The organism is Streptomyces sp. NBC_01549, from assembly GCF_026339955.1.
GTDB lineage: Bacteria > Actinomycetota > Actinomycetes > Streptomycetales > Streptomycetaceae > Streptomyces.
The window spans coordinates 3411471-3526813 of record NZ_JAPEPW010000001.1 but is presented as its reverse complement, the minus strand read 5'-3'; the positions used below and the strand labels follow the sequence as shown (position 1 = coordinate 3526813).

The window sequence follows — 115343 nt, the reverse complement described above, 5'->3', positions numbered from 1 at the left end:
CACTGGGAGCGCGCGACCGGACTGCCCATTCCGCTCGGCGCGATCATCGCCAAGCGCTCGCTGGGCGAGGAGCGTCTGAAGACTCTCGCCGACGCCACCCGCGCCTCGGTCCGCGCCGCCTGGGACGACCCGGAGGCCTCCCGCCCCTACGTCCTCGAACACGCCCAGGAGATGGACCCGACCGTCGCCGACCAGCACATCGGCCTGTACGTCAACGAGTTCACCGCCGACCTCGGAGAGGACGGCTACGCCGCGATCCGGGGCCTGCTCACCCGCGCCGCCGCCGAAGGACTGGTCCCCGCGCTCGGACCCGACGCCCTGTCATTCCCCTGACCCCGGCCGAGGGGCGGATGCCGTTGACGAATCCGCCGCGGGGACACCCTGCTCGGAAACCGAGGACACTAAGGGCCCAGGTGTCCTCGGTTCGGCTCCCCCATGGGGCTATACGTCGAGTTGGTCGGCGACCGCTCGCAGGAGGCCCGCGATCTTCTTGCCGGAGGCCTTGTCGGGGTAGCGGCCCTTCTCCAGCATCGGCGTGATGTTTTCGAGAAGGGTCGTCAGATCCTGCACGATGGAGGCCAGTTCGTCCGGCTTACGGCGCTGGGCGGCCGCGACGGAGGGCGTCGGGTCCAGGATGCTCACCGAAAGAGCCTGGTCACCGCGCTGGCCGGCGACGACACCGAACTCCACGCGCTGGCCGGGCTTGAGCACATCTACTCCGGCGGGCAGGACCGAGGAATGAACGAAGACGTCGCCGCCGTCGTCGCGGGAGAGAAAGCCGAAGCCCTTCTCGCTGTTGAACCACTTGACCTTGCCAGTCGGCAAAGCACACACCCACCTTCGCTACCCACCATGCACAATCCGACCAGCCTACCGGGGCTTTACCCGTGGATCACCTGAGAAAACGGGCAGAGCCCCTGCCAGTGAAAGCAAGGACTCAGAGGGGCTGCAGGGAGGTCCAGTGCTGTCGCCGTCTGCCAGGGCCCGAACGTTTCGCGGGGCAGATCTCTCCAGGGGATTCCGGTGCGGTCTCGGTGGACGATCCCTTCGATGATGCGACGGCGGTCGGCGAACGCGCGCCCTGCCTTCCCTGTGTTGCGGGGAAGGCAGGGCGCCAGCCGTGCTTACTGCTTGTTGGTCAGCGGGCGCATGCGCCCGCTCGTGGTCACCGAGGCTGGTAGGCGGTGGCCAGCACGGAGACGGTGACCTGGTCGGGCACGAGGCCGTCATCGTTCAGGTCTGCACGGCTCAAGTGGCGTGCGCTCGGCGTCATCGCCACCAGGTCCAGGGCCTCCGGCCTGACCAGGGCCGTGGGGTACTCCACCTGTTCGGTGACGGCGGCCTCGAAGAAGGGGTCCAGTGCCCGGTGCAGGCGCTGCTCCTTGGCCGGGTCGATCGTGACCATCGCAGGCACCCGGCCGCGCAGCTCGGCCAGGTGCCGCCCGGTAGGACGGACCACGATCAACCGACCGGTCGGGCGGAGCACTCGGTGGAACTCGGCCGGGTTGCGCGGGGCGAACACGTCCAACACGACGTCGGCCACCCTGCTGGCCAGTGGAAAAGGACGGAAGACGTCCCAGGCCGCCGCGGCGGCTCATTCATGGGCACGAGCCGCTGAGCGCAGCGCGCGCACCGGCGTGTCCAGCCCCAGACCACGGGCACCGGGCAGTTGGTCGAGTGCGCCGGCCAGGTAGTAGCCCGTGCCGCACCCAACGTCCACAACCGTGGCCTGCTCAGGCACGGAGTTGGCAGCCAGGCGGGCCACGACTCTGCGGATGGGCGCGTACGTGCCGGTGGACAGGAATCGGCTCCGGGCCTGGACCATGGCCACGTCGTCGCCGCTGGTGGCACGGGTGCCTGTCAGCAGGCCGACGTAGCCGTGGCGGGCCACATCGAAGGTGTGACCCGCCGGGCAGCGCAGTGCGCCGCGGTCGTGGTGCAGGCGGCGCGTGCGGCACATTGGGCAGCGCAGCAGGTCGAGGGACCGTTCGAGGGCAGGGGGAAGCAACACGGGCACGAGGCACTCCTGGCAAGGGTGAAAGGAAGAGACCGTGCCTGCATGCGCACCCAGAAAGTCACTGCCTCGGGAAGGAACGGGCAGCGCCGAGAACGTGGTTCACGCAGCAGACACACCAAGGAGGGCGACGCCGTCCGGCATCGCCCTCAACGTCTTCCGATCACAGGAAGCAGCAGTGCGGGGTGCTCATGAATGCCACGTCATGAGTCTACGAGCATCGGCGAAACCCCTGTCGGTACAAGCCGACTCGGGAGACTCCAAGAGCCTTGGCGATAGCCGTGTCACTCCGTCAGCGGGTCGTCGGCCCCGCCGGTACCAAGCTCACGTATTTCCTTAGGTATCCATGGTGATTCGTCCCCCGAGGTCAGGCCGTGCGTGCGGTGCTGGTGTCGTGTGTGAGTACGAGGATCGATTGTGTGACCTTTTCACACGGGTGTCGTTGATCGGATGACAGCATCATGCTTGGGGTTGGGGAGGGGCGCTGGTGAGTCGGAAGCTGCCGCTTGCCGGGGGCGAGACTGCCCGTACTGCCTGTGCCCGTGGTCTGCTGCGCACCGGCGTGGAGGAGAAGACGGGTGAAGTCCTGCCCGCCGGTGTACTGGTGGAGCGGGTGGGCTGGGCCGCTGATCTGGCGTCCGGAATGGTCGCCGCCCTGCTGACCGAGCACTGGAATGCCGCCGACGTGGACATGCTGGCCGGTGGCGAGGATGCCGGGGGCCGCAAGCTGCCGTCGAACGCCTGGATGGCCCTGCGCCGCCTGGGCTGGACCGCCAGTCCGGCCGAGGGTATCCGTGTCAACGACCGCGTCGTGCGGATGGCCCAGGAGACAGCAGGGCGCACGCTGCGCTCGGCGAAGTGGCGTGCCGATCTGACCTCCGGTGTGCTCGCGGCCTGGCCTGCCGACCCCGCCAGGCGCACCGCGCAGGAGTGGGATGCGGCGCGTGAGGCGGTGCCCGGCGGGCAGTTTCTGCCATCCAGCGTCATCAACTCCCGTACCCGGCAGATTGCCGCGTTCGCCACCAAGCACGGCCGGATGCCGGTTGATGTGTTCGAGGTGGAGGCCGCGCCCCGGACGGCGCGGATGCTGCTGCTGTCCGCCTGTGACGGGCAGCAGGCCACCATCGAACGCGCCGACGATCCGGGCCGCGCCCTGCTGCGCCTGCAACTGCCCACTCGCCCTGATCCGCAGTCCTACGCGGACTGGACGTGGGTGGCCTGTCCGATCAGTTTGCCGCCTACAATCCCCGCGAACGCGGTAGTTCATCTACCCACCCTGCGTATCCACCGGGGCAGGGTGCGGGCCGATCTCGCCTACAGCCACGTCGTCCCGAAGACGCGGCCGAGCGGGCACACGGTGGCGCTGGGTGTGGACTGGGGTCTGAACACCCTGCTGTCCGCCGGGGCCGCCCGGCTCCACGATGACGGCGCCATCACCGCCCTCGGCAGCGGTGGCATGTTCCGCGCGGCCGGGGTCCTCGCGAAACAGCACCGGCTGCGCCGCCTGTCCGAGCACCTGCACACCAAGGCCGACCACTACCAGCGGCTCACCGGCGGGACCGAACACCACCACCTGACCGGCAGGCATGCAGTCCTGGATGAGGAGATCCGGCACGTCTCCGATCGCCGGTCGAACCTCAACGACGCCTTGGCCTGGGCTGCCGCCCGCTGGGCGGTTGACCAGGCCATCACCGCCGGGGCAAGCGTCATCTACGTCGAAGACCTCCGCTCGATGGAAGCCCGCGGCATGGGCCGCACGATCAACACCCGCATGTCACAAGTCGTGCGCGGCCGGATCGTGGACCGCATGCGGCACCTCGCCGCCGAGGCAGGCATAGCCGTCGTCACCGTCCCGGCCCGGGGCACCTCGAAACACTGCCCACAGTGCCTGGCCCCGCTGCGGCACCGCAAGGCCCCCGACCGGCCCACCACACCGGGCTGGAAGTGGGCCCGGTGCGGCTCCTGCGGCTGGCAGGGCGACCGCGACCAGGGGGCGTGGCAGCGCATCGCCGCACGCGGCCTCGCCCACCAGACCAAGACCGTCGTGGACCGCGCCAGCGGCACCATGGTGGTCCGCGCGGTGGTGGACACGATGGAGGCCGACGCCGTCGTCGTGGCCACCCCGAAGACCAGCCGGACGGACCGGTCGAAGACCGGCCCCACCCGGCCGCGAACCAACCACCTCATGCCCAGGCGACGTGAGGTTCCCTCCCCGGTACGGCCTTCGGGCCGCGCCGGCCAGCGTCCGGAGGGACACGCACCAACGGACCGGCAGCGGCTGCCCCGCGCAGCCCACCGGCACCAGAGCGTGACCACGATCAGCACACCCACCACCGGCCACCGGCCACGCGGGGCAGCACTCGGCGCGGGATTCCATCTCCACGCTCATGCTGCCCCACCACGGTGGGCAGAACCCGTGTCAGACCTTACGGTTCGCATAGGTTCGCTTAGCTGATCAGAGACGCTAATGGTCCCGGGGCCGACCGGATTGTTCCTTCGCGCTGGGAACTACCCTGGTCCGGTGCGTGACAAAACCCAACCGAATTCCGCCGAACCAGGTGACCGGCTGATCCGTGCCGGTGCCATCGTGTTCTTCATCGGAGCCGTGGCCACACTCGTCACCGTGGCCCCACTACTCCTGCATACGAAGGCTTTTCCGACGTACATGTTCGGCTTGAGCATGCTCATGGGCGTCGGCTTCCTCGTCGCCGCGGCGGGGGTGCTGCGGTCCGTCGCCGCGGGACGCCGTCAGGCCCGCGCGATTCAGGCGCGTACGGCCTCCCGGTAGTCCCCGCGGTAGTCGCTCAGCCACGCCGGGAACTCCGTCAGGTCGGCCAGCACGACGTCCGCGCCCGCCGCGCGCAGCTCCGCCGCGTCGCAGGGGCCGGTGGCGACCGCGACGGAGTACGCGTCCGCGGTGCGCGCGCCACGGACGTCGCCGGTGTGGTCGCCGACGTACACGCTCGCGCCGTGTTCCCGCAGCGCCTGCGCCTTCTGCTCGGCCCACAGGTCGCCGACGACCGCGTCAGCGTCGATGCCCAGGTGCTCCAGATGCAGCTTGGCGTTGGGCTCCCACTTCGCGGTGACGACGACCGCGTGCCCGCCCGCGGCCCGCACCGCCGCGACGGCCTCGCGGGCGCCGGGCATCGCGAGCGTGCCGGTGATGGCGTGCACGGGGTACATCTCGCGGTAGAGGTCGGCGACCGCGGGCACCTCGTCCGCCGGGAACCAGTTGATCAGCTCCTCCGCCAGCGGCGGTCCGAGCCGCGTGATGGCCAGGTCGCAGTCGATGTACGTCCCCGTGCGCTCCGAGAGCGCCCGGTAGCAGGCGTGGATGCCGGGGCGGGAGTCGATCAGCGTCATGTCGAGGTCGAAGCCGACGGTCAGCGGGCGGGAAGTCCGGGGCGTCGTCGATGCGATAGGCATATGGACCATTGTGCCCATGCGCCCGGTGGCGGTCCGAGGCCGGTCGGCGGCACCCGTCAGCGGTGCCAGCCGGCCGCGTGGGTCAGCGGCGTCGCTGTGAGCGCCACACCAGGTACAGCGCCGAGGCCACGGCCGCGCCCCGCACCACCCACGGCCAGGTCTGCGCGACCGCCTCGTTCATGTGCCCCTTGACGATCGGATCGCCCCAGCGGCCGTCCGTACGGCCCCACAGCCAGACGACGCCCGCCGTCACGGCCAGCCCCGGCATGCCGAGCACGGCCCACTTCGACTCGACGGGGCTCAGCCGGCGGGAGGCCCAGGCGATGAGCCAGCCGAGACCGAGGGCGAACCAGTTGCCGAGGGCGGCGCCGACGACGAGGAGGACGGCGGCGAGCAGGAGGAGGGGGTTGGTCCAGTCGCCCGGGCGGGGAAGCCGGCGACGGGGCGCGACGGCGACGTCTGCCTCTTCGACGGGGGCGGCCTTCTCGGCCTTGGGCGCCTTCTCGGAGCCGTCGTCGTCCGCGTCCGCGTCCGCGTGCTTCGGTGGCGGCTTGAGCAGTTCGGGGATCTCCACGCCGCCGACGAACCCCGGCACGCTGTCCCCCAGCCCGAACGGGCTGCTGTCCTTGCGCCACCAGTCCGGATCCGCGGAGCTGTCGCCCAGTTCGTCCATGCTCGCGAGGTGGGGCGGGGAGGGGGCGCCGTCGGCCCCGGTGGGGCGGGGCGTGGGTTTCGGTTCCGCCGGGCGCGGCCTCGGGACGACTCGGCGCAGGCCCTTGGGGCGGTCGTCGCCCTCGCCCGCGCGCTGGGTGGGAACGGCGGCCCAGGCGTCGGTACCGGCCTCGGAGGCGCCCTCGCGGGCGGCGGCGACGATGTCGTCCGGGGTGCCGAGGCGGGTGAGGATGCGGCGGACGGCGGCCGGGCTGTCGACGGGGGCCTTCGCCCGGCGTCGGTCGATCTCGTTGCGCAGCTCCGACACGAGTCGCATGCGGGTGGCCGAGGGCAGCTGGCGCTGCTGGGCCAGGTCTCCGACGCGGCTCAGATAGTCGAATACGAGCTGGTCGCTCTCAATCCCCACGAAGTCCCCTCCGGGGCGCGCGCGTTGTAAACCCGGTGGCCACGACGGTATCGCGTTTAGGGGCGCGGGGAACCGCGCGACCGGCCCCCACCCACCCGCGGCCTCACAACACACCCGGGGTCCGGGGCGCAGCCCCGGGGGTGGGACGGGTAGGGGCGGCGGGGGCGAGAAACCACTACCGTTGAGCGGATGAGCACAGAGGAGCACCCCACGCCGGACCGATCCCCGGACCCCGCAGGGCAGGGCACCGCTCCGCGCTCCCTCGCGGAAGCCCTCCGCGCCCGCGACGACGCCTCCCTGTCGGCCCTCCTGCGCAGCCGCCCCGACCTCATCACCCCCGTCCCCACGGACCTCACCCAGCTCGCCACCCGCGCCGGCACCCGCGCCTCGGTGGTCCGCGCCCTGGAGCGCCTGGACCGGTTCGCGCTCCAGACCGCGGAGGCCCTCGCCGTCGCGTCGGACCCGGCGGCCTACGACGAACTGCTCGCACTGCTGGCGGGCGACGACAACGACCCGGCGGTCACGGCGGCGTTCCCGCGCGCTCTGGGGACGCTCCGCGAGCAGGCCCTCGTATGGGGCCCCGACGACCGTCTGCGCCTCGTACGGACGGCGCGCGAGCTGCTCGCACCGTCCCCCCAACACCCGTCGCCCACCGGCCTGGGGCCGACCGTCGCCGAGGCCACGGCCGGGATGTCCCCGGGTCGCATCCAGGAGATCGTGGCCGAGGCCGGACTGGCGACCACGCACGACTCCGTCTCCGCCGTCGCCTCGCTCACCGCGCTGTTCACCGACCGGGCGGCGATGTCGGCGCTCCTCGACACCGCCCCGGCCGAGGCGCTGAACGTGCTGTCCCGGCTGGTGTGGGGGCCGCCGTACGGCCAGGTGACCGCCGACCCGGCACGCCATCTGCGCTGGCTGATCGACCGCGGGCTGCTGCTGCCGACGGCGCCCGGCACGGTCGTACTGCCCCGGGAGGTCGCCCTGCATCTGCGGGCGGGCCGCGCGCACCGGGCGACGGAGCCGGTGGCCCCGGCGGTCGAGGCCGCGCGGACACACCGTCCACAGGTTGTGGACAGCGCGGCGGCGGGCCAGGCCTACACGGCGCTCGCCACCGTCGAGGAGCTGCTCAAGGACTGGCACGAGGGCGGGCCCGCCGTACTGCGCGCCGGTGGGCTCAGCGTGCGGGATCTGAAGCGAACGGCGGTGGCGCTCGACGTCGCGGAGCCGGTGGCCGCGTTCTGGGTCGAGCTCGCCTACGCGGCGGGGCTGCTGGCCTCGGACGGAGAGGCCGATGAACGGTACGCGGCCACCCCCGCCTACGACGAGTGGCTGGAGAGACCCGCAGCCGAGCGGTGGGCCACCCTCGCCTCGGCGTGGCTGGCCGCGACCCGTACGGCGGGTCTGATCGGCGGGCGGGACACGAAGGAACGTACGTTGTCGGCGCTGGGCCCCGGCCTTGACCGCTCGGCGGCCCCCGAGGTCCGCCACCGCGTCCTGGCCCTCCTCGCCACCCTGCCCGAGGGCGCCGCCGCCACCCCGGACTCGGTCCTCGCCCGCCTCCAGTGGGAGCGTCCGCTGCGCGGGGACCGGAGCACGGCCGAGGATCTGCGGGCCCGGCTCGCCCGGTGGACCCTGTCCGAGTCGGAGCAGCTCGGGATCACCGGCCGGGGCGCGCTCTCGGCGCAGGGGCGGGCGCTGCTGGGGCTGCCGGCGGCGAGCGCCCGGGAGAGCGGGACGCCCGCCCCGTCCGGTCCCGGCGACAAACTCCCCGCGCACAAACACCACCGCCCCGCGGGCGAGGCCCCCCTCTCCGAGACCCCGGCCTCCCCGGCCGAGCAGGCCGCTGCCGCCGCGCACGCCGCACGGCTCCTCGCCCCGCTGCTGCCCGAGCCCCTGGACCACGTCCTCCTCCAGGCCGATCTGACCGCCGTCGCTCCCGGCCCGCTGGAGCGCCCCCTCGCCGACGCGCTCGGCGTGCTCGCGGACGTCGAGTCGAAGGGCGGGGCGACGGTCTACCGCTTCACCCCGGGGTCGGTACGGCGGGCCCTGGACGCGGGCCGTTCGGCCTCGGACCTGCACGCGTTCCTCACGGCGCACTCCCGCACGCCCGTGCCGCAGCCCCTCGCCTATCTGATCGACGACGTGGCCCGTAGGCACGGCCATCTGCGGATCGGGGCGGCCTCGGCGTACGTCCGCTGCGACGACGACGCGCTGCTGAGCGAGATCCTCGCCGACAAGCGCTCGCAGGGGCTGCGGCTGCGCCGCCTCGCGCCCACCGTGCTCGCCGCCCAGGCCGACCCCGCGGCCCTGCTGGAGGGCCTGCGCTCCATGGGCTTCGCGCCCGCCGCGGAGTCCGCCGAGGGCGATGTGCTGATCACCCGAGCCCACGCCCACCGCACCCCGGCGCGCTCCGCCCCCGTGCCCGTGCCGGACGGCCCGCCGGTGCCCGACGCCACGCTCCTCGGTGCCGCGATCCGCGCCATCCGCGCCGGTGACCTGGCCTCCACGACCCCGCGCAAGGACGCGCAGGCACAGGCGCCGGGCAACGGCGAGCTGCCGCGCACCAGTTCCGCCGAGACCCTCGCCACCATGCAGGCCGCCGTCATGACCGGCGAGGCGGTGTGGATCGGGTACGTGAACGCCGAGGGCGCCGCCAGCCAGCGCGTGATCGCCCCGATCCGGGTGGAGGGCGGCTTCGTCACGGCGTACGACCACACCGCGGACGAAGTCCGCACGTATCCGTTGCACCGTGTGACCGGGGTCGCCGAGCTCGCCGACGACCAGCCGTGATCACCGCTCCTTGAGGCACACTGGACGTTTGGCCGGTCATCCGCGCGGGGTGACGGCACGCAGAAAGGGACGGGTGTGAACGGACCCCTCATCGTCCAGAGCGACAAGACCCTGCTCCTGGAAGTCGACCACGAGCAGGCCGACGCCTGCCGCCGGGCCATCGCGCCGTTCGCCGAGCTGGAGCGGGCGCCCGAGCACATCCACACCTACCGGCTGACGCCGCTCGGCCTGTGGAACGCGCGCGCCGCGGGCCACGACGCCGAGCAGGTCGTCGACGCGCTCGTCGAGTTCAGCCGCTACCCCGTGCCGCACGCGCTGCTCGTCGACATCGCCGAGACGATGGACCGTTACGGGCGCCTCACCCTCAGCAAGCACCCGGCCCACGGCCTGGTCCTGACCACCACCGACCGGCCCGTCCTGGAGGAGATCCTGCGGTCGAAGCGGATCATCCCGCTCGTCGGCAACCGGATCGACCCGGACACCGTGGCCGTGCACCCCTCCGAGCGCGGGCAGATCAAGCAGACCCTGCTGAGGCTGGGCTGGCCGGCCGAGGACCTCGCCGGATACGTCGACGGGGAGGCGCACCCGATCGAGCTGGCGGAGGACGGCTGGGCGCTGCGGCCCTACCAGAAGCAGGCCGTGGAGAACTTCTGGCACGGCGGGTCGGGCGTTGTCGTCCTGCCCTGTGGAGCAGGGAAGACGCTCGTCGGCGCCGGGTCCATGGCGCAGGCCAAGGCCACCACCCTCATCCTCGTCACCAACACCGTCTCCGCCCGGCAGTGGAAGCACGAGCTGGTGAAGCGCACCTCGCTGACCGAGGACGAGATCGGCGAGTACAGCGGGACGAAGAAGGAGATCCGCCCGGTCACCATCGCCACCTACCAAGTGCTGACGACCAGGCGGAAGGGCGTCTACCCCCACCTGGAACTCTTCGACTCCCGGGACTGGGGACTCATCGTCTACGACGAGGTGCACCTGCTGCCCGCGCCCGTCTTCAAGTTCACGGCCGATCTCCAGGCGCGGCGGCGGCTGGGCCTGACCGCGACCCTGGTCCGCGAGGACGGGCGCGAGTCGGACGTCTTCTCGCTCATCGGGCCCAAGCGGTTCGACGCGCCCTGGAAGGAGATCGAGGCGCAGGGGTACATCGCTCCCGCCGACTGTGTCGAGGTCCGTGTCAACCTCACCGACTCCGAGCGGCTCGCGTACGCGACCGCCGAGACCGAGGAGAAGTACCGCTTCTGCGCGACGACCGCCACCAAGCGGAAGGTCACCGAGGCGCTGGTGCGGAAGTTCGCGGGGCAGCAGATCCTCGTGATCGGCCAGTACATCGACCAACTCGACGAGCTGGGCGAGCATTTGAACGCGCCCGTCATCAAGGGCGAGACCAGCAACGCCCAGCGGGAGAAGCTGTTCGACGCCTTCCGGGAGGGCGAGATCAGCGTGCTCGTCGTGTCGAAGGTCGCCAACTTCTCCATCGACCTGCCGGAGGCGACCGTCGCCATCCAGGTGTCGGGCACCTTCGGCTCGCGCCAGGAGGAGGCCCAGCGGCTTGGCCGTGTGCTGCGCCCGAAGGCCGACGGCCACCAGGCGCACTTCTACTCCGTCGTCGCCCGCGACACCATCGACCAGGACTTCGCCGCGCATCGGCAGCGGTTCCTGGCGGAGCAGGGGTACGCCTACCGGATCGTCGACGCCGACGAGCTCCTGACCGACAACTGAACCAGCAGCGCCAGCCCCAGCAGGGGGTACGGCGAGGCGAACGGCTGCTGCCACCAGGGGAGAGCGAGGTCCAGATCACCCTGGTGCGGGACCAGCCAGAGGGTGCGGGCCGCGAAGACGAGGGCGGTGGCGGCGGCCGGGCGCGGGCCGTGTCCGGCGTACAGCACGGCGATCAGCGGAACGCACCACACCCAGTGGTGCGACCAGCTGATGGGTGAGATCAGCAGGGCCGTGAGGGCGGTGACGAGGACGCCCTCGCGGTCGGTGCGCGCGCGGCGGGCCAGCCACAGTCCCGCCGCCGCGACGGCCAGCGCGGGCACGGCCCACAGCGGACCCGGTGCCGGGTCCCCCAGCGCGCGGGCGATCAGCCCCTGGAGCGACTGGTTGTCGACGATCCACACCTTGCCGACGCGGCCGGTCTCGTAGAGCCGCCGGGTCCAGAAGTCGACGCTCGCGGCGGGAAGGACGAGCGCGCCCAGCAGTACGGTCCCTGCGAAGGCGGCCGACGCGGTCGCCGCTTCCCGTCGCCGGCCCTTGAGCAGCAGATACGCGACGAAGACGGCCGGGGTCAGTTTCACCCCGGCCGCGATGCCGAGGGCGATGCCCTTGCCCGGGGCGCCGGGCGGCCGGGTCAGGTCCCAGAGGATGAGGCAGGCGACGGCGAGGTTGATCTGGCCGAAGAGCACGGTCTGGAAGACGGGTTCGAGCCACAGGGCGAGCGCGGTGGCGGCACAGAGCGCGGGCAGGCGCGTCGGCAGGCCCGCGAGACGGCAGGAGAGCCGGACCAGTACGGCCAGCAGGGCCACGTTCCCGGCGACGCAGGCCGCCTTGAGGACGGACAGCGGGAGCCAGGCCAGCGGGACGAAGACAAGTGCCGCGAAGGGCGGGTACGTGGCGGGCAGATGCCACTCGGTGACGGTGAACCCGTAGAGATCCGTGCCGTGGACGACGGCCGCACCCTCGGCCCGGTAGACGAGCGCGTCGGCCATCGGGGTGCGCCGGAGGAGACACAGAGCGACGAACGCGGCGAGGGACGTCGCCAGCAGAAGGACGGGAAAAAGGAAGGCGGGGGAACGGGGGGAGGCGGAGAAACGGGGGACGGAGTACGGGGGGACTTCGTTGGGTGAGCGATCGGTCACGTTCCGGTGAAACACGGAGTGACCCTAGTGCCGGGACGGTTCACCCCGGCGAACGGCTCACCGTCGTCGTACGCCCGCCTCCTCCTCGTACTCACCGAGGAGCACCACGCCGAACGCCGCGCCCACGAAGACCTTGACGGCGCGCAGGGCGTCGCCGACACGGTGGTGGTGGTGAACGGGGGAGAAGGCGGTCGCGCCACGAGCGGCGGGACCGCGTTGGGAAGGGCCTGGGGTGAAGGTTGCTGCGCTCATGTATCCATCATGGATTCCGTGACCCCTGATGGCGTCGGCCTATGGACCGAACCTCGGCGGGCCCCTCGTACACCTGCGGGCCTCTGCGTGTACGCCTCACGACGGACGGCGCCCCCTAGGGATACGGGGGTCGCATCCCTGATGCCGCGCATGACGCCGCGAACGATGCCGCGAAAAAGAGTTGGCCTGGACCTCCTCCCCTGACCTAGAATCTCCGCTCTTGCCCGCCTCCCTCGACGGAGTGCCGCCGCCCGGCCGGAAACCGGACAGCATCCAACGGCTCGACCGCCGTACCCACTCACACGCAGCAGGTCTTCCGGAGGCTCCACGTTGTCCACCCCACCCGCCCACGACCCCCTCTCCCGCGAGCGCGCCCACCTCGGCGAGTCCCGTGCGGCACTGCGCGCGATGCGCGAGGACGTGGAGAACCTAGACATCAGCGACGTCGCCGCGAACTGGGTGAACGCCCAGATCCTCGCCCGCCAGATCGACGAACGCATCAAGTCCCTCGCCGACCTCAGCCACACCCCGCTGTTCTTCGGCCGCCTCGACTACCTGCACGCGCCCGGCGCCGACAAGGCTGAGGGCGCAGAAGGCGAGCGTTTCTACATCGGGCGCCGGCATGTGCACGATGCCGAAGGCGACCCGATGGTCATCGACTGGCGCGCGCCGGTGTCGCAGCCGTTCTACCGGGCCTCGAAGAAGGACCCGATGGACGTCGGACTGCGCCGCCGCTTCGGATACACCGGCGGCGACCTCACGGCGTACGAGGACGAGCACCTGTCCGACCCCTCCGAGGCCGCGGCCACCAGCAAGCTGCTCCAGCAGGAGATCGAGCGCCCGCGCGTCGGCCCGATGCGGGACATCGTGGCGACCATCCAGCCGGAGCAGGACGAGATCGTACGGTCGGGTCTCGCGGGCTCCGTGTGTGTGCAGGGCGGCCCCGGCACCGGGAAGACGGCCGTCGGCCTGCACCGCGTCGCCTACCTCCTCTACGCCCACCGGGAGCGCCTCGCCCGCACCGGCACCCTGGTCATCGGGCCGAACAAGTCCTTCCTGCACTACATCGAGCAGGTGCTGCCCGCGCTGGGCGAGCTGGAGGTCAAGCAGGCGACGGTCGACGACCTGGTCGCGCATGTGGAGGTACGCGGGACGGACGACGCGACCGCCGCCGTCGTCAAGGGCGACGCCCGGATGGCCGAGGTGCTGCGCCGGGCCGTCCGCTCGCACGTGACGCTCCCGACCGAGGGCGTCGTGGTCGTGCGCGGCTCGCGGCGCTGGCGTGTCCCGACGTACGAACTGGAGACGATCGTCCAGGAACTGCTGGACCGCGACATCCGGTACGGCGCCGCCCACGAAGCCCTTCCGCAGCGGATCGCGCACGCCGTGCTGGTCCAGATGGAGCGCTCGGGCGAGGCCCCGGACGACCGGGTGCAGGACGCCGTCGCCCGCAACACCGCGGTGAAGGCGGCCGTCAAGGCGATCTGGCCGCCGGTCGACCCCGCCAAACTGGTCCTGCGGCTGCTCACCGACGCCGACTTCCTCGCCGTCCACGCGGAGGGGCTCCTCGACGAGGACGAGCAGAAGAAGATCCTCTGGGCGAAGCCGGTGCGGTCGGTGAAGTCGGCCAAGTGGTCCGCCGCCGACGCCGTGCTGATCGACGAGGCCACCGATCTCGTCCGGCGCACGCACTCCCTCGGTCATGTCGTGCTCGACGAGGCGCAGGATCTGTCGCCGATGCAGTACCGGGCGGTGGGGCGGCGCTGCACGACGGGTTCGGCGACCGTGCTCGGCGATCTCGCGCAGGGCACGACCCCCTGGGCGACGCGGAGTTGGGACGAGGCGCTCGCCCACCTCGGCAAGGGCGAAGCGGTGATCGAGGAGCTGACCGCCGGTTTCCGCGTCCCCACCGACGTCATCACCTACGCCTCCCGGCTGCTGCCACACATCGCTCCGGGCCTCACCCCGGTGGCGTCGGTCCGCGAGAACCCCGGCTTCTTCGAGGTACGCCCGACGACCGCCGACGAGCAGGTCATCGGCGCCTGCGAGGAGTTGCTGCGCAACGAGGGCTCGATCGGGCTCATCGCCGCCGACGCCCGGATCCCGGCGCTCACCGAGGCGCTGACGACGGCGGGCCTGACATACCTGGGCCCCGGCGAGGAGACGACGGCGCAAACCCGCCTGGCCTTGGTTCCGGCCTCGCTCGCGAAAGGGCTGGAGTACGACTATGTCGTCTTGGACGAACCGCAAGCCGTGGTGGACGGCGAGCCGGACGAGCGGACCGGTCTGCGCCGCCTGTACGTGGCGCTGACCCGAGCGGTCTCGGGCCTGCTCGTCACCCACGCGGCCCCACTGCCGCAGCAACTGGCCTAGCGGGGCGGGCCCTTCGCCGGCGACGCCGCACGCGTGCGGCCGTGCTCGTCATGGCTCGTCATGTCGATGCCGGCCGCTGCGCGTCCAGGGCCTCCCGCCACTCCCGTACGACCTCCACCGCCACCGGGCCGTTCCACCCACCGGGCCGGGCCGCCCCACCGATGTGGAAGGCGTCGATCCCCGCGGCCCTCAGCCGAGGAACGTGATCGAGACGCAGCCCGCCGCCCACCATGATCCGGGGCTCGTAACCGGGTTCGGTGCGGCGGGTGGCCTCGGCGAGGAGGGTCGGGAAACCGTCGTCCACGCCGTCCGGGGAGCCAGCCGTGAGGTACGCGTCCAGGCCCGGCAGGTCCGCGAGCTGCTTGCGCAGGGAGTCGCGGTCGGTGGCGCGGTCGATCGCGCGGTGGAACGTCCAGGGGCAGCCGTCCAGTTCGGCGAGGATCCGTTCCACGACGGGCAGGTCGGGGCCGCCGTGCTCGTCGAGGAACCCGAGCACGAACTCGTCCGCTCCCGCGGCCCTCATCTCCCCCGCGACCCGTACCAGCGCGTCGACGTCCTCGGCGCCGCCCGCCGCGAAGCCGTCCGAGCGCCTCAGCATCACGCGCAGCGAGATGTCGACGGCGGCGCGGATCCCGGCGAAGGTCTCCACCGGCGGGGTGAGCCCGTCGGCGGCCATGTCGGTGACCAACTCCAGCCGGTCGGCGCCTCCGGCCTGGGCGGCGACCGCGTCCTCCACGCCGAGGGCGATCACCTCCAGGACTGCACGCTTGCGCTCGCTCATGGGACCTCTTCCTCTGGGGCGACTACAGGTCTAGTCCAATCCCAGCGTACGCCGCGGTCGCCGCCCACCGCGAGAAGGCCTCCCCCTTCGGCGAGGACGGACCGCCGGGGCTCCGCCCCGAATCCCCACAGGCCCTAGGGACAGCGGGGCCCAGGCGGGAGAATCGACGCATGCCCGACCTCGACGCGCTGCGCGCCCGCTGGACCCATGCCCTCGACGGCGCCCGCTCCCCCGGCGGCCCCGACCCGGCCCCGTACGCGGACAACCTCCTCACCCGCTGGCAGGAGCCGCAGCGCCGGTACCACACGGTCGCGCACCTCACCGCGGTCCTCGACCACATCGACGTACTGGAGGAGTACGCGGACGACCCCGCCCTCGTCCGCCTCGCCGCCTGGTTCCACGACGCCGTCTACCTTCCCGACCGCTCCGAGAACGAGGAACGCTCCGCCCGCCTCGCCGAACGCGCCCTCCCCGAGGCCGGGGTACGGGAGGACAGGACCGCGGAGGTCGGCCGTCTCGTCCGCCTCACCGTCACCCACGCCCCGACCGACGACGACCGCAACGGCCAGGTCCTGTGCGACGCCGACCTGGCGATCCTCGCCTCGCCCCCGGACACGTACGCCGCCTACACCGCCGCCGTCCGCGAGGAGTACGCCTTCGTCCCGGACGAGACGTTCCGGGCGGGCCGGGCGACCGTACTGAGCCAACTCCTCGAACTGCCCCGGCTGTTCAGAACGCCGTACGGAACACGGGAGTGGGAGGAGCGGGCCCGGGAGAACATCCGGCGCGAGCTCGCCCATCTCACCGCACCCGCCCCGGAGTCGGCGAACCCGCCCCGCAAGGACGCCAAGTGACCCGCTCCGGTCCGCCGCCCGGCCCTCGTATGCCCCTCGCCGTCTACATCCTCGCCCTCTCCGTCTTCGCCCTCGGGACCAGCGAGTTCATGCTCTCGGGGCTGCTGCCGGCCATCGCCGACGACATGGGGGTCACGATTCCGCGGGCGGGCCTGCTCATATCGGCGTTCGCCATAGGCATGGTCGTCGGGGCGCCACTGCTCGCCGTGGCCACCCTCCGTCTCCCCCGCCGTACCACCCTCGTCTCGCTCATCGCCCTCTTCGGGCTCGGCCAGATCGCCGGCGCGCTGGCGCCGACGTACGCCGTGCTCTTCGCCTCCCGGATCGTCAGCGCCCTCGCCTGCGCGGGCTTCTGGGCGGTGGGCGCGGCGGTGGCGATCGCGATGGTCCCGGTGACCGCCCGGGCCCGTGCGCTCGCGGTGATGATCGGCGGACTGTCGATCGCGAACGTGCTCGGGGTCCCGGCCGGTGCCTTCCTCGGCGGGCATCTCGGCTGGCGGTCCGCGTTCTGGGCCGTCGGCGCGGCCTCCGCGATCGCCCTGGTCGGGGTCGTCACCCTCATTCCTCGTATCCCGCTCCCCGACGAGAAGCCGCAACTCAGGCGGGAGATCACCATCTACCGTGACCCGCAGGTCCGGCTCACCGTCGCGCTCGTGATGCTCGCCGCGGGCGGGGTCTTCTGCACGTTCAGCTATCTCTCGCCGCTGCTCACCGATGTCGCCGGGCTCGACGACGGCTGGGTACCGAGCGTGCTCGCGCTCTTCGGGGTCGGGGCGCTGATCGGTACGACGATCGGCGGCCGGGTCGCCGACGCGCACCTCTTCACGGTGCTCCTCTCCGGCACCGCGGCCTCGACCACCGTCCTCGTGGCGCTCGCTCTCCTGGGGCAGTACGCGATCGCGGCCGTGGCTCTTTCCTTCCTCCTCGGCGTCACCTGCTTCTTCACCGCCCCGGCACTCAACGCCCGGCTGTTCAACGTCGCGGGCAGCGCCCCCACCCTGGCCGGGGCCACCACCACGGCCGCCTTCAACCTCGGTAACACCGGCGGCCCGTGGGTCGGCGGCGCGGTCATCGACGCGGGCCTCGGGTACGCGGCGACGGCCTGGGCGGGCGCCGCCATGACGGTGACGGGCATGGGGGTGGCCGCCGTCTCGCTGCGGCTGCAGCGCCGTACCCGGGCCTCCCGCGTGGTGGCGTCCATGAACAAGAAGGCCGAAAACGCCGACAGGACCAACAATCCAGTGCGTAACGACGTCTGACCGCGCCTATCCTCAGCCGCATGCGATCCATGGGTGGGGACCAGGTGGGGGAAGCCGTCGCGGGAGCCGTCGCGCTGTTGCGGGCGGTGGCCGGGCGGGACTGGGACGGGGTCGGGGCGGGCCGTCTCGAGTGGAGTTGCCGCAGGACCGCCGAGCACATCGCGGACGATCTCCTCGCGTACGCGGGACAGTTGACGGGGCGGGCCACCACGGCGTACGTGCCCTTCGGAATCTCCCTGGACGACGGCACCGACAACGCGGGGGTCGTCGACGTGATCGAGACGACCGGCGCCCTGCTCTCCGCCGCCGTGCGCACGACTCCGCGCGAGGTGCGTGCCTTCCATCCGTACCCGTTCCGCAACGCCAACCGCGAGGGCTTCGCGGCGATGGGCGTCACCGAGGTGCTGCTGCACACGCATGACATCGCGCAGGGTCTCGGGATCGCCTACGAGCCGCCGGCCGAGCTCTGCGCGGACGTACTCTCCCGGATCTTTCCGCACGTCAGGCCGGGGTCCGACCCGTGGCCCACTCTCCTGTGGGCGACCGGCCGCGGCGAGCTGCCCGGCCGCGCCCCGCTCACCGAGTGGCGCTGGAGCAACAACCTGGTGATCGGGGCCGAACGGCTCACGCTCCAAGGAGTCAGCCCGGCGGCCGCCGTCGATCTGCGCGCGGGCGGCACCGGCGGCTTCGAGTGGATCGAGGGCGGCCCCTTCGACGGCACGCGGGACGCCGCCGGAATGGTCGTGAAGGCGTACGAGAGCGGGGTGCACCGCCCGGAGTGGGGCATGTTCGTGCTCGTACGGACCGAGGACGGGCGGGCGGTCGGCGCCATGGGCTTCCACGGCGCCCCCGACGAGGACCGCCGCGCGGAAGTCGGCTACGACCTCGCCGAGAACGCCCGCGGCCACGGCTACGCGACCGAGGCCCTGCGCGCCCTCGCCACCTGGGCCCTCGCCCGCGACGAGCTCGACATCCTCTTCGCGGCCATAGAGCGGACCAACGCTCCCTCCCAACGGGTCGTCGCGCGGGCCGGGTTCACTCGGGTGAGCGAGGACGAGGAGCAGTACGCGTACGAGCTGCGCGAGCTGGATCCGGCCCTGCGCCTGTACGCACGCACCGGCTGACGCCCCGGCTCCCGGCCGGGTTCATCGGCCGACGCGGTCACCGGCCGACGTACTTGCGCCGCCGCAACCCCGCCCCGTACAGCAGCCGCACCACCTCGCGGCTGCTCACCTCCACCGCCCCGGCGCGCACGGCGTCGGCGTACCGGTGGGAGGGGATGTCGTAGTGGTCGCGCTCGAAGGCACGCGGAGGTACGCCCAAGTCCGCGGCGAACACGTGCAGTTCGTCGTACGAGACATCGCTGACCAGGTGGGACCAGAGCCGCCCGTGCCCCGGCCAGGTGGGCGGATCGATGTAGACGGTCACGAGGACGGCGTCTCGCCGGTCGCCGACCCGAGGCACCCCACAGAGGCGACCTTCACGCCCGCCTTGTGGCAGACCCAGTGCGGATCGGGCCCCAGCTCGGGCTCGACATCGAGGGCGTGCGGGTCGCCCGAGCCGCAGACCGGGCACAGCGGCCACCGCCCGTACCGCTCCAGCAACGCGTCCTGTACGTCCTGGGCGACGAGCCCGGCCACATAGCCGACGCCCTCCGGCCACTGCTCGACCCACCATCGGCGCTGCACCACCGAGTCCTCGACGAGTGAGACGACATCCGCCTCGGCGACCTCACCCGCGACGAGATCGGCGAGAACAAGGGCGCGAGCCGCGTGCAACGCCTGCTCCAAGGGGCTGACGGGATGACTGGTGGGGTCCATGCACCCATTGTGCGCACCCTTGACCGCATACCCCAGCAGAAAATATCTTTCAGAAGTGACCCAAAACGTGAAGGAAATTTTCGCCGGTGAGGCTCCGCCCGCCCCGGCGGCCCTCGCGGCCAAGGTGCGGACGCTCGCCCCGTCGATGACCCGCTCCATGCAACGGGTCGCCGAGGCCGTCGCCGGCGACCCGGCCGGCTGCGCGGCCCTCACGGTCACCGGCCTCGCCGAACTCACCGGCACCAGCGAGGCCACGGTCGTGCGCACCGCCCGCCTGCTGGGCTACCCCGGCTACCGCGACCTACGCCTCGCGCTCGCGGGCCTCGCCGCCCAGCAGCAGTCGGGCCGCGCCCCCGCCGTCACCGCGGACATCGCGGTCGACGACCCCATCGCGGACGTCGTCGCGAAACTCGCCTACGACGAACAGCAGACCCTCGCCGACACCGCGGCGGGGCTCGACACGGTCCAGCTCGGCGCGGCCGTCACCGCGCTCGCCGCCGCCCGCCGGATCGACATCTACGGCGTCGGCGCCTCCGGGCTCGTCGCCCAGGACCTGGCCCAGAAGCTGCTGCGCATCGGGCTCATAGCCCACCCGCACAGCGATCCGCACCTCGCCGTCACCAACGCGGTACAGCTGCGGGCCAAGGACGTGGCGATCGCGATCACCCACTCCGGCTCGACGGGCGACATCATCGAGCCGCTGCGGGTCGCGTTCGAACACGGGGCGACGACGGTGGCGATAACCGGCCGCCCGGACGGGCCGGTCACGCAGTACGCCGACCACATCCTCACCACGTCCACGGCCCGCGAGAGCGAGTTGCGTCCCGCGGCGATGTCATCGCGCACCAGCCAGCTGCTGGTGGTGGACTGCCTGTTCGTGGGGGTCGCCCAGCGGACGTACGAGACGGCGGCGCCGGCGCTGTCCGCGTCGTACGAGGCGCTGGCGCACCGCCACAGTCCTCGGGGCCGTATGCGGTAACGCTCCGCTGGGAGCCTGGAAAAACTGGATGCCGTCGTCACGCTGCGGGCCCGTTGTGGCTGGTCGCGCCCACGCGGCGGAGCCGCATATGTTCGCAGCCCCGCGCCCCTAAAGGGGCGCTTTACCGCCCCGTGTTGAAAAGAGCCGTTCGTCATGACCTTTTCCACCGCCGACGCCTCCTCCAACCACCACTCCCTGCGGGCCGAGTTGGAGACGTTGACCACCGAGGCGTTCCGTCCCGAGCTGTCCGAGATCGACCGGCTGTCGACGCTGGAGATCGCGAAGATCATGAACGCCGAGGACGCGACCGTGCCGACGGCCGTCGCGACCCAGCTGCCCCGTATCGCCGCCGCGATCGACGCCGTCGCCGAGCGCATGTCCCGCGGCGGCCGGCTGATCTACGCGGGCGCGGGCACCGCGGGCCGCCTCGGCGTGCTGGACGCCTCCGAGTGCCCGCCCACCTTCAACACCGACCCGACCGAGGTCGTGGGCCTGATCGCGGGCGGCCCGAGCGCCATGGTCACCTCGGTAGAGGGCGCCGAGGACTCCAGGGAGCTGGCCGCGGCCGATCTGAAGGAGCTCTCCCTGACCCCCGACGACACGGTGGTCGGTGTCTCCGCCTCCGGCCGCACCCCGTACGCCGTCGGCGCGGTCGAACACGCCCGCGCGCGCGGCGCGTTGACGATCGGCCTGTCCTGCAACGCGCACAGCGCGCTGGCCGCCGCGGCCGAGCACGGCATCGAGATCGTCGTCGGGCCCGAACTGCTGACCGGCTCCACCCGCCTCAAGGCGGGCACGGCGCAGAAACTCGTCCTGAACATGCTCTCGACGATCACGATGATCCGTCTCGGCAAGACGTACGGGAACCTGATGGTCGACGTCCGCGCCTCGAACGAGAAGCTGCGGGCCCGCTCCCGCCGTATCGTCGCCCTCGCGACCGGCGCCTCGGACGAGGAGATCGAACAGGCCCTCGCGGCCACCGACGGCGAGGTGAAGAACGCCATCCTCACCATCCTCGGCGGCGTGGACGGCCCCACGGCGGCCCGCCTTCTGGAGGAGAGCGACGGCCATCTGCGCGCGGCGCTCGCCGCATCGACGGGCTGACCAGCACCCTCATGGAGTGCGCACAACGAACGACTCCACGGCCGCCGCGATCCTCCCCCTGGTCGGCGGCGCCGCGAACGTCACCTCCGTCGCCCACTGCATGACCCGCCTGCGCCTGGGCCTACGGGACCGGACGCTCGTACACGAGGACGCTCTCAGGTCCCTGCCCGCCGTACTCGGCGTGGTCGCGGACGACGACAGCTACCAGATCGTGCTGGGGCCGGGCACGGTCGCACGAGTGACCCCCGAGTTCGAGGCCCTCGTCACCGGCACGGCCGGGGCGCCGACCCCCGGTACAGCCGGGGCGCCGACCACCAGCACGGCTGACGCGCTGGCCGCCCGTGGCGCCGAGTGGAAAGCCGCGCGTCGACAACGCAACGCGACCCCGCTCAAGCTCCTCCTGCGCCGGATCGCGAACATCTTCGTCCCCCTGATCCCCGCCCTGATCGGCTGCGGAGTCATCGCGGGCCTCAACGGCCTTTTGATCAATCTGGGGTGGCTCCCCTCCCTCACCCCCGCCCTCGCCGCGATCGCCTCCGGCTTCATGGCCCTGATCGCGGTCTTCGTCGGCCACCACACGGCGAAGGAGTTCGGCGGCACCCCGATCCTGGGCGGCGCGGTGGCGGCGATCATCGTGTACGCGGGGGTCGCGAAGGTGACGGCCTTCGGCATGACGCTGGCACCGGGCCAGGGAGGGGTGCTCGGCGCACTGGCCGCCGCGCTCCTGGGAACGTACGTGGAGAAGTGGTGCCGCCGCCGGGTCCCCGAAGCCCTCGACGTCCTCGTCACCCCCACCGTCACCGTCCTCGTCACCGGCCTGGTGACGCTCTACGCCCTGATGTACGCGGCGGGCGAGCTGTCGACGGCCGTCGGGGCGGGGGCGAACTGGCTCCTCGACCACACGGGCGTCTTCGCGGGCCTCGTCCTGGGCGGCCTGTTCCTCCCCCTGGTGATGCTGGGCCTGCACCAGGCCCTGATCCCCCTCCACACCACCCTCATCCAGCAGCAGGGCTACACGGTCCTGCTCCCCGTCCTGGCGATGGCGGGCGCGGGCCAGGTCGGCGCGGCACTCGCGGTCTACGTCCGCCTCCACCACGACCTGTCCCTCCGTACGACGATCAGGTCGGCGCTCCCGGCGGGCCTCCTGGGCGTCGGCGAACCCCTCATCTACGGCGTCTCGCTCCCCCTCGGCCGCCCCTTCGTCACCGCCTGCGCGGGCGGGGCGGCGGGCGGCGCCTTCGTCGGCTTCTTCTCGATGCTCGGCGACAAGATCGGCTCCACTGCGATCGGGCCCTCGGGCTGGGCGCTGTTCCCCCTGCTCAAGGGCACCGGCGGCCTGGCCCTGACGGCGGCGGTCTACGCGGGCGGACTGCTCACGGGGTATGTGGTGGGGTTCGCGGCGACGTACTTCTTCGGCCTCGGGAGGACGGTCGCGGGTGCGGGGGCCCTCGGCGGCGGGGGGACTGTCAGTGGCGTGTGCGATTCTTCGAAGGAGGGGAAGGACACCAACCCGGGAGGGAATCCACCACCGTGAACCACGCACAGCTGACCGCCCTCGGCCGCGCCCTGCGCGTGCTCGGCGAGCACGGCGACGCGCTGAACGCCGACACGCCCGACGCGAAGCTGCACGAGGTGAAGGCCGATCTGAAGCGGGCGCTGGACCTGCTGGAGGAGACGGTGACGACGGCGGTGCCCACGACCCGCTGCGCCGAGCATCCGAGCGGCCCGGTGGACGAGGGCGCCGTCGACCTCTGTCTGCTCTGCGAGACGCGCCGGCGCACCGCCCGCCGCACCAAGGTGAACGACGCCTTCCCGCAGGGCCGCCCCAGCGGCGCGGACGAGGCCCCCGAGCGCTCGATGTCCCGGTACGGCGTGCGGGCCGACCGCCCCCAGCCCCAGCAGCGCTGGCTGCCCGAGGTGTGGACCGGCCAGGCGTGGCAGTTGTGCGGCACCCCGCGCCGCGACCGCGTCGAGGCGGAGCGGTATCTCGCCGCGGAGCGCCGCACCCCCCGCCCCGGCATGGCCTACCGCCTGGTCCACGAGTTCACGGACTACGAGGTGCTGCGCATCTGGGGCACACCGGTGAAGGTGGACATCGAGCCGATGGGCAATCTGTAGCCGTTCCAGGTCCGTTGACCATTGACCTTGATCATTGCGTTGACCACAAGCGCCCAGGTCACCTGCGGGCTCCCGCGCTCGGGACGGCGGAGGCGAGATGCCTGCTGAACCAGTCCGTGGCCAGCTCGGTCGCCGATTCCAGGGTGCCGGGTTCCTCGAAGAGATGGGTGGCACCGGGGACGACGGCCAGCTGATGCTCACAGCTCAGGCGCGCCGCGGCCTGCCGGTTGAGGTCCAGGACCACGTGGTCACGGCCCCCCACGATGAGCAGCGTCGGAGCCTTCACCTCCGGCAGCCTGGGGCCGGCCAGGTCCGGCCTGCCCCCGCGGGAGACGACTGCCGCGACGTCCGCCGTGGGCTCCGCCGCCGCCCACAGCGCGGCGGCGGCGCCCGTGCTGGCACCGAAGTAACCGAACTCCATGCCCTGGGTGCCGGGCTGCTCACGCAGCCATTCGGTCGCCTGGGTCAGGCGGCGGGCGAGCAGCGCCGTGTCGAACACGTTGTCCCGGTTCACCGCCTCGGCCTCGGTGAGCAGATCGAACAGAAGGGTGCCGAGACCGGCGCGGTTCAGCCCGGTGGCGACAAAGCGGTTGCGTGGGCTCTTCCTGCTGCTGCCGCTGCCGTGGGCGAAGAGGACGACCCCGGGGGCGCCGCGGGGCAGCGTCAGCCGCCCGTCGAGCGCGGCGCCCGTGGCCGGTATCCGGACCGCCCTGTCGTAAGGCGGAGAAGCGCGCCCCGGAGAGGCGCCGCCCGCAGCCGGTGGCGCGTCGGACGTGGCGTGCGCCGCACGGTTGTGCTCCAGGCAGGCGATGACCTCCTCGTCGCTCGTCTGCTCGAAGTCCGTGTAGAACTGACCGATCGCGTGGAACAGCCGGGGGGTGTACAGACAGACGCCTTCGTCCGCCGCGCCTCCGATGCGGGCCGACCAGTCGTGCGGCGCCACAGGAACCGCCAGCACGATCCGCGACGCGCCGCGGGCCCGCGCGATCCGGCAGGCCGCCAGTGCCGTGGAGCCGGTCGCCAGACCGTCGTCCACCACCAGGACCGTCCGCCCTTCGTACCGGGCCGGCCGCTGCTCGCCCCGGTAGCGGCGGGCCCGCTGCTCCAGGACACCGCGCTCGTGTTCCTCCACCCTCGCCAGATCACGGTCCGTCACACCCGTCGCACGCACCACCTCCTCGTTGATGACGCGGACGCCTTCCTCGCCGATGGCGCCCATGGCCAGCTCCGGCTGGAAGGGCACCCCCAGCTTGCGTACGAGGCAGACGTCGAGCGGAGCGCCGAGGGCCTCGGCGACCTGCGCGGCGACCGGGACGCCGCCGCGGGGAAGTCCCACGACCACGAGGTCCTGGCCCTTGAGGTGCTGCAGCCGGGCGGTGAGCCGTCGGCCCGCGTCGGTTCGATCAGCGAAGTACATGGTCGCCTCCCGGGGTGAGGTGAGGTCCTCGGGGCCCGAATGAAGTCCGGTCCGCACTGCCGGGCGGACAAGTCCATTATGGAGCGCCGCCACTCGCGGCTCCCAGCGCCGGCCGGACGGTGAGGGTGCCGTCCGGGCTGCGTTCGACGTGTGAGCCGTAGGCCCGGCTGATCCGGCCCAGAACATCCCCCACCCACCGCGATTCCTCGGCCGCCGCGCGCTCCAGCCGCATCCGCCGGGACCGCATCGGGACGATGCGCACGTCGTGGAACCTGCCGTTGTCCGGGTCCACGGTGACGAAGTACAGCAACCGGAGATCGTCCCGGTACTCCTCGTAGCCGCCGATGCCCTCGTAGTCGTTGATCAGGTCACCGCAGCCGTGGGTGATGAGCTTTCCCCGGTACGACTCCAGCGGCCGCGGATGGTGCGAGGAGTGCCCGTGCACGACGTCCGCGCCGGCGTCGATGAGCGCATGGCCGAAAGCGGACCTGGTCACGTGGGACGAGGTAGCCCCAGTTGGAGCCCCAGTGGACCGAGACGACCACGATGTCGCCCGGCCGCCGCGGCCTCCGACGGCTCGGCGACGAAGTCGACCCCGCTGCGCTCTGCGGTGGCGGCCCAGCCGCGGGGGATGCCGCTGGAGGCCGTCCCCATGGAGAAGACCAGGACACGCCGGCCGCCCGCGACGGGGACGATCGCGGGACGCCTGGCCGCGTCGGCGTCCCGCCCCGCTCCTGTCGAGCGAAGGCCCGCGTCGGCCAGGGCGTCGAGGGTCTCCGCCAGCCCGCGGCGGCCGTAGTCCAGCACATGGTTGTTGGCCAGGGCGCAGACGTGCGGACGGGCGGCGGCCAGACCGGGCAGGTTGGCCGGGTGCATCCGGTAGTGGACCTCTTTGCCGGGCGCGGCCTCGTCGTTCCGCGTGACGGCCGTCTCCAGGTTGAGGATCCGGGCGTCGGGTGCCGCCGCGGCGAGCACGTCCAGCGCGTCGCCCCAGGGCCAGGAGAAGTCGACCGGCCGGGGAATCACACCGTTCGCCGCCTCGGCCAGCTCCACATAGGCGCGGGCGTCCTTGATGTACGACTCGCGCAGCCTCGGATCGCCGGGGTGCGGAAGGATCTGGTCGACTCCGCGGCCGAGCATCACATCGCCGGCCAGAAACAGCGTGACGAGGTCACCGCCCATTTCTCCAGGTTAGGCCGGTCCGGTGGGTATTGCTCCCGGACGGCAAGGGGCCCGCCGCCCGGGTCCCCTTGCCGTTGTGCTCCTGTGGGTGCCAGGCGCTCGGCGCTCTAGCCTTTGTAGCCCGACACCGTGGCGATCCACTTGATGAAGTCGCCCGGGTCCTGGTCCGCGCCGTGACCGGCGTCCCAGTAGTACGAGGTGTTGACGTCGTCGCCCAGGCTCTTCAGACGGGCGCCGAGGTTGCTCGCGACTGTGAGCGTGGTGTCGCTGTCCTTGGTGCCGAGGCGGATCCACCAGTGCTTCGAACGGTTCCCGTTGACCTTGTCCACGAGGTGGTACATCGGGTTCATCAGGTTGAGCTTCTCGGGGATGTCGCTGTCGAGGCGCGCGCTGTCGCCCTGCTCGTGGCGCAGGCTGTAAAGCGTGAAGTGCCGGTTCGCGGTGGCCCCCGTACCGAACTCGTTGTTCTCACCGGCGGACAGGTCGAAGGCGTCGAACGCCGGGGTGTCCTTCTTGCGGGCACCCACGTGGGTGAGGAAGTCGGCCCAGGAGAAGGCCGCCCTGCCGCCGGACCACGTGATGAACGGGTTCGCGGCCAGGTAGGTCGCGCGGTCCGTGTCCGACAGCGCCGTGAGGTACTTGGCGGCCGACGGCTCCAGGTGGGTCCTGACCAGGTACTCGTCGAGGTTGCGCGCCGTGAGGGTGCCGAAGTCCTTCGCCGTCAGTCTGAGGGAGGCGAGATAGTCGCCGTACGCGCTGGTCAGCTCCTTGGAGACGGTCTGGTCGACCAGCGAACCGCTGCTCAGCGCGTTGGCGCCCCAGTTCCACTCGTACGCCATGTCGGCGTGTTCGAGGTCGGTGATCGGGCACCAGGCGCCGGTGGCGAAGATGGCATCGCTCGCGTCGGCCGCGCCCAGCTCCCTCAGGTACGAGTCGTAGAGCGGGCTGTCGCCGGACGCGCCGAGCAGCGAGGACAGGGCGCCGCCGGCACTGACCCCCGTGGAGACGATCCGGTTCACGTCGCCCGGGATGCGCCCCTTGTTGAACTTCACATACCGGACCGCGGCCTTGAGGTCGACGATGGCGGCGGGGGCGGTGCCGTAGTACGTACCGCTGGAGTCGACCAGCGACCGCCCGCGCGCGCCCGGCTCCACGACGACGTACCCGGCGGCGAGCGCCAGTTGCTGGCGGCTGAGCGTGCCAGCGGGGCCCATGGCTCCGCCGATTCCGGTGGCGTTCGCGACGGACGACGGCATGTAACCGCCGACCTGGTTGGCGAAGAGGATGGGGGCGCCCGAGGCGTCGACGGCCGTGCCGTCGATCTTCACGGGGACGCTGACGTTCAGGGTCTGGTAGGTGGCGTTCACTGGATTGGCCACGTAGGAGGCCACTTTGTAGAAGTGGTAAACCACCGCGTGGGCGGTGCCCGCGGTGTCCGTGACGCTGATGGTCAGCTCCGTGTAGGCATCCGGGTCGAAGACCAGGGAGGAGTCCTTGGACGCCGAGGACGACGTCGAGGAGGTGCGGCTCGCCGCCCGCGCGCTGGAGGCGAACCCGACCGCCGGCACCGCGGCGGCCGCGGTGAGCCCCATGACTACTGCCCTACGCTTCACTTCACGTCTCCTGTCTTCGCGGCTCGTTCATTCAAACGACTTCGCACAACGACCCTTTTCCCCCGCACAGTTGGAGGCGGGCACGGCCCCAAGTGCAACAGCCGTTTCTTAAGACCTCCTTTGCGTCTTCAGTGACAGCACCGGGAACCGGCCACCGCCCTGACCAGGCGCGACCACCGGCGTCCTGCCCGGCCCACCTGCAAACCGAGCCAATCGCCCACAAAATTGTCAGCAATTTTGGCGCGATCTCGCGCGCCGGGTGCCGGGCGGTCACGGAGGGCCGTTTCCAGGTCTCAGCCGCTTCTCAGCCGTGCCCCAGCACCCCTCGGTGCGACTTCCCGTCCTGGTTGACCTCCCTGACCCGCGCCAGCAGCACCTCACCCGGCGGCGCCTCCGGCGGGCAGTCCCGCTCCAGCCCGCCCCCGCACGCACGCAGCGCTTCGGCCAACCGCACCGCCGTGCGCACGTTGCACCGCCCCAACGCGACCAGGGCGAAGGGCTCCTCGCTCGCGCCGGTCACCGGATCGACCCGCAACGACGGCAGCACGACCCCGACACCTTCCAGCGCCGCCTTCAACCGCGCCACCACCTCCTCGGTCGACCCCACCCGCTCACTCGGCGTCATTCCCATGGCTCCCGAACCTCCACTCTGAGTGTCAGCGTTCACCACACAGAGTGGCCGACACGCCTCTAACCTGGCCAGAGACGGCTGCCCAACAACCCCGCCTGTGTAACAGGGAGTTGCCATACCAGGTCCGAAGGATCTCGATCCGTCCACCTCCCCGCGCGCCATGATGGGCGCCGAACTCTGCCACGCCCGCGAGAGAGTCGGCCTCAGCCAGGACGAGCTGGGCCAGCCCCTCTTCGTCAGCGGCTCGTTCATCGGCCAGCTGGAGGCCGGCACGCGGCGCATGCACCTCGAATACGCCCGCCAGATAGACGACATCCTCGGCACGAACGGCTTCTTCGAGCGCAACTGCATGGCCTTGGCCAAGTCCAAGTACCCGGATCACTTCGCGGAGGCGGCGGAGTCGGAGGCGATCGCGGCGGCGATCAGGCAGTACGCGACGCTGCCGATCCCGGGGTTGCTCCAGACGGAGGCGTACGCGCGAGCCGTCTTCCGCGCGTACCGCCCGACCACGACGGAGGACGTCATCGACGAGCTGGTGGCAGCGCGGCTGGAGCGCGCCCACCTCTCGACGATCCAACAAAGCCGTTGTTGTGGGCGGTTCTGGACGAGGCGGTACTGCGCCGAGCGGTGGGCGGCGCAGAGGCGATGGCGGAGGCCTTACGGCACATCGCCGCGCTGATCCGGCAGCACCGGATCATCGTGCAGGTGCTGCCGTTCAGGGCCGGGGCACACGCGTCGATGCACGGCTGCCTGAAACTCATGGAGTTCGAGGACGCGCCCCCGCTCTCCTTCGTCGATGCACCGGACATGGGCAAGCTGCTGGACGACCCGGCGACGGTCACCCGCCACACCCTGATGTTCAACCTCCTCCAGGCCGCGGCGCTGTCTCCGCCGGAATCCCTGGCCCTGATCGAATCGGTGGCGCAGGATTACGAGCATGGAGAACAGCACCCATGAGTACGACCTGAGCACAGCCACCTGGCACAAGTCGTCGTACAGCGGCGGCCAGGGTGGCGACCGCCTGGAGATCGCCCGCTGGCGCAAGTCGACGTACAGCGGCGGCGACGGCGGCGACTGCCTGGAAGTCGCGGACGGTCACCCGACCCTGGTCCCCGTCCGCGACTCAAAGAACCCCCTCGGCCCGAAGCTCGCGTTCCGGGCCGAGGCGTGGTCCGCCTTCGTCGAAAACCTCAAGCACAACTGACTCGCAGACACCCCGGAGCTCAAGCGCCGAGCTCCGAGCCCTCTCTGTAAGGAACGGGAGGAGGGCCTCAACCCGCCCTCCCACCCCGCGAGTTGACTTGACGCAACCGACTTGCCACGGACAGTGACAAGGGCTTAGCGTGCCCGCATAACGAACAACCCCCGCTAGGTGCTGGAACACCTGCGGGGGTTTGACCTACGAGATCGAATCGAGCCTCGATCCCATGGCTGAAGCCAACTTTAGTGCTACACCCCGCCCTGCGCACGCCCTCCCCTACCCGATGGCCAATCCGGGCTACGGAAAACGCAGCGCACCGGACCAACTCCCCCGCACCAAAAACGACTTCGCGCACCTCCCGCCCTGCGAAGCAGCGATCGCCGCGTACATCGACCGCCTCCCCAACGGCGCCGACATCTCCGTGAAAACGCTGGCCAAGGAGCTCCCGTACGGCCAGTGCGCCCTGCGTACGGCCCTCAACTACCTCACCAGGGCAGGCCACTTACGCCGGGGCCGCGAACATCTGGCCGACTCGGGAAGTCAACGCTGGATCACCCGAACGTGGTTCACCCGGACGGCACGGGACGACGACTGGTGGGCGGCGTTCACACGGGGCGACGTACCGCAGGAGTCGCCGGAACCCCCACCCAGGCCCACCCGCTCCCGCGCCTACATCCTGCTGGCGGCGCTGGGTCGCACAACTCCTGCCTTCTCCCTCTCCGAGAGGGACTGCGCGGAACTCGCGCCCCTGCTCACGGAGTGGTTCGCAAGGGGCGCCACCGATGACCAGGTACTCCAGTCCCTGACCGCAGGCCTCCCCATCCCCGTCCACAGCCCGGCCGCCCTCCTCCGCAAGCGCCTGACGACAAAGCTCCCGCCCGAACCCGTGCGAGACACCCCACGCCCGCCCCTCCGCGTACTGGAGTGCGCAAAGTGCGGCGCCCCGGGCCGCCCGGAGGCCCTGCCGGGCGGCGCCTGCGGCCCCTGCCGGGGCGAGGTCGCCCCACGGGCCTCCATCCCGCTGACGTCCTCCGCAGTCCATACCCACGCCGCCGCAGCCCGCGCGGCGATGGTCGACCGACACGAAAGGCCACGCGTATGACCGCTCCAACGGTCCGGAAGCACACAGCCGGGGCACCATGGTGGGAAGGAGGCGAGCCCACCATGACCTTTGGCACCAGGCGCCCGCAGATGTCCCAGGAGGACTTCGAAGAGCTGGCCGGCAAGGCCCCGACGAACGTGCAGCTCGAATTCCTCGATGGGCGGCTGTACGTCAAGGGCGACCACATCGAGGTCGAGGACTTCGAGGAACTCGCCCGCAAGGCCCCGGAGGGCATCAAGCTCGAACTCATCGACGGAAAGCTAGAGGTCAAGCCGTTGCCGGACCAGCGCCACAGGGCCATCGTGATGTGGCTCATGGTTGAAGCCCTTCAGCAACGCCCCGAGTGCCGCCTGTACCCCGAACAGGGCCTCAAGATCGGCGCCTACCGCAAGGGCAACGCCTGTGCGGACGCGGCACTTGCGCCTCTCGATCACTTCATCGCCCAGGAAGGCGACTGGGCGACTCCGGAGGGCGTCCTCATGGTCGTCGAAGTCACCTCCCGCGACCGTGACACCGACCGACGCGACCGCATCGACAAGGTCCGCGGCTACGCGGAAGCAGGCATCCCGATGTACCTGCTCATCGACCGGGACAACGACACCGTCGTCGTGCACAACGACCTCAAGACCGGCGCGTACCAGCAGAGCCCCTCATACCCGTACGGAGCCGTCGTCGAGCTCCCCGCCCCCGTAAACATCACCCTGAACACCGAAAAGCTCAAGGACTACGCCGACTGACCTCCAGGAAAGAACCCCGCAGCGCCCTCAGCCCATCAACGGCAGCGCCCCGAAGGCGTGGTGCTCCCAGAGGCGGCGTGAGGTCTCGTGCGGGTAGGGGGTGACCGCGGAGTCCGTGTCGAAGACCTGGGTCGGCCGCCGCTCGATGTCGTACGCGGGCCAGCCCGGGTCTCCCGTCGTGGCGAACGCCGTCCAGGCCGTGCGGAAGCGGGACGACAGGGCCTCGGCCTCCAGGGAGGACTCGACCCCGGCGAACAGCATCAGGCCGAGGTCGGCCCCGTACGTCCCGAACAGCAGCGGTACGTCCAGGCCGTGACAGGCACCCAGCGCGCCGCCGTAGGCGGGGGCGGCCCAGGCCAGCTCGTAGACGTGCGCACGGCCACCGCCCGCTGTCTGCGCCTCGGCCAGGCGCAGCGAGGGCATACGGAACAACGCGTCGGAGTGCACCCACTCGTGGAGCTCCTCGGGCGAGGCGTCGGGGAAGGCGGTGCGGTAGGCCCGCTCGCCGTCGGCCCCAGAGCCCGGCCCCGGCTCCGACCCCGACCGCGATCCGAGTACCGCTGCCGGTCCGAAGGTGCGCAGTGCCGCCGTCGCCTGCTCGTCGGTGATCGTCCCGAGTCCACCGCCCAGCGCGGCGAACAGCCGGTACTCGTCCCGGGTGTGCCCGACGATCAGTTCCACGTCCCGCGCCGCGCCGGCCGCCAGTGCCTGCCAGGGGTCGGACGGCAGCAGTTCCCCGTCGACGACGGGCGAGAAGGCGGTCAGCGTGTGGGCGACCGTGCCCCACCTGTTCTCGAACGTCCGCATCTTGGCGCCCAAGGTCTCGCCCGCGGCGGGCAGTTGCCGGGGATCCACCGTCGAGAGGTCGGCGGCCGTCGGGCGCAACCCCGCCTCGGCGGCGATGGCGGCGGCGATGTCCCGGGCGAGTTCGTCGGAGAAGAAGGGGCCGGGCACGCTCTGCGCGATCGCCCGCCCGAACAGCCCGGCCGCGCTCGGCATGGCCAGCAGCGCGGCGATGGACCCGGCGCCCGCGGACTCGCCGAAGACGGTGACTCGGCCGGGGTCGCCGCCAAAGGCCGCGATGTTCTCCCGTACCCATTCCAGGGCCGCGATCTGGTCGAGCAGCCCTCGGTTGGCGGGGGCCCCGTCGATCCGGGCGAAACCCTCCACTCCGAGGCGGTAGTTGAGGGTGACGACGATCAGGTCGCCGTCGCGGGCGATGCGGCGGGCGTCGTATCCGGGGCTGCCGGAGTGGCCGAGTTTGTAGGCGCCGCCGTAGATCCAGACCATCACCGGACGGCGAGCGGCCGGGTCCGGGTCGGGCGTCCAGATGTTGACGGTCAGCCAGTCGTCGCCCATGGGGCCGTCGATCACCCCGGTACGGCCCTGGAAGCCCGACTCCTGCGGGGGCGGCGGGCCGAAGGCGAACGCGTCCCGGGTGCCGTCCCAGGCGGCCACCGGGCGCGGGGCGGCGAACCGCGCGTCCCCCACCGGCGGTTCCGCGAACGGAATGCCCCGGAAGACCACCAGCCCGTCCTCCCGGCGACCACGCACCGCACCGGCACGGGTGCGCACCACGCTCGCTCCTGCTGACGTCACGACGGCTCCCTGGGTACGGGTGGAACGGAACAGGTCCTCGAGGGAACAGCGTGCTACGAAACAGCCTGGCGATCACCCCCCGGGATGGGGAGGGTGATCGCCTGGGTGTGATTTCGGACAGGTCGGCCCGAGGCTCAGCTGAGGGTGCTCATCGCCTTCGGGTCGTACGACCCGAGCTCCTCGAACCGTCCGTCCAGTACCTTCGCCGCCCACTCCGGGTCCTGGAGGAGAGCGCGGCCCACGGCGACGAGGTCGAACTCGTCGCGCTCCAGTCGCTCGAGGAGGTTGTCGAGGGACGCCACCGCGGAGCCCTCGCCCGCGAAGGCCTTGATGAAGTCGCTCTGGAGGCCGACCGAGCCGACGGTGATGGTGGGCTTGCCGGTGATCTTCTTGGTCCAGCCCGCGAGGTTCAGGTCGGAGCCGTCGAACTCGGGGAGCCAGTAGCGGCGGGTGGAGGCGTGGAAGGCGTCGATGCCGGCGGCGGCGAGCGGGGTCAGGATGGCCTCCAGCTCCTGAGGGGTCTCGGCGAGCCGGGCGTCGTAGTTGTTCGACTTCCACTGCGAGTAGCGGAAGAGGACGGGGAAGTCCGCCGAGACCGAGTCACGCACCGCGGCGACGATCTCCGCCGCGAACTTCGTACGGGCGACGGGGTCGCCGCCGTACGCGTCCGTACGCCGGTTGGTGCCCGCCCACAGGAACTGGTCGATCAGGTATCCGTGCGCGCCGTGCAGTTCGACGCCGTCGAAGCCTATGCGCTCGGCGGTGGCGGCGGCCTCGGCGAACGCGACGATGACCTCGTCCAGGTCGGCCTGGGTCATGGCCTTGCCGGTGCCCTCGGTGCCGTTGAGACGGATGCCCGAGGGGCCGACCGCGGGGGCGTCGGCGTACGGCGGCCGCCCTTCCCTGCGCACCATGCCGATGTGCCACAGCTGCGGAACGATCGCGCCGCCGGCCGCGTGCACCGCGTCGGCGACCTCCGTCCAGCCCGCGAGCTGCTCCGAGCCGTGGAAGCGCGGGACGCGGTCGCTCTCCCCGGCCGAGTCGTGGCCGACGTATGTGCCCTCGGTGACGATGAGGCCCACGCCCGCGGCGGCACGGCGGGCGTAGTACCGGGCCACGTCCTCACCGGGGACGCCGCCCGGGGAGAACTGCCGGGTCATCGGTGCCATCACGATCCGGTTCGGGACGGTCAGGCCGTTCAGCGAGACGGGGCGGGAAAGGATCTCGGCCGCGCGGGAGTCGGGGGCGTCGAGCGTCACGTGGGGGGCTCCTCGGAGGGGTCGAAGGACGAAGGACATCGAAGTCGGAGGCATCGAGGTCGAAGGACAACGATGCGGATGATCGATGCGGATGGTCGGACAGGTCGGCCGGCGGGGAGTGGGCATGTGTGTGCGTGCGCATGCGTATTCACCGCACTCTGGGCCACAACCGCCCTCTCCGCCGCCGCATTCCACGGCCCTTGGCCTCCGCGTGTGACCCCGGGCACGCCCGAGGGCGGCACCCCCTGGGAGTGGGGGTACCGCCCTCGGAACGTAGGACAGTGATCAACCAGAGGTCGATCAGAAGTCCATGTCACCGCCCGGCATGCCGCCCGGAGCGGCCGCGGCGGCCTTCTCCGGCTTGTCGGCGATGACGGCCTCGGTGGTCAGGAACAGCGCGGCGATGGAGGCGGCGTTCTGCAGGGCAGAGCGGGTCACCTTCGCCGGGTCGATGATGCCTTCGGCGATCATGTCGACGTACTCACCGGTCGCGGCGTTCAGACCGTGGCCGACGGGCAGGTTGCGCACCTTCTCGACGATGACGCCACCCTCGAGACCACCGTTGACGGCGATCTGCTTGAGCGGGGCCTCCAGGGCGAGCTTCACGGCGTTGGCGCCGGTCGCCTCGTCACCCGTCAGCTCCAGCTTCTCGAAGACCGAGGAGGCCTGGATGAGGGCCACGCCACCACCGGCGACGATGCCCTCCTCGACGGCCGCCTTCGCGTTGCGAACGGCGTCCTCGATGCGGTGCTTGCGCTCCTTGAGCTCGACCTCGGTGGCGGCACCGGCCTTGATGACGGCCACTCCGCCGGCCAGCTTCGCCAGGCGCTCCTGGAGCTTCTCGCGGTCGTAGTCCGAGTCCGAGTTCTCGATCTCGGCGCGGATCTGGTTGACCCGGCCGGCGACCTGGTCGGCGGAGCCGGAGCCGTCGACGATCGTGGTCTCGTCCTTGGTGATGACGACCTTGCGGGCGCGGCCCAGCAGGTCCAGACCCGCGTTCTCCAGCTTGAGGCCGACCTCCTCGGAGATGACCTCGCCGCCCGTGAGGATGGCGATGTCGCCGAGCATGGCCTTGCGGCGGTCACCGAAGCCCGGGGCCTTGACGGCGACGGACTTGAAGGTGCCACGGATCTTGTTGACGACCAGGGTCGACAGGGCCTCGCCCTCGACGTCCTCGGCGATGATCAGCAGCGGCTTGCCCGACTGCATGACCTTCTCCAGGAGCGGGAGCAGGTCCTTGACGTTGGAGATCTTGGAGTTGGCGATCAGGATGTACGGGTCGTCGAGGACGGCCTCCATACGCTCCATGTCGGTGGCGAAGTACGCCGAGATGTAGCCCTTGTCGAAGCGCATACCCTCGGTGAGCTCCAGCTCCAGACCGAAGGTCTGGGACTCCTCGACGGTGATGACGCCTTCCTTGCCGACCTTGTCCATCGCCTCGGCGATGAGCTCGCCGATCTGGGTGTCGGCGGCGGAGATGGAGGCCGTGGAAGCGATCTGCTCCTTGGTCTCGACATCCTTGGCCTGCTCAAGGAGGGCACCGGAGACGGCCTCGACGGCCTTCTCGATACCGCGCTTGAGAGCCATCGGGTTGGCGCCGGCGGCTACGTTGCGCAGGCCCTCGCGGACGAGCGCCTGGGCGAGAACGGTCGCGGTGGTCGTACCGTCACCGGCGACGTCGTCCGTCTTCTTGGCGACTTCCTTGACCAGCTCGGCGCCGATCTTCTCGTACGGGTCCTCGAGCTCGATCTCCTTGGCGATGGAAACACCATCGTTGGTGATCGTGGGGGCGCCCCACTTCTTCTCGAGGACGACGTTGCGGCCCTTGGGGCCAAGGGTGACCTTGACGGCGTCGGCGAGCTGGTTCATCCCGCGCTCGAGACCGCGCCGTGCCTCCTCGTCGAACGCGATGATCTTGGCCATGTGAAGTGGTCCTCCCGGACTGGGGTGGATTGCTCCGGACCGCGCTGGCGCCCGCGACGGACGGCCTGCCTGCCCCGTGGTTCCTTGCACCACCTGGCCTGCGGACCTCACCCACCCGGTCCTTCGTTATCACTCTCACCTTCAGAGTGCTAACGCCAATGATTAGCACTCGCCCCTGCCGAGTGCAAGCGCCTCACCTTGATCCGCAGGTGAGAAGGGGCGCGCGACCCGCGCGTCGCGCCGGTGCGCAAGCGGACCCACACCCGCGGGCGGGGCAGACCGAAGGGCTCGTATCCCAGGGGATACGAGCCCTTCGTCACGTCGAACAGTCAGTCGGCGCGTGCTTCAGCTGGTCGCCAGTCGGACCATGTCCGCCTGCGGCCCCTTCTGGCCCTGCGAGATCTCGAAATCGACCCGCTGACCCTCTTCCAGGGTGCGGTAGCCGTCCATCTGAATCGCGCTGTAGTGGACGAATACATCCGCACCACCGTCGACCGCGATGAAGCCGTACCCCTTCTCCGCGTTGAACCACTTGACGGTGCCCTGAGCCATGCCTAACTCCCCTATTACTGGCCCTTGCACAGGACCGCACTTCGCGGACCCGGGTCAGACCTCACCCCCCAACGGTTGGGGGTGTGCGCCGGAACGCGTCGACCGCGGCTGAATGTATCTGTCCAACTGCCGTCTGCAACAGGTCAATCGGACGAGAATTCCGGGCACGACCGATCGGGAATATAGGGAGAATTCGCGAAGATTCAGGGCAAGTCGGGCCCCATAAATGCCATATAAGGCTCAAAAACGCGGGGCACTTTGGCTACTTCTTGCCGGACTTCGGGCGCGAACTCATATGCACCCGGCGTGCAAAATGGAGCGACTTCCCCAACTGTACCGCGCTCAACCATACAGAATTGCCCCCTCCGCTTCTCTCACGGAGGGGGCAATTCGATGAACTCTCGGTGATTGGCATTACCGAGGGTAATGATCTCACCCTGTGTAATGCCCCGCCCGATGGTCAGCCACCGGCGACGGCGGGGATGATCGATACTCCCGCGCCGTCCGGCGTCGCCGTCTCCAGGCCCTGCTCGAAGCGGACGTCGTCGTCGTTCACGTACACGTTGACGAACCGGCGCAGCTTGCCCTGGTCGTCCAGGACGCGCGCGGCGATACCCGTGTGGTTCTTCTCCAGGTCCGCGATGACCTCGCCGAGGGTCCCACCCTCGGCCGTCACCTCGGCCTGACCAGCGGTGTAGGTGCGCAGGATGGTGGGGATGCGGACGTTGACGCTCATTCCTTGTGACCTCCGGTCGGATGGTGCCCCGTAGGGGCGCGGGGCGTTGCTGGATATGCCAAGCCCTACGCGAGGCCGGCCTCTCGGAACGAGTCCAGGTTGGGACGGATGGTCGCCGTCAGTCCCGTCCCGGCCACCGCGTCCAGCGTCTTCAGGCCGTCCCCGGTGTTCAGGACGACGGTGGTCAGCGTCGGGTCCAGCAGCCCGTTGTCGATCAGCTTCTTCGTCACGCCGACGGTCACCCCGCCGGCGGTCTCCGCGAAGATGCCCTCGGTCCGGGCGAGCAGCTTGATCGCGTCGACGACCTGCTCGTCGTTGACGTCCTCCACCGCACCGCCCGTGCGCCGCGCGATGTCCAGCACGTACGGCCCGTCGGCCGGGTTGCCGATGGCGAGCGACTTGGCGATGGTGTTCGGCTTCTGGGGCCGTACGACGTCGTGGCCGGCCTTGTAGGCGACGGACACCGGCGAGCAGCCCTCGGCCTGGGCACCGAAGATCTTGTACGGCTTGTCCTCGACCAGTCCGAGCTTGATCAGCTCCTGCAGCCCCTTGTCGATCTTCGTGAGCTGGGAGCCGGAGGCGATGGGGATCACCAGCTGGTCGGGGAGCTGCCAGCCCAGCTGCTCGCAGATCTCGTACGCGAGGGTCTTGGACCCCTCCGCGTAGTACGGCCGCAGGTTGACGTTGACGAAGCCCCAGCCCTCACCGGCCGGGTCGCCGATCAGCTCGGAGCAGAAGCGGTTCACGTCGTCGTAGTTGCCCTCGATGCCGACGAGCTCGCCGCCGTAGATCGCGGCCATGACGATCTTGCCCTGCTCCAGGTCGTGCGGGATGAACACGCAGGAGCGGAAGCCGGCGCGGGCGGCGGCGGCACCCACGGCGCCGGCGAGGTTGCCGGTGGAGGAGCAGGAGAGGGTCGTGAAGCCGAACGCGCGGGCGGCCTCGATGGCCTGGGCGACGACGCGGTCCTTGAAGGAGTGCGTCGGGTTGCCGGAGTCGTCCTTGACGAAGAGCTTGCCGACCTCGACGCCCAGCTCGCGGGCGAGGTTGTCGGCCTTGACGAGCTTGGTCCAGCCGGGGTTGATGTTCGGCTTGTCGGCGACGTCGGCCGGGACGGGGAGCAGCGGCGCGTAGCGCCAGATGTTCGCGGGGCCCGCTTCGATGCGCGCCCGGAGCTCTTCGGTTTCGTACGCCGAGAAGTCGTACGCGATCTCCAGCGGGCCGAAACACTCCTCGCAGGCGAAAACCGGGCCGAGCGGCACGCGGTGCCCGCACTCACGGCAGGAAAGCGCGGCGGCGGGTCCGAGATCCACACCGGCTACGGTGGTGGTGTCGCCCGCGACAGGGTTCGTGGTGCTTGCAACAGTCGAACTTGCAACAGTCTGCGCAGCCATGGAGGCGAGGCCCTTTCTCCTCATCTTCCTCACGACGCACTTCGCCGTGAGACGGATTTGGCACCTTCCCAAGCCGGGAGCCTCGCCACATCAATGTGACAAGAACCAGCTGGAGGGTTGCCGGGGCTTCATCGGGCCGTATCCCTCTGCCCCTCTGGATGAGCGGTATTCGGTTGTGTCGTGCGGGTGGCGCGGTGGTCCGCGAATGATCTACGACATGCGATGGTCATCCGCGTTGTTCAAGACTGTAACCGAAGGCCAGGACAGTTGAGAGAGTCGTCCGAACCGCGAGATGGATCACACCGTGAGACACCGGGTGATCAGACAGTGAGGAGCCGCAGACTGTGCTGAAGGAAGTTGAGCGCTGGCTGAGCAATCGCTCCTGGTCCGTGACCGATCGCCCGCTCCACCAGATCATGTCCGCCAAACGGGCCACCGGCTCCTCGGTGAGCGTCGTGCTGCCCGCGCTGAACGAGGAGGAGACGGTCGGCGAGATCGTCGCCATCATCCGCCACGACCTGATGCAGCAGGTGCCCCTCGTCGACGAGATCGTCGTCATCGACTCGGGCTCGACCGACCGCACCTCGCAGGTGGCCGCCGCGGCGGGCGCGCGCGTGGTGCACCGGGACGAGATCCTGCCGCGCATCCCGACCGTGCCCGGCAAGGGCGAGGTGCTGTGGCGTTCCCTCCTCGTGACGAGCGGGGACATCGTCTGTTTCATCGACGCGGACCTGAAGGAGTTCTCCTCGGACTTCGTCTCGGGGATCGTGGGGCCGCTGCTCACCGAGCCCGGTGTGGACCTCGTCAAGGCGATGTACGACCGTCCGCTCGGTGGTGCGGCGGGTCAGGGCGGCCGGGTCACCGAACTCATGGCCCGCCCCCTCCTCAACATGCACTGGCCGCAGCTGGCCGGCTTCGTGCAGCCGCTCGGCGGGGAGTACGCGGCCCGCCGCTCGCTGCTCGAACAGCTCCCCTTCCCCGTCGGGTACGGGATCGAGCTGGGCATGCTCGTCGACGCCCTGCACCTGGTGGGCCTGGACGCGCTCGCCCAGGTCGACGTGGGGGTGCGCAAGCACCGCCACCAGGACGGGCAGGCGCTGGGCCGGATGTCCGCCGCGATCTACCGCACGGCCCAGCTCCGGCTGGCCCGCGGCCACCTGATCCGCCCGGCCCTCACCCAGTTCGAACGCGGCGGGGACGGTTTCGAGCCGCGCACATACTCGGTGGACACGGAGGAACGTCCGCCAATGGTCGAAATCTCCGAGTACCAGAAACGAAGGGCGGCGTAGCAGCGCCCCGTCAGGGGCGCGAGGCTGTGACATATGCGGCTCCGCCGCGTGGGCGCGACAAGCCCCCACCGGCCTGCGGACGGCATACGGCTGAAGGGAACGTTTGAGCGTTTCGACGCCGGGCTAGGTTTCGATGCATGGCTTCCCCCGCTTCAACGCAAGGCGCCCACCACATCCTCGTCGCGTCCAACCGCGGCCCGGTCACCTACGAGGTCCACGAGGACGGCTCACTGCGCGCCAAGCGCGGTGGCGGCGGGCTGGTCTCGGGTCTCTCCGCGATCGGGCCGGACGCGGGGGCCCTGTGGGTGTGCTCGGCGCTCGGTGACGGCGACCGCGAGGCGGTCCGGCGCGGGGTCGCCGAGGACGGCGTACGGATGCTGGACATCGACGCCGACGTGCACGCGGACGCGTACAACGGCATCGCGAACTCCGTGCTGTGGTTCGTCCACCACATGCTGTACCAGACCCCGCTGGAGCCGGTCTTCGACGCGGAGTTCCGGCGCCAGTGGGCGTCGTACGAGGTGTACAACCGTGCCTTCGCCGAGGCGCTGGCCACGGAGGCGGCGCAGGGCGCGGCGGTGATCGTCCAGGACTACCACCTGACCCTCGTCCCCGGAATGCTGCGCGCGCTCCGCCCCGACCTGCGGATCGGCCACTTCTCGCACACCCCCTGGGCCCCGGTCGACTACTTCCGGATGCTGCCCGACGACATCGCCGAACAGGTGCTGCGCGGCATGCTCGGCGCGGACCGGCTCGGCTTCCTCACCCACCGCTGGGCGGACGCGTTCACCGCCTGCTGCGACGCGCTCGTCGGCGGGCTCGGCGCCACCCGGATCGGCGTGCACGGGCTCGGCGCGGACGCGGACTTCCTGCGCAGGCGCTCGCACGAGGCGGACGTCGCGGACCGCATGGCCGCGCTGCGGGAGCAGATCGGCGAGGGCCGCAGGACGATCGTGCGGGTCGACCGGACCGAGCTGTCGAAGAACATCGTGCGGGGCCTGCTGGCGTACCGGCAGCTGTTGGAGGACCGCCCGGAGTGGCGCGAGCGCGTCGTCCACGTGGCCTTCGCCTACCCCTCCCGTCAGGACCTGGCCGTCTACCGCGACTACACAGCCGAGGTCCAGCGCGTGGCGACCGAGATCAACTCCCGGTACGGCACGCCGGGCTGGACCCCCGTCGTCCTCCACGTCAAGGACGACTTCGCCCGCTCCCTGGCCGCGTACCGGCTCGCCGACGTCGCCCTCGTCAACCCCATCCGCGACGGCATGAACCTTGTCGCCAAGGAGGTGCCCGTCGTCTCCGACGAGGGGTGCGTGCTGGTGCTCTCGCGGGAGGCGGGGGCGTACGAGGAGCTGGGCGAGGACGCGGTGGTGGTGAACCCGTACGACGTGGTCGGTACCGCGCGGGCGCTGGACGCGGCGCTGGCCATGCCGGTGGGAGAGCGGGCGGAGCGTACGAAACGGTTGGCCGCCGCCGCGACGGCGTTGCCTCCGGCGCAGTGGTTTTTGGAGCAGTTGCGGGAGTTGGAGGGCTGAGTCGGGGGTCCGCCCGGGGATCAACCGTCCAGGCGAGTCGCCAATGCCGTCAGCAGGCGTACGACTCCCGCCGGGCCGTCGACGACGAGATCCGCGCGTTCGGCCAGTTCGGTGACTTCCGCGCTGCCGCTGCACACCAGGAGGCCCGGGACGCCGTCCGAGCGGAGTTTGTCGACGGCGGCGAAGGCGGGGAGGTCGCCCAGGTCGTCGCCGGCGTACATGACGGCTTCGGCGTGGACCTCGCGGACGTACTCCAGGAGGGCGACGCCCTTGTCCATGCCCGGGGGACGGAGTTCGAGGACCATCCGACCGGGTTCGACGATCAGGCCGTGGCGGGTGGCGAGGTCGGCGAGAGGTTCGCGCAGTGCCTCGAACGCGGCCTGGGGGTCCTGTGCGCGGCGGGTGTGGACGGCGACCGCGCGGCCCTTCTCCTCGATCCAGGTGCCGTGCCAGGCGCCGACCCTGTCGAGGACCCCGGGCAGCTCGGCGCGGACGGCGGCGACGCCGGGATGCGGGGCGGGGGCGTTGACGGTGCCGGTGCGGGCGTCCCAGCGTTCGGCGCCGTAGTGGCCGAGGACGACGAGGTGGTCGAGGCCCGGGACGCCCGCGAAGCCGCCGTGGCGGACCGCCACTCCGGCCGGGCGGCCGGTGATCACGGCGACGGAGGCGACCTTCGGGGCGAGGGCCGCCAGGGCGGGCACCGCGTCGGGGTGGGCGCGGGCCTGTTCCGGGTCGGCGACGATGGGGGCGAGTGTTCCGTCGAAGTCGAGCGCGATGACGGCCCGGTCGGGCCGGGTGAGGACGGCGTCGAGGCCGTCGCGTCCGGCGGGGGTCACGGGTGTCGGCAAGGGTTCCGTGACGTCCGGGGATTCCGGGGTTTCCGAGTGGCTGCCCATGCTCCGACCCTATCCGCGCGGCCCCGGGCGCACCCACGGCTCACCGAGTCACACCACCCCGCCGTCCCACCGCGGCCGAAGAACCCGCCCCCAGGAAGCCGGTGTCAGCGTTCCGCGCGGCGGGTGTCCCGGATCCGGCGGAGGCGGTTCACCGTGATCGGGTCGTGGGCGAGGGCACGGGGGTCGTCGAGGAGGGCGTTGAGGAGTTGGTAGTAGCGGACGGGGGCGAGGCCGAGTTGCTCGCGTATCGCCCGTTCCTTCGCGCCCGGCCCGGTGAACCCACGCCGCTCCATGGCGAGGATCCCCCGCTCCCGCCCGCTCAGTTCGTCCATGACCGCACCGTAGCTCCCGCCGCTGACAATGCTGTCGGCGAATCCGCCGGCAGGGACACGCTCCTCGGCAACCGTGAGCACTTAAGCGCTTAAGTGCTCACGGCTGCCGGCACACATAGGGTCGGACCGACGTCACTCACCCGCGGCGGTGTCGGTCATGGTCGCCGTCTGCTGGAGCGAGCCGAGGGTGCCGGACGGGCTGCCGTCCGGGGAGACCGCCTTGCCGATCTGCTTCTTGATGTCGGCGCTGACAGCGGCCCAGGACGTCTTGCCGACCGGATAGAGCTGGGAGGAGGGGAGCTCGTCCAGGAACGGGGCGAGGTCCGCGTCGTTCTTGTCCTGCGCCATCGTCTCGGACGCGGACGCCGTGACCGGCAGCAGGTCGTACTCGTGGGAGAAGGCGAGCACGTTCTTCTCGCTGTAGACGTAGTCGAGGAACGTACCGATCTGATCGCGGTGGCCGTTCTTCTTGAAGGCCATCATCCAGTCGGCGACACCCATCGTGGCCCGGGACCTCCCGTTCGCCCCGGGCATCGGCACCATCCCGAACCTCACACCCTTGTCGGCGGCCATCTTCATCAGCGTGGGGTGCCCGTTGAGCATCCCGACCTCGCCGCGCGCGAACGCCGCGAAGGCGTCGGCACGGTTGAGCTTCGCGGGCGCGACCGGTCCGGTGAGGCCCTTGCCGACCAGATCGTCCTTGAGCCAGGTGAGGGTGGCGACGTTCTGCGCGGAGTCCAGCCTGTAGGTGCCGACGTCGTCGGTGTAGCCGTCGCCACCGCTCAGCAGCCACTGCATGGTCTCGGCCTGGGCCTCCTCGGGACCGAGGGGCAGCGCGTAGGGGATCTTCACTCCCCGGGCCTTCAACGCCTGCGCGTCGGCGGCCAGCTCGCTCCACGTCGTCGGCGCGCTGAGGCCCGCGGCGGAGAACAGCTTCTTGTTGTAGAAGAGCAGCCGGGTGGAGGCGGCGAACGGCATGCCGTACTGCACCCGGTTCACCTTCCCCGCGTCGGTGAGCTGCGCGACGAAGTCGGCCTGGACGGGTATGGAGAGCACCTCTTCGGCCTTGTACAGCTGGCCCTTGGCGGCGTAGTCGGCGTACGCGCCGATCTGCGCCATGTCGGGGGCGTCGCCCTGCTCGACCATCTCCTTGACCTTGCGGTCGACCTCGGTCCACGGGTAGACGCTGACCTCGACCTTGGTCCCGGGGTGGTCGGCCTCGTACCCCTTGACGAGCTTGTCCCAGTACTTCTGGGAACTGTTGGCCTTGGAGTCCCCGTAGTCGGCGGCCACGAGTCTGAGGGTCACGTCCCCGGAACCGCCCGAGCTGCCGCAGCCCGCGAGGGTCGCCGTCATGCCCAGGGCGGACCCCGCCGCGATCAGTACCGTCCTACGCCCTGCCCTACGCCGCTGCACCGCGCTTCTCCCAACCCCTGGCCGCCCCTGTCCAGAGGCTGCCCGTCTTTGCTTCTGCGTCCGTTGCATCCGTCTCGGAATGCGGATACAAGGTCTACACCACGCGAGTGGACTAGACCTCTCCTGGGGTAAGGGGAGACACTGTCCCCCGTGAGACATGTCATCGCCCTCGATGTGGGCGGCACCGGGATGAAGGCCGCCCTGGTCGGAGCGGAGGGCGAGCTCCTCCACCAGGCCCGCCGCGCCACCGGCCGCGAGCGCGGTCCGGACGCCGTGGTCGACGCGATCCTCGACTTCGCGGTCGAGCTGCGCGCGTACGGCGAGCACCACCTCGGCGAGTCCGCGGCGGCCGCCGGAGTCGCCGTCCCCGGCATCGTCGACGCCGAGGAGGGCGTGGCGGTGTACTCGGCCAACCTGGGCTGGCGCGACGTCCCGATGCGCCGGCTGCTCGGCGACCGGCTGGGCGGGGTGCCGGTGGCGCTCGGGCACGACGTACGCACCGGCGGGCTCGCGGAGGGCCGGATCGGCGCGGGGCAGGGGGCCGACCGCTTCCTGTTCGTCCCCCTCGGCACCGGCATCGCGGGCGCGATCGGCATCGACGGCGGCGTCGAGGCGGGCGCGCACGGTTTCGCGGGCGAGATCGGCCATGTCGTCGTACGCCCCGGCGGGATCCCGTGTCCGTGCGGGCAGCACGGCTGTCTGGAGCGGTACGCGTCCGCCGCCGCCGTCAGCCAGGCCTGGGCCGAGGCCTCCGGGGACCCGGAGGCGGACGCCGCCGACTGCGCGAAGGCCGTCGAGTCCGGGGATCCCCGGGCACGGAAGGTCTGGCAGGACGCCGTCGACGCGCTCGCCGACGGACTCGTCACCGCGCTCACCCTGCTGGACCCACGCACCCTGATCATCGGCGGCGGCCTCGCCGAGGCCGGGGAAACCCTGTTCACACCGCTACGGGCCGCCGTCGAACGGCGCGTCACCTTCCAGAAACTGCCGCCCCTCGTCCCCGCGGCTCTCGGGGACACGGCCGGCTGCCTGGGCGCGGGCCTGCTGGCCTGGGACCTGCTGAATCAGCCGACCACTTCCCAACCGACTTCGGAGGTAACCACCTGATGGCCCCTAGAACGGTTCTCGCCGGTGCCAGGGTGGTACTGCCCACCGGAGTCGTGGACGACGGCCGCGTGATCGTCGACGGCGCGCGCATCACCGGCAGCGCGCCCTCGTCGGCGCCGACACTGGACCTCTCGGGCCACTGGCTCGTCCCCGGCTTCGTGGACCTCCACAACCACGGCGGCGGCGGCGCCTCCTTCACCTCCGGGACCGTCGAGGAGGTCCTCCAGGGCGTCCACACCCACCGACTGCACGGCACCACCACCCTCGTCGCCTCGACCGTGACCGGCGACATGGACGGCCTGGCCCAGCGCGCCGGGCTGCTCTCCGAGCTGGCCGAGCAGGGCGACATCGCCGGCATCCACTTCGAGGGCCCGTTCATCTCGCCGTGCCGCAAGGGCGCGCACTCCGAGGAGCTGCTGCGCGACCCGGACCCGGCCGACGTCCGCAAGCTGATCGACGCGGCGCGCGGCCGGGCCAGCATGGTCACCCTCGCCACCGAGCTGCCGGGCGGCATCGACTCCGTACGCCTGCTGGCCGAGCACGGGGTGATCGCGGCGATCGGGCACACGGACGCGACGTACGAGCAGACGGTGGAGGCCATCGACGCGGGCGCGACCGTCGCCACGCACCTGTTCAACGCCATGCCCGCGCTCGGACACCGCACGCCCGGCCCGATCGCCGCCCTCCTGGAGGACGAGCGGATCACCGTCGAGCTGATCAACGACGGCACCCACCTCCACCCCGCCGCGCTCCAGCTGGCGTTCCATCACGCGGGCGCGGACCGGGTGGCGTTCATCACGGACGCCATGGACGCGGCGGGCTTCGGCGACGGCCGCTATCTGCTCGGTCCGCTGGAGGTCGAGGTCAGCGAGGGTGTCGCCCGGCTGGTGGAGGGCGGCTCGATCGCGGGCTCCACGCTCACCCTCGACCGCGCCTTCCAGCGGGCGGTGACCGTCGACCGGCTGCCGGTCGAGGACATCGTCGCGGCCCTGTCCGCCAACCCGGCCCGCCTGCTCGGCCTGTACGACACGGTGGGCTCGCTGGAGCCGGGCAAGGACGCCGACCTGGTGGTCCTGGACGCGGAGTTCACCCTCAAGGGCGTGATGCGCAAGGGAACCTGGGTGGTGGATCCCCAACTGGGCTGATTCACCCCTTTGTTGCGTAACGGCGGTTGGCCCGGGGGACTGGGCCGACCGCCGTTGTCTTTGGCATGATCGAGCTTCCGGAACTGTGGAACTGTCGCCAAGCGCATCGAGGGAGGTCGGCCCAGGTGATCCTCACCGTCACACTGAACACCGCTCTCGACATCACCTACCGCGTACGGTCCCTGCGCCCGCACACCGCGCACCGGGTCACCGAGGTGACCGAACGCCCCGGCGGCAAGGGCCTGAACGTGGCCCGGGTGCTCGCCGCCCTCGGCCACGACGTGACGGTCACGGGTTTCACGGGCGGCGCGACGGGCCGCGCCCTGCGGGACCAACTCGCGGACACCCCCGGGGTGCTGGACGCGCTGATCCCTGTCGCGGGCTCGACCCGCCGCACCATAGCCGTGGTCGACACGACGACGGGTGACACGACTCAACTCAACGAGCCCGGCCCGCAGATCACCTCCGCCGAGTGGGCGGCCTTCCAGGAGGCGTACGAGGTGCTGCTGCGCTCCGCCTCGGCGGTGGCCCTGTGCGGCAGCCTGCCACCGGGGGTACCGGTGGGCGCGTACGCGGGGCTGATCCGCGCGGCCCGCGCGGCGGCCGTCCCGGTCCTCCTGGACACCAGCGGCGAACCCCTGCGCCGGGGCGTCGCCGCCCGTCCCGACATCGTCAAGCCGAACGCCGACGAACTGGCCGAACTCACCGGCTCCCACGAGCCGTTGCAGGCGACCCGGGACGCCCGCAGACGCGGCGCACACGCCGTCGTGGCCTCACTGGGTGCCCAGGGCCTGCTGGCCCACACTCCGGACGGCCTCTGGCGCGCCACCCCACCACGTCGCGTCCACGGCAACCCGACCGGCGCGGGCGACTCCGCGGTCGCGGGCCTGCTGTCGGGACTGGTGGAGCACCTGCCATGGCCGGAGCGCCTGGCCCGGGCCGTCGCCCTGTCCGCGGCGACCGTACTGGCACCGGTGGCGGGCGAGTTCGACCACCTGACGTACGAGACCCTGCTCGACCAGATCGCGGTGACGGGGGACGCGACGGCGGCGTGACGCCACGGCTTGAGAAACGTGGAAGCGTCCCTGCCCGCCTCATCAGGCGGGCAGGGACGCTTCACTTACCTCTCGGACTACTTCCACCCTGCTTCCAACCAGAGTTGGTCGAAGTTCGCGTCGCACTGGTTGCCCTGCTCGCAGGAGATCTTGATGGTGTTGGTCCCCTTGTTGAGGGTGATGTCCCCCCAGGTGTTGGTCCAGCCCTTCTCGTAGTCGCCCTCTGCGGCTTTGGCAAAGTTCTTCAGGTTGAGATGGCGACTCTGGGCGGTTCCATTGATCGTGAGCGTGGCGTCGGCGTCCTTGCCAGGCACCCCGTAGTTCACGTACAGCGTGTATTTGCCGGCCTTGGGGATGCCGCTGACGTTCCAGGTGACGGCCGCACCGACCTGATTGAAGCCCGTGACGTAGACGCCCCCGTCCGCCTTCGCACCCTTGACGTCCGACGCCGTCGTGATACCCGTCCCCAGGCTCAGCGCCTTCGCGTCGATCTTCGGGAGCTCACCGGCGACCGCCGACGGCGAGGCCGACGCGCTCGGGGACGCGCTCTCGGAGGCCGTCGGGGTCGAGCCGCCGCCCGCCGTGTCCTTGCTGTCGTCGTTCGAGTTGTCGTTCATCATGGCGATGCCGATGCCGATGACGACGGCGGCGACCACGGCGATGGCGCCGATCAGCAGGCCCTTGGTGTTCGGTCCGCGGCCGCGACCGCCGCCTCCCGACGACTGCCGGCCGGTCGGGGACCCGCCGGGGACGGTCTCGGGCGCCGCGTAGTGCGCGTTCGGCTGGCCGTAGGCGCCCTGCTGCGGCACCTGGCCGTACGGTGCGGTCGGGGCGGCCTGCTGGCCGTACTGCGCGGTCGGCGCCTGCTGACCGTAACCGGCCTGCTGCTGTCCGTACTGGCGTTCGCCGACCGCCCGCACCCGGTTGACCGAGCCGGGGTAGCCGTAGCCGCCGCCTCCGCTGGGCGGAGTTGCGCCGTTGGCCTGACCGTCGGCGTACAGATAGCCGAACGGGTCGTCGTCCTCGGGCGTGCTCGCGCCGTTGTTGCCGGGCGTCATCCCTACGTACTCCTCAACAGGTGCGGTACAGATGCGGTTCACGAAAGGAAGGGCGTAAATAACGAGCCTACCCGCTCCCAGGGGGCCAAACGGGTGGGCTTCCTCGCATCAACCCCGTGACCTGTGACTTATCCGACGACTTATCCGGCACGCCGATGCTGTTTGGGACGAGACCGTTTCTCGACGTACATCCGTTCGTCAGCGGATTTCAAGACCTCGTCCGCCGTCATGCCACAGTGTGCCCACCCGATGCCGAAGCTGGCGCCCACCCGGACGGCCCGGCCGTCCACACGGATCGGCGGGATGATCGCGTTCCGCAGTCGTACGGCGAGGTCGGCCGCGTCCGCCCGGCCGAGCCCGTCGGCCAGCACCACGAACTCGTCGCCGCCGAGTCTGGCCACTGTATCGCCGTCCCGGACACCGTTGGTCAGGCGTCTGGCGACCTCGATGAGCACCGCGTCGCCCGCGTTGTGCCCGAAGCGGTCGTTGATCGACTTGAAGCCGTCGAGGTCGCAGAAGAGCACCGCGAGCCCCTTGGCGCCGTCGTCCGTCTCACCCTCGGGCGCGATGGTGTGCACATGGTGGTCGAAGGCGTCGTACGCGTCGAAACCCGGCCCGAGGTCGAACCCGTGCCCGCTTCCGTTGCCGCCGTTGCCTCCGGGCTGCCCGTCGTAGGTATTGTGCTCGGCCGCCTGGTCCGCGTACGGCCCGTGCCCGTACGCCGCGTCCAGCGACTCGACCGCGCCCGGCTGAAGGGCCTCGGGGCGCCGGCAGAGCCGGGAGCCGAGGCGGGAGCGCAGCTCGGCCGAGTTCGGCAGGCCGGTGAGCGAGTCGTGCGAGGCGCGGTGGGCGAGCTGGAGCTCGCGACGCTTGCGTTCCTCTATGTCCTCGACGTGCGTGAGCAGGAAGCGGGGGCCGTCGGCGGCGTCCGCGACCACGGAGTTGCGCAGCGAGACCCACACGTACGTGCCGTCGCGGCGGCCGAGTCTGAGCTCGGCGCGCCCGCCCTCGGCGGACGTCCGGAGCAGGGTGCCGATGTCCTCGGGGTGCACGAGGTCGGAGAAGGAGTAGCGGCGCATCGCGGAGGCGGGGCGGCCGAGCAGGCGACACAGAGCGTCGTTGGTGCGCAGGATGCGGCCGTGCTGGTCGCCGCCCATCTCGGCGATGGCCATGCCGGAGGGGGCGTACTCGAAGGCCTGCCGGAAGCTCTCCTCGCTGGCGCGCAGGGCCTGCTGCTCGCGCTCGAGGCGAACCAGGGCGCGCTGCATATTGGCTCGTAGACGCGCGTTGCTGATGGCGATGGCGGCCTGGAAGGCGTACATCTGGAGCGCTTCGCGCCCCCACGCGCCGGGACGCCGTCCGTTGCGCGGCCGGTCCACGGACAGGACGCCTATCAGCTCACCGCAGCCGGCGCCGGAAACACCGGGGGTGTACATCGGCGCGAAGAGGCGGTCGGAGGGGTGCCACTCGTCCTCGAAGCGGGGCGCGGGTCCGTCGGTGTACCACTGCGGTACGTCGTCGTCGTCGAGGACCCAGCCCTCGGTGTGCGGTATGAAGCGCAGATCGCCCCAGGCCTCGCCCATGTTCAACCGGCGGTCCCAGGAGGCGCGGGAGCCGACACGGCCGGTGATCAACGCTTCGGCGGCGGAGTTGCCGGCGAGCGCGGCGACCACGAGGTCGCCGTCGGGGCGTACGAGATTGACACACGCCAGCTCGTAGCCGAGGCCCGTGACCACGCCGTCGGCGACGGTCTGCAGCGTGTCCGCCAGGCTCCGCGCGGTGTTCATGTCCGCCATCACCTGATGCAGCTGCCGCAGGGTCGCAAGACGGACATAGGGCTCCGACTCGGTCTCCATTCGCCCTCCCCTCGAGACCTCGCAGCAACTCCAGGGTTGTCTTCGGCGTACCTGGTTCTCTTACGGTTCTCTCGCGTACTACTTGGTAGCTTCCTGCATAGCTTCCACGCCACTGAATCACAGCGCGCTGCCCACTCGGTACACAGGGTCAACAAAATATGGCTCCTGTGACTCAAGTCACAGCAGAAGATGAGCAATTGAGTGGGGTTTCTGCATTCCCCCCGTGTGTTTACTGACCGCTTATTTGGACGCTGTGTAGACACTGTGAGCAGTTGTGTCCGTCTCGGGACCGGTCTTAGGGCCGGTCCCGGGACGGTCTTAGGACCGGACTTAGGACCAGGCTCGGGCCGAGGCCCGATGTGGCTCCCCGGGGTCGGAGACTAGCGTTTCGGCGTGCTGAACACTTCCTCCGCTTCTCCGCTCACCCCCTCCGTGCATGCTGAGGGGGTGAGCAACGACGAGTTCCGCGCCGCCATGTCGCGGCTGGCCGCGGGTGTGGTCCTGGTGACCGCGCACGAGCCCGCGCTGGACCCGGAAGGCCCCGGCGGCGAGGACGTCGGTATGACGGCGACGGCCTTCCTGTCCGTCTCCCTGGACCCGCCACTCGTCCTGGTCAGCCTGCGCGAGGGCTCCCGCATGGACGACCTGCTCGACGAACGGCCCGTGTGGGCCGTCTCCGTGCTCTCCGAGAGCCAGCGCCACATCGCGGGCCGCTTCGCCATGAAGGGCCGCATCAGCGACCGTCTGCTCTTCGAGGACATCCCGTACGTCCGCGGCGAGGCGTCCGGGGCGCTCCTGGTGGGCGGCGCCCTGGCGACCCTGGAGTGCCGCACCGAGCAGCGGGTCGCCGCCGGTGACCACACCCTCGTCATCGGGCGGGTGCTGACCGCGTCGGTGCCGAGCGGGGACGGCGGACCGCTGCTGCACTTCGAGGGGCGCTACCGGCAGCTGGGCTGACGCCCTTCCTCCAGGGGGCCACGCCCTTTCTCCAGGGAGCCGCCGGACACGCCCTACCGGTCGAGGACGGTGACGTCCAGACCGGCCAGCCGCTCCGGGTCGTTGAGGATGTCGATGACGGCGATCCTGCCGTGTACGACCGTGAAGGCGAGGACGCCGACGGGGCGCCCCTCCGCGACGACGACCACACCCGCGGCGCCGTTGACGAGGGCCGGCCGCGCGATCCGGGCCAGGTGCGCGAACCGGCTCGCCCCCGAGGCCACGGCGATCGCGCCGACCGTCACTCCGGCCTCGCTCCGCGACACCACGTCCGGGTCGAGCACGGCGACGAGCGCGTCGAAGTCGCCCTCCCGCGCCGCCGCGAGGAACGCGTCCACGACCTCCCGTTGCCGCGCCAGGTCGGGATCGGGCGCCGGCGCCCCGCCCTGGACCCTGCGCCGCGCCCGGCTGGCGAGCTGACGGGACGCCGTCGGCGTACGGCCCACGATGGGCGCGATCTGCTCGAAGGGCACCGCGAACAGGTCGTGCAGCACGAAGGCGAGCCGTTCGGCGGGCGTCAGTGTCTCCAGTACGACCAACAGGGCGAGGCCCACCGAGTCGGCGAGCAGCGCCTCCTGTTCGGGGTCGATGCCGGAGACGGGACTGAGCACCGGCTCCGGCATCCGGACGCCGGGCCCCTCCGCCAGGGGGCCGAGCGGCTCCTCGCCACGCGTCCGGCGGGAGCGCAGCATGTCCAGACAGACCCGGCCGACGACGGTCGTCAGCCAGCCGCCGAGGTTGTCGACGCGGTCGGCGTCGACGCGGCTGAGCTTGAGCCAGGCCTCCTGGACGGCGTCGTCGGCCTCCGAGAGCGAACCGAGCATGCGATAGGCGACGGCGCGGAGGTGATCACGATGGGATTCGAATCGCGCGGCAAGAAATTCGTTCGCGTTCGCGCTCTCCTTCGTGTTTTCGGCCTCCTTCGCGTTCGCGCTCTTCACGTTCTTGTCGTCATTCCCGTTCTTTCCGGGAAATTCGCTGTCGCTCATATGTCACATCTCCTGGTGGCCGCCGCGGTCCGGCACGAACTCGCCCGTCATGGCATTGACGGACCGCGGGCCCCTGATGTGACGTCACGTCTCCGGCACGGCGCTCAGTCGCAGCCGACCGCCGTCCCCGGAGCGCTCCACTTCGACCTCGTTCACGGAATCGTCCGCGAAGCGCAGGGTGAAGTACGGACTGGCCTCGATCAGGAACTGCATGTCCTCGCGTGCGCCACTGTCCAGCGGCGCGGAGACGACGGCGTCCCACGCACGGTCGTCGGGCACGGCGGCCTGCCGCAGCCGGACGGGGATCCGCGCCAGGCAGGTCGATCGATTGGCCCACCACTCCAGGTGCGCCCTGTCCTCGTATCCGTCCATTCCATGAGATTAGCGACAACTCGCCACAAAGGCCTGTCACCTCATACCCACGACAGCGGCCGACACGCCCACTCAAGACCCAGGACAGCCCCAATCCCACCCCTAGCCCCAGTCGCGTCCGGAGCGGCCCCGCTTGGTGTCGGAGCGCTGCTTCTTCTCGCGCAGCCGCCGTTCGTTGATCCCCCGGGGGATACGAGTGGCCCGGCGGGGCTTGGGCGGTGGCGCGGTGGCCTCGGCGAGCAGGGAGGCGAGCCGTACGGCCGCGGTCTCCCGGTTGCGCCACTGCGACCGGTGCTCGGACGCGCGGACGCTGATGACACCGTCGACGAGCCGCCCGGCGAGCTTCGCGAGGGCGCGCTCCTTCCAGACCGGGGGCAGCGCCTCGGTCTTCGCGAGGTCGAACCGCAGCTCAACCTGCGAGTCACTGGTGTTGACGTGCTGTCCGCCGGGTCCGCTGGAGCGGGAGAAACGCCACAGGAGCTCGGCCTCGGGAAGGGAGACGGAGCCGCGGATGACGTAAGGACCAGGCATGGGTCCATGGTCGCGTGGATGTCCGGTCCACGTCACCCCGTTTTCGCTGCCGCGTGTCCGCCAAGAGGGTAAAGAAAGTAAAGAGGGCAGGAACCTTCGGTACCCCTCTTGGCGTTCTTAGGGGTAGCTGTAGCTTCGTGCCCGTACGAAGCCCATACGTACGGGCACAGCGCACGTACGCAACGAGGGAAGGGACTCCCAACAATGGCTGTAAGCCTGTCCAAGGGTGGCAACGTCTCGCTCACCAAGGAGGCTCCGGGCCTGACCGCCGTCACCGTGGGCCTCGGCTGGGACGTCCGCACCACCACGGGCACCGACTTCGACCTCGACGCCTCGGCCATCGCGGTCAACACCCAGGGCAAGGTCTACTCGGACGCCCACTTCGTCTTCTTCAACAACAAGCAGACCCCGGACCAGACCATCGTCCACACCGGCGACAACCGCACGGGTGAGGGCGCGGGCGACGACGAGGCGATCAACGTCAACCTGGCGGGCCTCCCCGCCGACGTCGACAAGATCGTCTTCCCGGTCTCCATCTACGACGCGGAGAACCGCTCGCAGAACTTCGGCCAGGTCCGCAACGCCTACATCCGCATCATCAACCAGGCCGGCGGCACCGAGATCGCGCGCTACGACCTGAGCGAGGACGCCGCCACCGAGACCGCCATGGTCTTCGGCGAGCTCTACCGCAACGGCGCGGAGTGGAAGTTCCGCGCGGTCGGCCAGGGCTACGCCTCGGGCCTGGTGGGCATCGCCCAGGACTTCGGCGTCAACGTCTGATCCGCACAAGGCGGTTGAAGGAGCCCACGGCCCGGGACATCGGGCCGGGGGCTCCTCGCGTTCCGCCCGCCCTCGCCCTGTGCCGCAGCCCTGTGCCCCATAGGGATATCCCCACGTTCCGAGCGAGTTACTGTAGACTTCAAGCACTCACCTCTAGGCTCCCAGCGTCCCCATCACCCCCCACGGGAAACGGAGCCCCCCACCTCATGTCCCACCCCATGTCCGACTTATCGGACGAGCACTGTACGAGCGACAACGCTCCCCCCACCGTCCTGATGGACAACCAGGCACTCGACGACTTCCTCACCGCCGCGGTCACCGAGTACCAGCTCATCACCCCCCGAACCCCCCTCCCCTGCTTCGCCCTGCTCCTGGGCAACGCCGGCCGGGGCACCCTCCACATCGAGCGCGTCGCCTTCGGCCGCAACGCACGCACCACGGACCCGGCAGCCCGCCTCGAGTTCAGCGAGACGATCGTGCCCCGCTTCGGACCGGCGTACGAGAACGAGCACCGCGCCTGGTGGATCGACTCCCGGGACCTCCTCAAGGCCTCCAAGGAAGCCGACGCCCTGGGCCTGGAACTGCTGGGCTCCATCCACATGCACCCCGACTGGCACCGCATAGGTCCGCCGCAGGAACGCGCCGTCGTCCTCAGTGAGCGCCCCACCCCCATGGACCGCCACGTCTTCGGCCGAACGGCCTGGCCGATCAACATCATCTGCTACCTGGAGCGCCGGGCCGACGCGTTCTACCACGCGCTCGCGGCCTGGGCCCCGCCACCGGCCGAACATCTCGACAGCGGCTGCACCGAACTCCCCCTGCGCGTCCGTACGAGCACCGCGGTAGGTGTCTGACGTCATGACGACCGACGAAACGCACTCGATCCACACCCTGTGGGAAACGATGGCCCGCGCCTGGGCATCGGCCGACGCCGCGCTCTTCGCCTCGAACTTCTCCCCGGACTGCGACTTCACCTCCGTACGCGGGGACAAGCCGCCGGGCCGCGCGGGCGTCGAGGCGGCCCACGACGGCCTGTTCCGCACCCTGTACGCGGCCACACGCCTGGACGCCCGGATCATCGCCGTCCGCCGGCTGCGCCCCGACCTGGCCACGGTCGAGGCCGAGTCCACCGTCACCCGCACCGCCGACGGCACGACCCTGGCCACGACACACGCCCTGGCCGTGGTCGAACAGACCGCCACCGGGGCCTGGCAGATCACGGCGTTCCACAACATGATCCCGGCCACCGCCCCCAAGGAGGCACGCCCGGTGAAAGCCCCCGAGCCCGAGAAGCCCCCCGTGACAGCGACGACAGCCACGTCCCCCGGGTCCGCGGCCCGTCCGAAACTCCGCCACCTGGCGATAGTCGCCCGGGACCCGGAGAAACTGGCCGCCTTCTACACCTCGATCTTCTCGATGGAACTCTTCCACCGGGACCCCGACGGCAGTTGCTTTCTCTCCGACGGGTATCTCTCCCTGGCCCTCATCAAGCACCGGCTCGACGGCGACACCCCGCTCGGCATGAACCACTTCGGCTTCCACATCTCCGATACGGAGACCACCTCGGCGGCCCTGGTGGAAGCGGGCGCCAACAAGCCCGCCGAACGCTTCACCGACCGCCCCTTCGCCGAGTACCGGGCCATGGACCCGGAGGGCAACTGGTTCGACCTCTCCGAACACGGCTTCGGCGGCCCCCGCCCCCCGTCCACCCCTGACAGGACCTGACCCTCCCCTCCCCCCCTCCCCGCCCGTGCCCAGCCACCACCGGGCACGGGCGCGGCAGGCGGGTCCCATTGGCTAGCCTGCACCGCGTGATTCTCGAAGCCCTCGCGCCCGACCAGGACATCCCCGTCGCCGTCCTCAGCGAACTCACCTCCCTCTACGCCTCCCACCACGAGTTCTTCTCCCTGAGCGGGGATTTCCCCGACGCCTACGACATCCGGCCGGAGCAGGTCGCGGCGGCGCTCACCGGGGAGTTGGCGCATCCGGGGGTGGAGGTGCTGCTCGCGCGCAGGGCGGGGCGACTGGTCGGGGTCGCGATCACCCTCGCGCACCACCCCGACCCCACCGATCCGGATCCGTGGATCGGACTGCTGATCGTGGACGCGAGGGAGCGGCGGCAGGGATACGGGCGTGAGCTCGTGGCCCTCGTCGAGGCGAGGTTCCGCCGCGCCGGCCGAGACGCCGCCCGCCTCGCCGTCCTCGACAACAACCCCCAGGGCCTCGCCTTCTGGACCACCCTCGGCTACGAGACCATCGACCATCGGAAGGATCTCCAACTGGGCCGCCCGTGCGCGGTGTTGCGCAAGGAGCTGAACGGGACGCCCGAAGCCGGGAAGTTCGTTCTGTTCGATGTCGACGGCACATTGATCGACGCGGTGGCCAACCAGCGGCGGGTCTGGGGAACGTGGGCGGGCCGCTACGCACTGGACCCCGATGAGGTCTACCGAGTGGCGCTGCGGACCAGGCCGATGGAGACCTTCGCGCAGGTCGCCCCCGACCGGGATCCCCAGGCGTGCCTGGCCGCCCTGCACGAACTGGAGGACGACGACGTCAGGTCGGGGACGTACACGGCGTTCGACGGCGCGGCGGAGCTGCTGGCCGCGCTGCCCCGGACGGCCTGGGCGCTGGTGACCTCGAACTACGAGCACCGGGTGCGCGGGCGCTTCGCGCGGACCGGCCTGCCCGTCCCGGACGTCGTCGTGGACGCCGCCTGCGTCGACGAGGGCAAGCCGTCACCGGTTCCCTATCTGCTCGCCGCCGAGCGGCTCGGCGCCCGGCCGCGGGACTGTCTGGTCATCGAGGACGCCGCCTCCGGAGTCCGGTCCGGGCTGCGGGCCGGCATGACGGTGTGGGGGGTCAACGCTCCCGTCGCCGTGGAAGGCGTCCACCGTCACTTCCGCACCCTGCGGGAGGCGGTTCCCGACATCGTCGACTTCATGTCGGGGAGCCGGTCCGGGGGCCGGGTTCGGAGCTCTTAGGGCCTGTCCGGCCAGGTCCTGTCCGGACAGGGTCTGTCCGGCGGCTCATCTCGGAGGGCCGGTCCGCCCGGTCATGCCCGGGGCGGCTTGCCCTCTCCGTACAGCCAGTCCTTCCAGATGCCGCTGAAGTCCTTGTCCGGGGCCTTCTTCTCGACGTAGGCCGTGAAGTCGGCCGTGGACGCGTTGGCGTGGCGGTGGGTGGCGGCCCAGCCCTGGACGATGTCGTAGAACGTGTCGTCGCCGACGGTCCGGCGGATCTTGTGCAGGACCATCGCGCCACGTTCGTAGACGGGCGCGTCGGAGATGTGGGCCGCGCTGGAGGGTCTGGCGGGCGGGAAGGCCCAGACCGCCTTGTTCTTCGCGGCGGTGTCGTAGCGGTCGCCCCTGTAGAGGGAGTTGAAGATCTCGTCCGCGGTGTCGCCGCCGTGGTCCTCCTGCCACAGCCACTCCGCGTACGTGGCGAAGCCCTCGTTGAGCCACATGTCCTGCCAGGACTTGGGGGTGACCGAGTCGCCGTACCACTGGTGGGCCAGTTCGTGGACGAGGGTCTCGGTGTCCGGGGCGCCGGGGAAGACGGGGCGGTTCTGGGTCTCCAGGGCGTAGCCCGAGTCGCCGCCGCGGTCCACGATCGCGCCCGTCGAGGAGAAGGGGTACGGGCCGAAGTTGTACTCCTCCCAGTCCATGATCTCGGGGATCTCGGACAGCACCTTCTTCGCGGCCGCGGTCTGCGTCGGGTCCACCGCCACGTACACCGGCAGGCCGCTCTTCGTCGTCGAGCGCGTGATGTCGTACCGGCCGATCGCGAGCGTGGCGACGTAGCTCGCCATCGGTTCGGCGGTGTGCCAGGTGAAGGTCTTGCGACCGTCGGCGGTCGTCGTCTCGCTCTTCAACTCGCCGTTGGAGACCGCGTTCAGGTTCTTCGGGACGGTGACGGCGATGTCGTACGTCGCCTTGTCGGAGGGGTGGTTGTCGCCGGGGAACCAGGCCATCGAGCCGGTGGGTTCACCGAGGGCGAGGGCGCCGTCTGCCGTGCGCAGCCAGCCCTCCTGCGAGCCGTCCGCGTCGGTGAGCGTCTCCGGCGTGCCCGAGTAGCGGACCGTCGCGCGGAACGTCTCGCCCTCGTCGAGATCGGTGTGTGGGCGCACGGTCAGCTCCTGGCCCGCCCGGTTCCAGCGGGCCTCCTTGCCCTCGACGGTGACGGCGGAGACGTCCAGGCCCTTGAGGTCCAGGTCGAAGGCGCTGAGGTTCTGGGTGGCCCGGGCGGTGATCTCGGCGGTTCCGTCGAGATGGCGTGCCTTGGGGTCGTAGGACAGGGTCAGGGCGTAGTGCGTGACGTCGTAGCCACCGTTGCCCGACTTCGGGAAGTACGGATCCCGGACCCCGGCGGCACCGGGCTTACCGTGCACACCGCCTCCGCCGCACGCGGTGAGGGCGAGCGCGAGAGCGAGGGCCGGGGCCAGAGCAAAGCGGACGGTGACGGAAGATCGGGGCACACCTGCGATCCTACGAGGCCCCTCACCCACAGGCCCATGACACCATCACCTACGTGCTCGACATCGGCTACGCCCTCTCCAACCGCTTCCCCGACCCCCCGCAGACCGACTACCGCCGCGCGGACGTCCACGCGCTGCGGCACGACCTGTTCTGCGGTGACGTCTACCTCGCCGACACCAAGGCGGACCGGGAGCTGTCCACAGCCTGGGGATGGGTACCGGTGCTCGACTTCGCGTGGGCGCTGTGCGACATCGTGGAGCAGCTCGACCGGGACCCGCGCGGCAGCAGGGCCTCGCGCCCCCAGCACGCGGAGCTCGACTTCACCGAGTCGACCGACCGCATGCTCTTCGAGCGGCGCTTCGGCTGGGTCGACATCGAGGCCGACTGGATGCCGGGCGACGAGGAGCCGCTGACCTTCTCCCACTCCGCACTCCGCCGCGAGGCCCGCGACTTCCTGCACGACCTGATCGCCGACCTCACCGACCTGCACGACGACCTCGCCGAGAACCCGGCGATCTGGACCCTCCAGGCCCGCTTCCCCCGAGTGGGCTGAGCCCCCGTACCCCCCAGTCGGCCGCGATCGGCTCCGGACCCCGCCCCGGCCCCGGTCGCGACCCCGATCACTCATTCGCTCATTCCCCTCCCGGTCCCCCGTCCACCCGCACCCCCAGCGCCGCGGCGAACACGGGCGCCAGATCGAGCAGCTGGCTCGGACTGATCACCGCCCCCGCCAGCCGGTCCACGCCTCGCGCGATGTCCACCTCCGCCGCGTGGCGCAAATCAACGTCCGTCAGGGTGGCCGCGGTGAGGTCCGCCCCCCTCAGGACGCAGTCCACGAACTCCACGCGCTCCAGCCGGGCGCCCCCGAAATCCGGCTCGACCAGCACGCACCCCTCGAAGACGACGTCCTTGAGCCGGGCCTTGCGCAGGTTCAGGTAGTCGATCTTGCCGCCGCGGATCAGGACCCGCTCCAGTACCGAACCGTGCAGCTGCACCCCGCCCAGGCGGGCGTCCACCAGCTCGACGTCACGCAAGGTCGACTCGGCGAGATCGGTGCCCACGCCCCGTATGCCCGTCAGAACCGAGTCCAGCACCCGCGCGTGGCGCAGTCGCGTCTCGTCCAGCGCGCACCCCGTCAGGGCGCAGTCCATGAAGGTCGCTCCTGCGCCGTCCTGCCCGACGAAGTCGGCCTCCCGGAACTCCAGCCCGTCGTAGTCCCCGTCCGGCTCCAGCCCGGAGCCGTCATGGGGCTCCAACGGCGGCAGCCTCACCTCCGGCCGCCGCGCCCCCTGGCCCCGCCCACTCGCCCCGCCCGCCGCTTTCCGCACCATGCCCCCATCCTGCACTCCCCCACTGACAACGCCCCCGACCCGTCCCACTGCCGACGCCCCGACCCGCGCCGCCGAGGACGCCCCACACCCGCGCCTTGACCTCAAGCGCGCTTGAGGCTGAACGCTGGGGCCCACCACCGCCGAACACCAAGCACACCCCCGGCACACCCCGGCACACCCCGGCACCCCCCGGCACACAGCGAGGGAGCCCGTCATGCACGCCGTCCGCCTGCACACCTTCGGCCCGGCCGAGAACCTCACCTACGAGAAGACCGAGGATCCCCTTCCGAGCCCTGGCCAGGTCCGTATCGCCGTCGCCGCGGCCGGTGTGCACCTCCTGGACGCCGCCCTGCGCGCGGGTACCCAGGGCCCCGCGCCCGCCCCCACCCCGCTGCCCACGATCCCCGGCCGTGAGGTCGCCGGCACGGTCGAGGCTCTCGGCGACGGCGTCGAGGGGCACTGGCTGGGCAGGCGCGTCGTCGCCCACCTCGGCTTCGTCCCCGGAGGCTACGCCGAACTGGCCGTCACCGGCGTCGACCGCCTGCACGAGATACCGGAGAACCTGGACTTCGCCCAGGCCGTAGCCATGATCGGAACGGGCCGTACGACGATGGGGATCCTCCAGTTCGCCGGGCTGGGCCCCGACTCCGTGGCCCTGATCCCCGCCGCCGCGGGCGGTATCGGCACCCTCCTCGTCCAGTACGCCCGGCACACGAGTGCCACTGTGATCGGTCTCGCGGGCGGCCCGGAGAAGGTGGCCCGCGTCCGCGAGAACGGCGCCGACCTGTCCGTCGACTACAAGGACGGCGGCTGGCCGAACCGGGTCCGCGCCCATCTGGACGGGAAACCGGTCACCGTCGTCTTCGACGGCGTCGGCGGCGACGTCGCCCGCGCCGCCGTCGACCTCCTCGGCCCCGGCGGCAAACACCTCGTCTTCGGCTGGTCCGGCGAAGGCATTCAGAGCGGCGGGCCACTGCTCGTGGAGGGCGTGACCCAGCAGGTCCTCGGCCCCGTGATGCTGCGCGCGGCGGGCGGTCCCGACCCCGTCCGCACGCTGGAACTGAGGGCCCTCGCCGAGGCCGCCGCGGGCCGCCTCACCCCGGCCGTGACCCGTTTCCCGCTGGCCGACGCGGCCGGAGCCCACCGGGCCCTGGAGACCCGCGCCACCCTGGGAAAAGTGGTCCTGGAGCCTTGACCAGGGGAAGCGTCCGGAAAGATGCGTCATATACCAATTCATGGTCTTCTGGGCAAGTGAGCGCCCCCCATTCAGGTGAGACCGGAGCCCCTGGAAGCCCCGAACGCGCAACCACCCGCCGCTGGTGGGGCCTGGTGATCATCGCCCTCGCACAGCTGATGGTCGTCCTCGACGCGACCATCGTGAACATCGCGCTCCCCTCCGCACAGCGCGCTCTCGGCATGTCCGACGGCAACCGTCAGTGGGTCATCACCGCGTACACGCTGGCCTTCGGCGGTCTTCTCCTGCTCGGCGGCCGGATCGCCGACCTGGTCGGCCGCAAACGCACGTTCGTCTTCGGGCTCATCGGCTTCGCGGTCGCCTCCGCGTTCGGCGGCGCGGCCACCACCCCCGGCATGCTCTTCGGCGCCCGCGCCCTCCAAGGGGCCTTCGCCGCCGTCCTCGCCCCCTCCGCGCTCAGCCTCCTGACCACCACCTTCACCGACCCGAAGGAGCGCGGAAAGGCCTTCGGCGTCTACAGCGCCCTCGCCGGCAGCGGCTCCGCGATCGGACTCATCGCGGGCGGGCTGCTGACCGAGTACCTGAACTGGCGCTGGTGCCTGTACGTCAACATCCCCATAGCCGCCGTCGGGGTCATCGGCGCGTTCGCGCTGCTGCCCGACCCCCCGGGCAACGCCGGCGCCCGGCTCGACATCCCCGGTGTGCTGCTGGGCTGCGGCGGACTGGTCACGATCGTCTACGGGGTCAGCGAGGCGGAGCCGCGCGGCTGGACGGACCCACTGGTGTCGGCCCTCCTCGCGGGCGGAACCGTCCTGCTGACCGCGTTCGCGTTCTGGCAGGCGAAGGCACCGAGTCCGCTGCTCCCCCTCCACATCATCGGGGACCGCACGCGTGCGGGCTGCTTCCTGACGATGGCCCTCGCCGTCATCGGCATGTTCGGCATGTTCCTGTTCACGACCTACTACCTGCAGGTCATCCTCGGGTACTCGCCCGTGACGACAGGCCTGGCCTTCCTGCCCATGACGGCCGCGATCGTCATCTGCACCACGCAGATCTCGGCGCGGCTGCTGCGCCACGTGGTGCCGCGCGTGCTGATGGTCCCCGGCACGCTTCTCGCGACCTCCGGGCTGCTGTTCTTCACCCACCTCAAGGTCGACACCGACTACGCGGGCCACCTGCTGCCCGGCCTGATCCTGCTGGGCCTCGGCATGGGCCTGATCTTCATGCCGATCTTCGCCACCGCCACCGCCGGGGTCGCTCCGCAGGACTCCGGCGTCACGTCCGCGACCGTCAACACCTCACAGCAGGTGGGCGGCTCGATCGGTACGGCCCTGCTGAACACCATCGCCACCACCAGCGGTGCGGCGTACATCGCCGCGCATCTCACCGGCCCCGCCCAGAAGGCCCTCACCGTCCGCGAGGGCATCGTGCACGGCTACACGGTCGCCATCTGGTGGGCCGGCGGCATCATGCTCCTGGCCGGTCTGGTCGCGGGCCTGATGGTCACCTCGAAGGCCCCCATACACGCGACCGCACCGGCCCGCGTGCCCGAGTCAGTCCCCTGAGCCCAGCTCCCGCAGCGCCCCGTCCGTCAGTCGGTACACCGTCCACTCGTCCTGCGGACGCGCGCCCAACGCCTCGTAGAAGTCGATGGACGGCCGGTTCCAGTTCAGGACCGACCACTCCAGACGCTCGTACCCGCGTTCGACGCAGATCCGCGCCAACTCGGTGAGCAGCGCCTTCCCGTGCCCGCCGCCGCGCGCCTCGGGCCGTACGTACAGGTCCTCCAGGTAGATCCCGTGCACCCCGCGCCAGGTCGAGAAGTTCAGGAGCCACAGCGCGAACCCGACGGGCTCCCCCGCCGCTTCCGCGATGTGCGCGAACGCGGCCGGCCGCTCCCCGAACAGCGCCTCGTGCAGCTGCTGCCGGGAGGCCTTCGCCTCGTCCGGCACCTTCTCGTACTCGGCCAGTTCACGGACCATCGCGTGGATGACGGGTATGTCGTCGGGGGTCGCGGTACGAATCATGGGCGCAGTTTCACACACGTGATCAGTGGCGGCCCGCCACCCGGTCCGCCATCTGTGCGAGCCTCGAGGACCGCGCACTGTGCGTGGTGAGTTCACGACGGTCGGCCGTGCGGTAGGTGGCGTACATGCCCTGCACGCCCAGCCAGCGAAACGGCTCCGGCTCCCACTTGCGGACCTTGTGGTCGACCCACGGGAGAGCCGTCAGGTCGGTCGGACCCGCCTGGCCCGAGTCCTGCTGGATCAGGTCCCGTAGGGTGCGTGCCGCGAGATTCGTCGTCGCGACGCCGGAACCGACGTAGCCGCCCGCCCAGCCGAGGCCCGTGGAGCGGTCCAGGGTGACAGTGGCGCACCAGTCGCGGGGGACGCCGAGGACACCCGACCAGGCGTGCGCCACCCGTACACCGGCCAGCGAGGGGAAGAAGCGCACCAGGATCTCGTGCAGGGCCTCGATGGTCGCCTGCTGGGTGCGGCCGTCGTTGTCGGTGCGCGAGCCGAAGCGGTACGGGACGCCCCGGCCGCCGAGCGCGATGCGGTCGTCGGCGGTGCGCTGGGCGTACATGTAGGCGTGCGCCATGTCGCCGAGCGTCTCGCGGCCCTCCCAGCCGATCGTCGCCCACTGTTCGGGGGTCAGCCGCTCGGTCGCGATCATGGAGGAGTTCATGGGCAGCCAGGTGCGCTTCTGCCCCTTCAGGGAAGCCGTGAAGCCCTCCGTGCAGCGCAGCACGTAGGGGGCGCGGACGGTGCCGTACGGCGTGACCGCGTGCTTCGGGCGGATCTCCGTGACCGGCGTCTTCTCGTGGATCGTGACGCCCAGCGCCTCGGCGGCCGCCGCCAGCCCCTTGACGAGCTTCACCGGGTGCAGACGCGCCCCGTGCGGGGTCCAGGCCGAGCCGACCGCGTCCGCGACCCGGACGCGCTCGACGGTCTCCCGCGCGCCGTAGAGCTCGCGGTCCTTCTCGCCGTACGACAGCTCGTGCTCGTGGAAGGCCTTCAGGCGGGCCAGCTGGGCGGGTGTGTACGCCACCTCGAGGACACCGCCCTGGTGGACGTCCGCCTCGATACCCTCCTCGGCGGCGACCCGGACGACCTCGTCGACCGTCTCGTTCATCGCCTTCTGGAGACGGACCGCCGCCTCGTGGCCGTGCAGCTTGGCGTACCGGTCGCGGCCCGCGATGCCGTTGTAGAGCCAGCCGCCGTTGCGCCCCGAGGCGCCGTATCCGCAGAACTTCTGCTCCAGGACGGTGACGCGCAGGAAGGGGGCCGCCTTCTTGAGGTAGTACGCGGTCCACAGGCCCGTGTAGCCGCCGCCGACGATCACGACGTCGGCGGTCGCGTCGCCCGACAGGGGCTCGCGGGGCTCGGGCAGACCGTCGTCCGCGTACCAGAAGGAGATGCCGCCGTTGACCGTGCCGCTTCCTGTGCCACTGCTCATGGGCGGGACGTTAACCCCTGAGGGCAGCCAGTGTCTCCTTCGGATTCCATGCTTTTCCGCGGCCCCTGACCAGCGGATAGCAGCCAAGACCCACCAGGATCGATATGAAATGTCCGACATCGGTGAAGGCGCGGCTGGTGAGCAGCGGCAGGCCGTAGACGACGAGGATCACCCCCAGATAGAGGTACCGCCACGGCGCCGCGACACGGTACGTGAGGACCCCCATGACGCCCGCCAGCGCGTAGCTCACCCCGATGTCCAGGGTGTCGACCGCCGAGTGGGGTGCCGCCCCGCGCCGGATCGCGCCCAGCAGCGCCCCCTCGCTGATCAGCGTCGCCATGACGTGCGCGGCCACCGCGACCGCGAGCCAGCGCAGGGTGCCCAGCCAGCGCTCCGCCTGGGAGTGGAAAACGGTGAAGAGGGCGACGTACGGCAGCCAGAAACCGCCGTCGATCCACATCGCACTGGTGATCAGCACCCGCACGGGGTTGTCCGACAGCTCATGGATGTTGGTGGACCGCTGACGCAGGAAGTCCTCTTCGAAATCCGGGGACATGTGGTGCAGAGCCACGGTCGTGACGAAGAGGATCGCCAGCCATACGTAGGTGCCGGGGGCGCTGCGTATGTAGCTCCCGGCTCGGTTCAGGACCTGGTCAACACGCATGAGGCGCTTCGCCGTCGCGCATAGGCTCGGCCCTGTGATCGACGTTCCGGTGGGACTGGCCGCCTCGCAAGCCAAGTACAACGGAGCGGCGGGGCGCGCCTTCGTCGCGGGGCTGCCGGAGCGGGCCGCACGCTTCCTGGAGCGCTGGGAGCTGCGCCTCGACGGCCCCGCCATGCACGGGGTCACGGCGCTGGTCCTGCCGGTGCTGCGGGCCGACGGCACCCCGGCCGTGCTCAAGCTGCAGCTCCTGGACAAGGAGAGCGCGGGTGAACCGGCCGCCCTGCGCGTCTGGGACGGCGGCGCGGCCGTACGCCTCCTCGACCACGACGAGGCCACCTGCACCCTGCTGCTCGAACGGCTCGACCACACCCGCATGTTGACGCACCTCCCCGACACGCGCGAGGCCGCCCTGGTCGTCGCGCGGCTGCTGGCCCGGCTGACGGCCGTGCCGGCGCCGGAGGGGATGCGGCGGCTCGGGGACATCGCGGAGGCCATGCTGGAGCGGGTGCCGGGGGCTCTGAAGCGGATCGCGGACTCGGCCGGGCGTCGTCTCATCGAGGACTGCGCGGCGGCGGTGCGCGAGGTGGCGACCGAGCCGGGTGACCGTCTCCTCCACTGGGACCTCCATTACGACAACGTCCTCCAGGACCTGCGGGGCCTTCAGAACCTCGATGACCTCCAGAACCTCCGTGGCCTCCAGCGCCTCCATGGCTTCCATGGCTTCCGTGGCCTCCGTGGCCTCCATGGCCTCCATGGCCTCCATGGCCTCCATGGCCTCCATGGACGGGGACGCCCGCTCCGCCGACCGCGGGCCCTGGGTCGCCATCGACCCCAAGCCGCTCGCGGGCGACCCCGGCTTCGACCTCTGCCCGGCGCTCGGCAACCGCTTCGAGCCCGCCGAGATCCGCTGGCGCTTCGACGCGATGACCGACGTCATGGGCCTGGATCGCGAGCGGGCCCGTGCCTGGACCCTCGGTCGTGTCCTACAGAACACTCTGTGGGAAATCGAGGACGGCCGCCCGCTGGAGGCGGTCCAGCTGGAGATCGCGCGCCGACTGCGGGGCACTTCGCGCGGGGCCTGAAGGCCTTGCCCCGCGGGGCGCCCCGCGCTGGACCCAGGGGCCGCCCCTCGGATCAGGTGCGGTCCGCGAGGGCACGTCCCAGTTCCAGCGGACCGGCCCGTCCGTCCAGTTCGGTGTGCAGGGCCATCGCCAGTTCCGGGCGGGCCAGCAGGCCGTCTCCGGCCGGGTCTTCGGCGGCCCGTGCCGCAAGGCCGAGCCCCACCCAGGTCTCGGGGTCGCCCTCGCCGCGGTCGATACGTGCGCGGAACGCGCCCAGGGCCTCGACGGTGCGGCCCTCCACCAGGGCGATGTCCTCGGGACGCGCGCCGGCGACCACCGCGCCGGGGTCGTCCCGCAGCGCCGCGAAGCCCTCCGGGTCCGCCAGCAGCCATCGCAGCAGCACCGCCCGGGTGTCGATGCCGCGCGCCGGACTGCCCGGGACGGGCACGGGCACGGACTCGGCCTCGTCCGTCGCCCTGGGCAGCGGGCTTCCGTCGGCCCAGGCCGCCGCGTGGGCGTGGACGGTCCCCTGCGCGGGCCGCAGATGGTAGGCGCGCCAGGTGGCACGGTGGTCGGCGACCGCCAGAGCGGCGGCGGCCCGGACCCGCGCGTCGACCGGTTCGTCCAGCCAGGGCTCGATGCGCCGCGTCAGCTCGGCCACCAGCCGCCGCCCCAGGTCGTTGAGCCCGTCCGCCGAGCCGACGGCGCGCAGCGCGTACGCGGTCTGGCTCCGCCACAGCGCGAACTCGAACTGCCCGAGGGCATGGCCGCGCCGCCGCCAGAACGCGGTGACGCCGAAGAAGGCGTACACGCCCTGGAGCAGGCCGCCCAGGGGCCGGGGGTCGTCGCGCCAAGGGGCGTAGTGCAGGCGGGTGCCCTGGTCGTCGTACAGGGTGAACAGGTGCATGAACGCACTGAGCTTGTTGTGCTGGAACTCGTGCACCAACGTCGACGCGAACTGCTCGGCGTCGTCCGGGGCCGATGCCAGGGCGGTACCGAAGGCGTCGCCCGAGGACGCGCTGTGCGGCCGGAACCTCTCGGTGCGCGGCCGGGGCACCACCGACACCATCCCGCCCGCCAGCGCCCCGGCCACCTCGGTGTCGGTGCGCCGCAGGATGTCCCAGGCGGGGGCGAACAGTTCCTGCCACTCGGCGGCGGAGCCGACCGGTTCCACCGTGGCCGGTTTACGCAGGTCGCGGTAGGGGTCGGTGTCGTCCAGGAGCAGAGTGCAGCCGTCGGCGCGCAGCTCGGTCAGCGCGTGCCAGTCCGGCCCCCCGAGCCGGTGCCCGGCGATCCGCACGGATCCCGCGCAGGCGGAGACCTCGGCCACGTCCCAGTCCGCCCGGCCGGGCACCCGCATCGCCCCGAGCGCGGGCAGGACCACCCAGCCGTGACGGACCGGGACGTCGGTGTGGAACTCCAGGCCGACGCGGACGGCCGCGGCCGCGGCGATCGCGTGGAGGTGCCCGGTGTCCGTCCAGAGGGGTGCGTCGTCCTGGGCGGTTCCGCGCAGCCGGCGCAGTGTGTGTGCCGCCCACACGCCCACGGCCGGATACGCCAGCAGGCCTTCCACCGCCTCCTTGGACACGGCCCAGGCGCGCGACAGCAACGTCCAGCCGTCCGCCAAGGGGGGCAGGGGGCCGGCCGGTGCCGTCGCGGCCGAGTCCAGCAACGCCCGGACGACGAGCAGCCGCCAGCTCCACTCGCTCACGCGCAGGCTGTCCACCGTCGCGGGGCCGCCCCCACCGCCCAGCAGCTCCTCGAACGACTGCGACGGCAGGACATGTGACAGGGCGTGGGGTCGGGCCGTCTGGTGCATGGAAAGGCCTGTTCGTTGCTGCTGGGGAGGGTGCGGCGGTGCGGTGCTCGTCGTGCCGCTACGCGTCACGCTGCGGCTGGTAACCGCCGAGGCTGCTCGCGGGATCGTCGATACGGCTGAGCAGTCGAAGCATGGAGGTCTGCGCGGAAGGCAGATCCAGACAGGGCCACGCGTCCAGCGGAATGTCGCTGAGGTCGATCAGCTCGGACTCGACTCCGGACTTTTCCATGGCAGCGCCCCTGTGAGAGTGAAGGTGATGCGTTCAGGCCCTGCATATCCCAAATATGGCATATTCAAAGAATATTGCCTTTTCGGCTACTTCGGGCCACTTACGGACTTTAGCGCATCGCCCCCGTCACGCAGGGCCACAGCACGGAATCGACCCGGATCGAGTGACGGAAGGGCGGTGGGAGCACGGGCGGTGCGGGTAGAGAGCGGGTGTGATTGAACTCGCTGAACTGATCGAGGAGTTGCGCAGGGAACTGACCGCGGCCCGGACGGCCGCACAGGGGGAGGATCTGTACTTCGAGGTGGGTCCGGTGGAGCTGGAGGCGGCCGTGGTCGTGGAGCGGTCGGCGACGGCGGGCGGCAAGATCCGCTTCTGGGTGGTCGAGGCGGGCGCGGACGGACGAGTGGCGGACAGCGTCACGCACCGGGTGAAGCTGACGCTCGACCCGCGCACCCACAGCGGCGGCGGACGGGCCCCCTGGGTGAGCGGGACCGAGGCCGAACGAGAGCGCTGAGCCGTGGCGGAACGGGAACCGCGCCGCGGACTGGATCCGGTCCGAGTGGCGGAGGTGATGGTGCGACCGCCCGCGGGGCGGGGCCCCGGGCGGCGCGGTTCCGGCTATCGGGTGGGTCCCTGGTGGGTACTCACCGCCGCTCATGTCGTCCGTGACGCGGGACCAGGAACCACCGAAGTACGGTTCGAGGCCGACCTCTCCGACGAGTGGACCGTGGCCGCCCGGGTGGTACTGGCCTCCGACACCGCCGACGTGGCGCTCCTGGAGCTCGACGGACCCGCGCCGCGAGGCGTCCACGCGAGGGCGACCGAAGCCCCCTCGTACGGGGCCCTGGCCGACGCGGACCTCGTGCTGCCGTGCAGCGCCATGGGCTTCCCCCGGTTCAAACTGCGCGAGGACCGGATGCGCCGGCTCGACGACGGCTCGCCGTCCCAGTACCGCGACTCCTGCCACGCGACGGGCAGGACCTCGGTGCTGTCCAACCGCCGCGAGGGCACGCTCGAACTCGCCGTCACGGCGCCCGAGTCGGACGCCGAGCCGAACCGGTCGCCCTGGGAGGGCATGTCGGGCGCGGCGGTCTGGCACGACGACGCGATCGTCGGCCTGGTCAGCGCGCACCACCGCACGGACGGCCTCGGCCGCCTCGCCGCCGTCCGCGTGGAGCGCTGGTACGAGCTGTTGACCAGGTCCGAACTGACCCTGCTGCACGAGTGCGCCGGCCTTCCCTCGTCGGCTCCCGAGCTGCCCCGCTTCCCGCCCGTACGGACCGCCGCCGCGGGCCCGGTCAGTCTGGCGGAGCTCCGCGACGATCTGCCGCTGCGCGAACTCGACGGCCTGGTGAGCGCGTTGACGGCACTGCCCACGGTGAGCGACCGCACCACCCTGGCCCTGGTCCTGGCCGGCATCGACCCGGCCGTCGCGGCCATGAGTCCAAGGACGCCGGCACTGAGACCGGACGTGTTCGGGATCCTGCGGACCTGCCTGCGCTATCCGGGGACCTTGGACCAACTCCTGGAGGCGATACGGTTGGTGGAGGGCGACTCCGCCGGGGTGGCCCGCATGGACGAAGAAGCGGTGGAGTTGTCCCGGCGCCACCGCCGAGCCGATGAGAGCCGCTGACCTGATATCGCGCCGCCCCGCGGGGGCGGGGTTTCATCCTCCGTACAGCGGGCCATTATCAGGGGGATGTGAGCAGCCCGCATCCACAACGCAGCCGGGGGGGAAGGGGTTTGGCCGTCATGGAGCCGTCTGTGGCCGCCGTCGAGTCCAGCCTGGTCGATCTCGCGGGGGTATCTCTTGAAACGCTGCGCTCCATTGACCGCCGGGTTCTCGCCGCGTCGCTGGAGGAGCTGCAGCAACGCATCGACCTGCCGCAGGCCAGTGTCAGCGACTTCAACCCTGCGGAGCGTTTCGACTGACGACGCCAGGGCCGCCCATGAGTGCTGAGCCGTCCCCGCCGCACCATCACCTGCCCTCCGCCGCGCTGGCCGAGTTGGCCCGTGGCGAAGGCGGTGCGACCACCTTGGACCTCCTGCTCGAAGCCGAACGCAGCCGCCGTCTGCTGCTGTTGCGGATGCTCGACGACGCCATGGGCCCGGGTCCCGCCTGGGACCTCCTCAGCGAGGCGCAGCGACGTTCGCCCTCCGTCGTCGACGAACTGCTGATGTATCCGCAGACGGGAATGTGGCTGGCCACCGCGTTACGTCGGCTGCGCGGGTCGATTCCGCAGGACGAGCCGCTGTGGGTGGTGCTCGGCCATTTCTCGGCGCTCGCCGCCGTGGCGGCGCTACGCGCGGAGCTCGACTTCAGCATCGAGGTCCCGGTTCGACACGGCCGGGTGCCGCTGCCGACCCTCGGCTGTGCGGTACTGCCGACGACCGAGCCCTGGACGACGGCCACCGTGCGCTCCGAGGGCGGACGCACGGTGGTGGAGACGGCCGGCGCCACGATCGCCGTACCGCCTGGGCCCGGGTCGGCCGGACCGGGGTGGCACGAAGTGCGCAGGCTCGCGGTCGGCCCCACCGGGCGACAGCTCGACGTGGCGCTGGACGACCTGGACCCGTATCGCACGTATCCGCAGCCGACCGAGCCGCGCCCGCTGTCCGAGGAGGCGGTGACGCAGTGGCAAAAGGAGCTGGAGCGGGCCTGGCGGGTGCTGCTGCGGGAACTGCCCGGGACGGCCGAGGCCATGCGGCGGGGGGTGTTCTCGCTGACTCCCACCCCGGCGAGGGAAAGATTTCGGCCGCGCAGCGTGACGTCGGGGGACGCCTTCGGCGGCATCGAGGCCTCGGAACCCGACGACGCCGTTCAGCTCGCGGTCACCCTCGTGCACGAGTTCCAGCACACCAAACTGGGCGGCCTCCTGCACCTGACACCTCTGCTGACCGACGGTGCCGACGTGAGTACGGAGCTGTGGTACGCGCCCTGGCGCGACGACCCCCGACCTCTCGACGGGCTGCTCCAGGGCATCTACGCGTTCGTGGGGATAGCCCGCTTCTGGCGCGCCCACCGGGAGAAGACCGACGCCCAGAAGGCCATCGCGCACTTCGAGTTCGCACTGTGGCGGACCCATGTGGCCACGGCGCTGGAACAGGTCCACCGCCATCCGCGTCGCACACCGCTCGGTGCCGCTCTGCTGGACACCCTGCGCGGCCACTGCGCGCAGTGGCTCGAGGAGCCGGTTCCCGAGGAGCAACTGGCGCTGGCGCGGCTGTGCGCCGCCGACCACGTCGCCCGCTGGCGGGTCCACCACCTGCGGCCCCCCGCGCCCGCGGTGGAGGAGGCCGTACGCGCCTGGCTGGCCGGGGCGAGCGGACCGCCCGTCGCCCTGGCGGCCGAGCCCGACCTCGTCCCCGACCCGTCCGCACGCTGGCTGGACAGCATGGCCATGCTCGCCCGCCGCCACCTCAGCACCACTCCCGACGAACGTCCGCCGTCCGAAGACCCCGAGAAGGCCGCGGCCCACGTCACCGGGGCCCTGCCCGGCGACGCGCTGCTGGCGGCGGGAGACGCCACGGCGGCCCAGCACGCCTACCGGGCCCACCTGGCCGTCGAACCCGAGCGGGCCGGCGCCTGGGCGGGCCTCGGGCACGCCCTGAAGGCGGCGGGCACGGAACCCGCGGCGGCCCACCTGCTCTGCCACTGGCCCGAGCGGGCACGGGCGGTCCACCAAGCCCTGTTACGCGCTACCGGTGCCGCACCGGACGCCGTCCGCCTGGCCGCCTGGCTCGCCTCACCCACGGGTTCGCGGTAGCCGGCGGCGGTCGCGCGGCCTCGGCCCTCACCTCACAGCGGCATCGGGTCGATGTCACAGTTGGCCCGCTTCATCGCCCGGGTCTGCAGCGTCGCCGGGTGCGGCGCGGGCTCGGCGGAGCGCAGCCGGGGCGCGTCGAGGACCCGCTCCATCCGTTCCAACGTGGCCGCGTGCAGGGCCGCGCCCTCCGATTCCTGGCCGACGGCGATGAGGTCGAGGGAGACGTTGGCCGCGCACACCAGTGTGGTGGGGTGGTCCTCGCCCAGTCGCTCCCGGCACAGCTCCAGTGCCTTCTCGCCGAGTCGGCGGGCCTCGGCCGACTGTCCCTGCTCGCTCAGGTCGCTCGCCAGGTTGATGGCACAGGCCAGCGCGATCGGATGGCCCGCCCCGAGGCGCTCGGTCAGCGACTCCAGCGCCGTCTCGTCCAGCCGCTTGGCCTCCTGCACCCGGCCCAACAGTCGCAACGTCACAGCGAGGTCGATGTCGGCCGCCAGGACGTGCGGGTGGTCGGGCTGGAACAGCCTGCGGTAGCGCTCGCGCGCCTTCTCCCCGCGGTCGCGGGCCTCCTCCAGCTCACCGTTGTGCCGCAGCGCCACCGACAGGGCGAGGGACGCGGTCACGGTCTCGGGGTGCGTGTCGCCGTACCGACGGGTGAACTGGTCGAACGCCTCGCGTGCCAGGGCCAGCGCGGTAACCGGGTCGCCCTCCTTGCGGGACGCCTCGCTGAGCTGACGCACGGTACCCAGCGTCGAGGGGTTGCCGGCCCCGAAGACCGCGCGGAAACCGTCGACGACCGCCTGCTGCAGAGACCGCGCGCCGACGTAGTCGCCGGTCTCACGCACGTCGACGGCGATGCTCGCCTCGGTGATCAGCGACTGCGGGTGGTCACGCCCGAACAGCCGGGCCTTCAGGGCGTGCGTGTGCTGGTCCAGTTCCAGCGCGCGCTGGAACTCACCGACCAGCCGCAGGCTCACCCCGAGGTTGTGGGCGATGTCCAGCGTGGTGGGATCGTCCTCGCCGAAGGCACGGCGGGCCCGGTCGTAGGCCGCCTCGTCCAGCTCGGCCCCGGCGGCGAAGTCCCCCTGGACGCGTCGCACGGCGGCTTCCAGGTTCAGGGTCTCCAGCGCGTCCTCTCGGGTGTCCTCCCGGTCCGTGGGCGCGGTGCGGGCATAGACGTCCTTGAGCTGGGCCACGAGCTGTGAGGCATCGTCGTAACGGCCCACCTTGAGATAGACGAAGCTCAGCCACCACGCCATCAGCCGCGTCTGCTGGTCCTCCTCGCCGAACAGCTCCCGCCAGGTCTGCCAGGCCTGCTCCATGAACTCGCGCGCGACCTTGTGGTCCCCCCAGTACCACAGGTACTTGGCGACGTTCATCACGAGATCGCGCACCCACGGCTGGTCGGACTCGACCGCGCCCGAGGCGATGACATGGCCGTAGAGCTCGGCGTAGCGCGGCCAGTTGACCGACTGGTTGGGTCCCTTGGGGTCGGAGGCCGCCAGAAGGGTGTGGGCCCCGCTGCGCATGCGGTTCTGTTCCTCGGGGGCCATGCGGTTGATCAGCACGGCCTGGACCAGGCGGTGCATCTCGATCGAGTTGGTCCGGTGGTCGATGCGGGCGAGGGAGTAGCGGTTGATCTCCCGAATGGCGCGGGCGAGTCGCATCGGGTCGTTGAGGGCCCGGTCCAGATCGGGGTCGATCCTGGAGCCGCCGAGACCGGAGAAGATCGAGCGCGAGATGGGGTCGGGTGCGAAGTAGGAGCACAGCTGGAGCAGACGCAGAGCGGTAAGGCTGCGGGTCTCCAGGTGGTCCAGGGAGACGTTCCACGCGGCCGCGACCGGAAGCTGGTAGTCCGGGGGCGGGGAGACCTCGAGGAGTTCACTGCGCTTGTCCTCGAACAGGCGCAGGTACTCCGACACCGGCATCCCGGTCTCCGCCCGCCAGGCTGCGGCCTGTTCCAGGGCGAGCGGGAGGTCACCGAGGGCCTCGGCGAGGCGGTCCGCCTCGGCATCGTCGAGGTTTCCCGGCGAACCCGAGCGGCGCAACAGCTCCTTGCTCTCCTCCCGGCTGAAGACGTCGACCTCCAGGGAGGGGCCGACGACGCTCCAGCGCCGGTTGCGGGAGGTGACGAGGATGGTGCCGCTGCCACCGGTGGGGAAGTAGTCACGGACGCGTTCGGGACTGTCCGCGTTGTCGAAGATCAGCAGCCAGCGGGAGTAAGGCCGCCCCTCGCGCAGCGCCTCGCGCACCGCGGGACCGGCGATGTTGGCCTCGGGGCTGGTGCCGAGGCCGAGCCGCTGGGCGAGTTCCACCAGGGACTGGCCGATCTGGCCGGGGCGCTCGGCGGGGACCCACCAGACGACGTCGTACTCGGACTGGTGCCGGTAGGCGTACTCGATCGCCATCTGGGTCTTGCCGACACCGCCCATGCCGTGGATGGCCTCGGGAAGCACGGTGGTCGTGCCTTCCTGAAGGCGCTCCCGCAGTCGTTCCAGAAGGTCCACGCGGCCGGTGAAGTTCGGATTGCGCGGGGGAATGTTCCCCCAGATGCGCGGCTGCGTCGCGCGCGCGCTCTCCACCGTCGGCTGCTGCGTGGTCGCCATGTCCGTGGCTCCTTCTGAAGTTGTCTCGTGCCCCCTCGGGGCGTGTGCGGCATCCCGGCGGGCCGGGGTGGCGGCGATCGGGTGCTGCCTGTGGGTACTTGCGTCCTTGCCCAGGTTGACCGTGTTCTGCAGGTCATACGCACGCAGCGCCCGCGCGAGACGCTCGGCCTGGGGCAGGAAGCGTCCGGACAGGGCGCGCAGCGCGGCCAGTTCGATGCGCAGGAACGCCACGTTCCGGGGGGTCACGGGCGGCACATCGGGCATCTCGAGAAGCTCGTCCGCGGCGGGCAGCAACGGGTCGGAGCCATCCGGGTCCGCCGTCAGCACCCATACGTCGTGCAGCACGCGGATGGTGTCCCGGCGGCGGGCCAGCGCCAATAACTCCTGGCGGATGTTCGGGCCGAAGGTGAAGACCACGTCGGCCGCGCGCTCGGCCTCCGCACCCGCGGGCCGCACCAGACCGCTCATCAGCAGCTCGGTGAGGTGGGCGGGTCCGGCACCCGGCACCGAGGCCGTCAGGGCGCTCATGACGGGCAGCGTCAAAGGAGCCGCCGCGAGGCGGGTGGCCAGCGCGAACGCGGTGGGCGAGGCGGCGGCCCGGAACTCCGAGACACGCTCCCACGGGGGTACGGCGCTGGCGGGGTCGGGCACGTCGTCGACCCAGGGCACGGCACGCGCGGCGTCCGGCCGCCGCTTCCAGTCGCGGGCCCGCACGCCCGACGTCTCGACGCCTTCCGAGGCCCGGCCCGTCACCAGGTCGACCCAGCCGGTGAGGGAGTGACCGGTCCACTCCAGGACCGGGACGGGCACCACACCGGCCCGTGCCGCCGTGTCGTCGTCCACAGGTTCCAGGGGTGAGGTGCGCAGTTCCCAGCGCAGGGACTCGTTGGGCGCCCAGGGACGCGCGGAGCCCAGGCGCATGCGGTAGACGTCCAAGCCGGTACGGAACCACAGCCGCCCGGGCAGCAGATGCAGGACCGCGAGCGGCTCGGAGCGGCCCAGTTCGCGCAGCAGCGGCAGCACCGCGTCCGAACGCCAGCCCGCGGCCAGCCCGTCGGTCAGCACCAGCACCACCCGGCGTTCGCCCACGGGCGAGGGAAGGTGCTCCAGCCGGATCCGGCCCGGCTCGGTGTCGTCCGAACTCAGCAGCCGTAAGCGGGTGATCGGACCCAGTGACTCCTCACGGGCGAGTTCGTCCGCCAGTCGGGTGACCGCCTCGTCCCAGACCCGCATGGTCACGTAGTCGTCGACCACGAGCAGTACCTCGGGTGGATGTGCCGAAGAAACCTGCCCGAGGCCACGCAGAGCAAGCGACACCACACCTGGTGTCGCATCGTCAGACACCGGTGCCGATGGTGGTCGTGGATCGTCGTCACACTGCATAAGCGGCGCCCTCAGAACGTCCGGTCATGCCCGACGACGGAGGGAGCACCGAGGAGGAGTCCCGCAGTCCGCGGGCATGCGTGACATCCACGTGCCAAGCCTGGCAGTGGTCTGCTTGCGGTGCAACATGGCAGGCCACAGGAGACGGCAGAAGGGTCCGAAAGTCAATCGCCGGATGGTACTTGCCCCCTGTGGACAGCCGGTGGCTCTGTCTCGTCAATAGCCTGACAGTCGGCGATGGCGTGTGCAAGACCATGGGGTGTCCGCCTCCGCTCGCCGGTCGGAGGCCCGTCCCGGGCCGTCGGGGCATGACGGCCTACACCGGTCCGGGCGGACTCGGCTTGCGCTCGGGGTCGTCGAGCAGAATGGCCAGATGGCGACCCACGTGCCCGTCCCAGGCACCGGGGCCGAGGGCCAGCGCGTCCTTGCGCCACTCCCCGACCCGTTCCGCCAGGCTGCCCAGCCCCCGGTCCTGCAGTATCTCGCCGATGGCGTCCCTGAATTTCGGGTCCGCGCAGTCGCTGCGGTGCCAGATCATCGCGGGCACCCCGGCCCGCAGGCCGGCGAGGATCTCGCGGCGGCCGGTGCCCGAGTCGTCACCGGGGGGCTGACTGAGCACCAGGCACACCGCGTGCCGGTCCTCCTTCAGTTCACGCTCCAGGTGGAAGAAGTACGTCTCGTCCTTCGCCGGGCTGCTCCAGTGCGGGTGGCTGTCCGCCGGGCGCTCCCGCAGCTGCCGCCACTTGTGGTGCCAGGGCCGGTGCCAGGCGGCCCGCTGCAGCCGCTCGATGCTGCGCACCACCACCGGATAGTCCATGACCAGCGGGGTCGGGGCCTCGGAGCCGGACTCCTTCGACCACCACTCCACCGGCTCGTTGAGCAGCTCCCAGGGCAGGATGAACTCCAGGATCACCGGCTGCCGCAGGTCGGCCCACTTCTCCTCGGCCTCCTCGATCAGCCGCTCCACCGCGCCCGGGAGCTCCTCCCGGCCCAGGTGGACCGTCTCGCCGCGCACGGGGTGCCAGCCCTCGGAGTCGGACTGGCGCCAGTGCGAGAGGTAGTACCGGTCCGTCTCGATCCGGTCCGGCTCGAACTGGATCATCAGATACGCGGGGACGAGGGAGGGCTCGGGCTGCGGAAAGTCCGAGTGCTGCCAGTCCGAGAGCAGGTCCTCCATGCCCAGAGCGAGGGCCTGGGTGCGGTTGAAGCGGCGCAGCACCTCGGCGGCGTCCGCCTGGCCGTCCTCCATCAGCCGGTCGGCCGACAGCGCCAGGAAGGCCATGCTGGGCGGGAGTTCACCCGCCGGGGAGTTCTCGCCCGCCAGCCGCAGGAAGACCTGCCACCCCGTCTGGCACCACCCGGGAAGCTCCTGGACGCGGGACCGGCTCGCGCGGCGCGCCATGACGGCCAGGTCCGTGGAGCCCATCGCCAGCAGGACGGGCCGCAGGTGACCGAGATCGGTGTTGTTGAAGAAGTCGACGGCCTCCCACTCGTCCACGAGCGGCCACAGCCCGGCGACCGTCGCCGACTGCTGTTCCACGTACTCCAGCGACCGCACCAGGCAAGCCAGGCCGTCACCGACGGTGGTGCACTCCTTCACCACCTGTAACAGCCAGGGCCGTAGCCGATCCCCGCCGAAGGGTTCCACGGGCGCGGCCAGTTCACCGGCCAGCAGATCCCGCCAGATCTCGCGGCTGCTCGTCTGGCTCACCGTGGCCGAACCCTGCAACGCGTCCACGATGGAGACAATGAGCTCGTTGCGGACCCGATCCGGACTGCGCCCTCTCACCCCGTTACCTCCACACAGCTGGCGCGGCACCCTGATGGTGCCCAACAGGGTAAGGCCGTAAAGCGGGGCACGGCAGGGAAAAGCACGGGCATCACCGCGGGATGTCCGTGTTGTTCGCGCTGTTGGAGCCCCCTGTCGGATTCGAACCGACGACCTTCGCTTTACAAGAGCGGCGCTCTGACCAGCTGAGCTAAGGAGGCCTGCACGCGTGTGCCCGTGCAGTGTACCCACGTCCCAGCCGTGCCTTCTCGAAAATTTCCGCGAAGTTCACAGCCCTCCAGCTACTGACAGACCAGGTGAACGCGAGGTACCGTCCTGATCCAGTTCACTCTTGTGGACTACACCACCGTGAAAGCTTCACGGTGGACACCACCTTTACAACGGATCGTCCGGCACGTTCCTGCCGGTGAAGGGGGCCCCTCACCATGGCCACTGTCTCGTTCGACAAGGCGACCCGGATCTACCCGGGTTCCGAGAAGCCCGCCGTCGATGCCCTGGAGATCGACATCGAGGACGGCGAGTTCCTCGTCCTCGTCGGTCCCTCCGGCTGCGGCAAGTCCACCTCGCTCCGCATGCTCGCGGGGCTCGAGGACGTGAACGCCGGCGCCATCCGCATCGGCGACCGCGACGTCACGCACCTGCCGCCCAAGGACCGGGACATCGCGATGGTGTTCCAGAACTACGCGCTCTACCCGCACATGACGGTCGCCGACAACATGGGCTTCGCGCTCAAGATCGCCGGCGTCCCGAAGGCCGAGATCCGCCAGAAGGTCGAGGACGCGGCGAAGATCCTCGACCTCACCGAGTACCTCGGCCGCAAGCCGAAGGCCCTCTCCGGCGGTCAGCGCCAGCGTGTCGCGATGGGCCGCGCCATCGTGCGTGAGCCCCAGGTCTTCCTCATGGACGAGCCGCTGTCGAACCTCGACGCCAAGCTCCGCGTCTCGACCCGTACGCAGATCGCCTCGCTGCAGCGCCGCCTCGGCATCACCACCGTGTACGTCACCCACGACCAGGTCGAGGCCATGACCATGGGCGACCGCGTGGCCGTGCTCAAGGACGGTCTGCTCCAGCAGATCGACTCGCCGCGCAACATGTACGAGCGTCCCGCGAACCTCTTCGTCGCCGGGTTCATCGGCTCCCCCGCCATGAACCTCGTCGAGGTCCCGATCACGGACGGCGGCGTGAAGTTCGGCAACTCCGTGGTGCCGGTGAACCGCGAGGCCCTGAAGGCCGCCGCGGACAAGGGCGACCGCACCGTCACGGTCGGTGTCCGCCCGGAGCACTTCGACATCGTCGAGCACAACGGCGAGGCCGCCAAGTCGCTGTCGAAGGACACCGAGGACGCCCCGGCCGGCCACGCCGTCACGGTGAACGTCGTCGAGGAGCTCGGCGCCGACGCCTACGTCTACGGCAGCGTCAAGGTCGGCGACGAGGTCAAGGACCTGGTCGTCCGCGTCAGCGGCCGCGCGGTCCCGGACAAGGGCTCCACGCTGCACGTCGTGCCGCGGCCGGGCGAGACCCACGTGTTCTCGACCTCCACGGGCGAGCGCCTCTCCGACTGATCCCTGCGAAAAGCAAGTCGGGGGGACGAAGACCGCGACGCGGTCGAATTCACCCAAGCTGACGAAGAGGGCCCCACGGTACGCCGTGGGGCCCTCTTCGTTGTCGACAAATACCCCGGCAAGCCGGTCATTTCGATCCGTGTACGTCAACTCACCGCCCAGCGAAAGCCGTTCATCTATCCCCCGAACTGATTACTAAATGTCGCCAAATCATCACCCCGCGCTACCCTCACTCGCGTGAAGCACTCCACCACTAACCAACGGACCCGGCGTGGCCGTGGCCCCGCGCGCCGGATCGGTCGCACCCTCGCCCTCGTTCTGCCTGTCGTCCTGGTGCTCTCCGGGACCCTCGCGGTCACCCGAGTCAACTGGTCGGGGAACTCCTCGGACTCGGTGCTCACCGCCTCCTCCTCGGACGTCTCCTCGCGTGCCGTCTCCCGTGCCCCGCAGGACGTGCTGCGCGACCGGCTCCTGCTGGAGCTCCAGGAGAAGAACCCCGGCGTCGCCCTCACCCACCTCCAGGAGGCCGTGAACGGCCGCCCGTCGCTCGCCAAGCACTGCGTCTCCATCGCCCGCGCCCTCGGCCGTGCCGCGGTCCGCGCGTACGGTCCGACGCGCGCCCAGGCGTTCGCGCGCCCCGTCTGCGACACGTCCTTCGCATCGGGGGTCGCGGCCACGCATATCTGAGCCCCACCGGCCACACCTGCCCTGTCAGGTAACAGCTGCTTAAGGGAACGGTTGCCGACGGAAGCCGCGAGCGGGGCGCGACGTACAGTTCGGGCATGACCCATCCGAACGCCGCGTCTCGCCCCGTTCAAGCCGTCGTCCTGGCCGGTGGTCAGGGCTCCCGGCTGCGTCCCTACACCGACGACCGGCCCAAGCCGATGGTCGAGATCCCCGGCACCGGGACCCCGATCATCGGTCACCAGCTGGCCTGGCTCGCCGAGGAGGGCGTCACCGACGTCGTCGTCTCCTGCGGCCACCTCGCCGAGGTCCTCCAGAAGTGGCTGGACTCGGCCGACCTGCCGGTCAACATCACGACGGTCGTCGAGACGGAGCCCCTCGGCCGGGGCGGTGGCCTGAAGTACGCCGCCGCGCACCTCCCCCACCCGGACAGGCCCTGGTACGCGACGAACGGCGACATCTGGACCCGTTTCTCGCTGCGCGACATGGCGGACTTCCACACCGAGCGCGACGCCGTCGCGACCCTCGCCCTGGCCCGCCCGCGCATCCCGTGGGGCGCCGTCGAGACCGACGGCTTCGGACGGGTCACGGACTTCATCGAGTCCCCGCCGACCACGTACGAGATCAACGCGGGCGTCTACGTCTTCTCCGCCGAGTTCGCCGACCTGCTCCCCGAGCGCGGCGACCACGAGCGCACCACGTTCCCGCACCTGGCCCGCGAACGCCGCCTGGCCGGCTTCTCGCTCCCGCAGGGCGCCTACTGGCGTGCCATCGACACCGCCAAGGACCTCACGGAGGCGGCGAAGGAGCTCGCGGCACTGGGACGCTGAGAACCCCTTCCAGAGAGCACGAGGACGGGCCTCCAGACAGTACGAGGACGGGCCCCGCACATCTGATGTGCGGGGCCCGTCCTCGTACTGCCAGAGGCGTTACCCGAGGAGACCGCCGACCAGCTTGTCCGAGCCGCCGGAGGTGCCGCCTCCACCGCCACCGCCACCGCTCGAACCGCCGGAGGAGGTACCGCCGGCCGAGCCGGTGCCGCCGCCGCCGCGACCACTGCCACTGCCGCTGCCGCTTCCGCTGCCTCCGCTGGACGTCGGGCCCGCGCTGGTGCTCGGGGCCTGGTGGACCGGCGAGGACTGCTGGGGCGGGGCCTGACCGGTGCCCTGCGTCTGGCTGGGGCCGCTGGTGACCGTGCCGCCCGTCTCGCGGACCGCGGCACCCGGCGTGGTGGCCGCGCCCGACGGCGAGGAGGAGCTGCCGTGGGTGGGCGCCTTGGCCGAGGCCGACGGAGTGGTGGCCTTGTGCCGGGGCGTGCCGGGCTCCTCCGGAAGCGGGGAGCCGGGCAGCTCGTTGCGCGGGGCCTCGCCCGGTCCGGGCACGACCACGCGGTCGGCGTCACGGACGGCACCGCCGAGGAGCGAGCCGACGAGCAGCGTGAGGCCGACGACGAGGGCCGAGACGAGCGCGCCCCGGCGCAGCACCCGGTGCCGCAGGTCCCAGATGTCGGCGCGCGGCCCGAGCGTGCGCCAGGCCTCGCTCGCGAGGCGTCCGTCGACGGAGTAGACGGGGGCGCCCGCGATGATCAGCGGGGACCAGGCGGCGAGGTAGATGATGTCCGGCGCGTCGTACGCGGGGACCGTCTTCCAGCTGACGGTGACGATGAGCGCGGCCGACAGCATCGCACCGACCACGGCGGCGACCCGCTGCCACAGTCCGAGCACCGTGAGGACGCCCACGATGACCTGGAGGAAGGCGATGACGAGCCCGGAGCCGACAGGGTGCTGGAGCGCGAACTGCCGCAGCGGCTCGGCGACGTCCCAAGGGTGCAGCGTGTTCAGCCACTTGACCATGGAGCCGCGCTTGCCGCCGTCGAAGTAGACGGGGTCGCAGAGCTTGCCCATGCCGGCGTAGATGGAGATGAAGCCGAGGAAGACGCGGAGCGGGAGCAGCACCACGCCGAGGTTCATCCGGCGCCCGGGGTAGTAGGCGTGCCGGACCGGGTCCGAGGCGTGCCGCCTGGTCGGCGTGCCGCCGCCGTAGTCCTCGGGGCCCTCCTCCGCGAACTGCCCTCCTGTGTAGCGCGGTTCGTCGTACGCGCTGTCCACGCCGCGCATGTCGGGCAGCAGCCGGGTCCCCGCGGAGTCGTGGTCGTGGCCGCGCTGGCTGCCGACAAGGGGCGTCTCGACCGTCTCCACGGTCAAGTCGTCCGCGTAGCCCTGGTGTTCGTCGACGCGGGGGATGACCTGGGTGGCGCCGGCGTCGCCCGCCGGGGCCGCGGCGCCGTGGCGCACGCTGGTGCTCCGCACGGCCTGCAGCAGGCGGTGGGCGCCGGTGTCGTCGGGATCGGACCTTCCGCTCCAGACGACGGGCGCACGGCGGCGGGCTCCTGCGGCCGGGCCGCCCGCCCTGCCCGCCGTACCGGCGCCGGGGATCCACGCGGCGTCGGTGGCGCTCAAGTGCCGTGCGACGCGCGAGAATTGATTCCGCGTCGCGCCGCCTAGCTGCACGCGGAAGCTCGCATGATTGACGATGACCTGCGCCGGATCGCTCGGCACCTTCACCATGCTCAGCGCGGGAGCGTCGTCGAATCCCGACGAGCGGTCCCCCGTGGGTGTGCGGGGTGTTCTGGTGTCCACACTCATCTAACCGAGTGATGTGTGTTTAGGACACTGCTTTGACTGCGCCGATCTGTCCGGACCGCGTCAAGGTCATTCCGAACATCCCGATCGCCCCACGGGGGTCACTCACTCAGACGTCCGCTCAAACGCCTGTTCAGATATCCGCTCGGACGTCGTTCAGACGCGTCGGCGCGAGGCCTCGTACAGCACGACTCCCGCCGCGACACCGGCGTTCAGCGACTCGGTACCGCCCGGCATCGGAATCCGCACCCGGAAGTCGCAGGTCTCCCCGACCAGTCGGGACAGGCCCTTGCCCTCGCTGCCGACGACGATGACGACGGGACCGCCGAGGGCCTCCAGATCGCCGACCTCGACCTCGCCGTCCGCGGCGAGTCCGACCACGACCAGGCCGGCCTTCTTGTACCCCTCAAGAGCCCGCGTCAGGTTGGAGGCGCGCGCGACGGGCGTACGGGCGGCGGCACCCGCCGACGTCTTCCAGGCGCCGGCGGTCATGCCGGCCGCGCGCCGCTCGGGCACGACGACGCCGTGGCCGCCGAAGGCGGAGACGGAACGGACGACGGCACCCAGGTTCCGGGGGTCGGTCACGCCGTCGAGGGCGACGACCAGCGGGTCCTGGCCCTCGTCGTACGCGGCGGCCGCGAGGTCCTCGGGGTGCGCGTACTCGTACGGCGGGACCTGGAGGACGAGACCCTGGTGGTTGAGCCCGTTGGTCATGCGGTCGAGCTCGGGGCGCGGGGCCTCCATGAGGTGGATGCCGCCGCGCTCACCGGCGAGCTGGAGCGCCTCGCGCACCCGCTCGTCGTTGTCGATGAACTGCTGCACGTACAGCATCGTCGCGGGCACGCCCTCGCGCAGCGCCTCCACGACAGAGTTGCGCCCGACGACCATCTCGGACGTGCCCTTGCCGCCGCGGCCCCGGGGGGCGGGACGGCGGACGCTCTGCTTCGCCTTGGCGCCCGCGACGCGGTTCTTCTTGTGCCCCTTGCGCATCTCGGCGGGCGGGGTGGGGCCCTTGCCTTCCAGGCCCCGGCGTCGCTGGCCGCCACTGCCGACCTGCGCGCCCTTCTTGCCGGACATGCGGCGGTTGTTAGCGGCCATGACCTACCTGTCTGTTGAGGCGAGCGTGCGTACGTACTCGAAGTCACGTACTTGAAGTGTCGTATATGCAGTGTGCCGCCCGGAGGCCCGGGCGGCACAATCGATCAAGGCCGAGGAGGACCCGGGGAGACCCCGAGGAGACCCTGAGGGGACCCGCTCAGCGGGGGCCGAGCGTCCAGCGCGGGCCCTGCGGGCTGTCCTCGATGACCAGGCCGGACTGGTTGAGCTGGTCGCGGATGGCGTCCGCGGTGGCCCAGTCCTTGCGGGTGCGGGCGGCCTCGCGCTGGTCGAGGACCATCCGGACGAGGGTGTCGACGACGCCGTGCAGATCCTCGCCGCGGTCGCCCTCGCCGCCCGCCCGCTGCTCGTCGAGCGGGTCGAGCCCGAGGACACCGAGCATGGCCCGGACCTCGGCGAGGCGGGCGACGGCGGCTTCCTTGTCGTCGGCGGCCAGGGCGGAGTTCCCCTGCCGCACCGTCGTGTGCACGATGGCGAGCGCCTGCGGCACGCCCAGGTCGTCGTCCATCGCCTCGGCGAAGGCCGGCGGCACCTCGGCGGCGGGCTCGACGACGCCCCCCGCCTTCTCGACGACCCGCTGCACGAAGCCCTCGATGCGCGCGAACGCCGACTCGGCCTCGCGCAGGGCCTCTTCGCTGTACTCGATCATCGAACGGTAGTGCGGGGTGCCGAGGTAGTAGCGCAGCACGATCGGACGCCACTGCTTGACCATCTCGGAGACGAGCACGGAGTTGCCCAGGGACTTGGACATCTTCTCGCCGCTCATGGTGACCCAGGCGTTGTGCACCCAGTACATGGCGAACTCGTCGCCGAAGGCCTTGGCCTGCGCGATCTCGTTCTCGTGGTGCGGGAAGATCAGGTCGATGCCGCCGCCGTGGATGTCGAACGCGCTGCCCAGGTACTTGTGGGCCATGGCGGAGCACTCCAGGTGCCAGCCGGGCCGGCCCCGTCCCCACGGCGTCTCCCAGCTCGGCTCGCCCGGCTTCACGGCCTTCCACATGGCGAAGTCGCGCGGGTCCCGCTTGCCGGTCTCGCCCTCGCCGGAGGGCTGCAGCAGGTTGTCCAGCTCCTGGTTGGACAGCCGGAGGTACTCGGGGAAGGACCGCACGTCGAAGTAGACGTTCCCGTCCGCCTCGTACGCGTGCCCGCGCTCGATGAGCCCGCGCATCATCTCCACCATCTCGGTGATGTGCCCGGTGGCCCGCGGCTCGTAGGTGGGCGGGAGGCAACCGAGCGCGGCGTACCCGTCGTTGAACGCGCGCTCGTTCTCGTACCCGATCGACCACCAAGGGCGGCCCTGGTCCGCCGACTTGGTGATGATCTTGTCGTCGATGTCGGTCACGTTGCGGATGAACGTGACGTCGTACCCGCGGTACTCGAACCAGCGGCGCATGATGTCGAAGTCGAGGCCCGAGCGGATGTGCCCGATGTGCGGTGCGGCCTGCACGGTGGCGCCACACAGGTAGATCGAGACACAACCCGGCTTGAGCGGGGAGAAGTCACGAATCTGCCGGGCGCTGGTGTCGTACAGGCGAATAGTCACGACTCCAGGGTAGTGGGCCCCGGGGAGTGCCCCGCGACCTTCCCTCGCAAGGAGGACTTATTCGTGACATCTGTGAGCGGCGACCGCCCCTCAGAGGCTTCCCATACCCGCTCCCGCACCGCCGGTGCCGCGACAGCCCACCTCCACCGCGCCTGCCGCGGCGGCCGGCGTCAGCCCGTGTGCGCCACCAGTGCCGTGGCGATCGCCATCAGGCCCTCGTCGCGGCCCGGGAAGCCGAGGCCGTCCGTCGTGGCGCCGGAGACCGACACCGGTGCGCCGACCGCCGCGGAGAGGATCTTCTGCGCCTCGTCCCGTCGCTTCCCGATCTTCGGGCGGGGTCCCACGACCTGAACGGCGACATTGCCGATGGTGAAGCCCGCCGCGCGGACGATCCGCGCGGCCTCCGTCAGCAGCGTGACCCCGGACGCGCCGGACCACTCGGGCCGCCCGGTCCCGAAGTGGGCGCCGAGGTCACCGAGCCCCGCCGCCGAGAACAGCGCGTTGCAGGCGGCGTGCGCGACGACGTCCGCGTCGGAGTGCCCGGCAAGCCCCGGCCCCGCGCCCTCCCACAGCAGTCCGGCGCACCACAGCTCCCGCCCCTCTTCGAAGGCGTGGATGTCGGTACCGATGCCGACCCGCGGCAGCACCACGGGGGCCGGTGCGTGTGACTCAGAAGCCATCGTTGGCCCTCCTGCGCGCGAGGACCGCCTCCGCGAGGACGAGGTCCAAAGGACGCGTCACCTTGAACGCCTCCTCGTGCCCCGGCACGACCACCACCCGCTCCCCGAGCTGCTCGACCATGCTCGCGTCGTCGGTCACGTTGTCGGTGACGGTCTCGTGGGCACGCACGAGCGTGGCGCGGTCGAACCCCTGCGGTGTCTGCACGGCCCGCAGCCGCGCCCGCTCGGGCGTGGCGACGACGGGCTCCGGCGCACCCGGCTCGCTCGCCGGCTCGACCTGCTTGACGGTGTCCGCGAGCGGCAGCGCCGGTACGACGGCGGGCGCGCCGTCGCGTACGGCCTCGATGACCGCGTCGACCGTGTCCACGGGCACGAGCGGGCGGGCCGCGTCGTGCACGAGGACGATGTCGATGCCGGGGGGCAGCGCGTCGAGCCCGTACTTCACGGACTCCTGCCGGCTGTCCCCGCCGGGGACGACGAGGAAATCGGTCCGCTCGGGCAGCGCGTGCGTGTCGAGCAGGGCCTTCACCTCGGCGGCGCCGTCGGGCGGGGCCACGACGACGACCAGTGAGACCGCGCGGGACGCGGCCATGGCGCGCACCGCGTGGACGAGCATGGGGGTACCGTTCAGCGCGCGAAGCGCCTTGGGGGCGCCCGGACCGAGGCGCACGCCCCGTCCGGCGGCCGGAATCACGGCCGCTGTACGGCCTCCGGCCAGCGAGGAGCGCGAATCGTCAGACATCGGTTCCTGTCAGGTTTGTGTACTCGGCGTGCTTGGGTATGGCCTGGGCGTGCCCCTTGCTCGAGCGAAGCCGAGAGCTCGGGGCAGTGCCGGGCGCGAGCCCTGACCGGACCCCTTCCGTGACATCCGGTCGAGCAAGCTGTCCGGGCCCGGCACGCCAAGTATCGGGGACGCGGGTATCGAGAACACAGGCGCACTGGACGCAGGTGCATTCGAGACACACGTTTCCGAAAGGAAGCGGGTACGAACATGCCGCAGCGCCCGGCGACAGCCATCGCGTCGAGCGACAGCGATTACGTCATCGGGCACCGCGGCATTTCACTGCGCAGCTGTGCGGGCTTGTGTGGACGTCAGGACGATTGCCGGGTGAGCGGCCACCGTCTCGACAACTGCCTGCGTCAGGACGCGAGGACCTCGTCGAGCAGGGCCTCGGCCTTGTCCTCGTTCGTGTTCTCCGCGAGGGCGAGCTCGCTCACCAGGATCTGGCGGGCCTTGGCGAGCATGCGCTTCTCTCCGGCGGAGAGTCCGCGCTCGCGCTCACGACGCCACAGGTCACGCACGACTTCCGCGACCTTGATGACGTCGCCGGAGGCGAGCTTCTCCAGATTTGCCTTGTAACGACGAGACCAGTTCGTGGGCTCCTCGGCGTACGGCGCGCGCAGCACCTCGAAGACCCGGTCCAGTCCATCCTGACCGACCACATCACGCACGCCGACGAACTCCGCATTGTCCGCTGGCACACGCACCGTCAGGTCGCCCTGGGCGACCTTCAGCACCAAGTAGGTCTTGTCCACGCCTTTGATCTGGCGAGTTTCGATGGCCTCGATCAGCGCGGCCCCGTGATGGGGATAGACCACGGTGTCGCCAACCTTGAACGTCATGTGACAGGTACCCCTTCCGTGGCTATCCAGGGTAACACGGAAACGGCGTCTTCTGAATGGCGTTTTCGCAGGTCAGGGCATATCTCGGGGCTTGACAACCGCAACAGGAACGTGCTGCGAGGGGGGAGCGGAAGAGGGTATTCGCAGGTGGGAGCGGCTGTCCAGGGCAAGAGAAACGCGTACGTTACACACACCGGACGTTCCTGACCAGGGTCTGAACATCCCGGTTTGTCCCGCTCCAGGAGCGCGACTTCCGCTACTCCGTTCGGTGAGCGGAGTCGGGTACGAGACGAATCCGGAATTGATCACGGGCCCCGTTGATCTACCGATGATCAATTTTCCGGACCGCCATGGATTCCTTACCGGAAAATCCCCAGCGGATCTCGTCGCTACTCTCACGGCAACGCTCACAGCCGCTTATGTGAATGGCGGACGAACGGAAGCCCAAAGTAGCTGCTGAGGCGGACCCGAACCACCCCGACGACCGGGGCGCACGGGCGGCGCGACAGGGCTCGAGGGAGCCAAGGGGCGGGTCGGGTGCGGCGGCGCGGGAACGGCTCGGTAACCTAAGGCCGCTGACAGACCCTTAGGGCGGCTTTACACCGGAGTCGCTCTGCTTCGCCCACGTTCAAGGAGTTGCCGCCGCCGTGAGCAGCAGCCTTCGACGCGGCGCTCTCGCCGCCGCCGCCATCGCGTTCTCGCTCGCCTCGCTCGCCGCGTGCGGCGCCGGCAACAACGCACAGACGCTGGAGGTCAAGCCGGACAACGCGGCGACCAGCGTCGGCGACATCAAGATCCAGAACGCCCTCGTCATCACCCAGCCCGACACGACGTCCACGGGCCCGGCGGTGGTCTCCGCGACCGTCTTCAACAACGGCACCACCCCGCAGACCCTCGACTCGGTCAAGATCGGCGGCGACGGCGTCGCCCAGATCACGCCCGCCAAGGGCGGCGGCAAGCTGACCATCCCCGCCGGCGGCCACGTCACCCTGGGCGGCGAGGGCAACGCCTCCGCGGCCCTGACCAACCCCGGTGCGGCCGTCAAGGACGGCAACGCCCAGCCGATCACCTTCACCTTCAGCAAGACCGGTGACGTGAAGCTGCGCGCGTTCGTCGTCCCGGCCGAGAGCTACTTCTCCAAGTGGGGCCCGACCAACATCCCCGCGGCGCCCGGCGCGACGGCCACCGGCTCCGCGACCCCCTCGAAGTCGCCGAAGGCCTCGCCGTCCGACTCCGCCACGGGCACCGCCACCGGCACGCCCACCGACGCGGCCTCGGCGAGCGCGACGGCCACGGACAAGGCCACCGCGACGGTCTCCACGTCGGCCGGCCACTGATCCACCACGCACAAAGGGCGGTGCCCCGAGGGGTGCCGCCCTTTGTCGCACGTGTGGTCGCGTCGTACGTGCCGTTGTATTGCCGCCGCATGACGCAGCCGGTTTACGGCTCGAACTTATAACCGAGGCCACGCACCGTGACCAGGTACCGCGGCGCCCCCGGGTCGGGCTCGATCTTCGCCCGGAGCCGCTTGACGTGGACGTCCAGGGTCTTGGTGTCGCCCACGTAGTCGGCGCCCCACACCCGGTCGATGAGCTGCATACGGGTCAGCACCCGGCCCGCGTTCCTGAGCAGCATCTCCAGGAGGTCGAACTCCTTCAGGGGGAGGTCGACCTTGGAGCCGGAGACGGTCACCACGTGGCGGTCGACGTCCATACGGACGGGACCGGCCTCGAGAGCGGCCGGGGTGACCTCCTCCGGCTCCCCGCGGCGACGCAGGACGGCCCGGATACGGGCGACCAGCTCGCGGGAGGAGAAGGGCTTGGTGACGTAGTCGTCGGCTCCTATTTCCAGCCCGACGACCTTGTCGATCTCGCTGTCCTTGGCGGTGACCATGATCACCGGGACGTTGGAGCGGCCGCGCAGCTGGCGGCAGACCTCCGTACCGGGCAGGCCCGGCAGCATCAGGTCGAGGAGGACGAGGTCGGCGCCATTGCGCTCGAACTCGTCGAGTCCGTCGGGCCCGGTGGTCGCGATGGCGACTTCGAAACCCTCCTTGCGGAGCATGTACGACAGGGCGTCGGAGAAGGACTCCTCGTCCTCGACGACGAGCACACGGGTCACGGAAGGACCTCCGGAGCGGGAAGCGGTTCGTACGGGGATGTGACGGTGGTCGTCCCGTCGGGCTGCCCGTTCTCGTCCTCATCGTCGAGTCCGGGCATGTCGTGGTCGATCCCGCGGTCGCGGGCCGCGGCCGCCTCCGGCAGCCGCAGGGTGAACGTGGAGCCCTGACCCTCGGAGCTCCACACCGTGACCTCCCCGCCGTGCGAGGCGGCCACGTGTTTGACGATCGCGAGACCGAGACCCGTACCGCCGGTCTGGCGGGAGCGGGCCGGGTCGACGCGGTAGAAGCGCTCGAAGACGCGCTCCCGGTCCTTCTCCGAGATGCCGATGCCCTGGTCGGTCACGGCGATCTCGATGAGGTCTCCGCCGGGCGCGGTCACCCGGCGCGCGGCTATGCCCACCCGGGTGCGGGCGGGCGAGTAGTTGACGGCGTTCTCGACGAGGTTGCCGAGGGCGGCGGCCAGCTGGCCCCGGTTCCCCCAGATACTCAGGTCGGCGGTGCCTCCGGCGGCCATGGTGATCTGCTTGGTGCCGGCCTGGTGGCGGCACCGGTCGATGGCCTCGGCGACCAGCTCGTCCACCCGGACGGGCTCCGCGTCCTCGAGGGGATCGTCGTTCTGCACCCTCGACAGGTCGATGAGCTCCTGGACGAGGTTGGTGAGCCGGGTGGCCTCTATCTGCATTCGTCCGGCGAAGCGCTCGACGGCCTCCGGATCGTCCGAGGCGTCCATGACGGCCTCGGAGAGGAGGGAGAGCGCGCCGACGGGCGTCTTGAGCTCGTGGCTGACATTCGCGACGAAGTCGCGCCGTACCGCTTCGATCCGCCGGGCCTCGGTGAGGTCCTCGACGAGGAGCAGCACGAGCCGGGAGCCCAGCGGGGCGACCCGCGCGGAGACGGCCAGGGCCTCCCCCCGTCCGGTCCCCCGCCTCGGCAGATCCAGCTCGACCTGGCGTATTTCCCCGTCGCGACGGGTGTCGCGGGCCATCAGCATCATCGGTTCGACGGCGAGCTTGCCGCCACGTACCAGCCCGAGGGCGTACGCGGCGGAGCTGGCCTTGACGACGGCGTCGGCCTCGTCGAGGACGACGGCCGAGGACCGGAGCACGGAGAGAACCGTGTCGACGCCCGGCGGAAGCACCGGGTCCGTGTGCAGAGATGTGCGGGTGGGGCGTTTCTGGTCGCGCTCGCTCCAGCGGAACGCCAGCATGGCGATGACACCGGTGAGCACTCCGGCGATCGCTGCCGCTGCGGCGACCGCCGCGTTCACGTCCATGCACCCAGGTTAGGCATGCCGTCACGCCAGGCCACAGCCATCGGAGTGCGACCTCGAACACTCGTCGCCCAGAGTTCACCCAGGAGCCAGGGATGGTTCATTTGGGGTGCCGGAAACGGACGCGTACGGGCCGGAACGTGGGAGCGTGGGGTTCACGGGGCCCGTCCGGCGGTCCGTCCGGCGGTCGGGGCAGCCCGGCCCCCGGGCCCCAAGGTGACGTAAGAGAGGGACAAACCACATGCGTGACGCGTACCACGAGGAACTTGACTCGATCGGCGACGGCCTGGTCGACATGGCCCGGCTCGTCGGATCGGCGATCGGACGCGCCACGACGGCCATCCTCGACGCCGATCTGAAGCTGGCCGAGAGCGTGATCGCGGCCGACCAGAAGGTCGACGATCTCCAGCACGAGCTCGAGGCCCGGGCGATAGCCCTGCTGGCCCGCCAGCAGCCGGTGGCGACGGACCTGCGCATCGTCGTCACCTCGCTCCGTATGTCCGCCGACCTGGAGCGCTCCGGCGACCTGGCCCAGCACGTGGCGAAGCTGGCCCGGCTGCGCTTCCCCGAGCGTGCGATCCCGCACGACCTGCACGCCACGATCCTGGAGATGGGCCAGCTCGCGCAGCGCCTGATGGCGAAGGCGGCCGAGGTGATCATCACGAAGGACGTCGACCTGGCGCTCCAGCTGGAGCAGGACGACGACGAGATGGACCAGCTTCACCGCACGCTCTTCCAGCACCTGCTGGACGACCGCTGGAAGCACGGCATCGAGACCGCCGTCGATGTCACCCTGCTGGGCCGTTACTACGAGCGCTTCGCCGACCACGCGGTGTCGGTGGCCAAGCGTGTGGTGTACCTGGTCACGGGTGAGCACGCGGACGAGCTCCAGCCGGACATTCAGCCGGTCACGGGGGCGGAAGGCATCTGAGGCCGGAGTACGGGAGGCTGCCGTTCCGGGCGTACCGGGGGCTGCCGTCTCACTCCGGGGGCGCGAACGAGCCTCAGTGCGCCGTTGATGCGCCCAGCGGAGCGGGCATCCAATGAGGGTAGGCACTCGCGCCTCGCCTAGGCGTACAGGCGTATAGGCGTAGGCACCCGGCCTCAATGCCTCGTTGAGGCCTCACCGAGGAGGACACCATGGCCGATTCTCCCGCCACGCCCGACCCGACCCTGGACCGCGACACCGAGCAGCCCGCCGACATCAAAAGCCTCCCGCTGTTCGGCGCCTGCGGCTGCGGCTCCGGCTGCGGGTGCGGGTGCCAGTCGGGCAACCCGTGCCAGTGCGGCTGATCGCGCGGATCCGACCAGAGGGGCCCCGTCATCACGACGGGGCCCCTCTGCGCACGGTCGCTTCCATGCCCGTACCGGAGCAGCATGGAGGGAGAGCATGGAGCGGCCGAGCTCGCTCGGAAGGAGGTGCGCGGCCATGGCTCAGTACATGGACGTCCACCACGGGATGTCAGGCATCACGGCCGACCAGCTGATGGCGGCACACAAGGCGGACCTCGCCGTGGAGAAGGAGGAGGGCGTGCACTTCGAGCGGGCGTGGGCGGACCCGGGTTCCGGCATCGTCTACTGCCTCTCCGACGCCCCCTCGGCCGAAGCGGTCCAGCGCGTTCACGAACGCGCGGGCCACAAGGCGGACGAAATCCACCCGGTCCCGCTGTCGATCTGAGGCCCGGCCCGGGACTCCCGCACCCCGGTAGGCCGGACGGCCGACGACCGGCCATTGCGGTCCAGGACGCCGGACCTGGCGTGACAGATTGACCACCACGCCGAAAACACGAACATCAAGCCCCGCGATATCCACCTGACTGGGCTAATTCACGCCCACCCGCATACATTCTATTTCAACAATTCACCCTCGCCATCAATTAGCATGTCGGACGAACCAACCCTGCCCACCCCTGTTACTCTGCGGCCCTCAGAATTCATCCACAACGGATTAAACGCGCGCCAGTCGGCGGAATATTTCTACCCAAGCCGAATACTGGCGTGGCCCGGTCGAGAGGATACGGACCATGCAGGAATTTTCTCGTCGTGGACTACTGAAGGCCACGGCGGCCACCGGCGCCGGCGCGGTCGTCCTCCCGGGCATCACGGCCGCGGAAGCACCGGGCGCGAGTGCCACGACCGAAGGGGCCGAAAGCGCGAGATGCAAGCCGGCGAAGCTGACCGGCCGCATCGTCCGTCCCGACGACCCCGGGTACGCGGATGCGAGCCTCGGCTGGGACGAGCTCTTCGCTCACTATCCACTGGTCATCGTCTACGCCCAGAACACCCAGGACGTGGTCAACGCCCTCACGTGGGCGCGGCAGAACAATGTCGCGCTGCGGGTGCGGAGCGGCGGCCACAGCCTCGAAGGCTGGTCGAACGTGGACAACGGCATCGTGATCGACGTCAGCGAGTTGAAGTCGGTCCACATCGACACCGCCTCTCGTACCGCGGTCCTCGGCGCCGGGCTCAACCAGTTGGAAGCGGTGACCGCACTCGCGAAGAAGGACCTCGCGGTGACGACCGGAACAGAGGGCTCCGTGGGCCTGTCCGGTGCGACGCTCGGCGGCGGCCTCGGCTTCCTCGTCCGCTACCTCGGCATGGCCTGCGACAGCCTGACGGGGGCTGAGGTCGTCGTGCCGTCGGGTGCCGAGTGCGCCAGGGTGATCAAGGCGGATCTGAAGAACAACTCGGACCTGCTCTGGGCGCTCCGCGGAGCGGGAAACGGCAACTTCGGCATCGTCACCTCACTCACCTATAAGGCGTCTCCACTGAAGAGCGTCGCCTATCTGCAGGCGACATGGGAAGGCATCGGGGACCTCCATGGGGTCTTCGACGCATGGCAGCGTACGGCACTGTTCGCCGACAAGCGTCTCGGAACCCAGCTCGAGATCCACAGAAACCAGACCCTGCTGTTCGGGGTTCTGGCGGAAGGGTCGGCGGAAGAGGTGAAGGCGCTGCTGGCTCCGATCCTGTCGGTCGGCAATCCCAGTGTCTCGGTACAGGTCGGTAACTGGGGCGACGTATACGCGGGATTCCAGATTCCTACCAGCGCCGAGCCCGGGAGCTGGAAGTTCTTCTCGCAGTTCTCCAGCAAACCGTTCCCGAAGAAGGCGATCAGTATTGTCGCCTCATTCATGCGGGACGCCCCCACGGACGACAGCAACTTCTTCACCCAGGCCTTCGGCGGGGCGGTGAGGAAGGAGCCCCGCGGCGGTACGTCTTTCCCGCACCGCGACACGTTGTTCTATTCCGAGCAAGGCGCCGGCTGGGGGCCTCGTACAGGGCAACCAGGCGTCTGCGACCCACTCACCCCACAGGCCCAGGCCTGGATCGCCGAGTTCAGCCAGGCAATGCGGCCCTGGGTGGACGGCGCCTACGCCAACGTGCCGAACATCGGAATGCAGGACTGGGAGACCGCCTACTGGGGATCCAACTTCGACCGGCTGCGCAGGATCAAGGCGAAGTACGACCCCCACAACGTCTTCCAGTACGAGCAGAGCATCCCGCCCGCGTCCTGCTGACGCGGATCGACGGCCCCTAGCGAGTAGCCGGGAGGGATCTCACCTCCCGGCTCTCTCAGAACCGTGCGTGAACCTCTCGATTCACACGGCTCCCATCACCCGGTCGTTCGAGGCCGGAGGAGTTTCCAGTGGGCGAAGAGCCCCGGGTAGAGCTTGGCGGTCTTCTCCAAGCCCTGCCATGCCCGGCTCCGGCGACGCCGGAGCCGCTTGTACTTCTGCACGGCCCATCGCATCAGATACTGATCGATGCCCTTCAGGCTCGGGACCAACGCGGACGGATAGAACCGCCCGTAGTAGCTGATCCATCCCCGCACGACGGGATTGATCTCCCGTGCAAGGTCTGCCAGGGACGACCCACTGCGCAAGTGCAGCCGCCATCGGCGGATCTGTGCCCGGATGCGCTTGGCCGCCTCGTCGCTGATCGCCGGGTTGAAGCCGAAGAAGTAACTCCCCGTCCTCGACCGGACTTTCCGCGAGCGGAACGTGTACCCGAGGAAGGTGAACGAGACGTGCTCGTACGAACCACGCCTCTTGCCATCCTTGCAGTACACGATGCGGGTCTTGTCGGGATGCAGCCGCAAGCCCCCGCACTCGGCCAGCCGCTGGCCGATCGCCTGACGCACCTGGTGCGCCTCGGCCTCGGTGCGGCAGTGAACCACCATGTCGTCGCAGTAGCGCTCGAACCGGACACCCGGGAAGACCCGATCCATCCAGGTGTCGAACGCGTAGTGCATGAACAGGTTCGCCAACAGGGGCGAGATCGCCGAGCCCTGGGGACTCCCACGATCCCGCGCGACCAGTTCGCCACTCTTGTGCCGCAGCGGAGCCTTCAGCCAGCGCTCCACATACAGCAGAATCCACCGCTGGTCGGTGTGGTGGGCCACCGCCTTGAGGACCAGGTCGTGGTCGAGGTTGTCGAAGAACCCCTGGATGTCGATATCGACCGTCCAGTTCGTCCTCCAGCACCGCTCCCGACAGGCCGCGACCGCGTCCAGCGCGCTTCTGCGCGGCCGGTATCCATAAGAATCGGGGTGGAACATCGGTTCCACCTCCGGCTCCAGGACCATGGCCGCCGCAGTCTGCGCGATTCTGTCCGCGACCGTCGGCACCCCGAGAACCCTGACCTTGCCCGATCCCCCAGACTTGGGGATCTCCACCATCCGCACCGGCGGCGGGAAGTAGCTGCCCGACGACAGGCGATTCCACAGTTTGTAGAGGTTGCCCCGCAGGTCAGCCTCAAACCGCTCGATCGACTCGCCATCAACCCCGGCCGCTCCCCCGTTCGCCTTGACCCTGAGATACGCCTCCCAGACCACATGCTTCGAAATCTCGAACGACTTCAGCCCACTCATCCGGCTCCTCCCGGGAACTCCGGTTGACCGCCAAGCAGACCTGGATGATCCGTCCCCTTCGCTCCACCCGCATTACCGGGCTTCGTCACTACTACGAGACGGTCTGCCCCCGTGCCCCGCGTCAGTACTCCGCCCCTTGCGGTGTTGGCCGCTTGGGGATCTCCCTCTCGGCGCCGGCCCCACGGGCCGGCAGCAGTATCGGGGCGACAGGTTCTCACGTTCCATGCAAGAGCCCAGGTCAGGCTCGCGCCGCCTACATGCCGGACGCCATCCGGGCAGTCAGCAGGCTCCCCCCGGACTTGTCCCAGAGCCCTGGTCTCGCCCTGGTTTCGACGCCACTGGAATTTGTTACGACACGTCATCAGCGGTTCGCTCCCGCTCGCCTTCCTGACCCACACCTGACGCGATCAGGTCGCGCCTTTTCCCGCAGCGCTCACCACGAACGGCACTTAACCGACGCAGCCTGCGGTGGTTTGAAGCCTCCCCCTGCAGGGCGACCCCGGAGGACCTACCTCCATCTCCTGCACAGCACCGCTTCCAGAAGCTCCTACATCGACGCCTCCTTCAGCGTTCGTGACACACGACCAGGTAAAACGGTCAGGGGCCAGCGTGCTGTGCGCTGTCCGTATTTCACGGCCGTACGGACTGAGCGCCCCCAGCAGCCGTGCCGGGGACGCCCGTATGCCCGGATCAGACGGCGTCGATCCGCCAGGCGATCACGCCGGTTGCCCCCTTGGTGCCGTCGACATCGATGCGTACCGGCTTGTGCACGGTGATCCGCTGCTGGACCACTGACTGATCGCACGGCACCTTGGTCTCTGTGCCGGTGCTCGCCGGTGTGAATGTCAACCGCGCACTGCCGTTGCCGACGCACACCAGGTTGAGCCTGTATGTCCTGCCCTCGCCCAGACTCGGCTCGGTGTGGACGCCGTCGATCACCCGCTCCGCGCCGGCCTCGACCATCCTCCCGCTGTGGACGGCGGTCAGGGCCGCTTGAGCCTGCTCGGTGAGTTCCTTCTGGGACGGCACTGTCGCCGCCTGCGGCCCACTCGCGGCAGGCGACGAGGGATGCGGGGAGGCCTCACCGTCACCGCTGCCGGACGTGCAGGAGGTGAGCAGGACTGCTGACGCCGCCACAGCGCATCCGGCGAGCCATGCCCGCGAGTTCGAAGGGGCGAACGGCCCGGCCATCGCCCGCGGCCCGGAAGCCGACCGCTCTTCCCTCCCACGCACCACACCCACCCCCGCTCCGGCCCGCAGCCCCCACGAACCGTACTGCAGGTGGCCGCACTTGTTCCGGCACCAAAGGACCGGCGTCATCCGTCAGGCACTCCGACCGCCGCGAGAGCCGCCGTGCTGAGGTCCCACAGAGGGCCCGGGCCGTGAAAACGCCCCCGATCCGCGCCGTATGCGCAGGTCGGGGGCATGATCACGGAACCTACTTCTTCTTGCCCTGGTTCTTGACCGCCTCGATCGCGGCCGCGGCCGCCTCCGGGTCGAGGTACGTGCCGCCGGGGTTGAGCGGCTTGAAGTCGGCGTCGAGCTCGTAGGCGAGCGGGATGCCGGTCGGGATGTTCAGGCCCGCGATGTCGGCGTCGGAGATGCCGTCGAGGTGCTTGACGAGGGCGCGCAGCGAGTTGCCGTGAGCGGCGACCAGGACCGTGCGGCCCGTGAGGAGGTCGGGGACGATGCCGTCGTACCAGTACGGCAGCATGCGGATGACGACGTCCTTCAGGCACTCCGTGCGGGGGCGGAGCTCCGGCGGGATCGACGCGTAGCGCGGATCGTTCGCCTGCGAGAACTCGCTGTCGTCGGCGAGGGGCGGCGGCGGGGTGTCGTACGAGCGGCGCCACAGCATGAACTGCTCCTCGCCGAACTCGGCGAGGGTCTGGGCCTTGTCCTTGCCCTGGAGGGCGCCGTAGTGGCGCTCGTTCAGACGCCAGGAGCGGTGGACGGGGATCCAGTGGCGGTCGGCGGCCTCCAGCGCGAGCTGGGCGGTGCGGATCGCGCGCTTCTGGAGCGAGGTGTGCACGACGTCGGGCAGCAGGCCGGCGTCCTTCAGCAGCTCACCGCCGCGGACTGCCTCCTTCTCGCCCTTCTCGTTGAGATTGACGTCCACCCATCCGGTGAACAGGTTCTTCGCGTTCCATTCGCTCTCGCCGTGGCGGAGGAGGATCAGCTTGTACGGTGCGTCGGCCATGCGTCCGAGCGTAATGGAAGCCTTCGTCCCCTCGCGCACCTGCCCGGAAGCCGGACAGTTGACGGCATCTGTTAATTGAGTGGCTTCCGGAGACCTCCCGCTCGTAAGTTGCCATCAGTACCTGAGCCGCTTACATCCATGGGGGACGACCGATGCCACTCGCCGTCATGCGACGCGCCGCCCGAGAGACCGTCTCGGGGCTCCCCCGCGAGTTCTGGTGGCTGTGGACCAGCACTCTGGTCAACCGGCTCGGGGCTTTTGTAGCTACTTTCATGGCTTTGTACCTGACGCTCGACCGCGGCTACTCCGCCTCGTACGCGGGTCTCGTGGCGTCCCTGCACGGCCTCGGCGGTGTCGTCTCCTCGCTCGGTGCGGGCGTGATGGCCGACCGGCTGGGGCGGCGGCCCACGCTGCTGGTCGCGCAGACCTCGACGGCCGCCTCCGTCGCGCTGCTCGGCTTCATGCACGACCCGGTGGCCATCGCCGCGGTCGCCTTCCTGGTCGGGATGGCCAGCAACGCCTCCCGGCCCGCAGTCCAGGCGATGATGGCCGACATCGTGCGGCCCGAGGACCGCGTCCGGGCGTTCTCCCTCAACTACTGGGCCATCAACCTCGGCTTCGCGGTCTCCTCGATGGCCGCCGGTTTCATCGCCGAGTTCAGCTACCTCGCGGGCTTCCTCATCGAGGCCGGCATGACGCTCGTCTGCGCGCTGGTCGTCTTCGCGAAGCTGCCGGAGTCCCGGCCGGTCCGGTCGGCCAAGGAGGCCACGGACGACGTCGGCCTCGGGACCGTGCTGCGCGACCGGCGCTTCATGAGCGTCGTCGGGCTGTCCTTCCTCGTCGCCCTGGTCTTCCAGCAGGGCTCCGTGGGACTCCCCGTCGCGATGGGCAGGGCGGGCTTCACCCCCGCCGACTACGGCATGGCGATCGCCGTCAACGGCGTCCTCATCGTCGCACTGCAGATCCCGGTCACCCGTTTCATCCAGCACCGGGATCCGCGGCGGCTGCTCGTGATCTCCTCGGTTCTCGCCGGGTACGGCTTCGGGCTCACCGCCTTCGCCGGGTCGGTGGGCGTCTTCGCGCTCACCGTATGCGTGTGGACCCTGGCCGAGATCGTCAACGCGCCCACCCAGACGGGCCTGGTCGTCCTGCTCTCCCCGACCCACGGCCGGGGCCGCTACCAGGGCATGTACACCCTCTCCTGGTCACTGGCCGCGCTGATCGCCCCCCTGATGTCCGGCGTGGTCATCGACCGGTTCGGGGCCGAGTGGCTGTGGGGGCTGTGCGCGCTGGTGGGTACGGTGGCCGGGCTCGGGTACGGGCTGCTCATGCGGCGGCTGCCCACGGAGGAACCGGCGGCGGAGGCGAGCCCGGCGGCGGCGAAGCCCGGGGTCAGCGCCGCGTGAGGGGCGAGAGGAGCACGGCGGCCGTGGTTCAGGGATGCATCCGCGCGCCCTTCACCACCTTGTCCACCGCGTTCCGCGGCCCGTACACCGCGAGCCCCACGAGGTCCAGCTCCCCCGACGGCACGGCCCGTACGGCCGCGCGGTTGTCACGGTCGTTGCCGGTGGCGAAGAGGTCGGACGTGAAGATCGCCCGCGGGAGCACCCGGGACAGCGCGCGCCCGTGCGCCGCGGTCAGCGTCTCCTTGCCGCCCTCGAAGATCAGTACGGGCTGGCGGAACATCGGCAGATGCGGGACGTCGTCCGCGTCGGCGTAGGGTTCCCCGACGACCTCGGGCACCACCGTCCCGAGCCCGCTGACCAGAAAAGCGGTCACATTGAGTCGTTGCCAGGGCTCCAGGTCGTCCCTCAGCAGGACGGCGATCTTGGTGTCGAAACGGACGGGGCCGGCGGCCGGAAGGTTCTCGCTGCTCATGCACTGAGACTGCCGACCCCCGTACGGCCTCGTCTTGTACGTTGTTTGCATGGTGGCCCGGCGGGAGATCTCCGCATGGCGCCCGCGCGTTCCGGGTGTCGTGGAGGTGTTCCACGCGCACTACACGGAGTACGCGTACCCCATGCACGTACACGAGGCGTGGACGCTCCTGATCGTCGACGCCGGCGCCGTACGGTACGACCTCGACCGGCACGAGCACGGGACCCCGCACGACACGGTGTCGCTGCTGCCGCCGTACGTCCCGCACAACGGTTCGCCGGTCACCGAACACGGCTTCCGCAAGCGCGTCCTCTATCTCGACCTGAGCCGCCTCGACGAGAGCCTCATCGGGCCCGCGGTGGACGGCCCCGATCTGCGTGACCCCCTGCTGCGGCTGCGTGTCGGGCAGCTCCACACCGCCCTCGCCGAACCCGGCGACGAGTTCGAGGCCGAGAGCAGGCTGACGCTGGTGGCCGAGCGGTTGCGCGGCCGGCTGCGCCCGCGGCTCGTCGAGGAGACACGTCCCGACCGCACACTCGCGCACCGGCTGCGCGAACTCCTCGACGCTCGGCTCGTGGACGGGATCTCGCTCGACGAGGCGGCCCGGCTCCTGCACGCCCATCCCGCCCATCTCGTACGGGCGTTCGGCGGGGCGTTCGGGATCGCACCGCACCAGTACCTGATGTCCCGCCGCGTCGACCGGGCACGCCGTCTGCTCCTGGAGGGCGGCAGACCGTCCGAGGTGGCCACGACGACCGGCTTCTACGACCAGTCCCATCTGACACGCCACTTCAAGCGGTTGGTGGGGGTGCCGCCGGGACGGTACGCGCGAACGGGGCGCCGGGATTGAGCGCCGTACGCTCCCCCCCATGGACTGGCATGAGTGGCACGACGCCTACGACACTTCCGACTCCTACCTCGGACGACGCCTCGCACTCGTCCAAAGCCGCGTCCGGCTCGCCCTCGACGGGGCGCCTCCCGGGCCGCTCACGGCCGTCAGCGTCTGCGCCGGACAGGGACGCGACCTGATCGGCGTACTCGCCGAGCACCCCCGCCGGGGCGATGTCCGCGCGCGGCTCGTCGAGTTGGACGACCGCAACGCCGAGGTGGCGGCGCGCGCCGCCGGGGCCGCGGGGCTGTCGGGGGTCGAGGTCGTCGTCGGGGACGCCGCGTCGACCGACCACTACCGGGACCTCGCCCCGGCCGACCTCGTCCTCGTCTGCGGTGTCCTCGGCAATCTCACCGACGAGGACGTCGAGCGCACCGCCGGCTTCTGCGCGTCGCTGTGCCGGACGGGCGGCACGCTCGTGTGGACCCGGCACCGCAAGGCACCGGACCTCGTGCCGCGCGTCTGCGGCTGGCTGGAGGAGCGCGGTTTCGAGCGGCTGTGGGTCCCCGACCCCGCGCTCGGATTCGGCGTCGGGGCCCACCGGTTCACCGGTGAGCCCCGGCCGCTGCCGTCCGGGGAGCGGATGTTCACCTTCGTCGGGTACGACAGGCTCGGGTGAGTCCCGGCCGACCCGCCCGGGCGGGTCAGAGGTCCCGCTGGGCCTCGTGGAGGTTGCGTGGGCGTACGACGTCCGTGGTCCCGTACAGCTCCAGACGGGAGTGCAGGTCGCCGGTGAAGTCGGGGACGTCGATCTGGTCGAACTCGGTCACCTCGTTGAGGCCGACGGTGGCGGAGTAGGGCGCCAGACCATCGATCTTCATCAGCCCCGCGCGGCCGTTCGTGACCCGTATGTTCCAGTGGGTGAAGCGGGCGCCGAAGAGCGGACCCGCGCTCGCGTCACCGCCGTGGCGGCCGTCGTTGTTGACGGTGATGTCGGTGCGGACGTTGGCGAAGGGCAGACCGCGGTGGCTGTCGAACGTGCCCATCTGGAGGTCGCCGCGCGACCAGACGTTGTAGGAGGAGAGGCCTTCCACGTTGATGCCGTGGAGCTGGGTGTTCGGCGGGGCCGGGACCGTGCGCTGCTCGATGGTGAAGTCCTCGACGAGGTTGTCGTGCGAGCCCTCGCGGCAGAAGTACGGGTGGTGCGAGCCCCGGCCCGCCACACGGGTGCGGCGCAGGGTGCAGGCGGAGGCCGCGACCAGGCCGAAGCCGTTGTCGACGTGGCGGACCGTCACGTCGTCGACCCAGCAGTCGTACGCGCACTGGAGGACGACCCCGTTGTAGCCCTTGTCGAGGAGGTGCGGGGACTGGGGCGTCTCGATGGCCTCCAGGGTGAGGCCTTCGACACCGGAGCCGGTCAGCGGCTCGACGTGGGTGGTCAGCCGCGGGTCCCACTCGGGGCGTAGGTCGAGGGGAAGCGGACGCTCCAGGGTGACCTTTCTGCCCCGCACACGCGCGATGCGTACGGGCCACTCGTAGGGGACGTAACTCGTGAGCTTGGTCTTGTCGTCCCAGTAGTACGACTCGGGGCCCGGACCGCCGCCCGACATGTGCTCCAGGAGGGTGTGGCCGGCGTCGTCCGCGAGTCGCAGGAGGACGAGCCGGCCCGGCTTGAGCGGGCGGGGATCGGCGACCGTCACCGACCAGGAGCCGCGGGTGGCGGGGGCGACGGTCGTCAGGGTCTCCCACTCGTCGCGCTTGTTTCCGGTCCAGCCCTCGAAGGGCCAGGCCTTGGCCTTGACGGCGGCGACCAGGGAGTCCCAACGGGCCGTGGGGGCGAGCCAGATGAGACCGCCCGCCCAGGACCAGGACGACTTGTCGCCGCCGTAGCGGGAGCCGTAGACGCCGATCAGCTCGGTGAGGTTCTTGGTCGCGTACAGCTTCGTACGGTCGCTGCCGGCGCCGCGCAGCACGACGTTCGAGTGGCCGATGCGGATGAGGTCGTCGATACGGAAGGTGCCGGGCGGGATGAGCACCGTGCCACCGCCGGCCCTCCCGGCAGCGGCGATGGCACGGTTGATCGCGGGGGCGCAGTCCGTGGTGCCGTCGTCCGCGACCGCGCCGTAGGCGCGGACGTCGGCCACGACGGGGCGGCGGGGGAAGCGCGCCGCGCCGCCCCGGTGGCCGGCCCTGCCGACGTACGGGATCTGCGGGTGGGTGAAGGGAGCGCGGGTGAACTCCCGCCAGACGGCCGGGACTTGACCCCCGCCATCCGGTCGTGCGGCACCTGTCCGCAGTGGTGCGGCGGCCGTCGCCGGTCCTCCGGTCACGGCGACGGCCGCCACGGCTACGGCGCTTCCGAGCAGACCTCGTCTGCTGATCCTCACGTGCCCCTTGCTCATACCCGCCCGCCTTCCATCGCAGTCCATTGAATTCCATGGATGTGAACGACGTTCAGATCTGCGTCGGCGGTGAGCATGCCACTGAGACCCCTGGCCGGGAAAGGGTCGTGCACCACTTAGTTGGACTGGACCAGCAATTCAGTCGGCGGGACGCTGAATCAGATGAGTGAACGCGTCCAGATTGCGGGTCGATTCGCCGCGGGACGTCCGCCAGGCGTACTCCCTGCGGATCGCGGAGGCGAAACCGAGCTCAAGGAGGGTGTTGAAAGCGCCGTCGGCGGCCTCCAGGACCGAGCCGAGCAGCCGGTCGACCTCGTCCGGCGTGACCGCGACGAGCGGCAGTTTGCCGACCAGATACACGTCCCCCAGGGGGTCGACCGCGTAACTCACGCCATAGAGCTTGAGGTTGCGCTCCAGGAGCCAGCGGTGGACGCCTTCCTGGTTCTCGTCGGGGTGGCGGATCACGAAGGCGTTCAGCGACAGGGAGTGCTTGCCGACGATCAGCGAGACGGTCGTCGAGAGCTTGCGGGTGCCGGGCAGTTTCACGACGTACGAGCCCGCCTTGGGGCTCTCCCACTCCAGCTCGGCCTCGGTGAGGACCTGCTCGATGATCGACGCTGCGTCAGCCATGGAGGGAGCGTACGTCAGACGTCCGGCGGACCGGCCCGCGGGCGGTGTGCGCGTCGGCCTGGTGGGCGCGCCGACCTTGGTGGGCGGGTCAGCCTTGGCTGACGCGTCAGCCCTGGTGGGCGCGCACCTTGTGGCGGTGGGCCTGGACGGCCGCCGTGTACACGTCCGCCGTGGTCGCGGCCGCGGTGTCCCAGCCGAAACGCTGTGCGTGCCGGGCGGCGGCCTCGCCCATCCGGGCGGACAGCGCCTGGTCGTCGGCGAAATCGCGCAGCACGCGCGCGTAGGCGACGGGATCGTGCCCCGGGATCAGGAATCCGGTCTCCCGGTGGCGCACGGCGACGGGCAGGCCGCCGACCTCGGCCGCCAGCACCGGCGTGCCGGCCGCCTGCGCCTCGATGGCGACCAGCCCGAAGGACTCACTGTAGGAGGGCATGACCAGCACCGACGCGGCCCGGAACCAGTCCGCGAGCTGCTCCTGGCCGACGGGCGGCCTGAAGCGCACGACATCGGCGATCCCGAGCCGGGCGGCGAGCTTCTGCAGCCCCTCGGGCTTGGCGAGACCGGTACCGCTGGGACCGCCCACCACGGGGACGACGATGTTGCCGCGCAGCTCGGGGCGCTCGTCCAGGAGGACGGCGACCGCGCGCAGCAGCACGTCGGGGGCCTTCAGGGGCTGTATGCGGCCCGCGAAGAGCGGGATCAGCGCGTCCTGCGGAAGTCCGAGGCGGGCGCGGGCGGCGGCGCGGCCGTCGGCCGGGCGGAAGCGGTCGAGGTTGACGCCCGGGTGGACGACGGCGACCTTGCCGGGTTCGGCCTCGTAGTGGCGCACCAGCTCGTCGGCCTCCTCGGAGGTGTTGGCGATGAGACGGTCGGCGGCGCGCACGATCTGGGTCTCGCCGATGACGCGGGCGGCGGGCTCGGGGGTGTCGCCCTCGGCGAGCGCGGCGTTCTTCACCTTGGCCATGGTGTGCATCGCGTGCACCAGGGGCGCGCCCCAGCGCTCGGCGGCAAGCCAGCCGACGTGGCCGGAGAGCCAGTAGTGCGAGTGCACGAGGTCGTAGTAACCGGGGCGGTGCCCGGCCCAGGCCTGCATGACGCCGTGTGTGAAGGCGCACAGCTGGGCGGGCAGGTCCTCCTTGGCGAGGCCCTCGTACGGGCCCGCGTCGACATGCCGGACGAGGACGCCCGGGGCGAGTTCGACGGTCGGCGGGAGGGCGGCCGTGGTGGCCCGGGTGAAGATCTCGACCTCGATGTTGATCGCGGCGAGGCGCTGGGCGAGCTCCACGATGTAGACGTTCATGCCGCCGGCGTCGCCGGTGCCGGGCTGGTGGAGCGGCGAGGTGTGGACGGAGAGCATCGCCACGCGACGGGGCCTGCGGTGCAGCCTGAGCCGTGAGGACGTCGCCGGGGAGCGTCGCCCGAGCCTGCTGACGTACTGGCTCACGTGGCGGTCCTCCTTGCTGCGGGCATGCCGGGCGGAGGACGCACGGCACCCTCCAAAGAGCGGCAACGCCGGAGCAGGCCGCTCCATTTCCCTTCCGCGTTCCCTTCCTCGCCCCTTTGCCGAATCATTACCGGCTGTCGCTCAACCGTTCGATGGCGGGTTGCGTGCACAGTTCGCTTCCCCGTCTCTTCCACAGGGCGACGGAGGACGGCGCAGGTTATCCACAGGCCCGCACGGGCTTCCTCCCGGCCGCCTACTCTCGTACGCATGACAACCCGCGCCGCGTCCCGCCCCGTGGGTACGGTGACGCGCGGGACCACCAACCCCAACCGACTGCGCCGCATGGACCGCTGGATCGCGGCCACCCACGGCGCCGAGCTGCGCAGAAGCACGGACCCGGTGGCGGTCGACCTCGGATACGGGGCGGCTCCCTGGACCCCGGTAGAGCTGCTGACCCGCCTGCGCACGGCCGCTCCCCGCACCCGCGTGGTGGGCGTGGAGATCGACCCGGCGAGGGTCGCGGCGGCCCGGCCGTACGAGCGCGAGGGGCTCGCCTTCCGGCACGGCGGCTTCGAGGTCCCGGTGCAGGGCAGCCCCTCACTCATCCGCGCGGCGAACGTGCTGCGCCAGTACGACGAGGAGCAGGTCGCCGACGTCTGGCAGCGCCTGTGCGCACGCCTCGCGCCAGCGGGCCTCGGCTCACGGGGCGGCCTGCTCGTCGAGGGCACCTGCGACGAGATCGGCCGTCGGCACGTCTGGGTCGCCCTCGGCCCCGAGGGCCCGCGCACGGTCACCTTCGCCACCCGCCTGGGCTCCCTCGACCGCCCGTCCGACCTCGCCGAGCGCCTGCCCAAGGCCCTGATCCACCGCAACATCCCGGGCGAGCCCGTGCACGCGTTCCTCCGCGACTTCGACCGCGCCTGGGCGGCCGCCGCGCCCTACGCCTCGTACGGCGCGCGGCAGCGCTGGATACGCACGGTCCACGACCTGAGGGCCGACTGGCCGGTGACGGACGGCATACCCCGCTGGCGCCAGGGTGAAGTCACGGTGCGCTGGGAGGCGTTGGCACCCCGCGGCCCGTTCGCGTGAGCGCCGCGCACAAGAGGGACGCGTAGGCGCGAGGCGCGGGGGCCGCACGGGCACGGAGGCGCCGGACAGGCACGGGGATGCCGGCGGACACGGAGGTGCCCGACAGGCGTGCGACACCTGGATGACGTATGGGTGTCGAGCGCGCGGCCATCGCACGCCCGTGAGCTGCACGGAACGAACTTCGTGACTGGTTCGTCACACAGGCCGGGAGATCGTCTTGCGGAGGCGGGCCGGGGGGAGGGGAGTTCTTGCCCACCTCTGTCGCATTGCGCGCCGACATGGCACGATCCCCCAGGCGTCCATAAGTTACTGACGGTAAATCAGTTTGGGGGCGGAGCAATGGGATCCGGCAAGCGGAGCCTGACCACGGCGGCCATGGTTCTGGCCTGCGCCTGCGCGGTGTTGTCAGCACCGGGTGTGGCGTATGCGAGCCCGACACCGACGCCGACACCCACGCGCACACCGACACCGACTCCGACAACCTCTCCGGTCGGCAAGGACCTTGAGGCGATCCGGAAGAGACTGGACGATCTCTACCACGACGCGGCGGTCGCCACGGACGCGTACAACGCCGCCGAGGAGAAGGCCAAGCAGCAGTCGGCCGAGATCGTCGACCTGGCCCGCGAGATCGTGAAGGGCCAGGAGAGGCTGGAGGAGTTGAAGGACCGCGCGGGCGCCGCGGCCCGGGCGCAGTACCGGGGCGGCGGGCTGCCGCCCGAGATGCGGCTGTGGCTGAGCGACAACCCCCAGCAGTACCTGGACGGCGCCGGCCGGGTGCTCCAGGGCGAGCGCGCGACCAAGGGGCTGCTCGCCGAGATGACCCGTACGCAGCAGGACTTGCGGCAGTACGCGAAGGACGCCTCCGCGCAGTGGCAGAAGCTGGAGGCCAACCGCCAGGCCAAGGCCACGGCGCAGAAGGAGATCAAGAAGCAGATCGCCGCCGCCGAGAAGCTGGAGTCCCAGCTCAAGAAGAAGGAGAAGGAGCGGCTGGCGAAGCTCGAGGAAGAGGCCGCGTACAAGGCGCAGACGGCCTGGCTGAGCTCCGGCGTCCTCGCCGAGATCAGCGGCAAGGCGTCCGAGCAGGGCAAGAAGGCGGTGAAGTTCGCCACCGACCAGATCGGCAAGCCGTACGTGTGGGGCGCCGAGGGCCCGGGGTCGTACGACTGCTCGGGGCTGACCTCACAGGCGTGGGCCTTTGCCGGCCATGGCATTCCGCGCACCTCGCAGGAACAGTGGAAGCAGCTCCCCCACGTCGACGTCAAGGACATGCGCCCCGGCGACCTGATCATCTACTTCGACGACGCCAGCCATGTCGCGATGTACATCGGCGACGGCGCGATCGTGCACGCCCCGCGGCCGGGCCGGACGGTGACGATCGCGGGGGCGGGGTCGATGCCGATACTGGGGGTCGTACGGCCGGACGCGTGACGGCGTGCACACGGCCGGACGCGTGACGGCGTGCGACGGGTCCTGGTGGTGTGGGTCGGCCGATCGACCTCGGCGGCCAAACCGTCATCAAGCCCGAGAAATCGCCCGCCCCGCCGTGACGCACCCCATGTGACCCGACCCACGGTTGTACATCCCTCTCAACCCCGCCGACGTGACGTTCGTCATTCCGGACGGAACCGCATCCTGTCCAAGTGCGGTACAGGATGCGGCATATGACGGTGGCCGCCTGCCGGATGCCGCGACGCACACCATTCCGTTGCGGCGTCCGCTACCGCTATGGTCCCCGTCGGTGGGTCGAGGACCTTCGCCCCACCACGCCCTCGGGGGGAGGGAAGGAACCCAGACGATGCCCGTACCCATACCGCGGCAGAGAGCGATCCCGGCCGTGGAGAGCGGTCAGGCTCAAGGCGCGTTCTCACCCGGCGGCCCATCCGGAGACGCGACCGGCGGCCCGGCCGGGGCAGTACCGGCGCCCCACGCCGCCACGACCCCGGTCGACAGCACCACCAACCTGACCCTGCTGGTCATCGAGGACGACCCGGCGGGTTCGCTCAGCGTGCCCGAGATGCTCGACGCGGCCGGAAAACCCATCCGTATCCGCACCGCCCGCAACCTCACCGAGGCCGAGCGGCTGCTCACCGACGACGTCCACTGCATCCTGCTCGACCTCGCGCTGCCCGCCCCCGGCCGGGCGGCCGCCGAGAGCGACGGCGAGCTCACCACGCTCAAGCACGTACTGCGGCTCGCGCCCCGGCACGCCGTCCTCGCCCTCACCGCCTCCGGTGACGCCGAGCGCGGCGCGGAGGCGGTGCGCGTCGGCGCCCAGGACTACCTGTTCCGCGACGAGCTGGACGGTCGGCTGCTGAGCCGCGCGATCCGGTACGCGGTGGAGCGGAAACGTTCCGACAAGGCCGAGCGCCGACTCACCGAGTCCAGGCTGCGCGCCCAGGAGAACGCACGCCTGGAGCGCGGCCTGCTGCCGACCCCTCTCCTGGAGGGCTCCTCGCTCCGCTTCGCCGCGCGCTACCGCCCGGGGCGCTCCCGTGCCCTGCTCGGCGGCGACTTCTACGACACGGTCCGTACGCCCGACGGCACGGTGCACGCCATGATCGGCGACGTCTGCGGGCACGGCCCCGACGAGGCCGCGCTCGGTGTGGAGCTGCGCATCGCCTGGCGGGCGCTGACGTTCGCGGGCCTGTGCGGCGACGAACTCCTGTCCACCCTCCAGCGAGTCCTGGAGCACGAACGCGAGAACGACGAGATCTTCGCGACGCTGTGCACGGTGGACATCGCGCCGGACGGCCGCCGCGCCGGGCTCTGCCTGGCCGGCCACCCCTCCCCGCTGCTCTCCCGCCCCGGCCTCCCGCAGGGTCCCGGCTCCGCTCGGACAGGGGCGCCCCCCACCGTCGAACTGCTGCCGTACGAGAACGGCGGCCCGGCGCTCGGCCTGCTGCCCGGTGCCCGCTGGCCGCGCCAGCAGGTGGAGCTGGGCGGCGAGTGGAGTCTGATGCTCTACACCGACGGCCTGATCGAGGGTCACATCGGCGAGGGCAAGCAGCGGCTGGGCCAGGACGGCATGGTGGACCTGGTGCGCCGTCGGCTCGCGCAGGGCCTGGCGGGCGAGGAGCTGCTGCGAGCGACGGTGAACGAGGTCAGGGACCTCAACGGCGGAGAGCTGACGGACGACGTGGCGGTACTCCTGCTGGACCGGACGCCGTGACCGCCGTACAACTGCGTGACGGTCGGGCACGCGTGACGGCTGGACCCGCGTAATCGTCAGCCACGCGTGACGGCCAGGACCCGCGTAACAGTCAGGCCCGCGTCACCGTCGGGCCCGTAGGACCTGTCCGCTGTCCGCTGGTCAGCGGCCGCCGTTGTAGGGGCCGTACGGGCCGTCGCTGCTGCTTCCGCCGCGGCGGCCCCGGCCACCGCCGGAGACCTGACGGAGTGCGGGGCGTACGTCCACGAAGAAGACGATCGTGGCGACCAGCCCCGCGATCTGCAGGAAGATGATCGGGACCAGCAGATTCACGGCCACCGTGATGCCCAGGATGATCAGCCAGAACATCTTGTTCTGCTTGTCGGCCGCGCGGTACGCGTCCTCGCGGGCCACCGCGGCCATCACCAGTGCCACCACGGCGAGCACCAGCATGGCAAGGAAGATCAGCGACATGAAGCCGCCGAATGCCGTCATCAGCACTATGCCCACCGCCCGAGTCGAATCATCTCTACGGCCACCGTACCCGCAGAACGGGCCGGGAACTCTGAGAGTGCCCGGCCCGTCGTCGTGAGAGAAGTCGTGCGAGAAAGAGTCTCGCTGTTCCCTACTTCGCGGGCTGCGTCGCCTTCTTGGCGGTGACCTTGCGGGCCGGCGCCTTCTTGGCTACGGGCTTCTTGGCCGAAGCCGACTCGGCGGCGGCGGCCGCGGCCGGCCTCTCCTCGCTCCTGACCTCGACCGGCTCGGCCTTCGGCTCGACGGCGATGGCCAGTTCCTCGATCTCCTCGGCGGCCTCGCCGCGCCAGGTCTTCACGGTCTGCTCGCCGTGCTCGGCGACCTTCTCGTACGTCTCCTTGGCCTTCACGGCGTACTCGGCGGCCACGCCGACACCGCGCAGGGCGAGGTCCTGAGCCGACTCACCGAGCTTCTTCAGGTCGGTGTCGAGGATGCTGATGAACTCCGTCACCTTCGTCTGGATGGTCTCCTGCGCTTCCTTCGCGCGGATGGTGGCCTTCTCCTGGACGGCGTTCGGGTCGATGTTCTTCACGGTCTCGATCCGCGCCGGGGCCTCGGTGCGGATCTGCTCCACGAGGCCGGGGACCTTCTTGGCCTGCTGGACGGCCAGGTCGGCGGTGCCGGCCAGGAAGTACAGCGGGGTGGGGTCCGTGGCGGCCTTGCGGATGTCGTCGGTGATGGCCATGGTGATGGTCCTCCGGTCGCTTTCAGCTGAGGGTTTTGGTGTTCCGCGGCGAGACCGGCCGGCCCCCGTGGGGCCCGGCGGTGTTGCCCGTCGTTCTCGTCAACTGGCGCTCTGCTGCGGATCGGCATCGCTGCCGTCGGCCGTGCGGGGGCCCCGGACGGCGGTGTCCGGCGCTTGCTGGGTGCCCGATATGTTCTCTGCCATGCCCTGCGCCTCGTCCTGTGCCATGTCCTGGGCCATGCCCTGAGCCAGGTCCGGCGTGATCTCGAACCCGTTCTCCTTGCGGAAGGACTCGTAGATCTGGAGCAGCACCTGCTTCTGCCGCTCGTTCAGCGTGGGATCGGCGAGGATGACGGCACGTGTCTCCACCTCGACCCGGTCCCGCTCGGCGTCGAGGATGCCGGCTCGCACGTACAGCGTCTCGGCGGAGATCCGCAGCGCCTTCGCGACCTGCTGCAACACCTCCGCGCTCGGCTTGCGCAGCCCGCGCTCGATCTGGCTCAGATACGGGTTGGACACCCCGGCGGCGTCGGCGAGCTGCCGCAGCGACAGCTGCGCGTTGCGCCGCTGCTCGCGCAGGTACTCACCGAGATTGCCGACGTTGAGCGATGCCATGCCTCCACCTTGCCCCACCTCCGCTAACAATTGCAAGCACCTGCTTGCAATTGTGCGCTGTGCCACCCTCGCGGCCCACCCTTTCGGCGCCCTGTCTCGCCTGTCCGGTCTCTGCTGTCCTGTCTCTGTGATGTCCGGGCAGTCTCGGAGATCTCCGGGCAAGTGAGCTGACGTCTCAGTCATCTCCGGGCATTTGGTGGGGTGTCTCGGTCTTCTCCGGGTACGCCGTCTCTTCGCTGTCTACGGTCGTCGTGGCTGGTCGACGTCGTACCGGAGGCCCGGGTGAATGTGAACGAGGCGTCGGCAGAGGACGTCGAGCTGGAGTACGTCAGCGCGGCTGGGCTTCGTGAACGCGGGTCTTTGGGGCTCCTGTGGTCGGTTCCGTTTGAGTCGGTACGGCCCGAGCGGCGGTTCCCGGCTTTCCGGGGGCAGGGCAACTGGTGCGGCTGGTACTGGTCGGCGACGTGTGACAGGCATGTGGGATATGAGTCGTGGTTAGAGCGCGATCACCTGATGCTGCTCGACTTTGACCCGCTGGTGACGGGCATGTCCTCACAGCCGTTTCGGCTGTCCTGGGCAGGGCCGGACGGGAAGCGGGTGCGGCACACGCCGGACTTCTTCGTCCGGCGCGCGGATGGCACGGCCCTGGTGGTGGATGTGCGCCCGGATGAGCGAATCGGGCCGGGGGACGCAGTGAAATTCGCAGTGACTGCGGCGGCATGCCGGTCGGTGGGCTGGGACTTCGCGCGGGTCGGCACGCCGGAGGCCGTGTTGATGGCGAACGTGCGATGGCTGGCCGGCTACCGGCATCCGCGGGTGCACCGCCCGGGCGTCGCCGAACGTCTGGTGGAGGTGTTCGTTGACGGCGCCGGTCTGTTGGACGGGGCTCGGGGAGCGGGCGACCAGATCGCGGTGCTGCCGGTGCTGTTCCACCTGCTCTGGCGCCGGGTTCTGACCACGGACTTGGAGACCGGGCTGCTGTCGGCGGACACGCAGGTCCGGCTCGGCCTGGTCCAGGAAGGAGGCGGGGATGCCGTCGCGTCCGCGACTGCTGCGAGCGGGTGACCTGGTCCGCTTCGACGGGCGGCTGCATACGGTCGCCGCTCTGGAGGGGACTGCGGTCCGGCTGGTCGACGAGGGCCAGTCGGCGAGCGTGGTGATGCTGGCCCATCTGCTGTCCTCGGACGGCTTCGAGGTGGTCACACCGGCCTCGGTGCGGACGGTGGTGCCGGCGGCCGGGGTGCTGGAGGGGCTTCCGGCCAAGGCGGTTGAGCGGGCCGAGTGGTGGCAGCGGCATCTGGTGGAGATGCTCTCCGGGCGGCCATTGGACGATCCGCACGGGCCAGCAAAACCCGAGTACGACCCGGCGGTGTGGTCCCTGCGGCAGCGGGAGCTGGCGAAGGCCGCCGAGCTGGCGGCGGCGGGGACGGCGGTGTCGCTGACCGTGCTGCAGGACATGCGGGCCCGCTTCGAGCGGGAGGGAGTGCTGGGGCTGGTCGACCCGCGGCTGCGGACCGCCTCGGACGGCACAGGTCGTGCCGACCGGCGGGTGGTCGAGGCCCTGCGGAAGGTCGTGGAGGGGCAGACGGGCCGGTCCACGGTCTCCGCGCAGGTGCTGCGGCGCCGGATGGAACGCCTCCTGGAGGCCGAGCACGGACCGGGAGTGGTGCCGCTGCCGTCGCGGGCGGCTTTCTACCGGCTGTTGAAGGCGGTCAGCGCCGGGCGGCACACGCTGGGCTCGGCCCGCACTCGCCGTTCGCTGGCCAAGCAACCGGACGGCATGTTCGGCCAGCTCACTGCGGCCCGTCCGGGTGAGGTGATGGAGATCGACTCGACTCCGATGGATGTGCTGGTCGTTCACGATGACGGCACGGTGGACACCGTCGAGCTGACCGGAATCGTGGACATCGCGACTCGCACGCTGTCGGCGGCGGTGCTACGGCCGTCGACGAAGGCGGTGGACGCCGCGCTGTTGCTGGCGCGGGCGATGACTCCGGAGCCGATGCGCCCAGGCTGGGCGGACGCTTTGCGGATGTCCCGTTCGGTGCTGCCGCACGCCTCGCTGACGGCGCTGGACGAGCGGCTGGCCCAGGCGGCGGCCGTTCCCGTGATCACGCCGGAGACGATCGTCTGCGATCGGGGCAAGGCCTATATCTCCGACACGTTCCGCTCCGCCTGCCAGTCGCTGGGCATCTCCTTCCAGCCCGCCCACCCCGACACCCCGACGGACAAGCCGCACATCGAGACGACGCTCGGGTCGGTGGCCTCGATGTTCGTCCAGCACCTTCCCGGCCACAAGGGCCGCAGCACCGAACACCGCGGCACCGATCCGGCTGCGGAGGCAGTCTGGACAATCCACCAGCTTCAGGAACTGCTGCAGGAATGGATCGTGCACTGGCAGAACCGGCCGCATGACGGTCTCCGCGATCCGCTGATGCCCGGCAAGGCGTTGAGTCCGAACGAGAAGTACGCCGCTCTGGTCGCGGCGGCCGGGCACGTCCCGGTCGCGCTCAGCCCGGACGAGTACATCGAGCTGCTGCCCCGCTGTCGGCGGAGAATCAACTCCTACGGCATCCGCCTTGGCCACCGCACCTACGACAGTGCTGAGTTGACCCCTTTCCGCCGTCAGCCGTCCGGCGCCGGAGTGGACGGGCGGGGCTGGGAGGTCCACTACGACCCCTACGACATCTCCCGCGTCTGGGTACGCAACCACCGCGGGGGCGGCTGGATCACCGCCATCTGGCGGCACCTTCGCACTGCTCCGATGCCGATGGGCGAACTCGCCTGGGACCACGCCCGCCGCATCCTGGCCCAGCGCGGCACCGACCCGGCGACCGAGGACGAGATCGCCCGGGCCGCCGTCGCCCTGCTGGACCGCGCCGCCGACGGCCCGGAGGACAAACCCGCGAAACCGTCTCGCGCATCGCGCGGCAGCGGCCGGGACCGCAAGGTCGCCGCCCGGACCCGGGCCACCGCCGAACCGACCTGGCCCCGGCCGGACGCACCGGTCGAAGCGCCCGCTGCCGAACCGATGGAGACGGACGAGGACGAACTCGCCGACGTGATCCCGCTGGAGATCTTCGACGCACGCAAGGAGGCCGAACGGTGGTGGTGAACACGCCGGAGCCTGACGGTGAGGAAGTGCCTGAGCTCGGCGAGGACCGCACGGACCCGTCCACGCGGCTGGAGGGCTGGCGCCGGTTCATCGACGAAGACCCGGCCGTCTTCGACCTGCTGCCCGAACAGCAATGGCAGGCCCTGAGCCCGCCGATGCGGGACGCCTACGACGAGGCCCGCATCGCCTACCACTCCGAACTCCAGGTCGTTCGCACGTCCACGGTCAAGGACATCGCCCACCAGGGACGGCTGCTGACCCTGCTCAACCAGCGCGAGCACGGCGCCCGTCGCGGACTCATCGTCTCCGGGGAGTGGACCACCGGGAAGACCACCGCTCTCAAGCAGCTCGGCCGCCTGCACGAACTGCGTGTCCGGCAACGCTTTCCGGGAAGCGACCGCATCCCGGTCGTCTACATCACCGCCCCGCCCAAGGGGTCCCCGCGCAAACTCGCCATGGAGTTCGCCCGATTCCT

102 protein-coding genes, 1 tRNA gene, 7 pseudogenes and 1 riboswitch (2 of these 111 cut by a window edge) are annotated in these 115343 nt (G+C 70.7%); of the genes and pseudogenes, 54 read left to right on the top strand and 56 right to left on the bottom strand.

The genetic code is table 11. The features are described 5' to 3' along the window. A protein-coding gene (locus tag OG819_RS15785; RefSeq protein ID WP_266649943.1) for a 1,4-dihydroxy-6-naphthoate synthase crosses the window boundary here: on the top strand, positions 1–333 show its end. It extends 531 nt beyond the left edge of the window; 333 of the gene's 864 nt are visible here — the last part of the coding sequence; the start codon falls outside the window, past its left edge; the stop codon is at positions 331–333. Between the two features lie 108 nt (positions 334–441). Here OG819_RS15785 and OG819_RS58580 read toward each other — a convergent pair whose 3' ends face one another. From OG819_RS58580 to OG819_RS15770, 3 genes and pseudogenes are all read right to left on the bottom strand, one after another. After that, positions 442–825, bottom strand: coding sequence for a cold-shock protein (locus tag OG819_RS58580; RefSeq protein WP_075027044.1), 384 nt, complete (start codon positions 823–825; stop codon positions 442–444). Between the two features lie 146 nt (positions 826–971). Next, positions 972–1118: pseudogene (locus OG819_RS15775) on the bottom strand (transposase); the annotation flags it as partial. A gap of 47 nt (positions 1119–1165) precedes the next feature. Then, positions 1166–2017 (bottom strand): annotated as a pseudogene (locus OG819_RS15770) (putative RNA methyltransferase). 484 nt (positions 2018–2501) lie between these two features. Here OG819_RS15770 and OG819_RS15765 point away from each other — a divergent pair. Then, positions 2502–4469 (top strand): zinc ribbon domain-containing protein, encoded by a 1968-nt coding sequence (locus OG819_RS15765; protein WP_266649941.1) that lies wholly within the window; start codon positions 2502–2504, stop codon positions 4467–4469. A gap of 66 nt (positions 4470–4535) precedes the next feature. Then, positions 4536–4802, top strand: a complete 267-nt coding sequence (locus OG819_RS15760) for a hypothetical protein (protein WP_266433404.1) — start codon at positions 4536–4538, stop codon at positions 4800–4802. On the opposite strand, the gene OG819_RS15755 is transcribed toward OG819_RS15760, so the two are convergent. Next, a complete protein-coding gene (locus OG819_RS15755; protein WP_266649938.1) occupies positions 4778–5440 on the bottom strand; it encodes a haloacid dehalogenase-like hydrolase in 663 nt (220 codons plus the stop codon). The two genes, OG819_RS15760 and OG819_RS15755, sit on opposite strands and share 25 nt — an antisense overlap. A gap of 82 nt (positions 5441–5522) precedes the next feature. Continuing rightward, positions 5523–6518 (bottom strand): hypothetical protein, encoded by a 996-nt coding sequence (locus tag OG819_RS15750; protein WP_266649936.1) that lies wholly within the window; start codon positions 6516–6518, stop codon positions 5523–5525. Positions 6519–6707: 189 nt separating this feature from the next. Here OG819_RS15750 and OG819_RS15745 point away from each other — a divergent pair, with 189 nt between their 5' ends. Together OG819_RS15745 and OG819_RS15740 are read left to right on the top strand one after the other, a co-directional pair. Further along, a complete protein-coding gene (locus tag OG819_RS15745; RefSeq protein WP_266649934.1) occupies positions 6708–9308 on the top strand; it encodes a helicase C-terminal domain-containing protein in 2601 nt (866 codons plus the stop codon). Between the two features lie 75 nt (positions 9309–9383). Continuing rightward, positions 9384–11027 (top strand): DNA repair helicase XPB, encoded by a 1644-nt coding sequence (locus OG819_RS15740; RefSeq protein ID WP_266625786.1) that lies wholly within the window; start codon positions 9384–9386, stop codon positions 11025–11027. Here the strand turns inward: OG819_RS15740 and OG819_RS15735 are convergent. Together OG819_RS15735 and OG819_RS15730 are read right to left on the bottom strand one after the other, a co-directional pair. Next, a complete protein-coding gene (locus tag OG819_RS15735) occupies positions 10985–12016 on the bottom strand; it encodes a glycosyltransferase 87 family protein (RefSeq protein WP_266652700.1) in 1032 nt (343 codons plus the stop codon). The two genes, OG819_RS15740 and OG819_RS15735, sit on opposite strands and share 43 nt — an antisense overlap. Positions 12017–12223: 207 nt before the next feature. Further along, positions 12224–12418 carry a hypothetical protein gene (locus OG819_RS15730; RefSeq protein ID WP_266433393.1) on the bottom strand — a complete coding sequence of 65 codons (195 nt, stop codon included), beginning with the start codon at positions 12416–12418 and terminating at the stop codon, positions 12224–12226. 330 nt (positions 12419–12748) lie between these two features. Between OG819_RS15730 and OG819_RS15725 the strand changes: the two genes are divergently transcribed. Further along, the gene (locus tag OG819_RS15725) at positions 12749–14791 is read left to right on the top strand and encodes an ATP-binding domain-containing protein (protein WP_266625788.1); all 2043 of its coding nucleotides are present in this window, start codon (positions 12749–12751) and stop codon (positions 14789–14791) included. Between the two features lie 58 nt (positions 14792–14849). Here the strand turns inward: OG819_RS15725 and OG819_RS15720 are convergent, their stop codons facing one another. Then, positions 14850–15572, bottom strand: coding sequence for a copper homeostasis protein CutC (locus tag OG819_RS15720; protein WP_266649932.1), 723 nt, complete (start codon positions 15570–15572; stop codon positions 14850–14852). A 170-nt stretch (positions 15573–15742) separates the two neighbouring features. Between OG819_RS15720 and OG819_RS15715 the strand changes: the two genes are divergently transcribed. From OG819_RS15715 to OG819_RS15705, 3 genes are read left to right on the top strand one after another with little or no spacing between them, the layout of a single operon-like run. Continuing rightward, positions 15743–16426 carry a hypothetical protein gene (locus OG819_RS15715; protein ID WP_266625792.1) on the top strand — a complete coding sequence of 228 codons (684 nt, stop codon included), beginning with the start codon at positions 15743–15745 and terminating at the stop codon, positions 16424–16426. 29 nt (positions 16427–16455) lie between these two features. After that, a complete protein-coding gene (locus OG819_RS15710; RefSeq protein ID WP_266652699.1) occupies positions 16456–17685 on the top strand; it encodes a Cmx/CmrA family chloramphenicol efflux MFS transporter in 1230 nt (409 codons plus the stop codon). A gap of 20 nt (positions 17686–17705) precedes the next feature. After that, complete coding sequence (locus tag OG819_RS15705; RefSeq protein WP_266649930.1) at positions 17706–18809, top strand: GNAT family N-acetyltransferase; 1104 nt, start codon at positions 17706–17708, stop codon at positions 18807–18809. Between the two features lie 37 nt (positions 18810–18846). On the opposite strand, the gene OG819_RS15700 is transcribed toward OG819_RS15705, so the two are convergent. Both OG819_RS15700 and OG819_RS15695 read right to left on the bottom strand, forming a co-directional pair. Next, entirely contained in the window at positions 18847–19113 is a 267-nt protein-coding gene (locus tag OG819_RS15700) for a DUF4031 domain-containing protein (RefSeq protein WP_266433384.1), read from the bottom strand. Beyond that, complete coding sequence (locus tag OG819_RS15695) at positions 19110–19505, bottom strand: hypothetical protein (RefSeq protein WP_099921988.1); 396 nt, start codon at positions 19503–19505, stop codon at positions 19110–19112. Before OG819_RS15695 ends, OG819_RS15700 begins: the two co-directional genes overlap by 4 nt. A 55-nt stretch (positions 19506–19560) precedes the next feature. Here OG819_RS15695 and OG819_RS15690 point away from each other — a divergent pair, with 55 nt between their 5' ends. From OG819_RS15690 to OG819_RS15675, 4 genes are all read left to right on the top strand, one after another. Beyond that, positions 19561–20484: a MurR/RpiR family transcriptional regulator gene (locus OG819_RS15690; RefSeq protein WP_266625797.1), complete on the top strand. Its 924-nt coding sequence runs from the start codon at positions 19561–19563 to the stop codon at positions 20482–20484. 153 nt (positions 20485–20637) lie between these two features. Continuing rightward, positions 20638–21588, top strand: coding sequence for an N-acetylmuramic acid 6-phosphate etherase (gene murQ / locus OG819_RS15685; protein WP_266625798.1), 951 nt, complete (start codon positions 20638–20640; stop codon positions 21586–21588). A gap of 16 nt (positions 21589–21604) precedes the next feature. After that, complete coding sequence (locus OG819_RS15680) at positions 21605–23122, top strand: PTS transporter subunit EIIC (RefSeq protein WP_266649928.1); 1518 nt, start codon at positions 21605–21607, stop codon at positions 23120–23122. After that, entirely contained in the window at positions 23119–23706 is a 588-nt protein-coding gene (locus OG819_RS15675; RefSeq protein WP_266625801.1) for a hypothetical protein, read from the top strand. Before OG819_RS15680 ends, OG819_RS15675 begins: the two co-directional genes overlap by 4 nt. Before the next feature lie 58 nt (positions 23707–23764). Here OG819_RS15675 and OG819_RS15670 read toward each other — a convergent pair whose 3' ends face one another. The 4 genes and pseudogenes from OG819_RS15670 to OG819_RS15655 all read right to left on the bottom strand — a co-directional run bounded on the left by OG819_RS15670 (position 23765) and on the right by OG819_RS15655 (position 28543). Then, complete coding sequence (locus OG819_RS15670) at positions 23765–25123, bottom strand: phosphoribosyltransferase family protein (protein ID WP_266625803.1); 1359 nt, start codon at positions 25121–25123, stop codon at positions 23765–23767. 76 nt (positions 25124–25199) lie between these two features. Then, positions 25200–26305 (bottom strand): annotated as a pseudogene (locus tag OG819_RS15665) (CapA family protein). Between the two features lie 107 nt (positions 26306–26412). After that, entirely contained in the window at positions 26413–27897 is a 1485-nt protein-coding gene (locus OG819_RS15660; RefSeq protein ID WP_266652698.1) for a subtype B tannase, read from the bottom strand. A 325-nt stretch (positions 27898–28222) separates the two neighbouring features. Next, positions 28223–28543: a hypothetical protein gene (locus OG819_RS15655; RefSeq protein WP_266649926.1), complete on the bottom strand. Its 321-nt coding sequence runs from the start codon at positions 28541–28543 to the stop codon at positions 28223–28225. Between the two features lie 121 nt (positions 28544–28664). On the opposite strand from OG819_RS15655, the pseudogene OG819_RS15650 reads away from it, so the two are divergent. The 4 genes and pseudogenes from OG819_RS15650 (at position 28665) to OG819_RS15635 (ending at position 31589) form a co-directional block, all read left to right on the top strand. Then, positions 28665–29506: pseudogene (locus OG819_RS15650) on the top strand (helix-turn-helix domain-containing protein). Further along, positions 29487–29753, top strand: a complete 267-nt coding sequence (locus OG819_RS15645; RefSeq protein WP_266649924.1) for a DUF397 domain-containing protein — start codon at positions 29487–29489, stop codon at positions 29751–29753. Before OG819_RS15650 ends, OG819_RS15645 begins: the two are co-directional and overlap by 20 nt. 223 nt (positions 29754–29976) lie before the next feature. Then, positions 29977–30852: a hypothetical protein gene (locus OG819_RS15640; RefSeq protein ID WP_266625807.1), complete on the top strand. Its 876-nt coding sequence runs from the start codon at positions 29977–29979 to the stop codon at positions 30850–30852. 62 nt (positions 30853–30914) lie between these two features. After that, on the top strand, positions 30915–31589 hold the full coding sequence (locus OG819_RS15635) for a Uma2 family endonuclease (RefSeq protein ID WP_266625809.1): 675 nt from the start codon (positions 30915–30917) through the stop codon (positions 31587–31589). A gap of 27 nt (positions 31590–31616) precedes the next feature. Here OG819_RS15635 and OG819_RS15630 read toward each other — a convergent pair whose 3' ends face one another. The 6 genes from OG819_RS15630 to thrC form a co-directional block, all read right to left on the bottom strand. Continuing rightward, complete coding sequence (locus OG819_RS15630; RefSeq protein ID WP_266649922.1) at positions 31617–33188, bottom strand: carboxylesterase family protein; 1572 nt, start codon at positions 33186–33188, stop codon at positions 31617–31619. 134 nt (positions 33189–33322) lie between these two features. Then, complete coding sequence (locus tag OG819_RS15625) at positions 33323–34447, bottom strand: NADH:flavin oxidoreductase (protein ID WP_266649920.1); 1125 nt, start codon at positions 34445–34447, stop codon at positions 33323–33325. Positions 34448–34747: 300 nt separating this feature from the next. Further along, the gene (groL, locus tag OG819_RS15620) at positions 34748–36370 is read right to left on the bottom strand and encodes a chaperonin GroEL (RefSeq protein ID WP_266433365.1); all 1623 of its coding nucleotides are present in this window, start codon (positions 36368–36370) and stop codon (positions 34748–34750) included. A 345-nt stretch (positions 36371–36715) separates the two neighbouring features. After that, positions 36716–36922, bottom strand: a complete 207-nt coding sequence (locus tag OG819_RS15615) for a cold-shock protein (protein ID WP_019057200.1) — start codon at positions 36920–36922, stop codon at positions 36716–36718. A gap of 460 nt (positions 36923–37382) precedes the next feature. Continuing rightward, positions 37383–37658, bottom strand: coding sequence for a MoaD/ThiS family protein (locus tag OG819_RS15610; RefSeq protein ID WP_266433361.1), 276 nt, complete (start codon positions 37656–37658; stop codon positions 37383–37385). A 65-nt stretch (positions 37659–37723) separates the two neighbouring features. Beyond that, on the bottom strand, positions 37724–39052 hold the full coding sequence (gene thrC / locus OG819_RS15605) for a threonine synthase (protein WP_266625826.1): 1329 nt from the start codon (positions 39050–39052) through the stop codon (positions 37724–37726). A 17-nt stretch (positions 39053–39069) separates the two neighbouring features. Further along, positions 39070–39217: riboswitch (SAM riboswitch) on the bottom strand. Between the two features lie 179 nt (positions 39218–39396). Between thrC and OG819_RS15600 the strand changes: the two genes are divergently transcribed. Together OG819_RS15600 and OG819_RS15595 are read left to right on the top strand one after the other, a co-directional pair. Continuing rightward, positions 39397–40341, top strand: coding sequence for a glucosyl-3-phosphoglycerate synthase (locus OG819_RS15600; RefSeq protein WP_266583401.1), 945 nt, complete (start codon positions 39397–39399; stop codon positions 40339–40341). A gap of 137 nt (positions 40342–40478) precedes the next feature. Beyond that, positions 40479–41876 (top strand): trehalose-6-phosphate synthase, encoded by a 1398-nt coding sequence (locus tag OG819_RS15595; RefSeq protein ID WP_266625829.1) that lies wholly within the window; start codon positions 40479–40481, stop codon positions 41874–41876. Positions 41877–41896: 20 nt separating this feature from the next. Here the strand turns inward: OG819_RS15595 and otsB are convergent, their stop codons facing one another. The 3 genes from otsB to OG819_RS15580 form a co-directional block, all read right to left on the bottom strand. Next, positions 41897–42772: a trehalose-phosphatase gene (gene otsB, locus OG819_RS15590; protein ID WP_266649917.1), complete on the bottom strand. Its 876-nt coding sequence runs from the start codon at positions 42770–42772 to the stop codon at positions 41897–41899. A 104-nt stretch (positions 42773–42876) separates the two neighbouring features. Further along, the gene (locus OG819_RS15585; RefSeq protein WP_266433351.1) at positions 42877–43104 is read right to left on the bottom strand and encodes a DUF3263 domain-containing protein; all 228 of its coding nucleotides are present in this window, start codon (positions 43102–43104) and stop codon (positions 42877–42879) included. Positions 43105–43236: 132 nt separating this feature from the next. Further along, positions 43237–44460 (bottom strand): extracellular solute-binding protein, encoded by a 1224-nt coding sequence (locus tag OG819_RS15580; protein ID WP_266652697.1) that lies wholly within the window; start codon positions 44458–44460, stop codon positions 43237–43239. 210 nt (positions 44461–44670) lie between these two features. Here OG819_RS15580 and OG819_RS15575 point away from each other — a divergent pair, with 210 nt between their 5' ends. From OG819_RS15575 to OG819_RS15565, 3 genes are all read left to right on the top strand, one after another. Beyond that, a complete protein-coding gene (locus OG819_RS15575) occupies positions 44671–45627 on the top strand; it encodes an ROK family protein (protein ID WP_266649915.1) in 957 nt (318 codons plus the stop codon). Then, the gene (gene nagA, locus OG819_RS15570) at positions 45627–46772 is read left to right on the top strand and encodes an N-acetylglucosamine-6-phosphate deacetylase (protein ID WP_266649913.1); all 1146 of its coding nucleotides are present in this window, start codon (positions 45627–45629) and stop codon (positions 46770–46772) included. Before OG819_RS15575 ends, nagA begins: the two co-directional genes overlap by 1 nt. Positions 46773–46897: 125 nt before the next feature. Next, complete coding sequence (locus OG819_RS15565) at positions 46898–47827, top strand: 1-phosphofructokinase family hexose kinase (RefSeq protein ID WP_266649912.1); 930 nt, start codon at positions 46898–46900, stop codon at positions 47825–47827. 77 nt (positions 47828–47904) lie between these two features. On the opposite strand, the gene OG819_RS15560 is transcribed toward OG819_RS15565, so the two are convergent. Further along, a complete protein-coding gene (locus tag OG819_RS15560; RefSeq protein ID WP_266625841.1) occupies positions 47905–48885 on the bottom strand; it encodes a CBM35 domain-containing protein in 981 nt (326 codons plus the stop codon). Between the two features lie 140 nt (positions 48886–49025). Then, positions 49026–50741: a diguanylate cyclase CdgB gene (gene cdgB / locus OG819_RS15555; RefSeq protein ID WP_266625843.1), complete on the bottom strand. Its 1716-nt coding sequence runs from the start codon at positions 50739–50741 to the stop codon at positions 49026–49028. A gap of 447 nt (positions 50742–51188) precedes the next feature. Between cdgB and OG819_RS15550 the strand changes: the two genes are divergently transcribed. Then, a complete protein-coding gene (locus OG819_RS15550; RefSeq protein WP_266649911.1) occupies positions 51189–51698 on the top strand; it encodes a flavin reductase family protein in 510 nt (169 codons plus the stop codon). 53 nt (positions 51699–51751) lie between these two features. Here OG819_RS15550 and OG819_RS15545 read toward each other — a convergent pair whose 3' ends face one another. The 3 genes from OG819_RS15545 to arfB all read right to left on the bottom strand — a co-directional run bounded on the left by OG819_RS15545 (position 51752) and on the right by arfB (position 53629). Beyond that, positions 51752–52726, bottom strand: coding sequence for a sigma-70 family RNA polymerase sigma factor (locus OG819_RS15545; protein WP_266649910.1), 975 nt, complete (start codon positions 52724–52726; stop codon positions 51752–51754). 84 nt (positions 52727–52810) lie between these two features. Beyond that, entirely contained in the window at positions 52811–53098 is a 288-nt protein-coding gene (locus OG819_RS15540; RefSeq protein ID WP_266625849.1) for a hypothetical protein, read from the bottom strand. Positions 53099–53200: 102 nt separating this feature from the next. Further along, a complete protein-coding gene (arfB, locus tag OG819_RS15535; protein ID WP_266583420.1) occupies positions 53201–53629 on the bottom strand; it encodes an alternative ribosome rescue aminoacyl-tRNA hydrolase ArfB in 429 nt (142 codons plus the stop codon). A 204-nt stretch (positions 53630–53833) separates the two neighbouring features. On the opposite strand from arfB, the gene OG819_RS15530 reads away from it, so the two are divergent. The 5 genes and pseudogenes from OG819_RS15530 (at position 53834) to OG819_RS15510 (ending at position 57390) form a co-directional block, all read left to right on the top strand. Then, complete coding sequence (locus OG819_RS15530) at positions 53834–54409, top strand: TerD family protein (RefSeq protein ID WP_266433332.1); 576 nt, start codon at positions 53834–53836, stop codon at positions 54407–54409. Between the two features lie 218 nt (positions 54410–54627). Continuing rightward, positions 54628–55263, top strand: a complete 636-nt coding sequence (locus OG819_RS15525; RefSeq protein ID WP_266649908.1) for a hypothetical protein — start codon at positions 54628–54630, stop codon at positions 55261–55263. 4 nt (positions 55264–55267) lie between these two features. Beyond that, positions 55268–56134: an SgcJ/EcaC family oxidoreductase gene (locus tag OG819_RS15520; protein ID WP_266649906.1), complete on the top strand. Its 867-nt coding sequence runs from the start codon at positions 55268–55270 to the stop codon at positions 56132–56134. Between the two features lie 86 nt (positions 56135–56220). Further along, a pseudogene (locus OG819_RS15515) lies at positions 56221–56664 on the top strand (GNAT family N-acetyltransferase); the annotation flags it as partial. Between the two features lie 57 nt (positions 56665–56721). Next, complete coding sequence (locus OG819_RS15510; protein WP_266634447.1) at positions 56722–57390, top strand: HAD family phosphatase; 669 nt, start codon at positions 56722–56724, stop codon at positions 57388–57390. Positions 57391–57461: 71 nt separating this feature from the next. Here OG819_RS15510 and OG819_RS15505 read toward each other — a convergent pair whose 3' ends face one another. After that, a complete protein-coding gene (locus OG819_RS15505; protein WP_266649904.1) occupies positions 57462–58883 on the bottom strand; it encodes a M1 family metallopeptidase in 1422 nt (473 codons plus the stop codon). 53 nt (positions 58884–58936) lie between these two features. On the opposite strand from OG819_RS15505, the gene OG819_RS15500 reads away from it, so the two are divergent. After that, positions 58937–59437, top strand: coding sequence for a hypothetical protein (locus OG819_RS15500; RefSeq protein ID WP_075027404.1), 501 nt, complete (start codon positions 58937–58939; stop codon positions 59435–59437). A 79-nt stretch (positions 59438–59516) separates the two neighbouring features. On the opposite strand, the gene OG819_RS15495 is transcribed toward OG819_RS15500, so the two are convergent. Beyond that, a complete protein-coding gene (locus OG819_RS15495; RefSeq protein WP_266625857.1) occupies positions 59517–60215 on the bottom strand; it encodes a pentapeptide repeat-containing protein in 699 nt (232 codons plus the stop codon). A 214-nt stretch (positions 60216–60429) separates the two neighbouring features. On the opposite strand from OG819_RS15495, the gene OG819_RS15490 reads away from it, so the two are divergent. Together OG819_RS15490 and OG819_RS15485 are read left to right on the top strand one after the other, a co-directional pair. Further along, the gene (locus OG819_RS15490) at positions 60430–61410 is read left to right on the top strand and encodes a zinc-binding dehydrogenase (protein ID WP_266649902.1); all 981 of its coding nucleotides are present in this window, start codon (positions 60430–60432) and stop codon (positions 61408–61410) included. 56 nt (positions 61411–61466) lie between these two features. Next, entirely contained in the window at positions 61467–62975 is a 1509-nt protein-coding gene (locus OG819_RS15485; RefSeq protein WP_266625861.1) for an MFS transporter, read from the top strand. Here OG819_RS15485 and OG819_RS15480 read toward each other — a convergent pair. From OG819_RS15480 to OG819_RS15470, 3 genes are read right to left on the bottom strand one after another with little or no spacing between them, the layout of a single operon-like run. Further along, a complete protein-coding gene (locus OG819_RS15480; protein ID WP_266625863.1) occupies positions 62964–63437 on the bottom strand; it encodes a GNAT family N-acetyltransferase in 474 nt (157 codons plus the stop codon). The two genes, OG819_RS15485 and OG819_RS15480, sit on opposite strands and share 12 nt — an antisense overlap. A 22-nt stretch (positions 63438–63459) precedes the next feature. After that, the gene (locus OG819_RS15475) at positions 63460–64869 is read right to left on the bottom strand and encodes an FAD-dependent oxidoreductase (RefSeq protein WP_266649898.1); all 1410 of its coding nucleotides are present in this window, start codon (positions 64867–64869) and stop codon (positions 63460–63462) included. Positions 64870–64879: 10 nt separating this feature from the next. Beyond that, positions 64880–65533, bottom strand: a complete 654-nt coding sequence (locus OG819_RS15470; RefSeq protein WP_266625867.1) for a rhomboid-like protein — start codon at positions 65531–65533, stop codon at positions 64880–64882. Positions 65534–65567: 34 nt separating this feature from the next. On the opposite strand from OG819_RS15470, the pseudogene OG819_RS15465 reads away from it, so the two are divergent. Next, positions 65568–66176 (top strand): annotated as a pseudogene (locus OG819_RS15465) (aminoglycoside phosphotransferase family protein); the annotation flags it as partial. 154 nt (positions 66177–66330) lie between these two features. Then, positions 66331–66615 (top strand): annotated as a pseudogene (locus tag OG819_RS15460) (aminoglycoside phosphotransferase family protein); the annotation flags it as partial. A gap of 52 nt (positions 66616–66667) precedes the next feature. Here the strand turns inward: OG819_RS15460 and OG819_RS15455 are convergent. Together OG819_RS15455 and OG819_RS15450 are read right to left on the bottom strand one after the other, a co-directional pair. Continuing rightward, on the bottom strand, positions 66668–68413 hold the full coding sequence (locus OG819_RS15455) for an HEXXH motif domain-containing protein (protein ID WP_266649897.1): 1746 nt from the start codon (positions 68411–68413) through the stop codon (positions 66668–66670). Positions 68414–68471: 58 nt separating this feature from the next. Beyond that, positions 68472–68642 (bottom strand): hypothetical protein, encoded by a 171-nt coding sequence (locus tag OG819_RS15450; RefSeq protein ID WP_266625873.1) that lies wholly within the window; start codon positions 68640–68642, stop codon positions 68472–68474. Positions 68643–68853: 211 nt separating this feature from the next. Between OG819_RS15450 and OG819_RS15445 the strand changes: the two genes are divergently transcribed. The 4 genes from OG819_RS15445 (at position 68854) to OG819_RS15430 (ending at position 72409) form a co-directional block, all read left to right on the top strand. After that, a complete protein-coding gene (locus OG819_RS15445; RefSeq protein ID WP_266625875.1) occupies positions 68854–69156 on the top strand; it encodes a trypco2 family protein in 303 nt (100 codons plus the stop codon). 57 nt (positions 69157–69213) lie between these two features. After that, complete coding sequence (locus OG819_RS15440) at positions 69214–70275, top strand: trypsin-like peptidase domain-containing protein (protein ID WP_266649895.1); 1062 nt, start codon at positions 69214–69216, stop codon at positions 70273–70275. A 131-nt stretch (positions 70276–70406) separates the two neighbouring features. Further along, on the top strand, positions 70407–70574 hold the full coding sequence (locus OG819_RS15435) for a hypothetical protein (RefSeq protein WP_159055260.1): 168 nt from the start codon (positions 70407–70409) through the stop codon (positions 70572–70574). A 17-nt stretch (positions 70575–70591) separates the two neighbouring features. Continuing rightward, positions 70592–72409 (top strand): HEXXH motif-containing putative peptide modification protein, encoded by a 1818-nt coding sequence (locus OG819_RS15430; protein WP_266649893.1) that lies wholly within the window; start codon positions 70592–70594, stop codon positions 72407–72409. A gap of 32 nt (positions 72410–72441) precedes the next feature. Here the strand turns inward: OG819_RS15430 and fxsT are convergent, their stop codons facing one another. From fxsT to OG819_RS15415, 3 genes are all read right to left on the bottom strand, one after another. After that, positions 72442–76356 carry an FxSxx-COOH system tetratricopeptide repeat protein gene (fxsT, locus tag OG819_RS15425; RefSeq protein WP_266649891.1) on the bottom strand — a complete coding sequence of 1305 codons (3915 nt, stop codon included), beginning with the start codon at positions 76354–76356 and terminating at the stop codon, positions 72442–72444. 355 nt (positions 76357–76711) lie between these two features. Then, on the bottom strand, positions 76712–78133 hold the full coding sequence (locus OG819_RS15420) for a hypothetical protein (RefSeq protein WP_266433299.1): 1422 nt from the start codon (positions 78131–78133) through the stop codon (positions 76712–76714). Positions 78134–78307: 174 nt separating this feature from the next. Further along, positions 78308–78384: transfer RNA gene (locus tag OG819_RS15415), tRNA-Thr, on the bottom strand. Positions 78385–78609: 225 nt separating this feature from the next. Here OG819_RS15415 and OG819_RS15410 point away from each other — a divergent pair. The 3 genes from OG819_RS15410 to OG819_RS15400 all read left to right on the top strand — a co-directional run bounded on the left by OG819_RS15410 (position 78610) and on the right by OG819_RS15400 (position 81260). Further along, on the top strand, positions 78610–79746 hold the full coding sequence (locus OG819_RS15410; protein ID WP_266625885.1) for an ABC transporter ATP-binding protein: 1137 nt from the start codon (positions 78610–78612) through the stop codon (positions 79744–79746). 237 nt (positions 79747–79983) lie between these two features. Next, complete coding sequence (locus OG819_RS15405) at positions 79984–80433, top strand: hypothetical protein (protein ID WP_266433255.1); 450 nt, start codon at positions 79984–79986, stop codon at positions 80431–80433. A gap of 95 nt (positions 80434–80528) precedes the next feature. After that, entirely contained in the window at positions 80529–81260 is a 732-nt protein-coding gene (locus tag OG819_RS15400; RefSeq protein ID WP_266433253.1) for a nucleotidyltransferase family protein, read from the top strand. A gap of 99 nt (positions 81261–81359) precedes the next feature. On the opposite strand, the gene OG819_RS15395 is transcribed toward OG819_RS15400, so the two are convergent. The 6 genes from OG819_RS15395 to OG819_RS15370 form a co-directional block, all read right to left on the bottom strand. Then, entirely contained in the window at positions 81360–83075 is a 1716-nt protein-coding gene (locus OG819_RS15395; RefSeq protein ID WP_266649890.1) for a DoxX family protein, read from the bottom strand. 153 nt (positions 83076–83228) lie between these two features. After that, positions 83229–84170: a 23S rRNA (guanosine(2251)-2'-O)-methyltransferase RlmB gene (rlmB, locus tag OG819_RS15390; protein WP_266625890.1), complete on the bottom strand. Its 942-nt coding sequence runs from the start codon at positions 84168–84170 to the stop codon at positions 83229–83231. Between the two features lie 157 nt (positions 84171–84327). Continuing rightward, complete coding sequence (gene cysS, locus OG819_RS15385) at positions 84328–85731, bottom strand: cysteine--tRNA ligase (protein ID WP_266649888.1); 1404 nt, start codon at positions 85729–85731, stop codon at positions 84328–84330. Between the two features lie 170 nt (positions 85732–85901). Then, a complete protein-coding gene (gene ispF, locus OG819_RS15380) occupies positions 85902–86411 on the bottom strand; it encodes a 2-C-methyl-D-erythritol 2,4-cyclodiphosphate synthase (RefSeq protein ID WP_266583459.1) in 510 nt (169 codons plus the stop codon). After that, a complete protein-coding gene (gene ispD / locus OG819_RS15375; RefSeq protein ID WP_266625894.1) occupies positions 86401–87153 on the bottom strand; it encodes a 2-C-methyl-D-erythritol 4-phosphate cytidylyltransferase in 753 nt (250 codons plus the stop codon). Before ispD ends, ispF begins: the two co-directional genes overlap by 11 nt. A 398-nt stretch (positions 87154–87551) precedes the next feature. Beyond that, positions 87552–88034 (bottom strand): CarD family transcriptional regulator, encoded by a 483-nt coding sequence (locus OG819_RS15370; RefSeq protein ID WP_003953493.1) that lies wholly within the window; start codon positions 88032–88034, stop codon positions 87552–87554. A gap of 647 nt (positions 88035–88681) precedes the next feature. On the opposite strand from OG819_RS15370, the gene OG819_RS15365 reads away from it, so the two are divergent. Then, positions 88682–89371 (top strand): DUF461 domain-containing protein, encoded by a 690-nt coding sequence (locus OG819_RS15365; protein ID WP_266649886.1) that lies wholly within the window; start codon positions 88682–88684, stop codon positions 89369–89371. Positions 89372–89474: 103 nt separating this feature from the next. Here OG819_RS15365 and OG819_RS15360 read toward each other — a convergent pair whose 3' ends face one another. Next, entirely contained in the window at positions 89475–90155 is a 681-nt protein-coding gene (locus OG819_RS15360) for a response regulator transcription factor (protein WP_009340348.1), read from the bottom strand. Next, positions 90152–91429: a cell wall metabolism sensor histidine kinase WalK gene (locus tag OG819_RS15355; RefSeq protein ID WP_266433237.1), complete on the bottom strand. Its 1278-nt coding sequence runs from the start codon at positions 91427–91429 to the stop codon at positions 90152–90154. The genes OG819_RS15360 and OG819_RS15355 overlap by 4 nt, the downstream gene beginning before the upstream one ends. 238 nt (positions 91430–91667) lie before the next feature. Between OG819_RS15355 and phoU the strand changes: the two genes are divergently transcribed. The 4 genes from phoU to OG819_RS15335 all read left to right on the top strand — a co-directional run bounded on the left by phoU (position 91668) and on the right by OG819_RS15335 (position 94947). Next, complete coding sequence (phoU, locus tag OG819_RS15350; protein ID WP_266649884.1) at positions 91668–92357, top strand: phosphate signaling complex protein PhoU; 690 nt, start codon at positions 91668–91670, stop codon at positions 92355–92357. 209 nt (positions 92358–92566) lie between these two features. After that, a complete protein-coding gene (locus tag OG819_RS15345; RefSeq protein ID WP_266433233.1) occupies positions 92567–92719 on the top strand; it encodes a hypothetical protein in 153 nt (50 codons plus the stop codon). A gap of 136 nt (positions 92720–92855) precedes the next feature. After that, complete coding sequence (locus OG819_RS15340) at positions 92856–93104, top strand: SCO4226 family nickel-binding protein (protein WP_266433231.1); 249 nt, start codon at positions 92856–92858, stop codon at positions 93102–93104. A gap of 346 nt (positions 93105–93450) precedes the next feature. Continuing rightward, complete coding sequence (locus OG819_RS15335; protein WP_266649882.1) at positions 93451–94947, top strand: FAD-binding oxidoreductase; 1497 nt, start codon at positions 93451–93453, stop codon at positions 94945–94947. A gap of 95 nt (positions 94948–95042) precedes the next feature. Here OG819_RS15335 and ltrA read toward each other — a convergent pair whose 3' ends face one another. From ltrA to OG819_RS15320, 3 genes are all read right to left on the bottom strand, one after another. Then, on the bottom strand, positions 95043–96299 hold the full coding sequence (gene ltrA / locus OG819_RS15330; protein ID WP_266649880.1) for a group II intron reverse transcriptase/maturase: 1257 nt from the start codon (positions 96297–96299) through the stop codon (positions 95043–95045). A gap of 690 nt (positions 96300–96989) precedes the next feature. Further along, positions 96990–97328, bottom strand: a complete 339-nt coding sequence (locus tag OG819_RS15325; protein ID WP_266649878.1) for a hypothetical protein — start codon at positions 97326–97328, stop codon at positions 96990–96992. A gap of 409 nt (positions 97329–97737) precedes the next feature. Then, positions 97738–98499, bottom strand: a complete 762-nt coding sequence (locus OG819_RS15320) for a phosphoglyceromutase (protein WP_266433225.1) — start codon at positions 98497–98499, stop codon at positions 97738–97740. 152 nt (positions 98500–98651) lie between these two features. On the opposite strand from OG819_RS15320, the gene OG819_RS15315 reads away from it, so the two are divergent. Next, positions 98652–99905, top strand: coding sequence for an MFS transporter (locus OG819_RS15315; RefSeq protein ID WP_266625907.1), 1254 nt, complete (start codon positions 98652–98654; stop codon positions 99903–99905). A 28-nt stretch (positions 99906–99933) separates the two neighbouring features. Here OG819_RS15315 and OG819_RS15310 read toward each other — a convergent pair whose 3' ends face one another. Next, a complete protein-coding gene (locus OG819_RS15310; RefSeq protein WP_266625909.1) occupies positions 99934–100377 on the bottom strand; it encodes a DUF2000 domain-containing protein in 444 nt (147 codons plus the stop codon). Between the two features lie 49 nt (positions 100378–100426). Between OG819_RS15310 and OG819_RS15305 the strand changes: the two genes are divergently transcribed. After that, a complete protein-coding gene (locus OG819_RS15305; RefSeq protein WP_266625911.1) occupies positions 100427–101227 on the top strand; it encodes an AraC family transcriptional regulator in 801 nt (266 codons plus the stop codon). 19 nt (positions 101228–101246) lie between these two features. After that, complete coding sequence (locus OG819_RS15300; protein WP_266649876.1) at positions 101247–101885, top strand: class I SAM-dependent methyltransferase family protein; 639 nt, start codon at positions 101247–101249, stop codon at positions 101883–101885. Positions 101886–101910: 25 nt separating this feature from the next. Here OG819_RS15300 and OG819_RS15295 read toward each other — a convergent pair whose 3' ends face one another. The 3 genes from OG819_RS15295 to mshA form a co-directional block, all read right to left on the bottom strand. Continuing rightward, complete coding sequence (locus OG819_RS15295; protein WP_266649875.1) at positions 101911–103608, bottom strand: glycosyl hydrolase family 28-related protein; 1698 nt, start codon at positions 103606–103608, stop codon at positions 101911–101913. 138 nt (positions 103609–103746) lie between these two features. Next, positions 103747–104238: a YbjN domain-containing protein gene (locus OG819_RS15290; RefSeq protein WP_266649874.1), complete on the bottom strand. Its 492-nt coding sequence runs from the start codon at positions 104236–104238 to the stop codon at positions 103747–103749. A 106-nt stretch (positions 104239–104344) separates the two neighbouring features. Further along, positions 104345–105682 carry a D-inositol-3-phosphate glycosyltransferase gene (mshA, locus tag OG819_RS15285; protein WP_266649872.1) on the bottom strand — a complete coding sequence of 446 codons (1338 nt, stop codon included), beginning with the start codon at positions 105680–105682 and terminating at the stop codon, positions 104345–104347. A 267-nt stretch (positions 105683–105949) separates the two neighbouring features. Here mshA and OG819_RS15280 point away from each other — a divergent pair, with 267 nt between their 5' ends. The 3 genes from OG819_RS15280 (at position 105950) to OG819_RS15270 (ending at position 109940) form a co-directional block, all read left to right on the top strand. Beyond that, a complete protein-coding gene (locus tag OG819_RS15280) occupies positions 105950–106771 on the top strand; it encodes a class I SAM-dependent methyltransferase (RefSeq protein ID WP_266625921.1) in 822 nt (273 codons plus the stop codon). Positions 106772–107110: 339 nt separating this feature from the next. Further along, positions 107111–108199: an NlpC/P60 family protein gene (locus OG819_RS15275; protein WP_266649870.1), complete on the top strand. Its 1089-nt coding sequence runs from the start codon at positions 107111–107113 to the stop codon at positions 108197–108199. 367 nt (positions 108200–108566) lie between these two features. Next, the gene (locus OG819_RS15270) at positions 108567–109940 is read left to right on the top strand and encodes a response regulator (protein WP_266649868.1); all 1374 of its coding nucleotides are present in this window, start codon (positions 108567–108569) and stop codon (positions 109938–109940) included. Between the two features lie 141 nt (positions 109941–110081). Here the strand turns inward: OG819_RS15270 and OG819_RS15265 are convergent, their stop codons facing one another. From OG819_RS15265 to OG819_RS15255, 3 genes are all read right to left on the bottom strand, one after another. After that, a complete protein-coding gene (locus OG819_RS15265; RefSeq protein ID WP_266591217.1) occupies positions 110082–110420 on the bottom strand; it encodes a DUF2516 family protein in 339 nt (112 codons plus the stop codon). 124 nt (positions 110421–110544) lie between these two features. Next, complete coding sequence (locus OG819_RS15260) at positions 110545–111138, bottom strand: hypothetical protein (RefSeq protein WP_266649866.1); 594 nt, start codon at positions 111136–111138, stop codon at positions 110545–110547. Between the two features lie 99 nt (positions 111139–111237). After that, positions 111238–111753 (bottom strand): helix-turn-helix domain-containing protein, encoded by a 516-nt coding sequence (locus OG819_RS15255; protein ID WP_266625929.1) that lies wholly within the window; start codon positions 111751–111753, stop codon positions 111238–111240. Between the two features lie 201 nt (positions 111754–111954). Here OG819_RS15255 and OG819_RS15250 point away from each other — a divergent pair, with 201 nt between their 5' ends. The 3 genes in view from OG819_RS15250 to OG819_RS15240 are tightly spaced (each overlapping or abutting the next) and all read left to right on the top strand, a layout consistent with a single transcriptional unit that may run on beyond the window. Next, the gene (locus OG819_RS15250) at positions 111955–112818 is read left to right on the top strand and encodes a TnsA-like heteromeric transposase endonuclease subunit (RefSeq protein ID WP_323139348.1); all 864 of its coding nucleotides are present in this window, start codon (positions 111955–111957) and stop codon (positions 112816–112818) included. After that, entirely contained in the window at positions 112784–114868 is a 2085-nt protein-coding gene (locus OG819_RS15245) for a transposase (RefSeq protein ID WP_266649865.1), read from the top strand. Before OG819_RS15250 ends, OG819_RS15245 begins: the two co-directional genes overlap by 35 nt. Next, positions 114859–115343, top strand: the beginning of a protein-coding gene (locus tag OG819_RS15240) for an ATP-binding protein (protein WP_266649863.1). Its footprint extends 571 nt past the window's final position; only the first 485 of its 1056 coding nucleotides appear in the window; the start codon lies at positions 114859–114861; its stop codon lies beyond the right edge, outside the window. Before OG819_RS15245 ends, OG819_RS15240 begins: the two co-directional genes overlap by 10 nt.

Excerpts from the sequence above, each read along its gene's own strand:
- OG819_RS15640 (WP_266625807.1), top strand. The coding sequence starts at position 29,977 with ATGGCTGAAGCCAACTTTAGTGCTACACCCCGCCCTGCGCACGCCCTC.
- OG819_RS15245 (WP_266649865.1), top strand. The coding sequence starts at position 112,784 with ATGCCGTCGCGTCCGCGACTGCTGCGAGCGGGTGACCTGGTCCGCTTC.
- OG819_RS15410 (WP_266625885.1), top strand. The coding sequence starts at position 78,610 with ATGGCCACTGTCTCGTTCGACAAGGCGACCCGGATCTACCCGGGTTCC.
- ispF (WP_266583459.1), bottom strand. The coding sequence starts at position 86,411 with ATGGCTTCTGAGTCACACGCACCGGCCCCCGTGGTGCTGCCGCGGGTC.
- OG819_RS15655 (WP_266649926.1), bottom strand. The coding sequence starts at position 28,543 with ATGACGCCGAGTGAGCGGGTGGGGTCGACCGAGGAGGTGGTGGCGCGG.
- OG819_RS15720 (WP_266649932.1), bottom strand. The coding sequence starts at position 15,572 with ATGAGCGAGCGCAAGCGTGCAGTCCTGGAGGTGATCGCCCTCGGCGTG.
- OG819_RS15560 (WP_266625841.1), bottom strand. The coding sequence starts at position 48,885 with ATGACGCCCGGCAACAACGGCGCGAGCACGCCCGAGGACGACGACCCG.
- thrC (WP_266625826.1), bottom strand. The coding sequence starts at position 39,052 with ATGGCTGCGCAGACTGTTGCAAGTTCGACTGTTGCAAGCACCACGAAC.
- OG819_RS15615 (WP_019057200.1), bottom strand. The coding sequence starts at position 36,922 with ATGGCTCAGGGCACCGTCAAGTGGTTCAACGCGGAGAAGGGGTACGGC.
- OG819_RS15755 (WP_266649938.1), bottom strand. The coding sequence starts at position 5,440 with ATGCCTATCGCATCGACGACGCCCCGGACTTCCCGCCCGCTGACCGTC.
- OG819_RS15635 (WP_266625809.1), top strand. The coding sequence starts at position 30,915 with ATGACCTTTGGCACCAGGCGCCCGCAGATGTCCCAGGAGGACTTCGAA.
- OG819_RS15710 (WP_266652699.1), top strand. The coding sequence starts at position 16,456 with ATGCCCCTCGCCGTCTACATCCTCGCCCTCTCCGTCTTCGCCCTCGGG.
- OG819_RS15715 (WP_266625792.1), top strand. The coding sequence starts at position 15,743 with ATGCCCGACCTCGACGCGCTGCGCGCCCGCTGGACCCATGCCCTCGAC.
- OG819_RS15400 (WP_266433253.1), top strand. The coding sequence starts at position 80,529 with ATGACCCATCCGAACGCCGCGTCTCGCCCCGTTCAAGCCGTCGTCCTG.
- OG819_RS15610 (WP_266433361.1), bottom strand. The coding sequence starts at position 37,658 with ATGAGCGTCAACGTCCGCATCCCCACCATCCTGCGCACCTACACCGCT.
- OG819_RS15295 (WP_266649875.1), bottom strand. The coding sequence starts at position 103,608 with ATGAGCAAGGGGCACGTGAGGATCAGCAGACGAGGTCTGCTCGGAAGC.
- OG819_RS15480 (WP_266625863.1), bottom strand. The coding sequence starts at position 63,437 with ATGATTCGTACCGCGACCCCCGACGACATACCCGTCATCCACGCGATG.
- arfB (WP_266583420.1), bottom strand. The coding sequence starts at position 53,629 with ATGCCTGGTCCTTACGTCATCCGCGGCTCCGTCTCCCTTCCCGAGGCC.
- phoU (WP_266649884.1), top strand. The coding sequence starts at position 91,668 with ATGCGTGACGCGTACCACGAGGAACTTGACTCGATCGGCGACGGCCTG.
- OG819_RS15595 (WP_266625829.1), top strand. The coding sequence starts at position 40,479 with ATGGCTTCCCCCGCTTCAACGCAAGGCGCCCACCACATCCTCGTCGCG.
- rlmB (WP_266625890.1), bottom strand. The coding sequence starts at position 84,170 with ATGGCCGCTAACAACCGCCGCATGTCCGGCAAGAAGGGCGCGCAGGTC.
- OG819_RS15335 (WP_266649882.1), top strand. The coding sequence starts at position 93,451 with ATGCAGGAATTTTCTCGTCGTGGACTACTGAAGGCCACGGCGGCCACC.
- OG819_RS15270 (WP_266649868.1), top strand. The coding sequence starts at position 108,567 with ATGCCCGTACCCATACCGCGGCAGAGAGCGATCCCGGCCGTGGAGAGC.
- OG819_RS15540 (WP_266625849.1), bottom strand. The coding sequence starts at position 53,098 with ATGGACGGATACGAGGACAGGGCGCACCTGGAGTGGTGGGCCAATCGA.
- otsB (WP_266649917.1), bottom strand. The coding sequence starts at position 42,772 with ATGGGCAGCCACTCGGAAACCCCGGAATCCCCGGACGTCACGGAACCC.
- OG819_RS15310 (WP_266625909.1), bottom strand. The coding sequence starts at position 100,377 with ATGAGCAGCGAGAACCTTCCGGCCGCCGGCCCCGTCCGTTTCGACACC.
- OG819_RS15705 (WP_266649930.1), top strand. The coding sequence starts at position 17,706 with ATGCGATCCATGGGTGGGGACCAGGTGGGGGAAGCCGTCGCGGGAGCC.
- OG819_RS15530 (WP_266433332.1), top strand. The coding sequence starts at position 53,834 with ATGGCTGTAAGCCTGTCCAAGGGTGGCAACGTCTCGCTCACCAAGGAG.
- OG819_RS15475 (WP_266649898.1), bottom strand. The coding sequence starts at position 64,869 with ATGAGCAGTGGCACAGGAAGCGGCACGGTCAACGGCGGCATCTCCTTC.
- OG819_RS15545 (WP_266649910.1), bottom strand. The coding sequence starts at position 52,726 with ATGAGCGACAGCGAATTTCCCGGAAAGAACGGGAATGACGACAAGAAC.
- OG819_RS15735 (WP_266652700.1), bottom strand. The coding sequence starts at position 12,016 with ATGGCCGACGCGCTCGTCTACCGGGCCGAGGGTGCGGCCGTCGTCCAC.
- OG819_RS15430 (WP_266649893.1), top strand. The coding sequence starts at position 70,592 with ATGAGTGCTGAGCCGTCCCCGCCGCACCATCACCTGCCCTCCGCCGCG.
- OG819_RS15355 (WP_266433237.1), bottom strand. The coding sequence starts at position 91,429 with ATGGACGTGAACGCGGCGGTCGCCGCAGCGGCAGCGATCGCCGGAGTG.
- OG819_RS15315 (WP_266625907.1), top strand. The coding sequence starts at position 98,652 with ATGCCACTCGCCGTCATGCGACGCGCCGCCCGAGAGACCGTCTCGGGG.
- OG819_RS15670 (WP_266625803.1), bottom strand. The coding sequence starts at position 25,123 with ATGTACTTCGCTGATCGAACCGACGCGGGCCGACGGCTCACCGCCCGG.
- OG819_RS15395 (WP_266649890.1), bottom strand. The coding sequence starts at position 83,075 with ATGAGTGTGGACACCAGAACACCCCGCACACCCACGGGGGACCGCTCG.
- OG819_RS15290 (WP_266649874.1), bottom strand. The coding sequence starts at position 104,238 with ATGGCTGACGCAGCGTCGATCATCGAGCAGGTCCTCACCGAGGCCGAG.
- OG819_RS15745 (WP_266649934.1), top strand. The coding sequence starts at position 6,708 with ATGAGCACAGAGGAGCACCCCACGCCGGACCGATCCCCGGACCCCGCA.
- cdgB (WP_266625843.1), bottom strand. The coding sequence starts at position 50,741 with ATGGAGACCGAGTCGGAGCCCTATGTCCGTCTTGCGACCCTGCGGCAG.
- OG819_RS15645 (WP_266649924.1), top strand. The coding sequence starts at position 29,487 with ATGGAGAACAGCACCCATGAGTACGACCTGAGCACAGCCACCTGGCAC.
- OG819_RS15320 (WP_266433225.1), bottom strand. The coding sequence starts at position 98,499 with ATGGCCGACGCACCGTACAAGCTGATCCTCCTCCGCCACGGCGAGAGC.
- OG819_RS15450 (WP_266625873.1), bottom strand. The coding sequence starts at position 68,642 with ATGGAAAAGTCCGGAGTCGAGTCCGAGCTGATCGACCTCAGCGACATT.
- OG819_RS15520 (WP_266649906.1), top strand. The coding sequence starts at position 55,268 with ATGACGACCGACGAAACGCACTCGATCCACACCCTGTGGGAAACGATG.
- ltrA (WP_266649880.1), bottom strand. The coding sequence starts at position 96,299 with ATGAGTGGGCTGAAGTCGTTCGAGATTTCGAAGCATGTGGTCTGGGAG.
- OG819_RS15440 (WP_266649895.1), top strand. The coding sequence starts at position 69,214 with ATGGTGCGACCGCCCGCGGGGCGGGGCCCCGGGCGGCGCGGTTCCGGC.
- OG819_RS15275 (WP_266649870.1), top strand. The coding sequence starts at position 107,111 with ATGGGATCCGGCAAGCGGAGCCTGACCACGGCGGCCATGGTTCTGGCC.
- OG819_RS15730 (WP_266433393.1), bottom strand. The coding sequence starts at position 12,418 with ATGAGCGCAGCAACCTTCACCCCAGGCCCTTCCCAACGCGGTCCCGCC.
- groL (WP_266433365.1), bottom strand. The coding sequence starts at position 36,370 with ATGGCCAAGATCATCGCGTTCGACGAGGAGGCACGGCGCGGTCTCGAG.
- OG819_RS15490 (WP_266649902.1), top strand. The coding sequence starts at position 60,430 with ATGCACGCCGTCCGCCTGCACACCTTCGGCCCGGCCGAGAACCTCACC.
- OG819_RS15695 (WP_099921988.1), bottom strand. The coding sequence starts at position 19,505 with ATGGACCCCACCAGTCATCCCGTCAGCCCCTTGGAGCAGGCGTTGCAC.
- OG819_RS15660 (WP_266652698.1), bottom strand. The coding sequence starts at position 27,897 with ATGGGGCTCACCGCGGCCGCCGCGGTGCCGGCGGTCGGGTTCGCCTCC.
- nagA (WP_266649913.1), top strand. The coding sequence starts at position 45,627 with ATGGCCCCTAGAACGGTTCTCGCCGGTGCCAGGGTGGTACTGCCCACC.
- OG819_RS15470 (WP_266625867.1), bottom strand. The coding sequence starts at position 65,533 with ATGCGTGTTGACCAGGTCCTGAACCGAGCCGGGAGCTACATACGCAGC.
- OG819_RS15495 (WP_266625857.1), bottom strand. The coding sequence starts at position 60,215 with ATGGTGCGGAAAGCGGCGGGCGGGGCGAGTGGGCGGGGCCAGGGGGCG.
- OG819_RS15580 (WP_266652697.1), bottom strand. The coding sequence starts at position 44,460 with ATGACGGCGACCCTCGCGGGCTGCGGCAGCTCGGGCGGTTCCGGGGAC.
- OG819_RS15280 (WP_266625921.1), top strand. The coding sequence starts at position 105,950 with ATGACAACCCGCGCCGCGTCCCGCCCCGTGGGTACGGTGACGCGCGGG.
- OG819_RS15455 (WP_266649897.1), bottom strand. The coding sequence starts at position 68,413 with ATGCACCAGACGGCCCGACCCCACGCCCTGTCACATGTCCTGCCGTCG.
- OG819_RS15525 (WP_266649908.1), top strand. The coding sequence starts at position 54,628 with ATGTCCGACTTATCGGACGAGCACTGTACGAGCGACAACGCTCCCCCC.
- OG819_RS15305 (WP_266625911.1), top strand. The coding sequence starts at position 100,427 with ATGGTGGCCCGGCGGGAGATCTCCGCATGGCGCCCGCGCGTTCCGGGT.
- OG819_RS15300 (WP_266649876.1), top strand. The coding sequence starts at position 101,247 with ATGGACTGGCATGAGTGGCACGACGCCTACGACACTTCCGACTCCTAC.
- OG819_RS15260 (WP_266649866.1), bottom strand. The coding sequence starts at position 111,138 with ATGGCCATCACCGACGACATCCGCAAGGCCGCCACGGACCCCACCCCG.
- murQ (WP_266625798.1), top strand. The coding sequence starts at position 20,638 with ATGACCTTTTCCACCGCCGACGCCTCCTCCAACCACCACTCCCTGCGG.
- OG819_RS15255 (WP_266625929.1), bottom strand. The coding sequence starts at position 111,753 with ATGGCATCGCTCAACGTCGGCAATCTCGGTGAGTACCTGCGCGAGCAG.
- OG819_RS15345 (WP_266433233.1), top strand. The coding sequence starts at position 92,567 with ATGGCCGATTCTCCCGCCACGCCCGACCCGACCCTGGACCGCGACACC.
- OG819_RS15585 (WP_266433351.1), bottom strand. The coding sequence starts at position 43,104 with ATGGACGAACTGAGCGGGCGGGAGCGGGGGATCCTCGCCATGGAGCGG.
- OG819_RS15340 (WP_266433231.1), top strand. The coding sequence starts at position 92,856 with ATGGCTCAGTACATGGACGTCCACCACGGGATGTCAGGCATCACGGCC.
- OG819_RS15370 (WP_003953493.1), bottom strand. The coding sequence starts at position 88,034 with ATGACGTTCAAGGTTGGCGACACCGTGGTCTATCCCCATCACGGGGCC.
- ispD (WP_266625894.1), bottom strand. The coding sequence starts at position 87,153 with ATGTCTGACGATTCGCGCTCCTCGCTGGCCGGAGGCCGTACAGCGGCC.